Origin of the sequence: Gemmatimonas groenlandica, from assembly GCF_013004105.1 — a bacterium.
GTDB lineage: Bacteria > Gemmatimonadota > Gemmatimonadetes > Gemmatimonadales > Gemmatimonadaceae > Gemmatimonas > Gemmatimonas groenlandica.
The window spans coordinates 5,010,298-5,125,640 of sequence record NZ_CP053085.1 but is presented as its reverse complement, the minus strand read 5'-3'; the positions used below and the strand labels follow the sequence as shown (position 1 = coordinate 5,125,640).

100 protein-coding genes, 1 pseudogene and 1 riboswitch (1 of these 102 running past the window's edge) are annotated in these 115,343 nt (G+C 65.2%); of the genes and pseudogenes, 43 read left to right on the top strand and 58 right to left on the bottom strand.

All coding sequences use genetic code 11. The features are described 5' to 3' along the window. Positions 1-41, bottom strand: partial view of a penicillin-binding protein 1A gene (locus tag HKW67_RS22025; RefSeq protein WP_206044536.1) — the 5' end (the start) only. The gene continues 1,999 nt to the left of window position 1, outside the view; 41 of the gene's 2,040 nt are visible here — the first part of the coding sequence; the start codon lies at positions 39-41; the stop codon falls past the left edge of the window. 152 nt (positions 42-193) lie between these two features. On the opposite strand from HKW67_RS22025, the pseudogene HKW67_RS22880 reads away from it, so the two are divergent. From HKW67_RS22880 to HKW67_RS22005, 5 genes and pseudogenes are all read left to right on the top strand, one after another. Beyond that, positions 194-1,030 (top strand): annotated as a pseudogene (locus HKW67_RS22880) (nitrilase-related carbon-nitrogen hydrolase); the annotation flags it as partial. 258 nt (positions 1,031-1,288) lie between these two features. Beyond that, positions 1,289-2,119 (top strand): NAD+ synthase, encoded by an 831-nt coding sequence (locus HKW67_RS22875; RefSeq protein ID WP_425486264.1) that lies wholly within the window; start codon positions 1,289-1,291, stop codon positions 2,117-2,119. Between the two features lie 41 nt (positions 2,120-2,160). Next, a complete protein-coding gene (locus HKW67_RS22015) occupies positions 2,161-2,754 on the top strand; it encodes a HupE/UreJ family protein (RefSeq protein ID WP_171227449.1) in 594 nt (197 codons plus the stop codon). Between the two features lie 24 nt (positions 2,755-2,778). After that, entirely contained in the window at positions 2,779-4,866 is a 2,088-nt protein-coding gene (locus HKW67_RS22010; protein ID WP_171227448.1) for a M1 family metallopeptidase, read from the top strand. 16 nt (positions 4,867-4,882) lie between these two features. Then, positions 4,883-5,407 (top strand): DUF6702 family protein, encoded by a 525-nt coding sequence (locus tag HKW67_RS22005; RefSeq protein ID WP_171227447.1) that lies wholly within the window; start codon positions 4,883-4,885, stop codon positions 5,405-5,407. A 25-nt stretch (positions 5,408-5,432) separates the two neighbouring features. Here HKW67_RS22005 and HKW67_RS22000 read toward each other — a convergent pair whose 3' ends face one another. The 5 genes from HKW67_RS22000 to HKW67_RS21980 all read right to left on the bottom strand — a co-directional run bounded on the left by HKW67_RS22000 (position 5,433) and on the right by HKW67_RS21980 (position 10,251). Beyond that, the gene (locus HKW67_RS22000) at positions 5,433-6,221 is read right to left on the bottom strand and encodes a creatininase family protein (protein WP_171227446.1); all 789 of its coding nucleotides are present in this window, start codon (positions 6,219-6,221) and stop codon (positions 5,433-5,435) included. A gap of 3 nt (positions 6,222-6,224) precedes the next feature. Further along, complete coding sequence (gene ypfJ, locus HKW67_RS21995) at positions 6,225-7,085, bottom strand: KPN_02809 family neutral zinc metallopeptidase (RefSeq protein ID WP_171227445.1); 861 nt, start codon at positions 7,083-7,085, stop codon at positions 6,225-6,227. A gap of 16 nt (positions 7,086-7,101) precedes the next feature. Continuing rightward, positions 7,102-9,093: a DUF3857 domain-containing transglutaminase family protein gene (locus HKW67_RS21990; RefSeq protein WP_171227444.1), complete on the bottom strand. Its 1,992-nt coding sequence runs from the start codon at positions 9,091-9,093 to the stop codon at positions 7,102-7,104. 52 nt (positions 9,094-9,145) lie between these two features. Continuing rightward, complete coding sequence (locus tag HKW67_RS21985) at positions 9,146-9,538, bottom strand: HNH endonuclease (protein WP_171227443.1); 393 nt, start codon at positions 9,536-9,538, stop codon at positions 9,146-9,148. A 248-nt stretch (positions 9,539-9,786) separates the two neighbouring features. Next, the gene (locus HKW67_RS21980) at positions 9,787-10,251 is read right to left on the bottom strand and encodes an HIT family protein (RefSeq protein WP_171227442.1); all 465 of its coding nucleotides are present in this window, start codon (positions 10,249-10,251) and stop codon (positions 9,787-9,789) included. Between the two features lie 176 nt (positions 10,252-10,427). Between HKW67_RS21980 and HKW67_RS21975 the strand changes: the two genes are divergently transcribed. Continuing rightward, positions 10,428-12,554, top strand: coding sequence for an alpha-ketoacid dehydrogenase subunit alpha/beta (locus HKW67_RS21975; RefSeq protein WP_171227441.1), 2,127 nt, complete (start codon positions 10,428-10,430; stop codon positions 12,552-12,554). A gap of 62 nt (positions 12,555-12,616) precedes the next feature. On the opposite strand, the gene HKW67_RS21970 is transcribed toward HKW67_RS21975, so the two are convergent. The 8 genes from HKW67_RS21970 to HKW67_RS21935 form a co-directional block, all read right to left on the bottom strand. After that, entirely contained in the window at positions 12,617-14,578 is a 1,962-nt protein-coding gene (locus HKW67_RS21970) for a polysaccharide biosynthesis protein (protein WP_171227440.1), read from the bottom strand. A 198-nt stretch (positions 14,579-14,776) separates the two neighbouring features. After that, positions 14,777-17,281 carry an SLBB domain-containing protein gene (locus tag HKW67_RS21965; RefSeq protein WP_171227439.1) on the bottom strand — a complete coding sequence of 835 codons (2,505 nt, stop codon included), beginning with the start codon at positions 17,279-17,281 and terminating at the stop codon, positions 14,777-14,779. Between the two features lie 106 nt (positions 17,282-17,387). Further along, entirely contained in the window at positions 17,388-18,380 is a 993-nt protein-coding gene (locus HKW67_RS21960; protein ID WP_171227438.1) for a DUF4412 domain-containing protein, read from the bottom strand. Positions 18,381-18,486: 106 nt separating this feature from the next. Beyond that, positions 18,487-18,858, bottom strand: coding sequence for a type II toxin-antitoxin system VapC family toxin (locus HKW67_RS21955; RefSeq protein WP_171227437.1), 372 nt, complete (start codon positions 18,856-18,858; stop codon positions 18,487-18,489). 6 nt (positions 18,859-18,864) lie between these two features. Continuing rightward, the gene (locus tag HKW67_RS21950; RefSeq protein WP_171227436.1) at positions 18,865-19,119 is read right to left on the bottom strand and encodes a type II toxin-antitoxin system Phd/YefM family antitoxin; all 255 of its coding nucleotides are present in this window, start codon (positions 19,117-19,119) and stop codon (positions 18,865-18,867) included. Positions 19,120-19,189: 70 nt separating this feature from the next. Beyond that, entirely contained in the window at positions 19,190-20,779 is a 1,590-nt protein-coding gene (locus HKW67_RS21945; RefSeq protein WP_171227435.1) for a hypothetical protein, read from the bottom strand. Further along, entirely contained in the window at positions 20,776-21,690 is a 915-nt protein-coding gene (locus HKW67_RS21940; RefSeq protein WP_171227434.1) for an ABC transporter ATP-binding protein, read from the bottom strand. The genes HKW67_RS21945 and HKW67_RS21940 overlap by 4 nt, the downstream gene beginning before the upstream one ends. Then, entirely contained in the window at positions 21,687-22,118 is a 432-nt protein-coding gene (locus HKW67_RS21935) for a GntR family transcriptional regulator (RefSeq protein WP_171227433.1), read from the bottom strand. The genes HKW67_RS21940 and HKW67_RS21935 overlap by 4 nt, the downstream gene beginning before the upstream one ends. A gap of 80 nt (positions 22,119-22,198) precedes the next feature. Here HKW67_RS21935 and HKW67_RS21925 point away from each other — a divergent pair, with 80 nt between their 5' ends. From HKW67_RS21925 to HKW67_RS21910, 4 genes are all read left to right on the top strand, one after another. Next, a complete protein-coding gene (locus HKW67_RS21925) occupies positions 22,199-25,159 on the top strand; it encodes a S9 family peptidase (protein WP_206044535.1) in 2,961 nt (986 codons plus the stop codon). Positions 25,160-25,339: 180 nt separating this feature from the next. Further along, a complete protein-coding gene (locus HKW67_RS21920) occupies positions 25,340-25,909 on the top strand; it encodes an RNA polymerase sigma factor (RefSeq protein WP_171227431.1) in 570 nt (189 codons plus the stop codon). After that, on the top strand, positions 25,906-27,174 hold the full coding sequence (locus HKW67_RS21915) for a hypothetical protein (RefSeq protein ID WP_171227430.1): 1,269 nt from the start codon (positions 25,906-25,908) through the stop codon (positions 27,172-27,174). The genes HKW67_RS21920 and HKW67_RS21915 overlap by 4 nt, the downstream gene beginning before the upstream one ends. Before the next feature lie 101 nt (positions 27,175-27,275). After that, positions 27,276-27,776 carry a cupredoxin domain-containing protein gene (locus tag HKW67_RS21910; RefSeq protein ID WP_171227429.1) on the top strand — a complete coding sequence of 167 codons (501 nt, stop codon included), beginning with the start codon at positions 27,276-27,278 and terminating at the stop codon, positions 27,774-27,776. Positions 27,777-27,822: 46 nt separating this feature from the next. Here the strand turns inward: HKW67_RS21910 and HKW67_RS21905 are convergent, their stop codons facing one another. Genes HKW67_RS21905 through HKW67_RS21895 form a run of 3 tightly spaced genes read right to left on the bottom strand, consistent with a single transcriptional unit; the run spans position 27,823 to position 33,323 of the window. Next, on the bottom strand, positions 27,823-29,598 hold the full coding sequence (locus HKW67_RS21905; protein WP_230981193.1) for a Mur ligase family protein: 1,776 nt from the start codon (positions 29,596-29,598) through the stop codon (positions 27,823-27,825). A 5-nt stretch (positions 29,599-29,603) separates the two neighbouring features. Continuing rightward, complete coding sequence (gene cphA / locus HKW67_RS21900; RefSeq protein WP_171227427.1) at positions 29,604-32,468, bottom strand: cyanophycin synthetase; 2,865 nt, start codon at positions 32,466-32,468, stop codon at positions 29,604-29,606. Between the two features lie 6 nt (positions 32,469-32,474). Beyond that, positions 32,475-33,323, bottom strand: coding sequence for a cyanophycinase (locus HKW67_RS21895; protein ID WP_171227426.1), 849 nt, complete (start codon positions 33,321-33,323; stop codon positions 32,475-32,477). 105 nt (positions 33,324-33,428) lie between these two features. Here HKW67_RS21895 and iadA point away from each other — a divergent pair, with 105 nt between their 5' ends. Continuing rightward, a complete protein-coding gene (gene iadA, locus HKW67_RS21890; protein WP_171227425.1) occupies positions 33,429-34,592 on the top strand; it encodes a beta-aspartyl-peptidase in 1,164 nt (387 codons plus the stop codon). Positions 34,593-34,732: 140 nt separating this feature from the next. Then, positions 34,733-34,936: riboswitch (cobalamin riboswitch) on the top strand. A gap of 189 nt (positions 34,937-35,125) precedes the next feature. Next, a complete protein-coding gene (locus HKW67_RS21885) occupies positions 35,126-37,546 on the top strand; it encodes an ATP cone domain-containing protein (RefSeq protein ID WP_171227424.1) in 2,421 nt (806 codons plus the stop codon). A 161-nt stretch (positions 37,547-37,707) separates the two neighbouring features. Here HKW67_RS21885 and HKW67_RS21880 read toward each other — a convergent pair whose 3' ends face one another. Beyond that, positions 37,708-38,196, bottom strand: coding sequence for a hypothetical protein (locus HKW67_RS21880; RefSeq protein WP_171227423.1), 489 nt, complete (start codon positions 38,194-38,196; stop codon positions 37,708-37,710). A 202-nt stretch (positions 38,197-38,398) separates the two neighbouring features. Between HKW67_RS21880 and HKW67_RS21875 the strand changes: the two genes are divergently transcribed. Both HKW67_RS21875 and HKW67_RS21870 read left to right on the top strand, forming a co-directional pair. Continuing rightward, complete coding sequence (locus HKW67_RS21875; protein WP_230981088.1) at positions 38,399-41,197, top strand: M14 family metallopeptidase; 2,799 nt, start codon at positions 38,399-38,401, stop codon at positions 41,195-41,197. 82 nt (positions 41,198-41,279) lie between these two features. Next, positions 41,280-41,972 carry a TVP38/TMEM64 family protein gene (locus HKW67_RS21870; protein ID WP_171227421.1) on the top strand — a complete coding sequence of 231 codons (693 nt, stop codon included), beginning with the start codon at positions 41,280-41,282 and terminating at the stop codon, positions 41,970-41,972. Here HKW67_RS21870 and HKW67_RS21865 read toward each other — a convergent pair whose 3' ends face one another. Beyond that, positions 41,973-43,040, bottom strand: coding sequence for a hypothetical protein (locus tag HKW67_RS21865; protein ID WP_171227420.1), 1,068 nt, complete (start codon positions 43,038-43,040; stop codon positions 41,973-41,975). 272 nt (positions 43,041-43,312) lie between these two features. Between HKW67_RS21865 and HKW67_RS21860 the strand changes: the two genes are divergently transcribed. The 3 genes from HKW67_RS21860 to HKW67_RS21850 all read left to right on the top strand — a co-directional run bounded on the left by HKW67_RS21860 (position 43,313) and on the right by HKW67_RS21850 (position 46,604). Further along, positions 43,313-44,020: a TonB family protein gene (locus tag HKW67_RS21860; RefSeq protein WP_171227419.1), complete on the top strand. Its 708-nt coding sequence runs from the start codon at positions 43,313-43,315 to the stop codon at positions 44,018-44,020. A 119-nt stretch (positions 44,021-44,139) separates the two neighbouring features. Then, on the top strand, positions 44,140-45,600 hold the full coding sequence (locus HKW67_RS21855; protein WP_171227418.1) for a cyanophycinase: 1,461 nt from the start codon (positions 44,140-44,142) through the stop codon (positions 45,598-45,600). Continuing rightward, positions 45,597-46,604, top strand: coding sequence for a c-type cytochrome (locus HKW67_RS21850; RefSeq protein WP_171227417.1), 1,008 nt, complete (start codon positions 45,597-45,599; stop codon positions 46,602-46,604). The genes HKW67_RS21855 and HKW67_RS21850 overlap by 4 nt, the downstream gene beginning before the upstream one ends. Here HKW67_RS21850 and HKW67_RS21845 read toward each other — a convergent pair. The 3 genes from HKW67_RS21845 to HKW67_RS22505 form a co-directional block, all read right to left on the bottom strand. Continuing rightward, a complete protein-coding gene (locus HKW67_RS21845; RefSeq protein WP_171227416.1) occupies positions 46,591-47,262 on the bottom strand; it encodes a fatty acid desaturase CarF family protein in 672 nt (223 codons plus the stop codon). The genes HKW67_RS21850 and HKW67_RS21845 overlap by 14 nt on opposite strands. 115 nt (positions 47,263-47,377) lie before the next feature. Beyond that, positions 47,378-49,744, bottom strand: coding sequence for a hypothetical protein (locus HKW67_RS21840; RefSeq protein ID WP_171223434.1), 2,367 nt, complete (start codon positions 49,742-49,744; stop codon positions 47,378-47,380). Between the two features lies 1 nt (position 49,745). Next, positions 49,746-49,925 carry a hypothetical protein gene (locus HKW67_RS22505; protein ID WP_230981087.1) on the bottom strand — a complete coding sequence of 60 codons (180 nt, stop codon included), beginning with the start codon at positions 49,923-49,925 and terminating at the stop codon, positions 49,746-49,748. A gap of 21 nt (positions 49,926-49,946) precedes the next feature. Between HKW67_RS22505 and HKW67_RS21835 the strand changes: the two genes are divergently transcribed. Both HKW67_RS21835 and HKW67_RS21830 read left to right on the top strand, forming a co-directional pair. After that, positions 49,947-50,516, top strand: a complete 570-nt coding sequence (locus tag HKW67_RS21835; protein WP_230981086.1) for an HNH endonuclease — start codon at positions 49,947-49,949, stop codon at positions 50,514-50,516. Positions 50,517-50,660: 144 nt separating this feature from the next. Beyond that, positions 50,661-51,500 (top strand): zinc metalloprotease HtpX, encoded by an 840-nt coding sequence (locus tag HKW67_RS21830; RefSeq protein ID WP_171227414.1) that lies wholly within the window; start codon positions 50,661-50,663, stop codon positions 51,498-51,500. Between the two features lie 45 nt (positions 51,501-51,545). Here HKW67_RS21830 and HKW67_RS21825 read toward each other — a convergent pair whose 3' ends face one another. Both HKW67_RS21825 and HKW67_RS21820 read right to left on the bottom strand, forming a co-directional pair. Further along, complete coding sequence (locus HKW67_RS21825; RefSeq protein WP_230981085.1) at positions 51,546-51,839, bottom strand: (2Fe-2S) ferredoxin domain-containing protein; 294 nt, start codon at positions 51,837-51,839, stop codon at positions 51,546-51,548. Positions 51,840-51,908: 69 nt separating this feature from the next. Then, positions 51,909-53,012, bottom strand: a complete 1,104-nt coding sequence (locus HKW67_RS21820) for a hypothetical protein (protein ID WP_171227412.1) — start codon at positions 53,010-53,012, stop codon at positions 51,909-51,911. Positions 53,013-53,086: 74 nt separating this feature from the next. On the opposite strand from HKW67_RS21820, the gene HKW67_RS21815 reads away from it, so the two are divergent. Both HKW67_RS21815 and HKW67_RS21810 read left to right on the top strand, forming a co-directional pair. After that, positions 53,087-53,992 (top strand): sulfurtransferase, encoded by a 906-nt coding sequence (locus HKW67_RS21815; RefSeq protein WP_171227411.1) that lies wholly within the window; start codon positions 53,087-53,089, stop codon positions 53,990-53,992. Continuing rightward, positions 53,992-54,462, top strand: a complete 471-nt coding sequence (locus HKW67_RS21810) for an OsmC family protein (RefSeq protein ID WP_171227410.1) — start codon at positions 53,992-53,994, stop codon at positions 54,460-54,462. The genes HKW67_RS21815 and HKW67_RS21810 overlap by 1 nt, the downstream gene beginning before the upstream one ends. Before the next feature lie 153 nt (positions 54,463-54,615). Here HKW67_RS21810 and HKW67_RS21805 read toward each other — a convergent pair whose 3' ends face one another. From HKW67_RS21805 to HKW67_RS21780, 6 genes are all read right to left on the bottom strand, one after another. Beyond that, positions 54,616-55,932, bottom strand: a complete 1,317-nt coding sequence (locus tag HKW67_RS21805) for a M24 family metallopeptidase (RefSeq protein ID WP_171227409.1) — start codon at positions 55,930-55,932, stop codon at positions 54,616-54,618. A 171-nt stretch (positions 55,933-56,103) separates the two neighbouring features. Further along, entirely contained in the window at positions 56,104-56,910 is an 807-nt protein-coding gene (locus tag HKW67_RS21800; RefSeq protein WP_171227408.1) for a HEAT repeat domain-containing protein, read from the bottom strand. Beyond that, positions 56,907-58,697, bottom strand: a complete 1,791-nt coding sequence (locus HKW67_RS21795) for a HEAT repeat domain-containing protein (protein ID WP_171227407.1) — start codon at positions 58,695-58,697, stop codon at positions 56,907-56,909. The genes HKW67_RS21800 and HKW67_RS21795 overlap by 4 nt, the downstream gene beginning before the upstream one ends. Continuing rightward, positions 58,697-59,479: a hypothetical protein gene (locus tag HKW67_RS21790; protein ID WP_171227406.1), complete on the bottom strand. Its 783-nt coding sequence runs from the start codon at positions 59,477-59,479 to the stop codon at positions 58,697-58,699. Before HKW67_RS21790 ends, HKW67_RS21795 begins: the two co-directional genes overlap by 1 nt. Then, positions 59,476-60,030, bottom strand: a complete 555-nt coding sequence (locus HKW67_RS21785; RefSeq protein ID WP_171227405.1) for an RNA polymerase sigma factor — start codon at positions 60,028-60,030, stop codon at positions 59,476-59,478. The genes HKW67_RS21790 and HKW67_RS21785 overlap by 4 nt, the downstream gene beginning before the upstream one ends. A 223-nt stretch (positions 60,031-60,253) precedes the next feature. After that, positions 60,254-60,991, bottom strand: coding sequence for a flagellar export protein FliJ (locus tag HKW67_RS21780; protein WP_171227404.1), 738 nt, complete (start codon positions 60,989-60,991; stop codon positions 60,254-60,256). A gap of 98 nt (positions 60,992-61,089) precedes the next feature. On the opposite strand from HKW67_RS21780, the gene HKW67_RS21775 reads away from it, so the two are divergent. Both HKW67_RS21775 and HKW67_RS21770 read left to right on the top strand, forming a co-directional pair. Beyond that, complete coding sequence (locus HKW67_RS21775; RefSeq protein ID WP_171227403.1) at positions 61,090-62,298, top strand: LIC_10091 family protein; 1,209 nt, start codon at positions 61,090-61,092, stop codon at positions 62,296-62,298. A gap of 202 nt (positions 62,299-62,500) precedes the next feature. Then, complete coding sequence (locus HKW67_RS21770) at positions 62,501-62,743, top strand: type B 50S ribosomal protein L31 (RefSeq protein WP_171227402.1); 243 nt, start codon at positions 62,501-62,503, stop codon at positions 62,741-62,743. Between the two features lie 81 nt (positions 62,744-62,824). Here the strand turns inward: HKW67_RS21770 and HKW67_RS21765 are convergent, their stop codons facing one another. The 5 genes from HKW67_RS21765 to HKW67_RS21745 form a co-directional block, all read right to left on the bottom strand. Then, positions 62,825-63,658, bottom strand: coding sequence for a CopD family protein (locus HKW67_RS21765; RefSeq protein WP_171227401.1), 834 nt, complete (start codon positions 63,656-63,658; stop codon positions 62,825-62,827). Positions 63,659-63,669: 11 nt separating this feature from the next. Beyond that, positions 63,670-64,062 (bottom strand): copper resistance CopC family protein, encoded by a 393-nt coding sequence (locus tag HKW67_RS21760; RefSeq protein WP_230981192.1) that lies wholly within the window; start codon positions 64,060-64,062, stop codon positions 63,670-63,672. A 96-nt stretch (positions 64,063-64,158) separates the two neighbouring features. Further along, positions 64,159-65,088 carry a GTP-binding protein gene (locus tag HKW67_RS21755; protein WP_171227399.1) on the bottom strand — a complete coding sequence of 310 codons (930 nt, stop codon included), beginning with the start codon at positions 65,086-65,088 and terminating at the stop codon, positions 64,159-64,161. Further along, positions 65,085-66,929 carry a permease gene (locus HKW67_RS21750; protein WP_171227398.1) on the bottom strand — a complete coding sequence of 615 codons (1,845 nt, stop codon included), beginning with the start codon at positions 66,927-66,929 and terminating at the stop codon, positions 65,085-65,087. The genes HKW67_RS21755 and HKW67_RS21750 overlap by 4 nt, the downstream gene beginning before the upstream one ends. A gap of 99 nt (positions 66,930-67,028) precedes the next feature. Further along, positions 67,029-67,655 (bottom strand): phosphatase PAP2 family protein, encoded by a 627-nt coding sequence (locus tag HKW67_RS21745; protein ID WP_171227397.1) that lies wholly within the window; start codon positions 67,653-67,655, stop codon positions 67,029-67,031. A 62-nt stretch (positions 67,656-67,717) separates the two neighbouring features. On the opposite strand from HKW67_RS21745, the gene HKW67_RS21740 reads away from it, so the two are divergent. From HKW67_RS21740 to HKW67_RS21685, 12 genes are all read left to right on the top strand, one after another. Next, positions 67,718-68,092, top strand: coding sequence for a Fur family transcriptional regulator (locus HKW67_RS21740; RefSeq protein ID WP_171227396.1), 375 nt, complete (start codon positions 67,718-67,720; stop codon positions 68,090-68,092). Next, complete coding sequence (locus HKW67_RS21735; protein WP_171227395.1) at positions 68,077-68,673, top strand: SCO family protein; 597 nt, start codon at positions 68,077-68,079, stop codon at positions 68,671-68,673. Before HKW67_RS21740 ends, HKW67_RS21735 begins: the two co-directional genes overlap by 16 nt. Beyond that, positions 68,670-69,134 (top strand): copper chaperone PCu(A)C, encoded by a 465-nt coding sequence (locus tag HKW67_RS21730; RefSeq protein ID WP_171227394.1) that lies wholly within the window; start codon positions 68,670-68,672, stop codon positions 69,132-69,134. The genes HKW67_RS21735 and HKW67_RS21730 overlap by 4 nt, the downstream gene beginning before the upstream one ends. Beyond that, entirely contained in the window at positions 69,131-69,493 is a 363-nt protein-coding gene (locus HKW67_RS21725; RefSeq protein ID WP_171227393.1) for a hypothetical protein, read from the top strand. Before HKW67_RS21730 ends, HKW67_RS21725 begins: the two co-directional genes overlap by 4 nt. Next, entirely contained in the window at positions 69,490-70,719 is a 1,230-nt protein-coding gene (gene bioF / locus HKW67_RS21720; RefSeq protein WP_171227392.1) for an 8-amino-7-oxononanoate synthase, read from the top strand. The genes HKW67_RS21725 and bioF overlap by 4 nt, the downstream gene beginning before the upstream one ends. Continuing rightward, positions 70,716-72,134: an adenosylmethionine--8-amino-7-oxononanoate transaminase gene (locus HKW67_RS21715; RefSeq protein WP_171227391.1), complete on the top strand. Its 1,419-nt coding sequence runs from the start codon at positions 70,716-70,718 to the stop codon at positions 72,132-72,134. The genes bioF and HKW67_RS21715 overlap by 4 nt, the downstream gene beginning before the upstream one ends. Beyond that, positions 72,127-72,861, top strand: a complete 735-nt coding sequence (gene bioD / locus HKW67_RS21710; protein ID WP_171227390.1) for a dethiobiotin synthase — start codon at positions 72,127-72,129, stop codon at positions 72,859-72,861. The genes HKW67_RS21715 and bioD overlap by 8 nt, the downstream gene beginning before the upstream one ends. Continuing rightward, on the top strand, positions 72,858-73,934 hold the full coding sequence (gene bioB, locus HKW67_RS21705; protein ID WP_230981084.1) for a biotin synthase BioB: 1,077 nt from the start codon (positions 72,858-72,860) through the stop codon (positions 73,932-73,934). Before bioD ends, bioB begins: the two co-directional genes overlap by 4 nt. Before the next feature lie 4 nt (positions 73,935-73,938). Next, on the top strand, positions 73,939-74,574 hold the full coding sequence (gene pdxH, locus HKW67_RS21700) for a pyridoxamine 5'-phosphate oxidase (RefSeq protein ID WP_171227389.1): 636 nt from the start codon (positions 73,939-73,941) through the stop codon (positions 74,572-74,574). A 15-nt stretch (positions 74,575-74,589) separates the two neighbouring features. Further along, complete coding sequence (locus HKW67_RS21695) at positions 74,590-75,477, top strand: phosphodiester glycosidase family protein (RefSeq protein WP_171227388.1); 888 nt, start codon at positions 74,590-74,592, stop codon at positions 75,475-75,477. Positions 75,478-75,611: 134 nt separating this feature from the next. Beyond that, positions 75,612-76,556 carry a hypothetical protein gene (locus HKW67_RS21690; protein WP_171227387.1) on the top strand — a complete coding sequence of 315 codons (945 nt, stop codon included), beginning with the start codon at positions 75,612-75,614 and terminating at the stop codon, positions 76,554-76,556. Positions 76,557-76,615: 59 nt separating this feature from the next. Next, a complete protein-coding gene (locus HKW67_RS21685; protein WP_171227386.1) occupies positions 76,616-77,353 on the top strand; it encodes an SDR family NAD(P)-dependent oxidoreductase in 738 nt (245 codons plus the stop codon). 23 nt (positions 77,354-77,376) lie between these two features. Here HKW67_RS21685 and HKW67_RS21680 read toward each other — a convergent pair whose 3' ends face one another. From HKW67_RS21680 to fadI, 7 genes are all read right to left on the bottom strand, one after another. Then, positions 77,377-78,405: an anti-sigma factor domain-containing protein gene (locus HKW67_RS21680; RefSeq protein WP_206044534.1), complete on the bottom strand. Its 1,029-nt coding sequence runs from the start codon at positions 78,403-78,405 to the stop codon at positions 77,377-77,379. Between the two features lie 5 nt (positions 78,406-78,410). Beyond that, positions 78,411-79,007, bottom strand: a complete 597-nt coding sequence (locus HKW67_RS21675) for a sigma-70 family RNA polymerase sigma factor (RefSeq protein WP_171227384.1) — start codon at positions 79,005-79,007, stop codon at positions 78,411-78,413. 222 nt (positions 79,008-79,229) lie between these two features. Then, entirely contained in the window at positions 79,230-80,177 is a 948-nt protein-coding gene (rsgA, locus tag HKW67_RS21670) for a ribosome small subunit-dependent GTPase A (RefSeq protein ID WP_171227383.1), read from the bottom strand. Further along, positions 80,174-80,455, bottom strand: coding sequence for a hypothetical protein (locus HKW67_RS21665; protein ID WP_171227382.1), 282 nt, complete (start codon positions 80,453-80,455; stop codon positions 80,174-80,176). Before HKW67_RS21665 ends, rsgA begins: the two co-directional genes overlap by 4 nt. 68 nt (positions 80,456-80,523) lie before the next feature. Next, positions 80,524-81,453, bottom strand: coding sequence for a proline dehydrogenase family protein (locus tag HKW67_RS21660; RefSeq protein WP_171227381.1), 930 nt, complete (start codon positions 81,451-81,453; stop codon positions 80,524-80,526). 262 nt (positions 81,454-81,715) lie between these two features. Continuing rightward, the gene (gene fadJ / locus HKW67_RS21655; RefSeq protein ID WP_230981083.1) at positions 81,716-83,899 is read right to left on the bottom strand and encodes a fatty acid oxidation complex subunit alpha FadJ; all 2,184 of its coding nucleotides are present in this window, start codon (positions 83,897-83,899) and stop codon (positions 81,716-81,718) included. Continuing rightward, positions 83,896-85,191, bottom strand: coding sequence for an acetyl-CoA C-acyltransferase FadI (gene fadI, locus HKW67_RS21650; RefSeq protein ID WP_171227379.1), 1,296 nt, complete (start codon positions 85,189-85,191; stop codon positions 83,896-83,898). Before fadI ends, fadJ begins: the two co-directional genes overlap by 4 nt. Before the next feature lie 103 nt (positions 85,192-85,294). On the opposite strand from fadI, the gene HKW67_RS21645 reads away from it, so the two are divergent. Both HKW67_RS21645 and HKW67_RS21640 read left to right on the top strand, forming a co-directional pair. Beyond that, positions 85,295-86,962: a glycerol-3-phosphate dehydrogenase/oxidase gene (locus HKW67_RS21645; protein WP_171227378.1), complete on the top strand. Its 1,668-nt coding sequence runs from the start codon at positions 85,295-85,297 to the stop codon at positions 86,960-86,962. 30 nt (positions 86,963-86,992) lie between these two features. Beyond that, positions 86,993-87,733, top strand: coding sequence for an SDR family NAD(P)-dependent oxidoreductase (locus HKW67_RS21640; RefSeq protein WP_171227377.1), 741 nt, complete (start codon positions 86,993-86,995; stop codon positions 87,731-87,733). 482 nt (positions 87,734-88,215) lie between these two features. Here the strand turns inward: HKW67_RS21640 and HKW67_RS21635 are convergent, their stop codons facing one another. From HKW67_RS21635 to HKW67_RS21620, 4 genes are all read right to left on the bottom strand, one after another. Beyond that, a complete protein-coding gene (locus tag HKW67_RS21635) occupies positions 88,216-89,196 on the bottom strand; it encodes a zinc-dependent alcohol dehydrogenase family protein (protein WP_171227376.1) in 981 nt (326 codons plus the stop codon). A 40-nt stretch (positions 89,197-89,236) separates the two neighbouring features. Beyond that, entirely contained in the window at positions 89,237-89,722 is a 486-nt protein-coding gene (locus tag HKW67_RS21630) for a GreA/GreB family elongation factor (RefSeq protein ID WP_171227375.1), read from the bottom strand. Positions 89,723-89,872: 150 nt separating this feature from the next. After that, a complete protein-coding gene (locus HKW67_RS21625; RefSeq protein ID WP_171227374.1) occupies positions 89,873-91,984 on the bottom strand; it encodes a TonB-dependent receptor in 2,112 nt (703 codons plus the stop codon). Between the two features lie 76 nt (positions 91,985-92,060). Further along, a complete protein-coding gene (locus HKW67_RS21620; protein ID WP_230981082.1) occupies positions 92,061-92,999 on the bottom strand; it encodes an LOG family protein in 939 nt (312 codons plus the stop codon). A gap of 28 nt (positions 93,000-93,027) precedes the next feature. Here HKW67_RS21620 and HKW67_RS21615 point away from each other — a divergent pair, with 28 nt between their 5' ends. Beyond that, a complete protein-coding gene (locus HKW67_RS21615; RefSeq protein ID WP_171227373.1) occupies positions 93,028-94,467 on the top strand; it encodes an alkaline phosphatase family protein in 1,440 nt (479 codons plus the stop codon). Positions 94,468-94,487: 20 nt separating this feature from the next. On the opposite strand, the gene HKW67_RS21610 is transcribed toward HKW67_RS21615, so the two are convergent. The 5 genes from HKW67_RS21610 to HKW67_RS21590 form a co-directional block, all read right to left on the bottom strand. Beyond that, a complete protein-coding gene (locus tag HKW67_RS21610) occupies positions 94,488-94,814 on the bottom strand; it encodes a nucleoside triphosphate pyrophosphohydrolase family protein (protein ID WP_171227372.1) in 327 nt (108 codons plus the stop codon). A gap of 61 nt (positions 94,815-94,875) precedes the next feature. Beyond that, complete coding sequence (locus HKW67_RS21605; protein WP_206044533.1) at positions 94,876-96,270, bottom strand: S8 family peptidase; 1,395 nt, start codon at positions 96,268-96,270, stop codon at positions 94,876-94,878. Positions 96,271-96,353: 83 nt separating this feature from the next. Continuing rightward, positions 96,354-97,223: an HDOD domain-containing protein gene (locus HKW67_RS21600; protein WP_171227371.1), complete on the bottom strand. Its 870-nt coding sequence runs from the start codon at positions 97,221-97,223 to the stop codon at positions 96,354-96,356. Beyond that, positions 97,220-99,007 carry a putative bifunctional diguanylate cyclase/phosphodiesterase gene (locus HKW67_RS21595; protein ID WP_171227370.1) on the bottom strand — a complete coding sequence of 596 codons (1,788 nt, stop codon included), beginning with the start codon at positions 99,005-99,007 and terminating at the stop codon, positions 97,220-97,222. Before HKW67_RS21595 ends, HKW67_RS21600 begins: the two co-directional genes overlap by 4 nt. After that, positions 99,004-102,309 carry an ATP-binding protein gene (locus tag HKW67_RS21590; protein ID WP_171227369.1) on the bottom strand — a complete coding sequence of 1,102 codons (3,306 nt, stop codon included), beginning with the start codon at positions 102,307-102,309 and terminating at the stop codon, positions 99,004-99,006. The genes HKW67_RS21595 and HKW67_RS21590 overlap by 4 nt, the downstream gene beginning before the upstream one ends. A 170-nt stretch (positions 102,310-102,479) precedes the next feature. On the opposite strand from HKW67_RS21590, the gene HKW67_RS21585 reads away from it, so the two are divergent. The 3 genes from HKW67_RS21585 (at position 102,480) to HKW67_RS21575 (ending at position 104,356) form a co-directional block, all read left to right on the top strand. After that, complete coding sequence (locus tag HKW67_RS21585) at positions 102,480-102,728, top strand: hypothetical protein (RefSeq protein WP_171227368.1); 249 nt, start codon at positions 102,480-102,482, stop codon at positions 102,726-102,728. Then, a complete protein-coding gene (gene queG, locus HKW67_RS21580) occupies positions 102,728-103,795 on the top strand; it encodes a tRNA epoxyqueuosine(34) reductase QueG (protein ID WP_171227367.1) in 1,068 nt (355 codons plus the stop codon). Before HKW67_RS21585 ends, queG begins: the two co-directional genes overlap by 1 nt. Before the next feature lie 378 nt (positions 103,796-104,173). Beyond that, the gene (locus tag HKW67_RS21575) at positions 104,174-104,356 is read left to right on the top strand and encodes a hypothetical protein (RefSeq protein WP_171227366.1); all 183 of its coding nucleotides are present in this window, start codon (positions 104,174-104,176) and stop codon (positions 104,354-104,356) included. 409 nt (positions 104,357-104,765) lie between these two features. Here the strand turns inward: HKW67_RS21575 and HKW67_RS21570 are convergent, their stop codons facing one another. Next, positions 104,766-105,245, bottom strand: coding sequence for a SnoaL-like domain-containing protein (locus HKW67_RS21570; protein ID WP_206044532.1), 480 nt, complete (start codon positions 105,243-105,245; stop codon positions 104,766-104,768). A gap of 154 nt (positions 105,246-105,399) precedes the next feature. On the opposite strand from HKW67_RS21570, the gene HKW67_RS21565 reads away from it, so the two are divergent. After that, the gene (locus HKW67_RS21565; RefSeq protein WP_171227365.1) at positions 105,400-105,957 is read left to right on the top strand and encodes a MarR family winged helix-turn-helix transcriptional regulator; all 558 of its coding nucleotides are present in this window, start codon (positions 105,400-105,402) and stop codon (positions 105,955-105,957) included. A 194-nt stretch (positions 105,958-106,151) separates the two neighbouring features. Further along, positions 106,152-106,655: a YdeI/OmpD-associated family protein gene (locus tag HKW67_RS21560; protein ID WP_171227364.1), complete on the top strand. Its 504-nt coding sequence runs from the start codon at positions 106,152-106,154 to the stop codon at positions 106,653-106,655. 107 nt (positions 106,656-106,762) lie between these two features. On the opposite strand, the gene HKW67_RS21555 is transcribed toward HKW67_RS21560, so the two are convergent. The 6 genes from HKW67_RS21555 to HKW67_RS21530 form a co-directional block, all read right to left on the bottom strand. Next, positions 106,763-107,341 (bottom strand): YdeI/OmpD-associated family protein, encoded by a 579-nt coding sequence (locus HKW67_RS21555; protein ID WP_171227363.1) that lies wholly within the window; start codon positions 107,339-107,341, stop codon positions 106,763-106,765. A gap of 2 nt (positions 107,342-107,343) precedes the next feature. After that, positions 107,344-108,153: a TIGR02453 family protein gene (locus HKW67_RS21550; RefSeq protein ID WP_171227362.1), complete on the bottom strand. Its 810-nt coding sequence runs from the start codon at positions 108,151-108,153 to the stop codon at positions 107,344-107,346. 153 nt (positions 108,154-108,306) lie between these two features. Next, complete coding sequence (locus tag HKW67_RS21545) at positions 108,307-108,975, bottom strand: TetR/AcrR family transcriptional regulator (RefSeq protein ID WP_171227361.1); 669 nt, start codon at positions 108,973-108,975, stop codon at positions 108,307-108,309. Positions 108,976-109,027: 52 nt separating this feature from the next. After that, positions 109,028-112,210 carry an efflux RND transporter permease subunit gene (locus tag HKW67_RS21540; protein ID WP_206044531.1) on the bottom strand — a complete coding sequence of 1,061 codons (3,183 nt, stop codon included), beginning with the start codon at positions 112,208-112,210 and terminating at the stop codon, positions 109,028-109,030. After that, a complete protein-coding gene (locus HKW67_RS21535; protein WP_171227360.1) occupies positions 112,189-113,190 on the bottom strand; it encodes an efflux RND transporter periplasmic adaptor subunit in 1,002 nt (333 codons plus the stop codon). Before HKW67_RS21535 ends, HKW67_RS21540 begins: the two co-directional genes overlap by 22 nt. A gap of 170 nt (positions 113,191-113,360) precedes the next feature. Next, positions 113,361-114,752 (bottom strand): TolC family protein, encoded by a 1,392-nt coding sequence (locus HKW67_RS21530; RefSeq protein ID WP_171227359.1) that lies wholly within the window; start codon positions 114,750-114,752, stop codon positions 113,361-113,363. Positions 114,753-115,343 lie beyond the last annotated feature (591 nt).

Below are 115,343 nucleotides of genomic sequence, written 5' to 3'. Positions count from 1 at the left end.
GCCAGCGCGAGGGACAGGCAGATAACGGACAGCGCGGCCATGCGAGAACGACCGTGTCGGAATTTCAGAGAGCGCATGGGGGAATTGTACACGCTCGGCGTCGAGCCGGTTCACGGCCTGCGTCGCGCCACGCTCCACCCGGAACCGTACCGTGACCGTAGGCGATCCGTGCTCCTCCTCCTACTTTGCATACATGCCTGGTGATCCGATTCGTCCGCTAACGCTGGCCCTGTGCCAGTTTGCGCCCCGCAAGGGCGACGTAGCCGCCAACCTCGCCCGTATCGGGCGGCTGTGCGCGCAAGCCTCCACCCTCGACCCGCGCCCGCAGGTCGTGCATTTCCCCGAGACGGCCCTGTCGGGCTACTTCGTGGAAGGGGGCGTCCGTGAGGTCGCCTGCACCGCCGGTGCGCTGGCGTACGACCTCGATGACGCCTACCGCACCGCCTGCGCGGCGGCCGGCATCGACTGCGTAGCCATGGACCTCGTGATCGGCTTCTACGAGAGGTGGCGCGATACGCTGCACAACAGCGCGGCCTACCTCACCATCGGGCTCGACGACGGACCGCCGGTGATCCGGCACGTGCACCGCAAGAACTACCTGCCCACCTACGGGCTGTTCGACGAAGAGCGCTTCGTGGAACGCGGCACCGATATCCGCGCCTTCGAAACGCCGTGGGGCCGTGCGGCCATTCTGGTGTGCGAAGACGCCTGGCACTCCATCAGTGGCACCATTGCCGCCCTCGACGGCGCCCAGGTGGTGTTCGTGTCGTCGGCCGCCCCCGCCCGCGGTATCTGGCCGCGTGAGGACGGCATTGCCGGTCCGTACAGCGCCGCCCGCTGGGAGCGGCTCATTCGCGACATCGCCGAGGAACAGGGCGTCTACACCAGCTTCGTGAACCTCGTGGGCTCCGAAGGCGGCAAGCGCTTCTTCGGCACGTCGCACTTGGTTGGTCCCGGTGGCGACGTGCGTGGCCGCGCCCCGGTGTGGGATGAGTCGTTCGTCTCGCTGACGGTCGATCTCGATGATCTCGTGCGCGCCCGCGCCGACGGGCCGCTGCTGAGTGACCTGCGTGTGGCGCTACCGCACGTGCTCGACAACATCCGTCGGATTCAAGACGGCGCGCCGCTGTCGTTGTCGTACGACGGACCCGAGCCCGCCGCCGCCGATCTGCTACGCGGGGCCCGTGGCTTCACCACCGGGGAATTCGCCGTCCCCACCGAAGCACTGCAGCGCGCCAATTCGATCGTGCGCGCGATCCCCGAGTCGTTGCCCGTGATCCGGCACGAAATGCGCGACCACGGTGGCCCGCCACCGCTCGCCATCGACGCCGGCATGACGGAAGAATGGCTCACCGGATTCCTGCGCGAAGAGCTCACGCGCCGTGGCTTCGGAAAGGCCGTGATCGGCATCTCCGGTGGTGTCGACTCCGCTGTCACGGCCTTCCTTGCCGCGCGCGCGCTCGGTCGCGAGAACGTGATCGGCATTCGCTTGCCGTACCGCACGTCGAGCGCGGAATCGCTCGAGCACGCACAGTTGGTGATCGACGCGCTCGGGATCGAGTCGCGCACCGTCGACATCAGCCCGGCGGTCGACGGCTACTTGACCGCCGAACCCGACGCCGACGCCTCACGACGCGGCAACATCATGGCGCGCACCCGCATGATTGCGCTGTTCGACCTGTCGGCCCGCTATCGTGCACTTCCGCTGGGCACTGGCAACAAGACAGAGCGGCTGTTCGGATACTTCACCTGGCACGCCGACGACTCCCCGCCGATCAATCCGATCGGTGACCTCTACAAGACGCAGGTGTGGGCTCTCGCCCGTCACTTGGGCGTGCCCGACATCATCATCACCAAGCCAGCCACCGCCGATCTCATTGCTGGTCAGACCGACGAGGGCGATCTCGGGATCAGCTACGCGCGCGCCGACGAGATCCTGAACGGCATGCTGCACGGCTTCTCACACGAGGCGCTGCGCTCGCGCGGCTTCCAGCGTGATGAACTCACGCTGGTGTCGAAGCGACTGAACGGCACGCATTGGAAGCGGCGGCCGCCGGCCACCGCCTTGGTGAGCCAGTCCGGCATCGGTGAATCGTATCTGCGTCCGGTGGACTATTGATCGGACTGTTGCTCGCTCTATTGCTCGTGCAGGCGTAAGGCATGTTCGACGAGTTTCGCGTCTATCTCGAACTCGGCTTTCGGCATATCGCGGATCTCGCCGGGTACGATCACATCTTGTTCGTGGTCGCACTGGCGATCCCGTTCAGCATTCGTGACTGGCGCCGACTCGCGGTGCTGGTCACCGCGTTCACCGTGGGCCACAGTATCACCTTGGCCCTCGCCACGTTGCGCCTGGTGTCGGTGTCGTCGAATGTGGTGGAGACACTGATTCCGGCCACGATCCTTTTTACGGCGCTCGACGCCTACACGGCGGCCACCCCGCAGCGCCCGGAGAATCCGGTCACGGTGAAGCGGTATCTCATCGCGCTGCTGTTCGGCCTCATTCACGGTCTCGGCTTCTCGAGCTACCTGCGCGCGTTGTTGGGTGACGAAGAGCGCATTGGCCTGCCGTTGCTGGCCTTCAACGTGGGACTCGAACTCGGGCAGCTCCTGATTCTGGCTCTCGTGCTTGCTGTGGGTGCCCTTTTGGTACCGGCGATCCTTCAGCGACGCCGGTGGGTACAACTGTTGGTGGGCGTGACCGGTGGTCTCGCGCTCATGCTGCTGGTCCAGCGCCTTCGCGCCTGGTCATGACCATCCATTTCCTCCTCGTGCCGTATGCGATTGTCTCTCCGCTCGCTCTCCGTTGTGCTACTCCTGCTTCCGGCTTCGTTGCCAACGGCCCTGCCGGCGCAGCAGTGGCTCAACGCCGAACCGAATAGCAAGGTCAACAAGTCGTCGTTCCGCGCGCTCGACGAATGGCCGTCGCCGAATGACTTCCGTGATGCGTCCGGCTCACCGGGCACGCGCTACTGGCAGCAGCGCGTGGACTACGTGATCCGCACCACGCTCGACACCAACACACACTCGGTGAAGGGCTCGGAGCGCATCACGTACCACAACAACTCGCCACAGCCGCTCGGCTACCTCTGGTTCCAGCTCGATCAGAACATCGAAGCGAAGACGAGCCGCGCCAACATGACGAAGTCGGCATTGCCGGCCACGCTATCGCCGCAGGCCCGTCGCTTCCTGCTGCCCGAGGAAGAGCCGGTGGGCGGCTACGACATCACGCGTGTCGCGCTGGTCTCGGTGAACGGGCAGACGGCCAAGCCGGCCCGTTACATCGTGAACGGCACGCAGATGCGCGTAAACCTCGACGCGCCGATCCCCACCGGCGGCAAGGCCGTGGTGGACATCGACTGGTCGTTCGTGGTACCCGAGGGCGGCAACAACAGCCGCGGCGTGCGTGAGCAGGTGAAGGACGGATGGATTTACGAAGTGGCGCAGTGGTTTCCGCGCGCCGCTGTCTACGACGACGTGACCGGTTGGCAGAACGACCCGTTCCTGGGCCAGGGCGAGTTCTATCTCAACTTCGGCAACTACGACGTGAGCATCACGGTGCCGCATGACCACATCGTGCGCTCCACCGGCACGCTGCGAAACCCGCTGCAGGTGCTCACGCCCACGCAGCGCACGCGCCTGGCCACGGCGATCGCGGGCGACACGTCGGTGTTCATCGTGCGTCCGAACGAAGTGGCCACACCCGGCGCGCGTCCGGCCGGCACGGCCCCGATCACGTGGCGCTTCACGGCCGAGAATGTGCGAGACTTCGCGTGGGCTAGTAGCAAGACGTTCGTGTGGGATGCCGCGGGTTTCCGCTATTCGCCGGCCGGCCGCACCATCGAACTGCACTCGGTGTATCCGCGTGACGCCATGCCGTTGTGGAGCGACATCTCTACCAAGGCCATCGCACAGACCATGCGCAGCTACGGCCGCATGGCGTTCGAGTATCCGTATCCGCAGGCGTCGAATGTGAACGGCCAAGTGGGCGGCATGGAGTATCCCATGATCGCCTTTTGTGGCGGACGCCCCGGTGCCAACGGCACGTATACCAAGAATCAGGAGTACGCGCTCGCCGCGGTCACCATTCACGAAGTCGGGCACAACTGGTTCCCGATGATCGTGGCCACCGACGAGCGCAAGTGGACGTGGATGGACGAAGGGATCAACTCGTTCCTCGAGTACTACAGCTCACTCGACTACGACAAGAACTGGCCGGCGGCGCGCCTGCGTGGTCCGGCGCCGAACATCGTGAACTACATGAAGGACGCCGATCAGGTACCCCTCATGACCGAGTCGGACTTCATCCATCGTCAGTTCGGCAACAACGGCTACAGCAAGCCGGCCGCCGGCTTGGTGATGCTGCGTGAAAAGGTGCTGGGCCCGGAGCGCTTCGATCTGGCGTTTCAGGAGTATTCGAAGAAGTGGATGTTCAAACATCCGCAGCCGGCCGACTTCTTCCGCACGCTGGCCAGCGGCGCCGGTGAGCGCCTCGACTACTTCTGGCGAGGGTGGTTCTACAGCACCTACAACAATGATCAGGCGATTACCAAGGTCGAGTCGCAGGACGCGCAGGCATTTGCCGGCACGACCAAGCGCGGGAAGTTTTATCACCGCATCACCGCCGAGAACAAGGGCGGGCTGGTGTTGCCGCTGGAGCTCGAGATCGAGTTCACCGACGGCACCAAGGAGCGCGTGAAGATGCCGGCCGAGGTATGGCGCGGCAGCGAGAAGTCACACGAGTACGGATTCTTCTCCGACAAGGAGATTGCCAAGGTTACGGCCGATCCCGATTCGGGCTACGCCGACGTGGACCGCACGAACAACACGTTCACGAAGGGCGTGAGCACGCGCCCGATCGGATGAACAGAAGGAGTCGCACGTGAAGCTCACCACACTGGCCTTGGCCGCCTTGTTGTTCGGTGGCCGCGACGCGGGTGTCCGTGTGATGCACGATGTGCACAGCACGCACACGCGCGCTGTCATCGAGAACGGTACGGTGATGTGGAAGGTGCGGCTGTTCAGCGACGATCTGGAGAAGGGGCTGCGCGCGTATGCGCGTCGCCCCGCCTTCGCACTCGATCGCGACCCCAAGGCCGACTCACTCTTCACGGCGTACTTCAATGCCAAGGTGAGCGTGTCGGCCGATGGTCGCGCGCTCAAAGCGCAGCTGGTGCAGCAGGGCGTGGACAAGGACCCGGTGGGCGGTACCGTGCACTGGTACCTGCTACAGTTCGACGCGGCGCGCGCACCGGGCACGCTCGTCATTCGCAACGCGCTACTGGCCGAGCTCTTTCCGAGTCAGGCCAACATCGTGGTGCTGTTATCGATGCCGGGCGAGAAGCGACATTCACTGTACTTCGGCGACGGCGACAACGCGGCGCAGACGGTAGAACTGCGCCGCTAGGCCCGGCTCTCCGGCGGAGACGCGTTTAGGGATCCGCCCACATCGCGTTCGGATCCGCTCCTGCCAGCTGCACGCAGAACGCCGCAATCCGCTCCACCGCCTGCGCCACGAACGCGGCACCCTTCTCCGCCGTGGCTTCTCGCGGATTGCCCACGCCGGTATCGGCCGTCACCTGCGTCCAGCGGCGCGGCATCCACGCCCATCCGCTGCGCACGCCGTCGAACACGCTGGCCTTCGCATGGCCATCGCCCCACGTGTTGCGGTCGGGCACGACCAAGTGCGGCGCCACATGCATGATCGCCGCCGTTTCGAGTTCACCGGCATGGTCGCCCGCGCTCTCGAACACCCCGTGGTCACCGGCCTGCCACCAGTTCACGATCGACAGCACGATCGGGGTGCTCGGCTGCAGCTCCCGCACCAGCGCGCGGAGCTCGTTACCACCGTGAGCATTCAACAGCACCAGCGCGCGCACGCCGTGCGGCTCGAGACTCTTCACCACATCGCGTAACAGGGCCAGCTGCGTGCTCGGCATAATGTTGATCGTGAAGCGCAGGTCGAGCTGCGTGGTGTTCACGCCGAACGGCACCGCGGGCAACGCCACAACGCGCACGCCCTGCGCGGCGCACGCGGCCGCTACTCGTGCGGCGACTTCACGCCCCATGATGGTGTCAGTGCCGTACGGCAAATGCGTGTTGTGCGGTTCCGTGGCGCCGAAGGGCACCAGCGCCACCGGCCAATCACCGTCGCGCATGGCCGGCCACGTCTGCTCTTCCAGCACACCATCTCGCGGCGCGTATCCCTCGGGACTACTCACGAATCAGCGTCCCTGTCCGAATGTGTCACACGAACGTGGATCGCCCGAGTCGAAGCCTTTGCGGAACCAGGCCTTCCGGTCGGTACTCGAGCCGTGCGTGAACGACTCCGGGTTCACCCGCCCCGTCGACATCTTCTGCAGTCGGTCATCACCCACTGCGGCCGCCGCGCCGAGGCCTTCGTCGAGATCACCAGCTTCGATGATGCCGCTTCGGGCCGCCGAGTGCGCCCACACGCCGGCGTAGCAGTCGGCCTGGAGCTCCATCGCCACCGACAGCTGATTGCCCGCCGCCGGATTGCGCTGCACGGCGTTGCGCATCGCCTTCTCGGTACCCGTGAGATTCTGCACGTGGTGCCCTATCTCATGCGCCAGTACATACGCCTGCGCGAAATCACCGGGCGCGCCGAACTGACGATCGAGCTGATCGAAGAACGAGAGATCGACGTACACGCGCTGATCGCCCGGGCAGTAGAACGGCCCCGAGGCCGCGCTAGCGTCGCCGCACGCCGATCGTACGCCTTCTCGGAACAGCACGAGCCGCGCGTCGGTGTAACCCGGCACCAGCGTGCGCCACGTCACCTGCGCCGTATCGAGGACGAACGACACAAAATCCACCATCTTCTCTTCGCCGGCGTCGGTTACCGGGGCCGATTGCGACGCAGGCGCGGTCTGCACGCCGGGCGCTCCACCACTGAACTCGGTGAGCAGATCGCGTTTGAAGATCAGGCTGAGCACGAGCAGCACGACGGTGCCGCCGAGCCCCAGCTTCATCCCGCCGCCACCGCCGCCACGAAATCCTCCACCACCACTCGCGCCACGACGATCTTCGAGATTGTCGCTCCGTCCACCTGGGCTCCAACGCATCTGTTAGTCTCCGCTATTACGGCGCCGTTGCCGGCTTCACCGTGAGAAAGTCCTGATCATCCGCCCCGACCGTGCGCAGCCAGACCAACACTTCGGCAATGCGCTCGGGGCCGAAAATACCCCGCTGTCCCTGCAACCGGCGCACCTGCCGCAACTCACGCCCGGTCTGCGTCCACGTCGAACTGTAACTGCCGAAGAAGCTCGTGGCCGACACGTTCGCCGGCAGCTCCACGGTCCAGCCCGGCGGCAACGTCACGATCCACTCGGTGACATTGGCGATCGGTGCAAGAATCCGGCTCGCGTCGATCGGCAGCTGCCGCGGGCCGCGACTTTCGAGTTCCCGGAGCGCCGTGCGGAAGCTCCGCGCCGGTCCGCGCACCACCGACGGCACGGCCAGCACTTTCGACGTGCCGATCGTGCGGACGAGCTCGTCGGCCGACACGGAATACGAGATCTGCGCCGGCGCCGAGAGATCGCGGCCATTGAAGACCACCAGCGAGTCCACCCGCGGATTCCCGGTCACTTCCGCACCAAAGATGCGCTGGGTCAGTGATCGGGAGAACACCGCGCGCCGGGTGGAATCGAGCGGTGTGCTCAGGCCCAGGCGGAGCCCGTACGTCGGCGATCCGTCAGCCCGCTCCACCGCGCGTCCCACGGCGCGTCCGTCGGGCCCGAGCTGCATCGTGAGCTGCAGGGACGACACGTTTCGCTCGGTGGGTCGCACTGGCAGCGTCACACGCTGCGCCGCGCCGTCGTCACCGATGATGATCGCAAAACTTCCCTGATAGGCATCGGGCAACTCGCCGTAGGGAATCGATTCGGCGGTGAGGTCGGTATACACCCAATGCGCCCCATCACGCACGGCGGCGATGGCGTGATTGAACTGGAACACCGTTGGCACGTTCGGATCGGGGCGTTGCGAGAGTGATAACAACACCGGACTCGCGGCGAGGCGATACCGACGCAACGCCGCCACGAACAGCGTCGCCTTGTCCTTGCAATCGCCGAGCGCCGTGGAGAGCACCTCGTCGGGCGTGCGCGGTTGATAGCTGCCCATGCCGAGCGCGACGGACAGATACCGGATGTCCTGCGCCACGAAGCGATGCACCGCGCGAATGGTGTCGAGCTTCGTGCGGGCCCCGCTGGCGCGTACGAGGGAATCGATGCGAGCCGCCGCGCTCACGCTGAGCGCGTAGCGATCCTTCGACAAGGCGTGGTACCAACTCGCGATCTCGGTCCACGTGCCGCGTGGTCCCACGGTGATGGTCTGCACCACACCATTCGAGTCGGCGGCGAACGGTTCGCCCCGAATACCGGGCTGATCGCTTGCTGTCCACAAGTATCGCCGGCGACCGTTGGCGATGTCATCGCGGCGCTGCACCGTGAGGTTGCGCTCCACGATATTCGGCGCGTACCCCTCGGGCACGTCGAGCTCGATGATCGAGCGCCGGATGGAGGTCGGTCCGTTCAATCCCGCGCGAAACAGAAAATCGCCCGGCCGCTGCGGCGCGGATTCCCTCACCGACCAGGCGATGTCGACCACGGTGCCCGCCGTCACACCTGAAAGCGACAGACGGCGCACGCGCTGATCCTGATAGATTGGATTCGCCATCGCCGCCGGCACATCGGCATCCTGCATCTGAGCCGGCTTGTCGGCCACGACCACGCCCGTGGTGCGCAGCACGCGCACCCACTCGATGGTCAACGTCTGATGCGACGACGCGAAGGCGAACGCCTGCTCGGCCAGGCCGCGCGCGGCGTTCTCATCGACCACCTGCACCGCCCGCCGATTGCGCTGTTGCCAGCGCCCGTCGGCCTCCACGCGAAAACTGGATTCCTGCAGCAGCACCACGAAGGGCTGCCCTACCGCGCGCGCCGGGTCGACGGCCAGCCGCAGTACCGAATCCGACGGCACCAACGGCAGCGGCGACGCGGGCGTGGCGCCCTGCGCCCACGAGGCACGCGCACCGGCACACAGCAGGGCGCTCAGCGCCAGAGAACGAAGCATACGGAATGGTCGCATGCCTGCGCCGCTGGCGCGAGTGACCTACGCGAGCGTCCTATGCCGCCATCAGATCCGCGCGCGCGAACGCCAGGCTTACGGCACGTCGTGCGCCACGCTTGAGCGCGCGATGCACCGAGCGGGCGTAGCGCACGAAATTCGATCCTGCCCACGGGTGACGTGCGAAGAAATCGAACGGGAGCATGTCGCACTTGAGCCGATTACACGGACCGCAGGCCGTGACCAGGTTGCCCGGGTCGTGCGCCCCGCCGCGCGCCAACGGCACGACGTGATCGAGCGTAGCCGTGCGATGATCGAGCCGCGCCGCACAATACACGCAGCGTTGCCCACAGTCGCGCAGGGCGGCGCGGCGCATGGCCTGTTTCGCCGCGACCTGCGCCGCCACCTGTGGCCGAAGTGACGACGCCCCGGCGGAGGCGGTGAGCCTCACGACGGGGCGTGGAGTACGGTTGGTGCGAACGAGCCGGCGCGATGAGGGCCGGGAGCGTGCCGACGGGTGGGCCGAGGGGCACGGGCAGGAACTACCGCGAGTGGAACGCATCATCCTCCTGGAAAACCGGGTGGACACGCACACCAAAGCTGAAGCGATCGCTGCTACGATCCGTTTGACACCGCGACTATACGATCACGTTCCTGCTCCCGTCAAGACAAGAGCAGGACCGTTACAGCATTTCCCGCCTAGCGCTTCATGCCGCTGTTCGTGAGTGGGTCACGAAGCATGCTCCCGATTCGGGCGGCCATGCCGTCGAGTTGCTGCCGGTTCGGCATCTGCGAGCCAGGGAACGGCAGCGGCACATCGAACCCATCGCCTTCGCGACGCGGGATCAGGTGGATGTGGTAGTGCATCACGTTCTGACCGGCGGCGGCACCCGAGTTCACGACGATGTTCATGTCCGTCGCCCCCGACGCCGTCTGCACACGCGGGATCAGCTTGGCCGCGACCTGATACAGATGGGCGCCGACATCCTTCGGGATATCCTGCAGCACTTCGTAGTGCTCACGAGGGACGACCAGCACGTGCCCGGGGTTGACCGGTTGAATATCAAGGAAGGCGATCGCCACCGAATCTTCGTAACAGATCGACACTTCGGCCGCGCCCCGAATCAGGTCGCAGAAAATGCAGTGGCCGCTGGACGGCGTCATAGGAGCAGTGGGTGCGTGCATAAGATTTCACCAGAGAGGAAGGACCGTCCTGCCAAGCTGTCCCCGAATTGTACGCACGGCAAGCACTGCATGATCCCGGCCGCAGAAAGCCCCTTCCGCTCGCGACCGGCGCTAAGTTTAGGGGTTGTCTGTCCCCAGCCCTTCAGATCACTTCGATGGCCACTTCGACCCGCCCGAGCCGCCCCCGCAAGGGAGCCGCCGCCGAGCCCGCGCTCACGCGTGAGCAGATGGTGAACGCCTACCGCGTGATGTACACGTCGCGCCGGTTGGACGACAAAGAGATTCAGCTGAAGCGCCAGAACAAGATCTTCTTCCAGATCTCCGGCGCTGGTCATGAGGCCGTGCTCACCGCGGCGGGCATGGTGCTGCGTCCGTCGTACGACTGGTTCTATCTGTACTACCGTGATCGGGCGCTCTGTCTGCAGCTCGGCATGACGCCCGCCGAAATGTTGTATAGCGCCGTCGGCGCCGCGATCGATCCGAACTCGGGTGGGCGGCAGATGCCGAGCCATTGGGGGCAGAAGGATCTCAACATCGTGTCCGTGTCGTCGCCAACCGGTACGCAGTTCCTGCAGGCGGTCGGCAACGCCGAGTCCACGCTGCGCGCCTCGCAGGGCCAGCTCACCGACGGGTTCCCCGGCGATGACGTGACGCTCGTGACCACCGGTGACGGCACCACCAGCGAAGGCGAGTTCTGGGAGTCGCTCAACACCGCGTGCAATCTCAAGCTGCCCGTGGTGTATCTGGTGGAAGACAACGGCTACGCCATCTCGGTGCCGGTGGAAGTGAACACCGCCGGCGGCTCGATCTCGAAGCTCGTGGCGTCGTTCCCGAACATGTACATCGAAGAAGTCGACGGCTGCGATTTCCTCGCGTCGTACGCCGCGCTCGAGCGCGCCGTGACGTATGCGCGCGAACGCAAGGGACCGGCGTTTGTGCACGCCAAGGTGATCCGCCCGTACTCGCACTCGCTCTCCGACGACGAGGTGTTCTATCGTCCGCAGGACGAGCGTGATGCCGACGCCGCGCGTGATCCGCTCACCACGTTCCCGCTGTTCCTGCTGGCCGAAGGACTCGCCACCGAAGAAGAACTGAAGGCGATGCGCGATACCGTCGACGCCGAGATTCTCGCGGCCACCGACGACGCGCTCGAGCAGCCGCAGCCCGGCGCCGACACGGTCACCTTCGGCGTGTACTCGCCGGATGTCGACCCCACGGCCGAACAGTTCGATACCGAAGACGATCCGCAGTTCACGGGCGAGCCGACCACCATGGTGGACTTGCTCAACGCCTGCATGCGCGACGAAATGGCGCGCGACGAACGCATCTTGGTGTTCGGCGAAGATGTGGCCGACGTGTCGCGAGAGCAGCACCTGGGCAAGGTCAAGGGCAAGGGCGGCGTGTTCAAGGTGACGCACGGCCTGCAGACCAAGTTCGGTGGTGGTCGCGTGTACAACTCGCCGCTGGCCGAAGCGAATATCATCGGTCGCGCCATCGGTCTGGCGCATCGCGGCTACAAGCCGGTCGTCGAAATCCAGTTCTTCGACTACATCTGGCCGGCGTTCATGCAGATCCGCGACGAACTCGCCACCATGCGCTGGCGCTCGAATAACGCGTTCAGCGCGCCGGTGGTCATTCGTACCACGTACGGCGGCTACATCCGCGGCGGCATCTATCACTCGCAAACGGGGGCGTCGCTGTTCACGCACAACCCCGGCTTGCGCGTGGTGTGCCCCAGCAATGCGCTCGATGCGAACGGCCTGCTCCGCACCGCCATCCGCAGCGAAGACCCCGTGCTGTTTCTCGAGCACAAGCACCTGTACCGCCAGACGTACAACAAGGGCCGCTACCCGGGCCCGAATTTCATGATTCCGTTCGGCAAGGCGAACGTGCTGCGCGAAGGCACCGACGTCACGCTGGTCACGTACGGCGCCACGGTGCAGCGTGCCCTGGTGGCCGCCAACCAGATTGCCGAGGAAGGCGGACCGAGCGTAGAGGTCATCGACCTGCGCACGCTCTCGCCGTGGGATCAGGAAACGGTGTTCAACAGCGTCAAGAAGACCAGTCGCGTGATCGTGGCCACCGAGGATTCACTCTCATGGGGCTACGGCGCGGAAATCGCCGCCAAGATCGCCGACGAGTGCTTTGCGTGGCTCGATGCGCCGGTGAAGCGGATTGCCAGCGCCGACGCCTTCGTGGGATACGCGCCTTCGCTCGAAGATGCGACGCTCCCGCAGGTCGAGACGTTCCGGAAGGCGTACCTCGACATCGTCGCGTTCTAATCGTCGCGCACCATGTTGCATCAATGCCCCACGACGCATCTGCGTCGTGGGGCATTGTGCATTCAGGCGACCAACGTGAGCTCGCGAGCCACCGGGTGCGTGGTACCGAGCGCGATGTACTCCGGCACCAGCTCCGCAATGCGCTGCCGCAGCACGGTGTCATCGTCACGGCGCATCGCCGACTGGACCAGCGCGTCGACATGGGCATGCACGCCGGCCGGCGGAATGCCGAGGCGCGAGCACAGAATGGTATGATGCGATGTCGGCTGCAGACTTTCGTCGTCGCGCGAGAGCTCCTCGAACAACTTCTCGCCCGGCCGCAGTCCCGTGAAGTGAATCTCGACGTCATCCCCCACTCGCAGTCCCGAGAGACGAATCAGGTCGGACGCCAGATCGACAATCTTGATCGGCTCACCCATGTCGAGCACGAACACTTCGCCGCCCTTACCCAGCACCGCCGCCTGCAGCACCAACTGCACCGCTTCGGGGATGGTCATGAAATAGCGCTGCATATCCGGGTGCGTGATCGTGATCGGCCCACCGGCGCGGATTTGCCGCAAGAACGTCGGCACCACACTACCGCGGCTCCCCAGCACATTTCCGAAACGAACGCTCACATAGTTCCGGCCGGTCGATACCGCGGCGCGTTGCACGAGCAATTCGGCAATCCGCTTGGTCGCTCCCATGATGCTGGAGGGATTGACCGCCTTGTCGCTCGAGATAAGCACGAACTGCGGCGTATCATGACGCACGGCCGCGTCGATCAAGGTGCGGGTACCCTTCACGTTGTTGGTAATCGCCTCGGCCAGATTGTCTTCCATGAGGGGCACATGCTTGTGCGCCGCCGCGTGGAAGACGGTATTCGGACGGAACTGGCTGAAGATCGCGTCGAGCCGCGTCTCATCACGGATATCGGTGATGAGGCAAGTGAGTGGCACCGACGGGTAGCTCGAGCGCAGCTCCTGCTGAATATCGAAGATCGAGTTCTCGCCGTGGCCTAGCAGCAACAGGTGTGCTGGCGCATTCCGCGCGATCTGCCGGCACAACTCGCTGCCGATCGATCCGCCGGCACCCGTCACGAGCACCGTCTGTCCTTCCACGATACGTCGCACGGAGCCGAGATCCGTTTGCACGGGCGCGCGCCGAAGCAGGTCTTGGATCTCCACCGGTCGCAGCTGATTCACGCCGATGCGTCCGGAGATGATCTCGCCGATCTGCGGCATCGTGCGAATCTCGACGCCAGCGGCGGTGCATACGCGCACGATCTCGCGGATCTTCGCCCCAGGCGCGCTCGACATCGTGATGATGACATGACGCACACCGTAGGCGCGAATCCGCTCCTCGAGTTCGCTCACCGGGCCAAGTACGGCGAGACCACCCACCTGCATGTTGTGCTTGGTCGCGTCGTCGTCGAGATAGCCGATCGGACGAAGTCCCATCGCCGGATGCTCGAGCATCTCTCGCGCCGTGAGCCGTCCAGATGGACCCGCGCCGAGAATGAGGACAGGCGCCTGAATGGTCCGGTCACGACGCTGACGGCGGTGCGAAATCCAGACACGCGCCAGAAAGCGCGGCAGCGTAAGGGCGACGATGCTCCACATCGTATGCGACGAAATCACCGAGAGCGGCAATCGCGTGGGCGAGAGGCCGAGAACGGGCAGCAGAAATACACCGAGCGTGACGTTGGCAATCGCCGCCACGAACACGGCCGCCATCATCGCCTTGAGCTCCTCGACCGACGCCATCCCCCACGCGCGTCGATACAACCGAAACGCGGCCATGATCCCAAGCCACATGGGCACGGCGAGCATCAGGTGATAGCTCGCCGCCTCGCGCCAGCTCGAGCTGAGCCACTCCAGTCCTTCGAAGCGGAGCGACCAGGCAATACCCCAGACGGCCGTCAGCATCACGACATCGAGCACGAATAACTGATTATGCGTCAGCCACGGAGCCTTGCGGCCCTCGGCGGGTGACCCGGCCAGCGGCAATTGAGCCGTTGTCGGAGAAGCGGAGCTGGACGTCATAACGTGTACGGTCTGCGGCGAAAACTTCGTCGCTGCGTCGCGACTTCTCCAGGAGCTAAAACGGCCCCCGCCCAGGCATCCCCCCGCCCAAGCCGTCCTGCGTCATACGCCCTAAGGCCTACCTCATCGAGTATCGGAAGAGACGCCCAAGCCTTTAACCGACGGTTCGTAACGGTTCGACGACGGCGTGTCCCACCCCTAGTTCGTTCGGCTCAGCACGACGGCCAGTGTCACCAAACTGCCGATGACCTGCGTCATGGTGCCGAGGAACTGCATCACATCGCGCTTGTCGGACGGATCACGGGACGGCACGATGATCCGGCTGCCCGGCCGGGGCTTCGGATGCGTGGCAATAACGACGAAGTATCGATGATTGGTTTCTACCTTACCGTTGGCCTGAACCACGTACGCGCGCTTGACGTCCGCGTTCCGCGTCGTGCCACCCGCCGCGCGGATGTACGACGACAACGGCGCGCCGGGCTCGTACGGCAGCGCCACCGCCGAATTCACCGCGCCCGATATCAATACCAGTGCGTTGTATCGCGGCACATGCACGGAGTCGCCGTCGATCAGCAGCAGATTGTCGCGATCCTTCGGATTCTGCAGCACACTGGGGAGGTCCACACCGACCCGTCCCACCGCATTCTCTCCACGAAAGAACGCCACACCGGCCGAGTAGGCCGAAGCGGTCAGCCCACCGGCGCGGGCAATGACATCGGACAGGCGCTCGGTTTTGGACGTCAGGGCGTATCTACCAGGGAATTGGACTTCGCCCGTGAGCGTCACCGTGGACTGCATCTGCCAGTCCGGCTGACGAAGCACCAGCACGTTGTCGTATGGCGCAAGGCGGGTTTCGCCATTGGGCGTGGCGGCGGCCGGCGAATCGAGGACGTACGACGAGTCGAGTGGCACGCGGAAGGTGATCGCCAGTTGCCCCTGCAAGCGCGTTTCTGGCAGTCGCGCGATCTCGGCGTCCTTGAGCGAGGCACTCGGCAACAAGCCACCGGCCTGCAGGAGCAGATCGCGCATCGTCATCCCGTCGCGATACGGATACTGACCCGGATTGCGCACGGCGCCACTGAGGGCGACGTACCGCGGCGCACGGAACTCGGTCAGCGAGAACACCGAGATTTCGTCGTCTTCTTGCAGCGACATCGGCGTGGTCGTGGTGCCGTCGGTACGCAGCGTAGCGCGGATCTGCTCGCGCGTCGAATCGGCGCGCAGTCGCGAGATGATGACGCGACCGAGATAGGTGTCGGACTTGAGACCACCCGCTTGGCGGATGGCGTCATTCAGCGTGCTGGCCTTGTCGATGCCTTGTGAGCCGGGCTGCCACACGTTGCCAGTAATGGTGATACGACCCCGCACACGGTTCGAGACGCGCGGCACTTCCACCACATCGCCGGCCTCGATCGGAATGCGCACGGCGCTCGCGCCCTTGGCGGCGTCCGGCAGGCTCACATCGAGCACGATGCGATCGCTACCCTCGGCCGTGCGTTGCGTGGGAGGCACGATACGTTGGATGCGAATGCGACGGCGCGAGGCGTCGTCGGTGAAGCCGCCGGCGGTCGCCACCAGGTCGTCGAGCGATTCGTTCGCGCGCAGTTCGTAGGTGGCCGGCCGCAGCACGCCACCGCTCACGCGGACGCGCGCGCCGTGCGTGGGTACGAACAGCACATCGCCGTTCTCGAGACGGACGTCACCGCTGGCGTCACCGCGCAGCAGATACTCGTACACATCGAAACGCTGTGACGGTTTGCCGCGGCGACGAATCTCCACCTGCCGCAGTGATCCGCGTTCACTCGGGCCGCCGGCCGCATACAGCGCCGTGAGCGCGGTGCCAGCGCTGGAAATGCGATAGCTACCCGGCTGCTGCACGTCGCCCACCACGAACACCTGGTTGCTGCGTAACCGCGCCACACTGACCGAGAAGCGCGTGCTGCTGCCGATGCCCGAGTACACGCGCTGCAGCCGCGAGCGCAGCAAGACATCGAGATCACCGAGCGTGAGATTGGCCACCGGCACCGTGCCGACGACGGGGATCACGATGAAGCCTTCGCGGGTGACATCCAGCGTATACGCGGCTTCGACATCGCCGCTCAGGATGAGCACCAGTTGATCGCCGGCGCCGAGCTTGTAGGAGGCGTCCACCGGCCCGCCGGCGTTCGCGTCGAACACCGTCGTTGGCTGCGAGAAGAGCGCGTAGCCGAAGAGTGTGGTGCCGTCGGGCGCGTAGCTGGTGCCGAGTCGCGCGGCATCACCATTGGGGCGTTCGCTGCTCGACGGGATCGGGGCAACGGTGCCCGCCGCTACAGCGGCGCCGGTACGGGTGCCGCCGAGGAGAATTCTACGAAGGGCGGCCGCATCGGTCGAGTCGACGATGCCGAGTGCGCGCACCGCGTTGATCAGCGAATCGGATGGAGGCGAGCTGGCGCCGGGTGTCGCTCCACCCATGACCTGTTCCAGCAACGACTCGGGGTACCCCGCAGCGCGCAGGCGCGCTCGGAGTTGGTCGGCGGAAAGACCGGAGGCTTGGATCCGTTGCCGCAGTTGCGCCACCAATTCGGGGCGGTTCTGCACCAGATCCTGTGCTTGGGCCGGGGTCGGGATGTTTGCTGGCAGCGACTGCGCATGCACAGGCTCGACATCGGCGCCGGCCATGATGCTCGCCGCGAGCACCAGAAGCACTCGTGAACGGGACATCTTCAAAGATTCTGATAGAGAGAAAGGTCGTTCGTCAGGGGAATGACGAACGACCTTCCGGGGCTGTAACAGTGTGTTGCCGAACCGTGACGGTCCGTGCCCACGATTACATGGGCGGCTTCTTCTTGAACATGCCGCCCAGGCCGGCCTTGATGGCGTCCTTGGCACTCGGCTTCTCTTCCTTCTTGGCGTCCTTGTCGCCCTTGGCCGATTCGGCCTTGGCGCTGTCCATCGCGGCGCCCGCTTCGGCCATCATCTTCGTCATGTCGGCGACTTCGTAGCCGGCCGGAATTTCGAAGAGCGACTTGTCGAGCGCGCCCGTCTTGAGGTCGGTGACTTCCATCACCAGCGTGTCCGCCGTGACTTTGCCCTTCTTGTCCGTCTGGGTGGACCAGGTGACCGTCTTGAGCGCGATGCCCGAGCGGCCATACTCGCGGGTGTAGCTGGCGAGATCTTTGGCGAGCTCGGGGTTCGTAGACTTTACGCCCGATGCGAACGACTTGGCCCATGCTTCCATGGTGCGCGGATCGAAGTCCACGTTGGCGATCCACTGGTCACTGGAGTCGTTGCTGACCGTCTTCTGGTTCATCATCATCACCTTCATCTCGACGGTGCTGGAGTACCAGGTGCGGACCTTCCTCGTCTTGTAGCCGAGGATCGTTTCACCGGCGCCCAGGTCCTTGTAGCGGAAGCTGGTGTTGCTGACGGTGAGCTTCACGAGCGGATTGTTGAGCATCGCGCCCATGCCGCTCCCCATCGCGTCGGCCGTCATGACGATCGCCTTCTTGTCCTTGGGATCGACGATCACGAATTTGCCGGCGTCGCCCTGCACGATCATGTAGCGGTTCTTCTGGCCCATGGGGTTCGTGCCTTCGAGGTAGTCCATGCGGATGTTGCCATCCTGCATGCGGACGTTGGCGAGCGTGCTCCGCGCTTCCTTCTGCTTTTTGTCCGCACTGCTCGACGAGATGCGGTAGGAGAAGGAGATGCCGGTGGCGCGGGCGATGGGGCGCGCTGCGGTGAGTACGCCGACGGCCATGGTGGCGGAGGCCGCGCCGATGACCAGGCGCTTGGTGGAGCGGGAGAGCACAACGCGCATGAATCCCTCGTGATCGAGAATTGGGGGTCGGCGCGTGGATGAAGGGCGCCTCACGTGGGGAAAGGTATTGTTCGACCAGCGGCGGGCAAGCAAGACGGGGGTAACGCTACGCACGGATGAGCTTGAGGTCGTACGGCGTGAAGAATTGGTCCCGTGAGATGACGACCAGCCCTTCGACCTGCGCCTGCGCGATCAGCATCCGGTCGAAGGGATCCCGATGATGCCACGGCAGACGTGCGGCGGCCTCGGCGTGCCGGAACAGGACGGGCAACTCGGTAAATGCCGACGCCGCAGCGGCGGCGGCCACGGTGCGGGTACCGCTGATTTTGCCGAGCGACGACTTGATCGCGAGTTCCCACGCCGACGCACTGCTGACGAACACGTCGTCGGCACTCCTGATGGCCTTCATCGCGGCCGCCGAGAGACGCGCGCCAGAATCCCACCAGATCAGCACATGCGTATCCAGGAGCACGCGCACGCGAGGTTACTCCGCCTCGAAGGAATCCAACACGTCATCCGGCAACGGCGCGTCAAATCCACGCGCCACCTTCCACATGCCTTTCCCTTGGCCTGGCACTCGACGATGGCGCGTGTCCTCCATGGGAACGAGACGCGCCATGGGATGCCCGGACTTCATGATCACGATCTCTTCGCCGGCGGCGGCGCGGTCGACCAACGCCGAGAGCTGGGTCTTGGCGTCGTAGAGTGCGACGGATTCACGGACGACTTTTTTGGGCATACAACCTCGCTATTGAACTGATCAACTAGGAGCATACTGATCTTGACCAATTTGGTCAAGTGTATCGTCTCTACCGAATCCGCTTCGTGCCAGAGGCGTTGGCGAATCCATCAGGAGTCCACTTGACCATTCGAATCGTGGCCGGTATGCCTGCGGTCGGCGGCGGCCCGTCGAGTGAGAACTTGAACTCAGCGAGCTCAATGCCCGGCAACATGACGCTCTGGGTCGAGCGCCCCTGCGACCGTAGCTGGAACACCGTGGATGTCTTGTTTGACGCGTCCTCGAGCATGAAGCTGAAGAGATCATCCGACGAAAGCGATTGAGCGTTCCAGTACACGTCCTCGCCGGACAGTGTGTCGGACAGTGTGAGCGATGTCCATGTCGCGTCATAGGAATCGCTCGCGGCAGGGAGGCGCCGTTTGATCGAAAGTCGGCGAACGCCATCGTTGAAAACAACACCGTCTCTGAACGGAGCAGACGCGAGCGTGACTGACCGATGACGAATGAGCTCCGCGTCGATCCGAATGCTCTGAATCGGTTCCGACTGCAGGCGATGGATTCGAACGCTAGGATCCTGAGGTCGCCAACGAATCGTCCGTGCGCCGCGCGCATCGACAGTAACGAAGCTTTGCATCACCTGATGCTCCACATTCACGGCAAGGTTGCCTGAGCGAACGTTGCTGATCTCCGTTCCATCCGATGACATCATAACGTGACTCGCCGGCGTCTTTATCGGCCGTGATCCGGCAACGGCAATCTCGCCCTGAAGAGAGACATTCATACTGTCACCATTCACGAAGAATGCGGAAAGCGATACGGAACGCAGAGAGTACCGTGTCAATGCACTCCGCTCGAGCTTGGCGTTGAACGCAGGAATCGAATCCTGCCGCTCAGCCCCCAACAGGTCGACCTTCGTGACTTCGAGGGGCACCTGCCCGACAGGCGCCGGAAGCTGACCCGTAGATCCATGCCTCACGGCACCCCTCATCGCCGCGTACATCGCCATGAAGGCGAGTAGTCCCGCAAGCACGACTACGCGTTTTCCAGAGATGCGTCGGTAGAAGACTGCCAGCACCAGTACGACGCTGAAAACCGTGAAGGCCGACTTCAGATTCGATCGAACCCACACGTTTTCGTCGAATGGCAGATTGAGGTATCCGGCGAACAGCGCGGTCGTAAGCATGCCCCCCACAAACAGGAGTGCCGCGCCCTTCAAATCACGCGTGACCACAGCAATCAGCGCAACAATGGCTATCCAGATCGACCACGCTTCGAATGAGCTCTTCACGAACTGTGCGACAACGCCAACGGCTATCCCGTTCGACAACAACGCGATCATTACGACGGCGAGAGGCATCAGCACAAAGAGTCCGATCACCGATACCAGCTTGGCCATCAAGATCGCCATTGGGCTCACCGCATGCCCTCTCGAGAACGCCTCCATGCGTAACGGACTATCGGCGTTCACGAGCATGATCGTGGCCAGCATAGCGATCACGACGACGAGGTATGGCAGCATGCCGGCTGCACCCGAATTGATCTTGTACTGAAGACCAGTCAGCACTGATGACAGCAGGGCGACCATGTACAGCGCGATCCACCAACGCATGCGGAGCACATCGAAGCGAAGCAGATGTAACGCTTGACGTGCGATGCTCATGCGACCGCCTCCGAGCGTGCAGCATTCGGAGTGGCCAGCGCGAGATACAGCTCTCGCAGCGTCACGTCGTGCTCGTCAAGCGCGCTGGTCGAAACGTGTAGCGCCTGCGTAATGGCCGCGCCGCTGACGCCACTGCCCAGCACCGACACCCGCTGCCCCGACTGCTCCACGCGAAGCCACGATGCCGGTCGCGCCACCGGAAGCGTCGCCCCCGGTGCCAGCGTGAACTCCACCCGCCGATACGTCTCGCGCAGCTTCTCCAACGGCGCCGATACATCAATGCGACCATCGCGCAGGAATCCCACCCAGTCCACCATCATTTCGATCTCCGCAATGTCATGAGTACTCACCACGACGGTCCAGCCGTGCTCACCGGACGTGTCGAGTAATCCGCGCACGAGTTCATCGCGCACACTCACGTCCATGCCGGTAAACGGTTCATCCATCAGCAACAACCGCGGTCGCGATGCCAACGCACACAACAACGCCGCCTTCATGCACTGCCCTCGGGACATCGTGCCGATCTTCTGTTTCGAATCCAGGTCGAATCGCGTGCGCAACTGGGCCGCGAGTTGCGCGTCCCATGTGGGGTAGAGCGGCGCACAGTACGCCTCCATCTGCTCGAGCCGCATCCACGTGGGCAGCTCCTGTCCTTCGGCCACGTACGAGAACCGCTGCCGCTGCGCGAGTGACATGCTGCGCACGCTGTCGCCGAACAGCGAGACCGCGCCGGACTGCACGCGCTCAATGCCAGCCAGCAATCGCAACAGCGTCGTCTTGCCCGCGCCGTTCGCGCCGAGGAGCGCATACGTAGCTCCTTCGGGAATCGTGAGATCGAGATCGCGCAGTGCCTGCTTTCGACCATAGCGATGCGACAGTCCCTGCACCGCCACCGCGTTCGGTGTCGTCATTTCAATGGCTCCGGCAACGCCGCGCTTTGAGCGGCGGGATTCTGGGAAATTCGGCTGAGTTCGCGCCATCGCGAGGCGAGCGCCTGCACGACGTCCTGCTCCTCCAGGCCAAGGCGCATCGCCTCGACCACCAGTTGCTCGACCGGCTTGGCCAGCAGCGCCCGCTTCTCCGCCGCGCTGGATTCGGCACCCACGGCCACCACGGTGCCGACGCCCGGCAGCACCTCCAGCACGCCATTCCGTACCAGCTCGGCCACCACTTTATGCGCCGTATTCGGATTGATCTTCAGCGCCTGACTGAGCTCGCGAACCGACGGAAAGGGCGATCCTGCCGGTAGCACGCCCGACACCACCGCCTTGGTCGCGGCATAGACCACCTGCCGATACGGCGACTCGCCGGGGACGAGAGAAATGGGAAACGGCAGCATGGTGTACTAGTTGTACTAGTACAGCTAAAAGTCAAGAGACGCCGTAGCTTCTCCTCAGTCCTCTCACATTCGGAGTTCCCATGTTCGTTTTCCCGGGGCGACCCCTCGCGATCGGTGCGCTCTTACTCGCCGCTCCCGCCGTGGTGCTCGCTCAGTCCACCGTCGCCAATGCCGGCGCCCGAGGCGGGCCTGCCCGTGCGATCACCCCGGCCGACATTTCGGCCTGGAAGTCCATCCGCGGCGCCACGCTCTCCAACGATGGTGCCTGGTTCGCCTACACGGTCGCGCCCAACGAAGGCGACGCCGAGGTCGTGATTCGGCAGACGGCCTCAGGTGGCAAGGAACACCGCGTCCCGATCGGCGAAGCGCCGGCGGCGGCGGGCGGTCCGCCGGGCGGCGGTGGCGGCAACGCCCCGTTGCAGCTCTCGGGCGACGGTAAGTGGGCCGCCATGCTGGTGTATCCCAAGGCGGCCGATCAGAAGCGCATGCGCCGCGAACGGCGCGCCGTGCAGTCGAAGCTCCGCCTGGTGAATCTGGCCACGGGTGAAGCGCGCGAGTTCGACAAGATCCGTCGCTTCTCATTCAGCGGTGACTCGCCGAAGTGGGTGGCGATGCAGGCGTATGCTCCCGAAGCCGGCGGTGGTGGTGGTGGTGGTGGTGCCGGCGGCGGCGGTGGATTGCCGGGCCCCGGTGCACCGGGCATGGGCGGCAATCCCATCGGCGGTGGCGCCGGTCGTGTGGAAGGCACCGACCTATTGCTGCATGAGCTGGGCACCAACGCCAGCTTCAACGTGGGCAACGTGGGCGACTTCGCGTTCGACGACAAAGGTCGCTGGCTCAGCTACACCATCGACGCGCGCGATCAGCTCGGCAACGGCGTGCAGTTGCGCGATCTCGCCAGCGGCACCGTGAAGTCGATCGACGCCGGCAAGGCCTTGTATCGTCGTCTGGCGTGGACCGACAGCTTCCCCGCCTTCGCGTATCTCAAGGGTACGATCGACAGCGCCGCCACCGACACGACGTGGTCCGCCGCGGCCGTCTCTCGCGTGGGTACGCCCACGCAGCAGATGATCTCCGTGGGCTCAAGCGGCAGCGCTGCCCTGCCCAACGGCATGGAAGTGAGCCCCGAGCGCACGCCGCGCTGGCTCGAGCAGATGGACGGCATCGCGATCGGCCTCCGCGTGGCCACGCCGCCCGTACCGAAGAGCGAGCAGCTCGAAGACGACGATCGTCCGTCGCTGATTTTGTGGCACAGCAAGGACGCGCGCCTGCAGTCGATGCAGATCGTGCAGGAGAACGCCGACAAGAGCTTCTCGTTCCTCGCCACGTACCTTCCCGCGACGCAGAAGGTCGTGCAGCTCACCGATGATGTGGTCCGCACCGGCACCCTCGGCGCGCGCGATCGCTATGTGCTCGGCACTGACAATCAGGCGTACGAGCGGCAGAGCAGCTACGATGGCGTGCAGCGCCGCGACTTGTATCTGATCGACGCCCGCACCGGCACGCGCGTGCTGGTGAAGAAGGAGCTGCGTGGTACCTCCTCGCTGTCGCCCGACGGCAAGGCGGTGCTCTTCTGGGACGACGGCAACTTCCACGCGTACGACGTGGCCACCAAGGCGATCGCCAACGTGACGGCGGGCGCGCCGGTGTCATTCATCGACACCGAAGACGATCACAACGTGGACCGGCCGAGTACGAACATCGTGGGCTGGAGCAAGGACGGACGCTTCGCGCTCATCAGCGACAACTACGATGTGTGGCGCATCGGTATGGCGGGGAAGAGCTGGACGAACCTCACGGTGAACGGACGGGCCACGCGCACGCGTTACGCGCGCGTGATCAACACCGATCCGCGCGAGCGCAACATCGACCTCGCGAAGCCGGTGTACATGGCCGCCATGCAGGCGCTCACCAAGAAGGAAGCCATCGTGCGCATCGATCCGGCCAAGGCCGGCGCGGTGGCGATCACGGGCTGGCGCGATGCGCGTCATGCGCCGATGAAGGCGCGCGACGCCGAATTGTGGGTGTCGTCGATTCAGACATCCACGCGGTTCCCAGATTACTGGCGCGTGAGCTTCGGTAACGGTGCCATCGCCGATTCCACGCGCTTGTCGGAGGCGAATCCGAATCTGAACGGCGTCGCGTGGTCGGCGGGATCGCGCCTCGTGAGCTACGTGACGGAGAAGGGCGACTCGCTGCAGGGTGCGTTGTATCTCCCCGCTGGGTACGAAGCAGGCAAGAAGTATCCGACGCTGGTGTTCATCTACGAACTGCAGTCGGATGCACTGAACAGCTTCTACTCGCCGAACTTCTCGAGTTCACCGAACGCGTTGATTGGCGTGCACAATTCGCGCGGCTACGCAGTGTTCCTGCCGGACATCGTGTACAAGATCAATGATCCTGGCATGAGTGCGGTGTGGAGCGTGGTGCCAGCGGTGAAGGCGGCAATCAAGACGGGCATCGTGGATTCGGCCAACGTGGGCCTCCACGGCCACTCGTGGGGCGGTTACCAGACGGCTTTCCTGATTGGTCAGACCAACATCTTCAAGAGCGCCGTGGCGGGCGCGCCGCTCACCGACATGGTGAGCATGTACAGCTCGGTGTACTGGAACTCCGGCAGCACGAACCAGGGCATCTTCCAGAGTTCACAGGGCCGCTTCAAGGGCAACTTCCTGGACAACAAGGACGCCTACGAGCGCAATTCGCCGAACCGCTTCGCCGACAAAGTGAAGACGCCGCTCATCATCTTGCACGATGACAAAGACGGCGCCGTCGATTTCAATCAAGGCATCACGTTCTACAATACGCTGCGTCAGCTCGACAAGGACGTGATCCTGCTGGAGTACGTCGGCGAGAATCACGGCTTGGCGCAGCTCAAGAACCGCAAGGACTACGACCTGCGACTGATGGAGTACTGGGACAGCTACCTCAAGGGTGAGAAGGCGCCGGAGTGGCTGGCCAAGGGCATTCCGCGCTTGAAGCTCGAGGAGCATTTGCGCGAGCAGAAGAAGAAACTCGAGGGGAAGAAGATCGCGATGTGATGGTCGCGGCCTGCGGATAGGCGATGAAGCACCGAGGGTCTCCCCGTCGCCGTTGCTGCGCTACGCGCAGAGACGGCTTTGGGAGACTCTCGGCGCTTCTACGTACTTCACCAGGTCGCGTTCTATTGGTTGGCGCGCGAATGTAAGCTTCCCCGCCCGCCGGGCATTGATCCAATACTCATGAGCCATTCCGTCTCCTCCTCGCTCCCAGATCCGAACGGACAACGGTCAGCGACGCTGATCTCGCTGCCGGCCATCCGGGCGGGCGATCCCGACGCGCTGGCGGCGTGTTACCGGGCCCACGCACCGACGCTGATGGCGCTGGCGCTGCGGCTCACGGCGTCGCGGCAGGACGCCGAGGACATCGTCCACGACGTGTTCGTGGGGCTCCCTGAGGCGCTGGCGCGCTACGACGAACGCGGGCAGTTCGGAGCGTGGATCGGTCGCGTGACCACGCGCGTGGCGCTCATGCGTCAGCGGCAGGTTCGGCAGCGCGGGGATGTCTCCCTGGCCGGCATCGCAGAACCAGCCACGAGTACACCCGAGGGCGATCCGCTGCTGCAGGAAAAGGTGCTACAGGCGCTCGCCACACTCACGCCGCCGCTGCGGCATGTGTTCGTCTTGCGGGTGATCGAGGGCTATTCGCACGCGGAGATCGCGGGACTACTCGAGATCTCCACCAATACGTCTGAAGTTCGGCTGCATCGCGCGGTGCAACAGCTGCGCCGCTTGCTGGAGGCTGTGGTATGAACCGCCGCGCGCTTTTCACGGACGATCGGGACTTGGCGGCGCTCGTTCGTGAGGCCACCTTCGTCGCGCCGTCCAGCGCACTGCTGGATCGCGTCCATGCGAGTCGGGCCGATGGCCTGCGCGTGATGCTGCCCAGCGGCGAGGCCGCCGCCGTGCCGGTGTCACCCACCGTAACGCCGTCCGCGATCGATACGCTCTCCGTGGAGCAGCTCGCGGGGCGGGTGTGGATGATCGTCATCGCGGTCGCGGCAACGCTGGTCGCGGCGGTGACGTCGCTGTGGTCGCACCGATCGGAGAACGACGCGTTGCCGGCAACGGCGCAGGCGGTCCCCAGGCAGGCGCCGCCGGCTGCCGTCGCCCTTGCCGACTCGACGACCAGCGCGGCGATGTCCAGTCGCGAATCGCGCATGGAAGCACTCTCTCCATGGCCGCGCGTAGCCTTTGCGCAGTCGCCTGGTGCCGCCGACCGCAACGCACCGTATCCCGGGCTCGCCGCCCTTGATGTGTCCCGCCTCAAGCCGGGACGCCGCACCTATCTGCGTAGTGTCGGCAACGCGCTACACGCGTTACTGCCCTTCACGACATACACAGTCGAGCTCGACTCGGCGGTGCTCGAGAAGCAGCGTACGTGGTGTCTGGTGACCGTGACACAAACATCCACAGGTCTCGCTGAGAACAGTGAGCGCAACGCGCAGTATGACACCGTCTGGCTGCGGCGAAACGACTTGCGACCCGTCCGGCGGTCACGCTACGCCGGCTTCATGCGCATGCGGCAGACGTTCACCGACAGCACGCTCGTAGAGACCGACTCGCTGATCGCACCGCGCGGAAAGCGACTGCGGAATGGCATGACGCTCATGCCGTTTCGAAACGGCGCGTTCAGAAAGCTCGACACGCACATCCCGTTCGTACCGACTGAGGAAACCATGCGACTCCTGCTGCGCGCCGCCCCGCTGCACGAGCGCTGGCGCGCCAGCGTTGGCGCGCTATCCGGTGACGATCGCAGCTTCGCCATGGGTGAATCAGAGTATCTGAATCTCCGCGTCGACGGCTCCCGTGACATCCAGACGCTGAGTGGTCGCTACGCCACGTGGCGGGTGATCCTCGAGACGGGCCGCAAACCGGACGTGTGGTACGTGAGCAAAGAGACCGGCGAAACGTTGCTCACCGAAGGGGCGTGGGGCGTGAGCTATCCGGTCTCCGAAACGCGACTCATGTACGGTTTCGAAGAGACGAATCGTCAGCCATCCGCCGGCAGCCGCTAGGAATACGGGCCGGACGTCATTGACGTCCGGCCCGTTGCGCTGCAGCATCAGGGATGCTCGCAATGTGATGCTCGAAGTATCCCAAGGCCCCGGAGGTCCTGATGCGTTTCGCTCAGTCGCTCTGCCCGCTCGCCGCCGTCCTGCTGTCGTTGTCGCCTGCACACGCCGCCCGCTCCCAAGCGGCCGCGCCCGCCAAACCCGCGGTAGCGGCAGCAGCCGCCAAGCCCGCACTCAACGCGAATCGCGTGACCTACGTGGCGGTGAGCGGCGTCGACTACAACTTCACGGCGCCCGATCAGGTGCCAGCCGGAGTCGTTGCCTTCAACCTCACGAACGCCGGCGCCGATCTGCACGCCCTTGCTCTGCTCGAGCTCCCGGCGAACCATACGCTGCGGGAGTTCCTCGATATGTACCACAGCAAAGGCATCATCCCGCCCTGGATGCCGACGCTGGGTCAGACCGGGCCGATCGCGCCCAATCAGGAAGCATTTCTGACCGTCCGCATGAAGCCGGGGCGGTACATCCTCGCCTGCATGATCCCGGCCCGCGATGGTCGCGCGCATACGGAGAAGGGCATGGTCAAGATGATCACCGTGAAATAGCACGGCCCGATACGCGGCCGCGATACGCTGCCCTATTCGCTGCCGGCTACGTCTCCGGCAGCGACTCGCCGGCTCGCCACCCGCTGGCTCGCAGCTGTTCGAGATACCCCGTGACCCGCCCGCGCTCGGCGTGGGTGGGCAGCACCAACACATCGCCGCCGCGTGCCCACGCGAGCAACTCGCACACCGCGTCGAATTCGCTGGGCGATATCGTCACACGATCGTTGGGCGCGCCGCAGCGTCGGAGCTCGTCGACCAGCAGCGCCGGCAACTCCCCCTCTGGACGCCCGCGCAGCAGCGACACCATCTCCTTCACGATCACGCGATCGAACGTCGCCACGCTCCACGCCGCGCGAGCGAGCGCACGCAGCTGCTCGTCGTCGCGATCACCGGCGTTGCCGAGCACCAGCCCGCGTCTCGTGGCCGCAACCGAGGCCGCGGTCGCGCAGAGTGCGCGGATGCCTTCGGGATTGTGTGCGTAGTCCACGAACACCGTGATGCCGCCGAAGGCGTAGCGCTCCAGACGTCCCGCGTTGTGATGCACGGCCGAGCCGAATCGGCGAAGGGTCACGTGCACCGCCGACAGTGGCACGCCGGCGCAACTGGCCGTGAGCGCAGCGGCGAGTGCGTTCTCCACGTTGTGGCGCGCCGCTCCATCGGCCGTGACGGGCATGTCGTTCACGCGCCCGGAATCGCCCCACACGCCCTCACGACAGAGCATGAGATGTCCGTCGTGCAGCACTGCGCCATCGCCATGCACATCGATGCCGTCAGCCACGAGCTCCGTGTCGGCATTCATGCTGAACCACACGATCGGCACGGCATGTACTGCCGAGAGTCGCTCGCCGAGGGCGACGAGCGAGGGATCATCGGCATTCAGCACCAGCCGCGCATGAGCCCCGAGCGCTCGCGTGACGATGGCCTTGACCTCGGCCAGATCCTCCAGCGTATGCACGCCGTACTCACCGAAGTGGTCGGCCGAGATGTTCGTGATCACCGCCACCTGGGCGGTCGTGGTGCCAAGCCCGCGGCGCAGCATGCCGCCACGTGCCGTCTCCAGCACGCCCGCCTGGACGGCGGCGTCGCGCATCACCAGTCGCGCACCACCGGGCCCCGTGTAATCACCCACGCCGAGCGTACGCTTCTCGACATCTGACTCCACGAACACACCATCGCTGCAGCTCCAACCGGTCGTCGCGCCAGCCGCGCGCCACATTGCGGCGACGAGTCGCGTGGTGGTGGTCTTGCCGTTGCTGCCCGTGACCATGATGAGCGGAACATCGCTCACGTCGTTCCACGCTACCGACGCTGACGGCGGCGCGTCGCCATGTGGCCATGTGCGCACGCCGCGTCCGCTGCCGACACTCACGGCTTCATCGTCGATACTGAAGGCAAGGCCTCGCGAGAGCGCTCCCGCGGCCAGCTCACGCACGTGCGGATGTCGCGCGCATTCTTCGGCGTACTGCACGCGCAGCGATGGCGCGGCGTCGGGCACTTCTCGCTGGTCGACATAGGCTTCCGACTCCACCCACGCCATTTCGGCCACGGCGGTAGCGGTCATCAGTCCGTCCATCGGCGCCGAGAGGTAGCAGGTCGCGTCGCCGATGCTGTGACGCGCCACGAACTCGGTGCGCTCCCAGCCGAGCGCTTGGGTGAGGCGACGCGCCGCGTACGGCCAATGATCGACCGCACGACGGGCTGCGTCATCGGCTACGACGACCGTGATCACGGCACCGGGCGTCGGACCGTAGCGATTCGGTCCCTGCAGCCGCCGACAGTCACTGATGCTCGGCGACGGATACTCCGGTTCGTCGCCCGACACGTCGGTCAATCGCTGGCCTCGGGCACGAGAATCACACCACGCTCGTCACGCATGAGCACGACGTCGTCGGTTACGCTGTTCCACTTGGCTGGCGGTTCAACGGTGGTCGCTGGCGCCGCGGTCGAACGTGCGGGCGCGGTATCGTCGGCCGGCGCCTCTTCCGACACGGCGGCGCGCGGGACCGCACGCGCGGCCCGGGGCGGTGGAATCACGAGCTGTTCGTCATCCGGCCGGAAGTTGGTGATCTGCTTCCAGCCGCGCGCGAGCACGTCGGCGAACACGAGCACGAGGTCGCCGGCCCGCGCCATGCGGAGCGCGCCTTCGATCGCTTCCTGCTCATCGATGATCATCGTGACCGCGTCCGCCGCGACGCCATGCGAGATCAGCGCGTCGCGCAACATGCGCGGCACCTCGTCGACACCGCGCCCGCGCGGCGAATCGTCGCGGCGCACGATGTAGTGATCGAAGTGTCCGGCCGCCGACACGGCGCCGATCGCCACAATGTCTTCGTCTCGCCGGTCACCGGGCGCCGACAACACGCAGATGCGCCGGCCCACCGGCTTCATGCGATTCACCAGGTCGCACAGCGCCGCGATGGCGTGCGCATTGTGGCCGTAGTCGAAGAGCACCTTGAACGGGTGTTCGTCGTACACGTTCAGTCGGCCCGGCGCCTGGAAGAACGTCGTGTCGAAGGTGCGCAGTCCGTGCCGGATATCCTCGAGACGTACGCCCATGGCAAACGCCATCGCCGCGGCGAACATGGCGTTCTGCACGTTGAAGGTGGCGCGCCCTTCGAGCGTGGCCGGAATGAGATGCGTCCAGAGCAACGGGATGTGCGCGCCACGATCGTAGATCGTGATCATCTGTCCGTTCACGCCCGCTTCGAGCGCGATCGCCCGGCCACCGGCGCGGATGTGCTCACGCACCAGATCATGGGCCGGGTCCATCGTCACGTAGCATACGTGCTTGGCCTTCGTGTACGCTGCCATCCGCAGCGTATTCGGATCGTCAGCATTCAGCACGGCGGTATCCGTCGCGATCTCCACCACCGTGCGCTTCACCTCGGCCAACTGCTCCAGCGTCTCGATACCCTTCTGTCCCAGGTGATCGGGCTGAATGTTAAGCACCGCACCGACGTCTACATGCCGCATGGCCATACCGGCGCGGAGTAGACCACCGCGGGCCGTTTCCAACACCGCCACCTGCACCGCCGGATCGCTGAGCACGATGCGCGCCGACGTCGGGCCGGTCATGTCGCCTTCGACAGTGCGCTGTCCATCGATGTAGACACCATCGGTGGTGGTGAGTCCGACGCGCTTGCCCGCCAGCTTGTGAATGTGCGCCAGCAGGCGCGACGTGGTCGTCTTGCCGTTGGTGCCCGTGATCGCCGCTATGGGAATCGTGCTCGGCGCGCGATCGGGAAACAGCATGTCGATGACCTTGCCCGCCACATCGCGCGGGCGGCCCTCACTCGGCGCCATGTGCATGCGGAAGCCGGGCGCGGCATTCACTTCGCACACGGCCCCACCGATGTCCTTGTACGACTCGGTAATGTCGGGCGTGAGGAAGTCCACGCCGCCGACGTCGAGTCCGATGGCCTGAATCGCGCGCACCGCCATTTCCGCGTTGTCGGGATGCACCACGTCGGTCATGTCGGTGGCGGTGCCGCCGGTCGACAAGTTCGCGGTGAGGCGCAGGTAGACGTCTTCACCCGCGGGCGGCACCGTACCGGCGCTGTACCCCAGCTTGGCGAGCAACCCCATTGCCTGCTCGTCGAGGTCGAGCTGCGTGAGCACCTTCTCGTGACCGATCCCGCGACGCGGATCACTGTTCACGATGGCAATCAGCTGTTCGATGCTGTGCACGCCGTCGCCGGTCACCTTTCCGGGCTCCCGTTTGCTGACGGCCACGAGCTCACCGTTGACCACGAGCATGCGGTGATCGTGTCCGGTGATGTAACTCTCCACGATGACGCTGCGCGAAATCTCCTGCGCGCGCTGGAAGCCGGCCACCACCTGTTCGGGCGTGGCCAAGGCAATCGATACCCCGCGTCCGTGATTGCCGTTGTACGGCTTCGTGACCACCGGATACCCGATGGTCTTGGCCGCACTGATCGCCTTTTCGGCCGTCTGCACGAGGCGCTGTTTCGGAACCGGCAGTCCGAGGTTGGCCAGAATGCGGTTCGTCTCTTCCTTGTCGCTGGCCAGTTCAACGGCGATGTGCGAGGTCTTGCCAGTGATCGTCGCCTGAATCCGCTGCTGATAGCAGCCGTAGCCCAGCTGAATGAGACTCTGCTCGTTCAGTCGGATCCACGGGATGTCTCGCGCCTCAGCGGCGTGCACGATACTCGCGGTGCTCGGTCCCAAGGCCCGTCGCTGCGCGTATCGAATGAAGGCGTCACGACGCGCCGCGAGGTCGAAGCTCGGATCGGTGCCGCGTGGACGCAGTGCTTCGGGCAGCAGATGATGCAACAGATCGAGCGCCACTTCGGCGGCTTCGTGTCCGACATCGGCCTGCTCGTACTCGAACACCACGTCGTACACACCAGGCTGCGCGGTCTCACGCGTCTTGCCGAAGGTGACTTTGACGCCGGCAATGTTCTGCAGCTCGATCGCCACGTGCTCGAGCACATGCCCCAGCCACGTGCCGTCGTCTTCTGTCATGCGACGTACGAATCCACCCGCCTCGCCGTACGAGCAGCCGTGCTCGTGCAAGCCCGGCAGCGCCGCTAGCAGCGCCTGAACGAACTCGTCACCGAGCCGCTTGGTGGGCCACTCTTCGAGCGCTCCAAGGTCGAGGACGAGCCGGATGACGGGAAAATGCGCGTAGTGGCTCGGCCCCACGTACGTGGAGCGTTCGAGAATCTTCATGATCTGCTATTCGGCCGTGACGAGAGAGTCGCCCAGCGCGGCATTGAGCGCGTCGTGCGGAGAGGTGGTCGACGCGGTGGCCACAGCCAGCCGGGTGCGGAGATTGAAGCTCGCACCGGCCGCCAGCAGATGCAGCGTGGCGCCAAGCAGTGTAATGGCTTCGCCGGGTTCGGCTTCGGCAATCGACGAGAACGACACGTTCGTCGGATCGATGATCGTGATCGAGCCAGTGCCCATCACGTCGATCGTATCATCCGGCCCGATGAACGCGGCCGTGTCTTCATCGACGCCAAGCCCGAAGGCGAACGGATTGTAGGCCAGTGCGGTGAGCAGACGCCCCAGTCGATCACGCTGACGGAAGTGCTGATCGATGATGACGCGATTGGTGAGCCCGAGCCCCGCGCACATCGTGACCATGCCGGCGCGGGGCGAACTGCCCTCAGCGCCGTACGCGATCATATGTTCGCTGAGATACGCGGCACCGGCGCTGGTGCCGGCAATGTGCATCCCCGCCGCATGCCGCTCGCGTAGCACATGCCCGACCGGGGTTCCCCCGAGCGTCGTGGAGAGCTTGAGCTGATTGCCGCCCGTGATGAAGACACCGGTCGCGCCGCCCAGCCACTCGAGCCAGTCACGGTCGTCGCAGTCACTGCGCCGCTCGAAGTTGAGCGCTTTGGCCTGGGTCACGCCGTGCCGTTGGAACACGCGCTCATAGAACGCGCCCATGTCCGGCTCGGACGATGCGGTCGGAATGATCGCAATGCGTGCCGCCGCGCCACCGCTCAACGCGACAAAGCGGTCGAGAATGGACGGGGCGAGCAGCTTGCCGCCAATCGGGATGATCCAACCGCGCATAGGTCCTGGATTTGCGTGGGCCGTACGGTGCGTCGCGTACATCGCCGTACGTGTCGAGCATGTTCAAAGCTAACGCTGGCCGTGGCCGCTGGGTAACGTTCCCGCATGCTGCTGCTACGCAATGCGACTGTTTTCGCTCCTGAATCGCGGGGGCAGATGGACCTGCTCATCGGCGGAGAGCAGATCCTGTGGATGGGCGCGTCGCTCGGTGCGCTCCCCCCGGTGCTTGGCGTGCCTGAGATCGACTTGGAGGGGCGCGTGGTCATTCCCGGGTTGGTGGACGGCCATGCACATCTCACCGGCGGCGGCGGTGAAGCCGGCCCGAACACGCGCGTGCCTGCCCCGCCGCTCTCGCAATACACGCACGCCGGTGTCACCACGGCCATCGGCGTACTCGGCACCGACGACGTCACGCGGAGCACCGCCGAGCTGGTGGTCACGGCTCGCGGGCTGGTGGCCGAGGGGCTGTCGGCGTGGTGTCACACGGGCGGGTATCACCTGCCGCCGGTGACGCTCACTGGAAGCGTGCGCGGTGACATCGTGCATCTCGATCGGGTGATCGGCGTGGGCGAGCTCGCGCTGAGTGATCATCGCTCGAGCCAACCCACACTCGACGATCTGTTGAAGGTGGCGGCCGAGGCGCACGTGGGCGGCATCATGACCGGCAAGGCGGGCGTGGTGCATCTTCACATGGGAGACGGCGTGCGCGGACTCGATCTGGTGCGACAGGCGCTCGACACCAGCGAGATCCCGGCGCGGGTGTTCAACCCGACCCATGTGAATCGGAAGCGGGCGCTCTTCGAGGAGGCGATCGCGCTGGCCCGCCGCGGCTGCGTGGTGGATATCACGTCGTTCGACGTGTCGCCGGAGGAAGATGCCTGGAACGCCGCCGACGCCCTCGAGCGCTTCTGGGACAGCGGCGCGCCGGGCAGCAACGTGACCGTCAGCAGCGACGGGGGCGGGTGTCTGCCCGTGTTCGATACCGATGGCCGGGTCGTGCAGATGGGCGTCGGTCACGCCGGCAGTCTGCTGGAAACGGTTCGGGAGCTCGTGGCCCGCGGACACGGTCTCGATCGGATTCTGCCGGCCTTCACCAGCAACGTGGCGGCGCTGCTCCGCCTGTCGGCGAAGGGCTCCCTCCGGGTCGGGGCCGACGCCGACCTGGTCGTGCTCGACGCCGGACATCGCGTGCGCGACGTGATGGCGCGCGGGGTGTGGCACATTCAGGGCGGAATGACCGAGCGACGCGGCACCTTCGAGACAGCGTAACGCCGCTGTCCTGCCGCGCCTCGAATCATGCGGAGAAAATGCGGCGGTTGGCGCCATGTGTCTGCAAACAAGTATTGACTTAATCGGTCTTTGGCTGGAACTTGGGCCTCCCGCTGTTGTTCGTGACAGCAGGCAACTGTTTCAAGACATAGGCATTTGGTCACCGATCCCGACGCTGGGGTCGGCGCTAAGAGGGAACCCGGTGCGATTCCGGGGCGGCCCCGCCGCTGTAAGGGAGGACGAAGGAGCAGCACGCCACTGCGCACTCAGGTTTGGGTGCGCGGGAAGGCCGCTCCGGAGGACGAGTCCCGAGCCAGAAGACCTACCAGATGCCGGAGTCCGCGCGCACCCTCGAGGGAGGGCACGCCGGGGATCGCTGCGTGCCCTTCACTTGAAGGGCGCCGGCTCCGCTGGGCTCCTTGCTGCGCATCGCAAGGAGCCTTTTTCGTCGCCCGGCGTGTCAGCCGGGGGGTGGGAAGCGCAGGTCCTCGGGGGTGTGCATTCAACCGCTGGTTCACCCGAAGGAGGCACACTTGGCCGTTTCCGTCGCCCCCCGCAGTTCCGAGTTCCGAGCCAGCTACGACGCCGTCGGTATCAAGGCGGTCACGCAGGTCGTCAAGCGCGACGGCCGTTCGGCCTCGTGGGACCCCGAGCGCATCACCCGTGCGATCGCGCTGGCGTTCTACGCGTCGCGTCACGACGATGCGCCGAACCCGCTCCACGACGACGCCGCGCATCGCTTCGGCCTCGGCTTTACCGACTTCGCTGACGTGTGCGCAATCACGCAGCTCGTGGTGAATACCGTCGAGCGTCGCGCGCAGGATCATGTCCCCACGGTCGAAGAGATCCAGGACATCGTCGAAATGATGATCGCCGCGCGCGGTCATTGGGATATCGCCAAGCGCTACGTGCTGTACCGTGCCGCCCGCGCCCAGCATCGTCTCAACGTGCACGGCGAGAACGGCTTGCAGGATTACATCTTTCTGTCGCGCTACTCGCGCTACCGGGAAGATCTGGGTCGCCGCGAGACGCCGGCCGAAGCGTTCACGCGCGTGATGGACATGCATCGCGACCACTTCGCCGATCGCGTCGATTCGCCGGTGGCGGGATTCGGTGGGCGCACGCTGCACTCGCTCATGGCGGAAACGGAGTCCGCGTTGCAGCGTCGCGCGATCCTGCCCTCCATGCGCTCGCTGCAGTTCGGCGGCCGCGCCATCGAAGCGAACAACGCGCGCATGTTCAATTGCGCGTTCACGCACATGGACCGGCTCGACGCGTTCAAGGAGTCCTTCTTCCTGCTCATGTCGGGCACGGGCGTCGGCTTCAGTGTCCAGAAGCAGCATGTGTCGCAGCTCCCCACGTTCCCGCTCCGCGCGGCGGAGAATGAACTGCCGGTGGTGCACTATATGGTGCCGGATACGCTTGAGGGCTGGGCGGACGCGCTCGACGCACTGGTCCGCTCGTACCTCGACGGCACGAAGGTCGAGTTCAATTACAGCGCCATCCGTTCTCGTGGGCAGTCGCTGCGGACCTCGGGTGGTCGCGCGCCAGGACACTTGCCGCTCAAGAAGGCGCTGCTGGCGGCCGAACGTATGCTCGATCAGGTGCCGGGCCGCGCGCTCCGTCCGATCGAAGTGTACGACATCATGATGCACGTGGCCGTCGCCGTGCTGTCCGGCGGTATCCGTCGCTCGGCCACCATCTGCCTCTTCTCGTCGGACGACGACGAAATGGCGTCGGCCAAGACGGGCAACTGGTTCGAGACCAACCCGCAGCGCGGCAAGTCGAACAACTCCGCGGTGCTCGTGCGCGAGTCGGTGCAGACGTCGGACTTCGCGAAGCTGTTCGAGTTCCAGAAGGAGTTCGGTGAGCCCGGCTTCTACTTTGTGGATGACGCCGAGTACGGCGCGAATCCGTGTGTGGAAATCGGCCTCGCCCCGTACATGATCGTGGACGAAGCGGCGCAGGCGAAGCTTGCCAAGTACGGCCGTCCGGATGTCGAGATCGGCTCGCGCGTGTCGGGCTGGCAGATGTGCAACCTCACCACGATCAACGCCGGCGCCTGCGACAGTGAAGAGTCGTTCCTGGCATGCTGCCGCGCGGCCTCGCTGCTGGGCACGTTGCAGGCGGCGTACACCGATATTCCTTACCTCGGTGCCGCCACGCGCGTGATCAACGAGCGCGAGTCGCTGTTGGGCGTGTCGATCTGCGGTATCCTCGACCGTCCGTCGCTGCTTCTCGATCCGTCGGTGCTGGAACGCGGCGCCAAGGAATGCCTCGACACCAACGCGGCGATCGCCGAACACCTCGGCATCGAACCGGCCGCGCGCATCACCTGCGTTAAGCCGGAAGGCACCGCCAGCCTCGTGCTGGGCGCGGGCTCGGGCATTCACCCGCACCACGCGCGTCATTACTTCCGTCGCGTGCAGGCCGCGCGCACGGAGCCGTTGTACCAGTGGTTCAAGCTGCACAATCCGCACATGACGGAAACGTCGGTGTGGGATCCCGAGACGACTGATGTGATCACGTTCCCGGTCAGTGCGGCCCCCGACGCGATCCTGCGCGAAGACGTCGGCGCCGTGCAGTTCCTGGAGTATGTGCGACTGGTGCAGGAACACTGGGTGCGCGCCGGCCGCCGTCACGAGCAGTACAACCCGGGGCTGCATCACAACGTGTCCAACACGGTCACCGTGAAGGACGACGAATGGGAAGCCGTGCAGCAGTTCATCTGGGACAACAAGGAATACTTCGCCGGCATTTCGCTGCTGCGCGAGACGGGCGACAAGATTTACGCACAGGCACCGCGCGAAGAAGTCACGACCGAGTCGGACATGATTCGCTGGAATTCGTTGTCGTATCGCGAGGTCGACTACACCATGCTGCTCGAAGGCGTGGACATGACGACGCTGGGTGATACGGTGGCGTGTGCGGGTGGGGCGTGCGAGATCATTTAAGGACAGTGTTGCTCGCCTGAGCAGACAAAACACCCTAGGAAGCAGGAAGGAGGGTGTCAGGAGGGAGGAAGCAGGTGAACCGCGCGTGGTTCCTGCCTCCTCTTCCCTGACACCCTCCTTCCTGGTTCCTAGGGTGTTTGCTTTTCGTTCAGCGAGCCAGCCTAGTGCTTCATCCCCGCCGCACATCCCTCGAGCACGTCGAAGCTGTCGTGCAGCCCCTTGAGGCCTGCCTTGAGTTCGGCGTCAGCGGCCTTGGCCGCGACCATGGCCGCCACCTTCTCCGTAGCCGTCGGAAGGTCCGCCTGTGCCTTCAGCAGCTCCGGCTTCTGGCACGCCATCGGCGACTTCGACGCGGCCACGAGCTTGGCCGACGCGACCATCTCGCTGGCCTTGGCGCGGATCGGCGCAAGATCATTCTTGTCCTTGGCCGGATGCCAGGTGGCCATCATCAGCATGTGGTAGGCGTCGAGCTCCTTCCAGCCTTCGGCCTTGGCTGCGCCGTGGTCCATCTTGCTATGGTCCATCTTGGAATGGTCCATCGCCGCGGCGGGCGGCTTGGCGGGCGGCTTTTCCTGGGCGGACAGCGGAGCGGCGAACAGGGCGGCGCTCGTCACCAGCAGCGCGGCCAAACGGGCCGGATTCATGGTCATGTCGGGGCGGGATAAGGGTCGAAACGAAGGACGATGGGACATCGGACTCCCTTGATACCACAAAGTTCGTCATTCGGACCATTTCCGACAATCATTTGCCCAACGCCCTCTGCCACCCCATCGTATGCCTGATGGCTCCCCTCACGGGAGAATCCGGCAGCCGGGTCCGGCTGTCCCAGTATCCTCGCCACCCGTCCCTCGCATGATCAGCCTGCGTCGTGCCACCCGGCTTTCCACCGCGATTCTGTTCGCGGCGGCCCTGCCGGCCACGCTCCCGGCTCAGCAGCGCCTCACGTCACCCAAGGAATTCTTCGGGCATGACATTGGCGCCGACTACGAGCTCCCCAACTACACCAAGCTGCACGCCTTCTTCGCCACCATCGCGAAGCAGAGCGATCGCGTGATTCTCGACACGATCGGTCTCACCGAGGAAGGGCGGCCGCAGATCATGGCGATCGTCTCCTCGCCGGCCAATCTGAAGAACCTGGCGCGCTACAAGGAGATCTCGAACCGACTGGCCATGGCCGACGGCCTCGATTCGGCGGCAGCATCCCAGCTGGCGAAGGAAGGCAAAGTGGTCTTCTGGATCGACGGCGGCCTGCACGCGACCGAAGTGCTCGGCGCCCAGCAGCTCATCGAATCGTTCTACCAGCTCGCCAGCCGTACCGACGACGAGACGATGCGGATCCTGAACGACTGCATCATTCTCATGACGCACGCGAATCCGGACGGCATGGAGCTGGTGGCCAACTGGTACATGCAGGAACCCGACAAGCTGCGCCGCAATTCGAACATTCCGCGCCTGTACGAGAAGTACGCCGGCCACGACAACAACCGTGACGCGTACATGAATGCGCTGGCCGAGACGCGCAACATGTCGCAGCAGATGTTCGTGGAGTGGAATCCGCAGATCATGTACAACCACCACCAGACCGGCCCGACGGGTACGATCATGGCGGCGCCGCCGTACCGTGATCCCGCCAACTACTGGTTTCACCCCGCCATGATCACGGGTCTCGATCTCGTGGGCGCGGCGTTGAACCATCGCTTCGTGCTCGAGCACAAGCCGGGACTCACCTTCCGCGCCGGCTCGAACTACAGCACCTGGTGGAACGGCGGCCTGCGTACCGTGGGCTACTTCCACAACCAGATCGGTATCCTCACCGAAACGATCGGCAACCCGACGCCGATTCGCGTGTCGCTGGTGCCCGACCGTCAGTTGCGGTCGGCCGGATTGCCGATGCCGGTCGCGCCGCAGGAATGGCACTTCCGCCAGTCGATCGACTACTCGGTCTCGGCGAACTACGCGTTCCTCGATCTTGCCTCGCGCTATCGCGAAACGTTCCTGTTCAATCGCTGGGTCATGGGCAACGACCAGATCAAGAACGGATCGAAGGACAACTGGACGATCTCGCCCAAGCGTGTCGACGCGATGATCGCGCAGATCACGAAGGACCGCGCCACGGCGAGCCCGGAAGCGAATCGCGCTGGCGGCCCGCGTGGCACTGGCACGGCGCCGAACATCGGCAGCGCGGTCACGAACGATCGCTACATGGCGGAACTCAAGAAGCCGGAAAATCGCGATCCTCGCGCGTACGTGTTGAGCAGCGCGCAGAACGATTTCCCGACGGCGACCAAGTTCATCAAGGCGCTGCAGTACTCGGGCATTCAGGTGCATCGCGCGACTGGTTCGTTCAGCGCCAACGGCAAGTCGTTCCCGGCCGGCTCGTGGGTCGTGATGACCAACCAGGCGTTCCGCTCGCACGTGCTCGACATGTTCGAGCCGCAGGATCACCCGAACGACTTCCGCTACCCGGGTGGCCCCCCGATCCCGCCGTACGACAACGCCGGCTGGACGCTCGCATTCCAGATGGGCATTCAGTTCGAGCGCGTGCTCGACGGTCTCACGGGCCCGTTCGAAAAGGTGAACGGCGTCACGACGATGCCGATGGGCGTAGTCGCGAAGGGCAAGGCTGGATACTTCATCCGTCCGGAAGTGAACGACGCGTCCACGGTCGCCAATCGTCTCGCGGCGGTGAAGGTGAAGGCGTCGCGCATTCCCACGGCATTCACCGACGGTGGCACGACGTGGCCCGCCGGTACGTGGTTCGTTCCCGCTGGCGGTGCGTCCGACAAGGTCGTGATGCAGGCCGCGAAGGATCTCGGCGTGAACTTCGCCGCAGCCAACAGCAAGCCGGGCTCGTCGCAGCCGGTGCAGCCGCTGCGTATTGCGCTCATCGATCGCTACGGCGGCAGCATGCCTAGTGGTTGGACGCGTTTGATCCTGGAGAAGTTCGAGTTCCCGTTCACCACGATTTATCCGCAGGATGTCGACGCGGGTAACCTCAAGGCCAAGTACGACGTAATCGTCGTAACCGACGGCATGTTCTCGGAGGCGGGCGCAGGCCGCGGCTTCGGCGGCTCGCCCGACACCACGCTGATTCCGGCAGAGTTCCGTCGGACGATCGGCCGCATCAGCCCCGAGAAGTCGGTGCCGGCGCTGAAGACGTTCGTCGAAGCGGGTGGTCGCATCGTCGCGATCGGTTCGTCGATCGGACTCGGCAAGGCGATGGGATTGCCCATCGACAACTACATGGCCGAAGCCAACGGCCGTCCGTACGCGGGCGAGAAGTACTACATCCCCGGCTCGCTGCTCGAGGTCGCCATCGACACGTCGGCTACCATCGCCACGGGCATGAATCCGCGCCCCAGCGTGATGTTCGACAACAGCCCCGTCATGAAGCTCGGCCCCGATGCGGCGGCGAAGGGTGTGCGCGTGCTGGCGACGTTCGACACCGACAAGCCGCTCACCAGCGGCTGGGCGTGGGGACAGGAACTGCTGAAGGGCGGCGTGGCGATGGCAGAAGCCAAGATGGGTCAGGGCACGATTTGGCTCTTCGGACCGGAAATCCTGTTCCGTTCGCAGCCGCACGGCACCTACAAGCTGTTCCTCAACGCGCTCGACGGCGGATTCCAGCGTCCCACGAAGCCGTTGCAGTAAGCTCGTCTTTGGTAGCGTGATGTAGCACAACGGCCCCGGCGTCTCGCCGGGGCCGTTGTGCTCTTACGGGGTATATTTCCGGATGCCCCTCGACCTCAAGAGCGCCGCGACCGGTCTGATGCGTGCCGCCGGAATCGCCGTGCCGCTGGTCGCCGGCATCGCGCTTGGACAACTCGCCACGCCCTACCTGCCCGGCTTTTCGGAGTGGGTGCAAACCCTCGGCGTCTGGGCGCCGCTGGCGTTCGTCGCGGCCTACATCGGCGTGGTGCTCTTCATGCTGCCGGCGTTTCTGCTCACGATGGCAGGTGGCGCCGTGTTCGGCGTCGTGAAGGGGAGCGCGCTGGTGCTGGCCGGTGCCACGATCGGCGGCACGCTGGCGTTCCTGCTGGGGCGCACGGTGCTTCGCGCCAGCGTGGCGCGGCGCGTGGCGACGCATCCCACGCTCTCGGCGATCGATCGCGTGATCGGCGATGACGGACTGCGCCTCATGTTCCTGCTGCGCTTGTCGCCGGCGATTCCGTTCGTGCTGTCAAACTATGCGCTTGGCGTGACGCGCGTGCGCACACGAGATTTCGTGCTGGCGATGCTGGGTATGTTGCCCATCATCGCCTCGTACGCGGCATTCGGTGCGGCGGGCGCGAAAGCAGCCAATGGCAAAGGCGCGCTGCCGATGCCCGTGCTGGTGCTCGGCGTCGTGGCCACCGTGGTGTTGGGTCTGCTCTTCGCGCGGATGACACAGAAAGCGATTCGCGACGCCGAGTCGAAGGCGCGGTAGCTACTTCCCGTTGCCGTTGGTGGTGCTGACCGTGCCACCGACGACCGCGCTCATGCGTCCAAGATCGCGCACGATCCCTTCGAGTGGGCTAAAGACGAAGGTGTTTGAGCCGACGCCCCCCCAGACAATGCCGAGCAGCACGTTGCCCTCGATCGCTTTGCGATACGCGGGCGCTCCAGAGTCGCCGAACCCTACGACGCCGGCTGCACCGGTCACGAACGTCTGGCAGATGAGCGTGAGATTCGTGCCCTCGACATTCGCGTTCGCACAGGAGTTGGAAACGCTGCCAGTCGTGGTGCCGGTGGTCATGCCGGTCTTGTAGATCAGATTGCCGGACAGGAACAGGTTGTTCAAGTCATCTTGTCGCGTGAACAATTCGGTGACGGTCGCCGAGGTTGCCACCTCGCCCTGCCGCGAGGGCACGTCCGGCAGATAGGCGATGCGGGCGGCATCGCTGTACCGGCATCGACGGTCTTTCGGACACGCCTTGTTCGCCGTGTACGTGGGGTCATCGTCCTCGACGCCGATCAACCTCCCCGCGCCGACCTGCGGCTGCCAGAACTGCGTCTTGTCCGGGACGCCTTGGCGATCGGTGCAATGCGAGTTGGTAATGAACGATCGCCCGGCCGCGTGCGCCACGTTGAAACCAAGCGTGCAGTGATACTTTGCCGTGCCGATCGCCACACCGGCCACCACCGGCGCCGAGGTGCTCGACGTCGAGTGGACCGGCGCGCCCGCGGCCACGTGTCCGCCGAGGAGCTTGATCGGCGCCGAGAGCACGATCACGAAATCCGACGCGGCCACGCCCGCGCGTGCCGCCGCCGCTTGCACCGCGGCGGCGGCCGACAGCCGCTCCACACCGAAAACCAGCTTCCCCAGGCGCTCGTCGTGATCGGCAAACACGCTGCCGTCGACCGCCAGCACCTCGGCTGACGCGCCGTCGTACAGCGAGGCCAAGCGGGCCTGCGCCTGTTCGGAGCGGGCAAACTGCAACGCATCGGGCTCGGACGGCGCCGTGACACGAGCGGTGGTGGCGTCGCCGCAGGCAGCGAGCATCAGAACGGCCATCGTCGCCGTCCAGCGGGCATTCGAAACGAAAGAAGATCGCATATCGGAATTGGATTGGTCAGGAAGTCCGGACGTCGCGGCGGCCGCACTCACGTGCACACCTTGCCGTGACAATCGGGGCCCACGGCGTAACCGTCAAGTCATGCGAGGGACATCGACACGTCATGATCGCATTAGCAATCCATCATGTCGCCGTCATGATGGCCTCATGCGGGCATCCCACTGTGGAATCGGGCAGAGCGGCTGTCCCAGTCCACCTCAAGGAGGCAGGCATGTTTCAGACATTGATTGAATCGCGGGCCACGCGTACCCGGTCGGTCGGTGGTTCGATGGTCTCGGTCGTGGTGCACGCGGGTATCGTGGGGGCGCTAGTGGTCGCCACAGCGCAGGCCACGGTCGCGCACGTGGCGGACGAACGCGAGACAAAGATCAAGTTCACCAACACCACACCACCGCCCCCGCCCCCGCCCGCCGCCACGCGCGAGGTCTTTACCGCGACTCCGGTAGCGAAGGGGTTCACCGTGCTGCAGACGCCGATCGATATCCCCACGTCGTTGCCGCCGATCGACTTGAGCGCACCTCCCACGAACCTCGACAACTTCACGGGCATCGGAAAGCCCGGCGGCCGCGCCGATGGCGTGGAAGGCGCCACAGGCGTCGCACGGGCACTCAACGACGTCTTCCTTGAAAGTGAGGTCGAAAGGCCCGTAGCGGTGCTTCCAGGGACCGCAGGGCCGGTCTATCCCGAGACGTTGCGCGCGGCGGGCATCGAGGGGCAGGTCCTCGCCCAGTTCGTGGTCGATTCGGCCGGGCGCGTGGAGCTGGCCAGTTTCAAGGTGCTCGACAGCCAACATCCGCTCTTTGTCGCAGCGGTGCGCAGCGCGCTGTCACGGATCCGCTATCTCCCAGCCGAGGCGCGCGGCGCCCGCGTCGCGCAGCTGGTGCAGCAGTCGTTTCACTTTACCGTCCGTCGCGACTGAGCCCATCGCGACTGAGCCGGTCGCGATCGCGCCCGTGCGGGCCAGCGGGTTTGGTGTTCGGAGCGTAAGCTGAGGTTGCTCCGCACGCTTTCCCGTTTGCCCTTTTCAGGACGCCACCTATGTCCACTCCATCGTTCGCCGTGCGTGGTCGTGAAGTAATGGCGACGCTGCTGGTCTCGTCGATCGCCTTCGGCTGCGCTGGCACGAGCGGCGCGACCGGCGGCAGCGCCCCCACCGCGAGCTCGCGAGGCACGCCCTCGGTCGGTCCACGAACCGGTTCCGTGATGGTGGTGGGCGGCGGACAACAGGGGCCCGAGGTCTTCGCCAAGTTCATTGAACTCGCCGGCGGACCCGATGCCCTCATCGTCGACGTGCCGACCGCCGGTGGCGATTCCATCGACACCTCCGATGGCGGACGTGGTCTGAAGAACGCCGGCGCGCGCAACGTCGTGGTGTATCACACGACGAGTCGCACGGTGGCCGACGCCGACAGCTTCGTCGCGAAGATCGCGAATGCGCGCGGCGTGTGGTTCGGCGGCGGTCGTCACTATCGCCTCGTGAATTCCTACGCCGGCACGAAGTCGGAGCGTGCCTTTCAGGCGGTGCTCGATCGCGGCGGGGTGATGGGCGGATCGTCGGCCGGCGCGTCGATTCTCGGCGACTATCTCGTACGCGGCGCGCCGTCGAACGACAATCGCCTGTTCAACCATCCGCAGTATCTGAAAGGCTTCGCGTATCTGCGCGGCGTGGCGATCGACCAGCATGTGGTTGCGCGCGAACGACTGCCCGACATGCACGACTCGCTCACCTCGCGGCGACCTGACCTGCTCGGGATTTCCGAAGACGAAGGCACGGTGTGGGTGGTGCGCGGCGACAGCGCCGAGATCATCGGGCGCAACAAGGCGTTCGTGTACAACGGTCGCGATGCCAACGACGCCGGCAGGCCGTTTCTCACGCTGCGTCCCGGTGACCGCTACAACCTCGCCACGCGACGGGTCGTCTCACGGGCGATCGATGCCACGCCGCTCACGCAGAAGTTCGTGGACAACGTGTTCGCCTCGTTTGGGGACGCGGCCAGCGGTGGTGCCACGGTACTCGTGGCACAGGGCGGCAAGGTGTTGGTGAGCCGCGCCTATGGCATCGCCGTGCAGCGTCGTTTCACGCCGGAAACGGGCGCGCCAAACTTTGCGCTCCAGGGACTGTCTGCCGTGTTGAACGCGGTTCTCGCACCCGATAGCACGGGTCGCATATCCGCCGCGTCGGTACGTCGCGTCACGGGTATGGGCGGCACGCAACGACTGGCCTACGACAGCACCACGAAGCTGTGGAGCGGCACAGTCGACGATCTGTATCGCTTCGATCAGGCGCGGTTGGCACAAAGCACGGAGCCGAAGGGCTTCGGGCTCGATACGCAGCGTGGCGACGTCACGCAGGTCGTGTACGGCAGCGGCGAAGGACGGCGCTTGGCGTGGGTGCGATATCCCGGACGCAAGACGACGATCATCATTCTCACCAACGATGATCGTTTCGACGCGAAGGCGGCAGCTGATCGGATTGCAGAACGGTTGCTGGCTCGATGACGAGTCGTGCGACGATCGTCGCGAGCGTGACGGCGCTTTTCGCCAGCGTGTCCGTCGGGGCGCAAAGCGCTCGCGCATCGTTCGACGTGCCCGCGTGGGCCTTTCCGACGTCACCGGCGCCGAATCCGGCGCCAAAGCCCGACAGCGTGGTCCCGCATCGCGTACCGAACTCGTCGCGGAGCTACACCATGCGGCAGGTCGGGAACGGATTCGACATCCCGGACTGGTTTCCGGCATCGCATCCGCCGATGCCGTCATCGGTGCAGTACGGTGTCGCCCCGAACGCCCGTGCCTGTGGATACTGCCATCTGCCCGATGGACAGGGTCGCCCGGAGAATGGCACGCTGGCCGGATTGCCGGCCGACTACATCATCCGACAGGTGGCGGCGTTCAAGAACGGCACACGACTCTCGGCCAACCCGGTGCTGAGCACGAACAGCATGCACACGCTGGCGAAGTGGGTCGCCGACTCCGACGTCGTTTCGGCGGCGCGCTACTTCGAGAAGCTCACCCTGACCCGTCGCAACCGCGTCGTCGAAGTCGCCCGCGTACCGAAGACGCGCATCGAGATCATGCTGTACGCGTACGGCGACACGGGCACCGAACCGATCGACGGTCGCCTGATCGAAGTGCCCGAAACGTTCGCACGTCATGAGCTGCGCGATCCAGGCGTCCAGTACATCACGTATGTGCCCGTCGGCAGCATCACCCGCGGACGGCGGATCGCCACTCGCGGCCCCGCCGGTCCGGCGACGTCGTGCGTGACGTGCCACGGGGTGGACCTGCTGGGGAAAGACGCGGTGCCGCCGATTGCCGGGCGCGCACCGTCGAATATTCTGCGACAGCTCATCAACTTCCGCACCGGGGCCCGACATGACTCCGCAAGCATTACCATGACACCCGTGGTGGAGAAGCTGACGGTGGGCGACATGGTCGCACTGGCGGCGTATGTCGGTTCGCGCGCGCCGAACCCACGCACCCGTGCAAGGGTCACGCTCCGTTAGGTGCCGCTTCCCGCGCCAATTCCATGGCGACCCGGCGCTGCACGAAGGGGAGATGTTCGCCGAAGAACTCCGGCTCTCGCGCCAACACAAGGGCGGCCCGCTGCGCATCGCCCCGGCGATGCACGCCGAAGACGCGGGCGATGATCCACTCCGCCGCGGCCCAGCAATGTATGCGTTCGAGCAGTGGATTCACGAAGTTGGTGAGGATACAGTAGTTCGTGTTGCGCTCGTGAATGTGATGCGCGCGGTGATGTGCTGGTGATTGCAGTACGCCCAGCTGCTGCAGTCGACGCACGAGCGGTGGGTTATCTCGCGGCCGCTGGTGACTCCACTTGTGTATCTGGTTCATGTTCACCGCGAGACACAACCCGAGCACCAGCATCCAGGTGAGCATTCCTGCCAGCCAGGCCGCCAGCGCGATGACGACACCGATTGCGAGCAGCGTCCGCGAGCTCATGATCCACGATTTCGCCAGAATCGCGCGCGGCGCATAGTGATGCAGAATGTTGGGGCGCGTCACATGCGTGCCCACGATGGGCCAGAACGGATGGCCGTACGTGTCCTCCCACCAGTGGAAGAGGCCAGACACGAAATCGGTCACGAGCACGACGGCCACGACTTTCAGCACGATGACAAGCACAAGCACGACATGAACCATGGGCGCACCTCGGTGAGGGTCATCCCGAGGGTACCGATTACCGGTATGAGCCAGCCATACGTCGTGCGACGCAGGGGAACGCACCGCTACTTCTTCCGGACCGTGTGCTCTTCGCTCAGGTCACCCACGCCGTCGCGTCGACCACGACCCAACCGGCGGGCCCTTCAACGAGAGTGAGCGTGAACCCGCTCGCGTAGCCGCCTGACCGTGTCGTCCCGCGAGAGAAGAGGGTGGAGTGCGTCACCGCGACCTGCACGAATGGTCCACGTTGTAGCACGGGACCGAACTCGATCAGGTAGGCGCTGTCGCCCGGCCGCAACGTCCAACCGCGCTCCACGGGCGCAAAACCGAGCTCGGTCGCGCGGGCGCGCACCGCGTCTGGGTACTCGTGCATGAGCACATAGCGCGGCAGGCTGTCCTCCCTGGCCGGCACCCGGTACCACCTGTCCCCGCCCGCCGGAGAATCACTGCGCGCCAGCACACTGTCGGCGAACACCATGTTGACGATGTGACGCCCGATGATGGCCGCGATTGAATCGCTGGCGGGAGGCATGCGACCCAATCCAGCGGCGCCCATGCCGCCGAGGCCCGGTCCACTCAGCTGCGCTTTCGCCGCCAGTCGATCCGCTCCTTGTGGATTTGCCAGAATTCGCGCCATCTCCGCGTCCGTGAACACACGGTCGCCGATCGCGATCAGCAGCGTGTTGAATAGCGCCCGCGCCGAATCCGAGGTCGTGCTGTCGCGATATCGTCGGAACGCGGCGGCGTAGTCATGACCGGTGCGCACTGCCGCGAAGCGAATCGCCGAAACCGCCTCCGGCGATACGTGCAGCGAACCGCGCCGGTTGATACTACGGCTGATGCGCAGCATCGCCGTGTCGGCGCGCAGCGAACGCTCGTAGCTACTGTCACGACCTACCAGCCAGTGCCGCCACGCGTCGTACGGCGCATTGGGCTCGGGCATCGGTGCCTTCGCACCCGCCACGGCACTCGAGGCAACGCCTTGCGCAAACCACAGTGCCCGCGTGGCCAGGAAGGGGTTCGTGGCCGCGTACGCGATCACGGAATCCGTCCAGACACGTGGATCGGACACCATGGCCGCGACGAGGCCAACGGCCTGCAGTCCGGGCTGGCCGGTTTGCACATCGGCACGCATGGCTGCGCACGCGTCTGGCCGGCACACTGGTGGCTCCCCATCGGGCGCCAGCACGGGAGGCTTTCGCATCAACGCATCCAGCAGGTTGAGAGCGAGCAGCTCGCGATCCACACCGTTTCGGAATGCGGTCGCCGCATCGGCGAGCGACGGACGAAGCATGTGATAGTCCGCCACAGAGATCGACAGATCGCGATACTGTATGCCTTCGGTTAGGCGAGCGAGGATCGACGCCGTATCGCCAATGGCCAGCGCGCGCGCGCGAACACGGCTCCAGGTGGTGGTGTCAGGCGTGGCATCGTCTGATGTGCGGGCGAGCAGCGCTCCCCGGATCGAGTCCCGAGCGCCGAGCGTGCGTGCGCTCTCGAGCCGTGAAAATAGCGAATCGCGGCCGGCACGCGTGAGCGGTTGCGGCCGCACGGCATCATAACGCACGATATCGAACGGCTCGCGCGGGGTGGCCGACTGCCAGAACGCATCGTGTAGGGTGGACGTGCGCGCCGACGAAATGAACAGTGGGCTGCGGAAGGCACCGCCCAAGCCATCGTCCAACACGATCGTCCCCTTCATCGTTAGCGTGTCCCGCATCAGGAACGCCCGATGGGTTTCCGCATCCACCAGCCTGATGCCGACAATGGTGCCGCGTACCGACTCGCGCACACGTTCGACCGTTTTGTGAAAACGAGAGGGGCGCAGGAGCGCGTGCACAATCGTGATGGCCGTACTGTCGCGCACGACACGCGCCCGTCGCCCCGAGACGCTCGTGTCACGCATGACTCGGCTGGAGCGCACCGCGTCGATCGTGAGCGCGACATCACCGGTGCCGTCGGCGAAGTGCGTGCGCCGCACCCCGGCTCCCATTGAGGGCCCTGCCTCGAACAGCGCACCGCTCTCGATCAGCGTGCGCAGATACGCGTGCACGGCGACTTGCTCAGCCTGCGCGCGCGGCAGTTCGGCGCCGTATCTCCCCCCGTTGGACATGGCCCGCGTGGGTCGCGGGCGAGTACTGACGCTGGGTAAACCGAGTACTCCCCGCTCCACGGGAATACGAACCGCAGCCACCGCGTTGGCGCCCAACGGTTCGTAGAGCGCTGCCGATGAGTGAAGTACGCCCCCCGCCGCCGAATCAACACGCAGGCTCCAGGTGAACTGCTCGCGATATCCTGTGGGGATATGCGCGGCCCGCTTCGCGTCGGGAGCGCGGACCACGGCCCCCTGCACGCGTACGATGGCGAACGGCCGGGGGACGGGCGGAACTACCGTTCGCGTGGGGGCGCCCTGCGCGAACGTCACCAGCGGGAGCAGCGCCCCCGCCAGTGCGAGCAACACGCTATTTCTTCTCGATCGCATCCCGTACGTCGAGCAGAATCTCGAAGTACAACTGTTCACGACGATAGGCGAAATCGAGCGACGCCATCGCGGCGGGATCGGCCGTTTCCTTGGCACGATCGAACGCTTCGCGGTACATCTCTTCGAGATTGTTCAGGATCCGTTCACGGGAACGCGACATACGCAGGCCCTCGAGGGCTTTGTGGGTAAGGCGGGGCGGGACGTCATCGGGGGTCGCCGTGGCTTCCTCGGTGTCGAGGAACCTGGTCAGCTGATCAAAGATCATGCGACGACCGCGATCCGGGAGATTCACAGGAGTGGTGATGACAGGCAGAACCGGGTGAACCGCTTCGAGATTTTCGCGCGAGACGAGTTCCGCTGTGTGTACTGCGGGCTCGTGCACGAACCGGACGCTCTCAGCGTAGACCACGTCCAGCCGCGGATGCGCGGCGGCGACGGGTCATACGGCAACGTAGTGACCGCCTGTAGGGGCTGCAACACGCGCAAGGGAAGCCATTCCCTCCCCCGTTTCCTTGCGGAGTCGCCGGAGGCCCGACGGAACTTCTTCAAGTTCGCGCGGTATGTACATGCGAGACACTTGAAAGCGGTGGCCGAGGAGCTTGAGCGCCGGGGCGTGGTGGTTGCCTCAACGGAGCTCGTGGAGGGGATCCGGGGGCTGCGCAGCTCCGAGGCCATCGCTGAACTTTTACAGCAGCAGGACCCTCCGTGCCAGCCAAGAACGGACGGAGCGCAGGACACCGAAGGGGAGTAGCCACGCCGGATGCAGTCGTCAGGCGAGACCGTCGTACACGGAACACATCACTTCGCCCTCATCGGCGCATCTGGTGCGCGTCGTGCGCGAGGACTCGCCTTTTTGTTGTACCACAATTTCAGAACCGACCCAAGAGAACGATAGATGAATAACGTCAAGGTGTTCGTGCTTATGGCTGGACTGACCGCGCTGGTGGTCGCTATCGGGCAATCGCTCGGCGGCGGCACGGGTGCGATCATCGCCTTGCTGATGTCGGCCGCGATGAACCTCTTCATGTACTGGGGCTCGTCGACGATGGTCCTGCGCTCCTATGGCGCGCAGGTCGTCACGGCCACCGAGGCGCCGGAGCTGTACGAGATGGTGGATCGGCTGCGTCAGCGCGCCGGGCTGCCCATGCCGACCGTCGCCATTGCGCCCCAGGAACAGGCCAACGCGTTCGCGACCGGCCGCAATCCGGAGAATGCCGTCGTGTGCGTGACCCAAGGCATCGTGCGCACGCTGTCGAAGGACGAACTCGAAGGGGTGCTCGCGCACGAGCTCGCACACATCAAGAATCGCGACATGCTGCTGCAGACGATCGCGGCCACCATGGCCGGCGCCATTAGCAACCTCGCGCAGTTCGCCTTCTTCTTCGGTGGACGCAGCGACGACGAGGACAGCAATCCGATCGCTGGCATCGCGATGTTGATCGTGGCGCCGATCGCGGCGATGCTGATCCAGTTCGCGATCAGTCGTCAGCGCGAGTTCAAGGCCGACGCGGTGGGCGCCGAGATCAGCGGCCGTCCGCTGTCGCTGGCCAGTGCGTTGGTAAAGCTGGAGAACGGTGCGCGTCGTATTCCGATGCAGGTGTCGCCGAGCGCGGCGCCGCTGGCGATCGTGAACCCGTTGGCGGCGTTCAGCATGCGAGGCGCGAGCAAGCTGTTCAGCACGCACCCGCCGACGGAAGAGCGCGTCGCGGCGTTACAAATGCTAAGTACGAAGTAGGGAGTACGGGGTCAGGAGTACTCCCTACCCCGTACTTCATACGCCTTACTCGGCCGTCATTCGATGAAATACGGCTTCCTCGATAACGCGTCCGTCTTTCAAATGCTCGAGTACGATGCGCTCGAGCAGCTCGAACGTGACACCGGCATACCAGACGCCCTCCGGGTACACCGCGACAATGGGACCGCCGGTGCAGACGCCAAGGCAGGGCGCTTCACTGCGCTTCACGCGCGTGGCGCCGAACAGCAGTCCTTCGCGTTGCAGCAGCGATGCCAGTCGCGCGTAGATCGCGCGGCCGGCGCGATTCTCGCCGCAAAAGTTCCCAGTACAGACCAGCACGTGCCGGGTGTACCGCTCCATCTCGGGTAATCGGCTGCTTTGCATCGAACTAAACTATCGCGCTGCGCTTCAGCCTCGCAGGACCGCCATGACCAGCTCGCCGACGATCAGCACCACGATGGCGATTTCCAGCGTTTCGCTCCGGTGCGCCTGCGCCTCGCTGTTCAACATCGCGTAAGTCTCCCGCAGAATGGCCAGTTTGCGATCGATCCCAGCCCGCCACGCGCGGCCACGGAACAGTTCGAGTGCGGCGGAATACACGCGGGCCAGATACACATCGTCGGTGACCTTGAGGGCGTTCTCTACCCGTTCCACCAGCTCGGTGGAATCCGCCACCTGCGCCTGCAGGCGTGACAGCAGGGCGGCGAACCGCCGGCCGGGAAAGACCGATCGGCGCGCGCGTGCCGCTTCGATGGCGTCATAGAGTCTGGGGAGCTCGGCATCGAGCTGCGCGTCGTAGTAGCGCAGTTCGAGCAGCTGCGCATTCGCGAACTCGAGGATGTACTGGAGGTCGGTATCCTCCTCGCGCGGCTCAACGACGAGGGCGTTCTCCCAGGTCAGCAAGGCGAGGTCGTCACCGTAGTACGTGAACCGGTGCGGCAGCAACTCGCGTCGGGCCTCGGCGCTGAGCGGGCGCGTTTCATTGAGCAGCAGCGGCACGACGTCCAGTGAGGCCAGCGCCGCCGCCGACAGCGGCGTGCCCTGGTCGTCGGTGATGTGCGTAATGCGGAAGACCGTGTAATCCTCGTGCACGGCGGCCACCGCCGGCCGCTCGATGGCCGGCCGCATGCGCTCACAGATCAGCTGCAGCTGAGTCTGCACCAGGGTGTTGATCCCGGGGTGGTGCTCGAGCCGCTGTCCGAACGCCGTGAACTGCTCCCAGGAACAGGCCGCCGGCGGGCGGATCCGCACGCGCAGCGAGACGACACCGAAGTCGAAGACTCGCGCCGAGAGCTCTACGTCATGGGCCGTCTCGTCGACCACGAGCACGTCGCTGCCGAGCGATACCGTGACGGGCGGATTGCTGATCTGGAGCGCCTGCCCCTCGCCACGAACGGGACGGACACGATCGGGCGCGCTGGCCGCCAGCAGGGCGAGCGCGCCCTCAAGATCAATGGCGTATCCCACATCGAACAATCGATACGCGATGGCGGATCCGAGTACGGTGAGCATTCTGCAATCTAGCGCGTCGCGACTGGCGGGCACCGCCCCTCGCCACCCAACGCGCAAGTCGCTAGCGTCCATACATGTCCCCAATTTCCGCACTGCCCGATACGCCGGATCCGCGCATCGCCGCCAAAGGCTACGCGCACCCGGAGCGCCTTGTCAGCACCGACTGGCTGGCGGCGCACCTCGACCACCCGTCGCTGCGCCTGCTCGAGTGCAACGAAGACGTACTGCTGTACAGCGTGGAGCACATCCCCGGCGCGCAGAAGCTGGACTGGCACATCGACCTGAACGATCAGGTCGAGCGCGATTATCTCGCTCGAGACGCCTTCCAATCGTTGCTGCGCGCCAAGGGCATCGACGAGACGACGACCGTTGTCTTCTATGGCGACAAGAACAACTGGTGGGCCACGTACGCGTTCTGGGTCTTCCAGCTGTTCGGGTTCGACAACGCGGTGGTGCTGGATGGCGGTCGCGCCAAATGGCTGGCGGAAGACCGTCCGACCACCACCGATGTACCGTCATTTCCGGCCACCGCGTACGCGGCGCGCGAACGCAACGATGGTTCCATCCGCGCGTTCATCGACGAGACGCGGGTGCACATGCAGTCCGGCAAGCCGATGGTGGACGTGCGTTCTCCGCAGGAGTACACGGGCGAGAAGCTGCACATGCCCGATTATCCGCAGGAAGGCACATTGCGCGGCGGCCACATTCCCGGCGCCCGCAGCATGCCGTGGGCGCGCGCCGCGGCGGCCGACGGATCCTTCAAAACGGCCGCCGAACTGCGGGCCATCTACGAGGGCGAACTCGGACTCGCTCCGGGCGATGACGTGGTCACGTACTGTCGGATCGGCGAGCGTTCCTCGCACACCTGGTTCGTGCTGACGTACCTGCTGGGCTTCGAGAAGGTTCGCAACTATGACGGGTCGTGGACGGAGTGGGGCAACGCCGTGCGCGCACCTATTCGCCAAGGGGAGAAGCCATAATGAGCGAAGAGCAGCTGAAGGACACCACCGCGATGCCGGTCGCCGGCAAGCCACCGGCCACAGTACAGGTCACCTGGTCGGGCGATCACGTGTTCGAAGGCGTCCGCTCATCGGGTGGTCCCGCCATCACGATGGATTCGAGTGGCAAACAGGGCCCGTCACCGGTCGATACGCTGCTCTGTGCGCTGGCCGGCTGCACCGGCGTCGACGTGGTCGACATTCTGACCAAGCGCCGCACGCCCATGAGCGCGCTGTCGGTCGAGGTCGTCGGTGAGCGCTTCGCCGGCACGCCGAGCCGCATCACGAAGATCCATCTGGTCTACCGTATCATCGGCGCGGGCGTGGAGCGCGTGCACGCCGAACGGGCCATCGAGCTGGCGGTCACCAAGTACTGCTCGGTGCGTGACTCGCTCGACCCGAACATGCCGATTACGTGGGCGCTGGAGTTGAACGGGTCGTACAGCGAGTAGTGCGAAAACGCTGGACCGAAACGGCCATCGGCTTAGGGGGCAGTGAGGAGGGAATCAAGAAGGAGGACGCAGGACGGCGCACGCGCGTCGTTTCCTGCGTTCTCCCCCCTGACACCCTCCCTCCTGCCCCCTAAGCCGTTGGCCGTTAACGATCTACTTAATGAGCCACACTCTCTGATTCACCGGATATAGCCACTCCACACCGCGCTCGGTCACGATGGCATCGTCTTCGAGCGGGATGCGCACCTTCGCGCCTCCCCAGTCGGGGTTCGGCGTCCACGCGAACAGCTCGATGGAGAACGGGTTGTACGGTTTGATCGCGAACGTCATCTGCCGCGGATTGAACCACGCGATCGACGGGCCGGCGCCGTGGCCGCGATCGCCCACGGAGTGGCAACCGAACATGACCTCGACCTGGTTGTCGTTGGTCACTTCGTTGAACGCGCCCTGCATGCGAAAGCCGGACTTCACGATCTCCGTTTTCAGCTGCTCGACCATGTCACCAGCCGTCGGTCCCGGGCGGATCGTGCGTCGAATGACATCGCGCACCTTGAGCGCGTTATCGAACGCCGTCTGAATACCCTTGGGCACCGCCGTCTCGCCGGGTTTCAGCACGTAGGCCATACGCTTCACGTCGGTCCACACGTTCAGATAGCCCACACCCCAGTCGATGATGAGCAGATCGCCGCGCTGAATGATGCGATCGGTGCTCGTCGCCTCGATGCCTTTCGGGCCGGTGATGTACACGGACGGCATATCGAACGATGAACCCAGTGCGCGCTGCTGCAGCTGATCCATCATCCACCACGCCACATCTTCCAGCGTCGTTACACCCGGCGTGATCACCTCGTTGCTCAACGCCCGTTCGGCGATGCGACGCGAGATCTCCCCCGCTTCGCCAAGCGCCACCATCTGCGATGCGGTAAAGCCAGAGCGATAGTCACTCACCACCTTCTCGGCCGACACCACCCGCGACGCGAACTCGGGACCGATCTCCTTCACGAGTCGATCGTACGATGTCTTGGAGAGCCCGTCGGCCGCCCCGACTTCTTCCGACATGTTGAGCGCAATTTTCTTCGGATTCCGCTCGGCGATGAACGCCTTGAGCGGAGCGAAGCCGCGCACGATGTCGTACACCTTGCACTGCTCCAGCAGATAGCCGCTCACACCGATCGCCGCGCGCTCGATGCGATCGCCGCCGCGATCGGTGAAGATGTAGTAGCCCACACTGCCCACGTATCCGCGACCGAGATCCTCGTACATGGGATCGAACTGATTCTCCTTCTGCATCACGATCCACATGTCGACGCCATTCTCGCGCATCGCCCGCGGCAGGATCTTGTCGAACTTGTCTTTGCGGATCTGACACTGGCGTTCCCAGCGCACACGCGCCGGCTCGGCCGGGGCTTGGGCGGAAGCGGCGGAGGCGCTGAGGAACAGCGCCGCGGCGATGAGGCGGCAACGGGACATGGGGGCGGGTTGGGGTGCGGTAGTATGCCGCCGGATTTGGAAACTGCCAACTGCTTAGGAAGCAGGAGGGAGGGTGTCAGGAAGGAGGGTGCAGGATCACCGCGCGTGGGTCCTGCTTTCTCCACCCTGATACCCTCCCTCCTGCTTCCTCGGCAGTTGGCAGTTTACCGCCTACCGGCTCCCCACCTTCCCCGCGATCCACGCCATCGCCCGTGGATCCTTGTTCCTGGCCAGCGCCTGCACCGCCGTGCGGCGCAGTTCCTTGTCGGGCAGCGACTCGGCCATCTTGATCAACGCCGGTACCGCTTCGTCGGCGGGGCGCCGGCTGATCGTGTTGATCGCGGTGCGACGCAGTTCGCGATCACCGGGTTCGTACGCAATCGAATCGAGCGTGCTCGACACGCGCTCGCCGACCACTTCGCCGAGCCAGTTCACGGCGCTCGACTTCACATCCTGACTGCGTGAGTCATCCTTGGCGATACGCAGCAGGGTGGCGGCTGCATCCACCGAATCGGCGAGCGTGGCAGCGGTGAGTGCGCCACGCGACGGCCGGTCAGCACCGCGCTCGGCTTGCCTCAGAAGCCAGGTGCCGGCGGCGACCGCCGATACGGCCCCGAGGTCGGTGATCCCGGTGTCGGCGCGCCAGCGGCCACCGACGTACGTGCGGATCTCCTTCGTGTCGCCCGCCTCGCGCACGACGACCACGCGCACCGGCCCCTGCTCACAGTTGTTCTCGACGTCGTTGCCGCCGTTCCACATGCCGTTGAACTGCCCCGACCGTCCGCCGTCGCGTGAGCGATACCAGCTGTTGCCGTTGCCGCACACCCCGCTCCGTGCCGCGAAGGTCAGGCGCACCCGGCCATCGCGCACCGCGTCGATGCGCGAGCCGAGTGACTGAGACCGTGCGGGTGAACCGGCGAGCGACGACGAGAGCACGAGCGTGATCGCGAGCGCGATGCCCTTCGTCGTGGCGTTCATCGGTCGATGATCTCCTGCAGCAACGCCAGCGCGCGCGGATCCTTGGTGCGCGTGAGCATGCTGACGGCGGCCTTGCGCAGCTCGAGATTCTTTTCGTTACGCGCCACGTCGATCAGCTTGTCGATGCCGGCGTTGTCGCGCATGGAGCCGAGTGAGCTCAATACCTGGCGACGAATCTCGAGATCGGGGCTCTTGTCGTAGATCGTGGTGAGCTGCGCCACGATGTTGGCGGCCGAGGCACCGGTGTTGCTGCTGACGACGTTGGGCGTGCCCTGCGCGCTCGTGGTGTACCGCACCGAGCTGAAGCCCACGCTGCTGAGCATCGACACCGCGGTCCGACGCGCGTCCAACGACTCGCGCTGATTCGTCGCCAGCGCCACCAGGAAATCCCGCGACTCTTCGGTGCGGCGCGACGCGATCTGCGACAACACGCGCATCTTGAGTTGCTGCTCGTCGGATTTGCCGTACATGTCCTTCAGGAACGACATGTTCTCATCGGCGCTACGACCGGCGCCGGACATGTACCACTGCATCGCATCGCCACGCAGTTCCATGGGCGAGCTGCCATCGAGCGCGATCTCACGCAACGTCGTCGCGGCCCGCGGCTGCTTCGACCTCGACAGCGCATACACCGCACGCTTGCGCAGGTCGAGATCGTCGCCGCGGCGCGCGAGGTCGATCAGCATGCCGGTAGCTTCGTCAGTGGGCACGTTGGCCATCCAGAACACCGCCTGTTCGCGCACTTCCTTGTCCGGATCCGACTTCGCCACGTTCATCAGGATCTCGGCGGCTTCCGGCTGCTTGCGCGAGGCAACCAGCCACACCGCCGTGCGACGCAGCTGCTGCGTGCACGCTTCACGACGCGCCAGCACCTTCTTGAGGATCGGCATCGCCTTGTCGGCGTCCATCTGTGTCACCGCATTCAGCGCATCGATGCGTTCGTCGTCGTTGGCGCGCGGGCAGCCATCCCGCGTGGCACTGTCAGCGCGGCCCATCAGCGTGGAGGCCATCGCCTGATCACCACGACGCGCCAGCACGCCTTGCATGCGCGCGCGGAGAGCGGCGGCATCGCCGCGAGTAGCGGCCTTCGGGAACTTCTGCGCCTGCGTGTCAAGTGTAGAAAGTGCCTCCGCGATGTTCTGGTCGCCGCCGAGGCGCTGCAGCGCGAACGCCTGCCAGTAGTAGGCGTCCGGCGTGTAGGCGCTATTCGGATACCGGCGCCAGATCTGATTGAACATGTCGGCCGCTTTGCGATACGCATCGCTCGAGAGCGCCTTGCGCGCTTCACGATAGAGCGAGTCGGCGGGATCGGCCTGCGCCCATGCTTCTGGGGCCTCGGTGCGATAGCTGCGCGACCGTGATGCGGACAGACCAGCGAGCCCAGTCAGATTTACCACGCCGTCCACCGCGGCGAGCGCACTCATCTCGACCATCGGTGCGATCGCCGCCATGCTGGAGCGGACGTCAGCGCGAATCGCGTCGCGATCGATATTCATTGACATGCGCGCCGCGTCCATGCCGGCGCGTGCCGCTTCCGCGCCAGCCCGGGCCGCACGCGAGGCTTCGCGTTCGATGTCAGCACGCCACATGGGATCCATGAAGGCGCCATCCATCGACCACACCGACGGTGTCGGCGCCGTGGCGGGTGTCGGTGCCGTTCGCGGCGTCGGCGCGGGTGCCGGTGCAACGGGCGTGCGGGCCGGGCGCGGCGCGCGGGGCGGTTCCTGCGCCGTCAGCGTGCCGGCACAGATCGAGAGCGCGGCGGTAAAGCGGACAATGCGAGACATCAGTCTCCTCCGTAGGTCAGGCTGTTGATCGTTTCCTCGATCGGACGCGACGCTGTGACAATGGCGCGCACCCGCGGGAGGAGATTCGTTTCGCGAATGGTTTCCTTCGGTGCGCGCTGCGTCTCCGGCGCGGATCCACGCGCCTGGATGATCTGCACGAGCACCAACTCAAGGTCCTGCAGCAAGCGGCGCGTCCGTTCGTCGCGCAGTTGTGGTTCGTCGATCAGCAGTCGCGTGGTGCTGAGCAGATCACGTGCCCACGCGGTGACATCGGCACCCGGTCCCATTGACGGGTCCTGATCGCGCACCGTGGTGAGCAACGCGACCGTCCGGGCGAGATGCTCGCCCATGGCCACGCGCACTGGGTCGCTCGACTGCGGCAGCTCGGCGAGTGCGTCCGGCCCGAGACCCGCGCCGCTGCGGGCCCGATCGTTCGGCACTCGGGCGCTGTCGGACACGGCCACGATTGTTGGCGCTGCCGGTACGACATACCGACCGATCGCCACGCCGCCGACCAGCACCGCCGCGACGGCGGCCACCCGCGTCCACAGGCGTGGCGAGGGAAGCGCGCGCCTCACCGGCGGTGTCGTCGCCCCACCTGCCGCAGCGCGACGTTCACGATTGATTCGCGCCCACATCATCTCGCGCGGTACGACCACGTCGGCGTCGAGTTCGTCGGCCGCCTCGCGTGCCAGTTCGAGCATCCAGGGCTCGAGCGGCACATCGTGCTCGTCGTCGCTTGGGATGTGGTGTGGTTCGTGCTTCGAAGGTCGATCGGTCATGCCAACTCCTTGCCGAGCTGCCGGGGAGCGAAGGCGGCCAACGCCACCCGCAGCTTTTCTCTGGCACGGAAGAGCTGTGATTTGCTGGTGCCGATCGCGACACCAAGCGCTTCACCGATCTCCTCGTGCGTGAACCCTTCCACGTCGTGCATCACGAACACGGCGCGTGTGCCGGCGGGAAGGGCCTCGATCGCGGCCTTCAGGCGAACCTTGAGATCCGGTTCGCTCTCCACCGACGCATGCGCCACGGTCGTCGCTTCCTCGAGGGGCGCCGCGAAGGCATCGCGGCGCTTCTGGGTACGCAGACCGTTCAACGTGATCGAAACGGCGATCGTGTGCAGCCAGCTCGACAAGGCGGAGTCGCCACGGAACTGTTCGATCCGGCTGAAGGCCCGGATGAAGGTGTCCTGCGTCCACTCCTGGGCCAGTTCAGGACGTCCGCTCATTCGGAGAATGAGTCGGTACACGCGGTCCACGTGGCGGTCGTAGAAATCCCGTTCCGCCGCGTGGTCCCCCGTCCTGAGCCGATCAAGCAGTTCCGTGTCAGTCATGGACACTGCCGTCGCTCACTGTCGTCGTTTCGATGCGCATGCATGTGCGCGTGAAAGACAGAGGGATTGCCGAAAGGGTTGCATTGGAATGGAACGGCCAACGGCTTAGGGGGCAGGAAGGAGGGTTTCAGGGTGGAGGAGGCAGGTGAACCGCGCGTGTTTCCTGCTTTCTCCACCCTGATATCCTCCTCCCTGCCCCCTAAGCCGTTGGCAGTTCTTGCAGTTACCGCTCGTAGCGCGGGACGGCGACCTGCTCTCCATGCACCTGCGGCACCGGGATCGGCTCGGCGGCCCCGACACCTAGGCTCTTGCCCTTGTCGGACATCACGCGAGTGAGGAAGCGCTGCCCCTCACCGATACGCTCGACTTCGATGGCGATCGACTCCACCGCTTGGCCCATCGCGTCGAGGCGATCGGTCACGTCCTTCGGAATCGGGGCGACCACCGTGGCCCCCTTCTTCCAGATGCGGCGGGAATATGCGATCGCGAGCGGCATCAGCACGGCCAGCGTAAAGACGATGGGTATTGCGATGATCTCGTCGGGTGGCCCACTCCGCGCAGGCCGAGGCGGCTCCGTCGTGGCCCCGGGAATCGCGGCCGCCTGCGCCACCGCCGCGTCGGCCTTCGCCAACTGCTGGTCAACTGCCGAGATGCGCCCGTCCAGTTCCTTGATGCGCGATTCGACGCCGGCTCGATCCACCGCGTTGTCCACGTTCCCATCGCTGCGGAGTTCGTTGCGGAGGTCCTGACGCTGCGACTCTAGTCGCTCCAGCTGATTTCGCAGCTCACGACGCTGGGCCTGCGCCGCCTGGTACACCTCAGTCGGCGCCCCCGTGATCTGACCCGTTCCCGTCTGCACCACGAACGGCACGGGCGGCGGCGTGGGAACCGTGGGCGGCGCGGGTACGGCGGGAATTTCCTGCATGAGATCGGCGATTGAGGTGCGTGCGGAACGTTCCACATGGGATCTGACTCCCCGTCGGTCGTACGACGCGATTGCGCTCCGGTTTCAGCAACCTGCAACCTTGCCTCTCCCCGCACCGTGCGTAAGGTCAAGGGATGAGTCGCCACGCGCCCCTTCTGAAGCTCGCTGCCGTTGCCGGAGCTACCCTCGTCGGCCTCGTCGCCTGCCGCCACGGCACATCCCCGATGGCGCCGACCGGCGGCGCGAATGTCGAGCCGTTTCGTGCGCTCCCAGCCTCGCAATCGGCGATGCTTCCCGAGCGCCTCGCCGACAGCACGTGGTGGCGCATGGTGCGCGACATGTCCGAGCCCGGAGGCTACTTCCGCTCCGAGAACTTCGTGTCGAATGAGATGGGGCTGCAGCATGTCATCGCCCGCTTGCGCGTGACCAGTCCGCCAGGCGGCGTGTACGTGGGCGTCGGACCCGAGCAGAACTTCACGTACATCGCGGCCCTGCAACCGCGCGTGGCGTTTATCGTGGACATCCGCCGTCAGAATCTGCTGCAGCATTTGTGGTACAAGGCGGTGTTCGAACTCTCACCGACCCGGTCGACGTTTCTGGCGCGCCTGTTCGCGCGGCCGATCGCGGGTACGACGTTGTCCGATGTCGCGGAAAGCGCCGACACGCTCATTGCCCGACTCGATCGGCGTGCGGCCGACTCGGCGTTCTTTCGTCGCACGTTCGCCGAGGTGCGCGATCACCTCGTCCGCACGCACGGCTTTACGCTCGACTCGTCCGATCTTGCGACACTGCGCTACGTGGACAGCGTGTTCTACAGTACGGGCCCGTCGCTGAACTACTCGAGCGGAAGTACCGGCGGCTTCGGCGGGGGGCGCGGCTTCCGCGGCATGCCCACCTTCGCCATGATTGCGACGGCCACCGATCCCGGTGGCGCGAACCTTGGATTTCTGGGCACAGACGCGTCGTATCAGATCGTCCGCGACATGCAGCGACGGAACCTGATCGTGCCGCTGGTGGGCAACTTCGCCGGCCCCCGTGCGCTGGCCAACGTGGGCGGCTGGCTTCGCGAGCGCGACGCGCGAGTGAACACCTTCTACACGAGCAACGTCGAGCAATACCTGTTTCAGCAGGGCGACGAGTGGAGCCGCTTCTACGCCAACGTGTCCGGCCTGCCGCTCGATACGGCGGCCTCGTTCATCCGATCGGTCACCAACAACCGATTCGGTGGGCAGCCCTCGGGCTTCATGATGGGGCAGCTGACCAGTCCGATCGTGTCGCTGGTCCGGGACGCGGCCAACGGCATCCTGTTCGGCTACGGTGACGTGATCGGACGGTCGAAGTAGGCCTTTGTTATCGATATCGGGGTATCATTAGACCGAAAACCCGTCCTAAACGGGCCGGACCGCTTGACCTTGCCGCCCGAAACGGCGATTCATTCAGGCTCGCCGAAACAGGCGACCGCATCGCATGGGCTTTGCCCTGTCGATCGGACCCCCATTTAGAAACGCGCTCCCGCCGGAAATGGTGGCGCATGCTGGAGTTACCATGAAGGAAGGCATTCATCCGCCGTACCATTCGGTGGTGTTCAAGGATTCGTCCACGGGCGCGACGATCATCACGCGCTCGACGATGACCAGCGAGCAGAAGATCAAGATGGAAGACGGGAACGAGTATCCCCTCATCCTGCTCGAAATCACCGCCGATTCGCACCCGTTCTACACCGGCACGCAGCGCCTCATCGACACGCAGGGTCGCGTCGACAAGTTCAAGAAGCGCTACAACCGCTAAGTCCTGCGATGTGGTACGGAGAAGCCCGCGAGCACTGCTTGCGGGCTTTTTTCGTATGTCACCGACGGCATGGCCGCTGGCTCACTCGCCAGGCGGCTCCATGCCGGTCATCCAGGCCGTCGCGCAGAAGACCACCGCGGCGACGAGCAGCTCCGACCGCACCGCCTTTCTCGCCGGCACCTGTCCCGCCGCGATCCGTCGCCGCTGTGCGTACCCCAACGCCAGCACGACCAGGACGAGCGCGACCTTGAGGAACAACACGCGCCCGTAGGCACTCGCCAGTACGGCGGTGATCGTGCTCGCACCAACGCGCCGCCACCCGCTGCCGACGCCCGACAACAGGACCACCGGCGCCATCACGGTGGCCGTCCGGCTGAAGGTGCGCCACTCACTCGCGGTTGGCGCCGCGCCTCCCACACTCCCCGCCCCTGCCAGCATCAGCAGCGCGAGGCCGCCAATCCACGCGCCCACACCCGCCACGTGCATGGCATCGAACAGGCGCGAGGTCAACGGCCACTGTTCATCGGCGGCGGCATGCCCAAGCCCGCCCATGGCGGCCGCCACGCCGAGCACAGCGAGCAGCAGGAACAACGACGTCGTACGTGTGCTCCGCAGGGGCAGGAGAATCGCCGAGAGCACACAGGGAATCGCCAGCTGCATCCACCCCCGCCCCCAAGTGGTATCGCGCAACAGGCCTGGCAGCTCGGTGAACGTCAATTCGAGGGCCTGTTGCTGCAGCAGCAACAACGCGAGTGGCGCGATGACGAGGGCAATCGCGCTCACCCACAGCGACAAACGCACCGCGCGCCGCTCCTGCCCGGTGTCGCTTTCGACAAACGTGAGCGAGGCGCGCCCGATCGCCACGGTGGCGCCACCGTACAGCAGCAAGCGGACGAGCGGTGCGGCGAACTCCACGCGTGTACCGCTTACTTCGCGGCGCCTACACGAAAGCCGAACGTCCCCTTCACCACATGCCCGTCCTTCGACATCGTGCGCCACGACACGCTGTAGCTGCCGCCGGCGAGCGTGGTCGGGACATCGGCGCGCATCACTTTCGGCGCGCTCGGCTCACGACGCAGCGAGCCAAGTGCGACGGGTGCCCCGCCCTCTTTCGACAGCGTGAGCTTGGCGCCGGTGAGTTCGACGGCCTCACTCAGCTCGATCGTGATCTTCTCGGGCGACGCCACCAGCACCGTATCGGCGGCCGGGAACGAGCGGACGAGTTTGAGATGTCGCATCACCGCACCCGATGCGAGAACGGGAGCGCTGAACGCAATGACGGCGACGAGGACGGTCGATCGAACGAGTGAGCGAGACATCACGACGGGAGCTCCGGAAGCAGGAAGGACGGGACCGATAAATCTGCTACACCACAGCTCGCGAAGAAATGCCATCACCTCTGGCTTTTGCCCCGACTAGGTCAGCGCCGCGATCCGCAATTCGAGGTCGTCGAGTGACATCCCTACCCCGATGAACAGCGCCGTCGCCTCGGCGTCGGCGTGCGGCGACGACTCGTCGAGCTGTACCTTCTTCCGCCCCGGCACCCGATTCCAGACGAACATGTCGGCCGGCTGATCGACGAAGCGTACGAGCCCCTTGGCGCGCACGACGGCCGCCGGCAGGGCCTGCACGAAGGCCAGGAAACGCGCCCGCTCGACGACGCGAGGGAGCGGCAGGGCGACGCTGCCAAAGGGATGCGTGTGCCCGTGGCGATGCCGGTGCGCCGTGGCAACGCCCTGCGGATCGCGTCGCGGCGTCTCACGTACCGAATCTGCCAGTGACTGCAGTGTGGCGGCGAATTCCCCCGGCGTGGTGAACGCCGCGCGGGCGTTCACGGCGGCGACACCCTGCTGGACCGCATCGCGTCGCGTGGGCGTAAGCTTGTCGGTCCAATTGAGATGCACGTGCGTTGCGGTGGTGGTCTGTGCCGCTTCAAGGCCGTTATTCCACCAGCGCTTCTGCCAGCGCGCCGCGTCGATCACGGTGAGTTGCAACGGCAGCGTGAAATGCGTGAGCGTGGTGTCGGTGGTGAGATAGCCCAGCAGCTCGTCCGTTTCCGTAGCCCCGTTGGCTTCGATCAGCATCACACTGCCCGGATCATTCGGCACCGCCTGCAGCGTATCGAGCAGCTCACGCAGTGAACCGCAGCACACGCACTCGCCATTCAGCGGCGTGACCAGCGCATCAAGCTCGCCGAGTCGCGCGGCGTCGATCTTCGCGTTCTCGAAATCATTCAGCACGATGCGTACACGCACGCCCCGCTCGAGCAGCTGCGGAATGAGCGTGGTGAGAAAGCGCGTCTTGCCGGCGCCGAGGAAGCCGGCCATCAGCACGAGCGGAATCATGCGTGCGACATCCGGAGCTCGCCCAGGAACCCACGGGCGCCGCGTCGCAGCACCGAAGCGGCGTACAGTGCCGCCAAGGCGAGCACCGAGAACAGCTCGAGTGACGTGGTGGTGTCCAGCGAGGCCTGAGACAGCGTTGGCAGCGAAGCGGCGGGCAGCACCACGTTCACCAGCAGACCGATCGCGACGGCGGCGACAATCATGGCGGCGGCAAACGCGTAGGCAAACCGCTGGCCATGCAAACGCGAGAGAATCCCGATCGTCGCCATGTTGGTGGCCGGTCCGGTGATCAACAGCGCGAGTCCGGCACCGGGCGACACGCCAGCCGCGACGAGCACCGCCACCAGCGGCGTCGAGGCCGATGCGCACACATACAACGGCAGGCCGATCGCCGCGAAGAGCAACACATCGACACCGCCGGGCAGTCGCGTCATCCACGAGCCCTGCATCAACGGCCCGAGCAACGCGGCGATGATGAGACCCACGAGAATCCACGGCGCCGTGTGATCGACCATGTCGGCGAAACCCGTGCGCATCGCGGTCTGCAGGCGGGTGCGCAGAGAGAGCGACACCACCGCCTCCGCCATCGGCAGCGAGCGTGTCGCCGTACGAGGAGCCGCGAGTCGAGCCATGACGAGCGCGACGACCAACGCGACGGTCGCCGCAGCCGCCACACGGACGATTGTGAACGGCGCCCCCAACAACGGCACCGACATCAGCACCGCATCAATGCCGAGTTCCGGCGTGGCAATGAGAAACGCCACGGCGGCGGCCGTGGAAACCCCTTGCTTCACCAGCCCCTCATACAGCGGTACGACGCCGCAGGAGCAGATCGGCAGCGGGAGCCCAAGGGCCATGCCGGACAGCCCCTGGCGTAGCGTCGAGCCGCGATTCAACCACGCGAGTTTTCCCGGCGCCACGAAGGCGTGTACCAATCCCGCCATCAGGTACGCCACCAGCAGGGCCGGCGCGCTTTCCATGGCCAACCCCTCAAACGTCGTCCACATCGCGCGCAGCGAGGCATCGCCGTGACCGCTCTGGCTGATGTGCAGTACGACCAGCAGGGAGATGCCGAGCAGCGCGCCGATGCCGTTCGGGACACGCGTGTGGGCGTCGAGACGAATTTCGTCGTGCTCCGCATCCACCGGGTCCGGGGCGCCGTGCGCATGGTCGTGATCGTGAGCGTGAGCGTGCCCGTGCTCGTGGTCGTGAGCGTGGCCGTGGCCGTGCTCGTCATCGTGCGCGTGCGAATGCGCGGGGTGCGCGATCACATGCAGCAACGAACCACCGACCACCGCTTCAAACCAGACGCCGGCGCGATCGGGCAGCACCGCGAAGATCGTCGGCTCGGCGAAATAGCCCACCACCGTCGTCAGCGCCATCAACGAGAGCACGAACCAGGTGACCGAACGCGGGCGATCGCTGAGCACCCACCACACCATGAGACTCACGGGGAGCTGGTGCAGCACGACGCCATAGCCGATCAGGCTGGACGGATTGGCGTCCGACTGGGCCAGCGCGCTGCCGTCGAGTGCCGAGTGAATGGCGACGCCGACCAGCGCGAGCAGCAGCACGGCGGTGTGCGTTTGCTGCACACCGAAGCGGAACAACCGCTCGGCCAGATTCGGCAGCGTGAAGCCGACCAGCATGAACAGCCCGGCCCACAGATCGCGGTGCTCGAGCGCATGCGGGATCACATCGAGCAGCACCAAGCCACCGATGGTGACCAGCACGAAGCCGTCGATGAAGGCCAGCATCTGGGGGCGGGCCTTGGCTGCCCGGGCGACGAGAGGCCCGGTGCCCAGTCCCGCCATGCTGGCGAACAGCAAGGCGTGGTTCATGACGAGAGCGCGTAGCCCGAGTGCGCGTAGCGGCCGTGTGACCCGACCATCGACCGTAAAAGCGACATCCCGAATGATAGTCTTATTGCGAAGTCACTATCAAGTGGAAGGGATGGATGCCTGAGGGAGCGCGCGATTCGCCCTGTCCCACACCCAGCCGCCAACCCCGATCCCCAGGATCGCGGCGACCACGGTGTCGCTCAGAAAATGCCCCATCGCCAGCACTCGGGTCACGGCACATCCCGTAGCCAGCGTGTACCACAGCCAACGGGCCCGCGGAAAGAGATGAGCGAGTACGGCCGCCCCGGTGAACGCGACCAGCACGTGACTGCTCGGCATACCCATGCCGCGATTGGACAGCGGCCCGTCGGCGAACGGGCGAAACAGGTACTCGAACACGTCAGGATTCGGACGGAGCCGACGGATCGAAAGCTTCAGGACTTCGGCCATGCCACCACCGAGGGCTGGGCCGAGAACCAGTGCCCACGCGTAGGCAGCACGACGCGGGTGGTCACGTTGCTGCAACCAGAATCCCAGCGCGATGACGCCCCATGTCGGCAGGTATCCCATCGACCGCAGCAAGCGTCCCCAGTCCTTGTCATTGACCGTGAGCAATCGAGCGGAACGCCACGCCGTGGCATCGAGCGCGTGGGCCACGACGATGGCGACAACAGTGAGGATCAGGAGCCGAATCCATCGGGATCGCTCGGACGTGGCGGAGGTCATGAGCGCGAAATCAACGCCGCGCCAGCCCTGCACGCCACTCGGTCCCCAGGCATATTTGACGGATGGAACGCAACACGAAACAGCGCGATGCGATCCGGCAGGTTTTCGAGGTGACACCCCGACCGCTGGGGCCCACCGAGGTGCTCGAAGCCGGTCGGGAGCAGATGGCGACCCTCGGTATCGCTACCGTGTACCGCACGATCAATGCGCTGGTGGAAACTGGCTGGCTGGTACCGGTGGAACTCCCTGGCGAGGCGCCCCGCTACGAGCGCGCCGGCATCGAGCATCATCACCACTTCCGCTGCCGCAGTTGCGCGCGCGTCTTCGAGATTCATGGCTGCCCTGGCGATCTGCGCGAGCTTACGCCGGCGGGATTCCGGCTGGAATCGCACGACGTCACGTTGTACGGACAGTGTGCGCGATGCGCCGTTTCGTAGCGCGCCGTTCTTTCGTGCGCCCCATCGCATTGCTGCTTGGTTGCGTGTTGCTGGCGTCGTGCGAGCTGGGCGGCAGCTTCAAGGGCATGGCCGTCGATCCGCCCCGCGAGATGCCGACGTTCGTCTTCACGCGCGCCGACGGCTCCCGCTTCAGCACGTCGCCGGAACCCGGCCGGCCGATGGTGCTGTTCTTCGGGTATACGCATTGTCCCGATGTCTGCCCCACGACGCTCGCCGACTGGAAACGCGTGCGCGCCTCGCTGGGCGACAAGGCAAAGGCAGTGCGCTTCGTGTTTGTCACGGTCGATCCTGAGCGCGACACGCCGGCGCTCGCTGAACGGTATGCGCGGATGTATGACGCGGCGTTCGAAGGTGTCTCCGGCGATGCGATCACCACCTCTCGCATGATGGACGCGTTCGGTGTCGCCGCTGCCCGCGAGGCCGGCACCGACGCGACCGGTTATCTGGTCAGTCATTCGTCACAGGTCTTTCTCGTGGATTCGCACGGCAAGCTGGTGGCGCTGTACCCTTTCGGAACGGGGTGGGACGCTTTGGCGGCCGACCTCGAGCGGTTGCAATGATGTCGTCAGCAGTTCCCGCGCGGCGCTCCATTCTCGTTGCCGTCACCATCGTTGCGGCCTCCCTGCTGGGCGCCTGCACGACCCGCTCCGTGCCGCCCGTGCCGCGGGTGGCGATCCGGCACAGCTGGGCGCGAATTGCCGATTCCGGCGCGACGAGCGGCGCGTACATGGAGATCGACAACAACGACACCGTGCCGATCACGCTCGTCGGCGCGTCATCGCCGGACGCCGGGGCTGCCGAGGTGCATGAAACGATGCAGCAGGACGGTATGGCGCACATGATGCCGCGCACCGAACTGCGTATTCCGGCCGGCGATGTCGTAACGCTGGCCCCCGGCGGACTGCACGTGATGCTGGTCGACGTACGCCGTACGCTCGCGGTGGGCGACAGCCTGCGGATCACCCTGCGCTTCAGCGACAGCACCAGCGTGGTGGTGCCCGTGCCGGTGAGGGCGCCATGACCGGCGCCGTCACCCCGCCGCGTCTCGCGGTGCTGCTGGCCGTCGTTGCGCTGAGCGTGGCGCTGGCCTGGTTCAGCTGGCCGCGGCCGGATACGCTGATCCGGGTGACGCGCGGCGGCGTGGCGATGGTCACCGATGCCTATGGCCGGACGGCACCGCTGGGCGACACGGTCTACGTGCGCGGTGGTGGCGCGCGCCGTACGATTCGGGTAGTCAACGAGGACACGGTCAAGCATCAGCTGGCGATGTTCAACATCCCGGCCGGCGAGCAGACCGAATACACCGTGCCACCCGGTACGTTTGGTGGCGCCTGCACGGCGCATCCCACCAATAAGCACCTCACGTTCGTTATCCGGTGAGCAGCCTCATGGTCGACCCCACGGCGTTTCCCGACGCCGCCGAAACGCGCGGGATGGATGCCGCGCTCGACGAGGAACTCCAGGCACTGCAGCGCGCCGGCTTGCGTCGCACGCTGCGTCAGGTGCACCAGCGACGTGCCGGCACGGTGCTGCTCAATGGCGAGCGCGTCGCCGACTTTGCATCGAATGACTATCTCGGACTGGCGGCCGATCCGCGCCTCGCGCGCGCGGCGACCGCCGTGTTGCAAGCCGAGGGCATGGGCGCAGGCGCCGCGCGGCTGATCTCGGGCAATCATCCGATTCACGAGGTGCTCGAGCGTTCGCTCGCCCGCTTCAAGGGCTCCGAGCACGCGCTGCTGTTTCCATCAGGGTACATGGCGAATATCGGCGCCATCCCGGCGCTCGTCGGCGCGGGCGATGTGATTTATTCCGACGCGCTGAGTCACGCCTCGCTGATCGACGGCTGCCGACTGTCGAAGGCGACCATCCGCGTGTTTCCGCACGCCGACATCGACACACTGGCCGCCATGCTGGCAGCCGATCGTCACACGTTCCGTCGCGCGCTGATCGTGGTGGAAGGGATCTTCTCGATGGACGGCGATCTCTTCCCGCTCGACCAGCTCGTGCCGTTGGCCCGTCGATACGATGCGTGGACCTACGTGGACGATGCCCATGGCACCGGCGTGCTTGGCGCGACGGGTGCGGGGTCCGTCGAACACTTTGGCATGACCGGACAGATCGACGTCGTGGTGGGCACGCTGGGTAAGGCGCTGGGCACGTCGGGCGCCTACGTGGCCGGGTCGCAAGTCCTGGTGGATTACCTCACGAGCCGCGCCCGTTCGTTCATCTTCACCACGGGCGCTCCCGCGGCGATCGCCGCCGCGACGCTCGAGTCGCTGCGCATCGTACAGGTGGAGTCGTGGCGTCGGGACGCCGTGCGCGCGCGGGCCACACGCCTGCGCGATCGCCTGCGCGCTGCCGGCCGGGAAGCGCCGGGCATGCCGGACGGCCACATCGTGCCAATTATGATCGGCGACCCGATGCTCACGATGCGTTTCGTGGCCGACCTGAGGCGTCGGGGATTCCTGGTGGGTGGCGTACGTCCGCCGACGGTGCCGGCCGGTACCTCACGGCTGCGAATCTCCGTATCGGCCGTGCACCCGATGGAACTCGTGGACAACCTCGCCGCCAACCTGATCGACGCCATGCGCGGGATGCCCGTATGAGTTCGCAGTATGACGAAGACGATTTCGATCTCGACGAGAATTCCGTCGACGATCTCGAAGGCTTCAGCGACGGTATCGATCGTGATGACGACGATGCGTCCGTGCATCCGGTCGCCGACCTCGTGTTGTTGCACGACGCCGCGCACGTGTGGCACCCGTACACGCAGCATCATCAGGCGCCGCTGCCGGTGCCGATCGTGCGCGCGAAGGGGGCCTGGTTGTACGACGCCAACGAGCGGCCGATTCTGGACGCGATTTCGTCGTGGTGGGTGACCACGCACGGGCATTGTCACGACCACATCATCAGCGCGGTCACCGAGCAGGCGAAGCGACTCGATCAGGTCATCTTCGCGGGATTCACGCACGAACCGGCCGCGGCCCTCGCGGCGGAACTCGTGCAGCGGTTGCCGCGCGGATTATCGAAGATCTTCTTCTCAGACGACGGCTCCACGGCAGTGGAAGTCGCCATCAAGATGTCGTTGCAATCGTTCGCCAATCGCGGCGCGCCCCGCCGACTGATCGCCGCGCTGGACAACGCGTATCACGGCGACACGTTCGGAGCGATGGCGGCGAGTGGGCGCGGGGTATTCACGCAGATGTACGAGCCGCTGCTGTTCGAAGTGGCGCGACTTCCCGACCCGTCGGTGGGCGATACGATCGCCGCGCTCGATGCACTGATCGCCGAACGCGGCACGGAGTTGGCGGCAGTGATCGTGGAGCCGCTCGTGCTTGGCGCGAGTGGCATGCGGGTGTGGGATGAGCAGGTGCTGCAGGACATTCGCGAGCGCACGGCGGCCGCCGGTGTGCATCTGATCGCCGACGAAGTGCTTACCGGCTTCGGGCGCACCGGCCCGCTGTTCGCCTGCGAGCGCGCCGACGTGCGTCCCGATCTGCTGTGCATGTCGAAGGGGCTCACCGGTGGTGTGCTGCCGCTGGGTGCGACCGCTGCGACGGAGGACATCTTCGACGCGTTTCGCAGTGCCGACCGGGCCAAGACGTTCTTCCACGGCCACTCGTACACGGCGAACCCGATTGCCTGCACAGCCGCCCTGGCGTCGCTCGAACTGTTCGACGAGGAGAGCGAAGATGACCGGGTGCGTGTCGAAGTCGCACACGCGCGTCATCTCGAGGCGCTGCGCGGCGTGAAGGGCGTGCGCGCGGTGCGTCAGATCGGCACCATTGCCGCCGTGGAGCTGGAGGCGCCCAGCGGCTATCTCAGCGACATCGGCCGGGAGCTCGCGGCCTATGCGCTGCAGGAAGGCGTCCTGCTGCGTCCACTCGGTAACGTGGCCTATTGCCTGCCGCCGTATTGCATCACGGACGCCGAGCTCGACCTCGTGTACGGGGTGATGCACCGCTTTCTTGGCGGCGCGCGCGCCGATGCGCTCAGTTCAGGCGGACCGGTCGATGACTAGGCTCGCGTCGAGTCCAATGCGCTTCGGCGTGACCGGTACCGACACCGGCATCGGCAAGACCGTCGTGTCGTGCGCTCTCGCCGCGCGCGCGCGCGTGCTCGGTTTGCGCGTGGCGGCAATGAAGCCGATCGAAAGCGGCGTCGTGGAACGCCCGGTGTCCGACGGCGGGCTCGCGTCGGACGCCGAGCGTCTGCGTGCCGCGTGCGGGTCGATGCTGCCGCTATCGGTGGTGCGGCCGTACGTCCTCGAAGAACCGCTCGCGCCCATGATTGCCGCGGCGCGCGCCAACGTCGAGATCGACTTCGGTGTGCTCGACCGGGCGCTGGCGCAGGTCGAGCGGGAGGTCGAGCTGGTCCTGGTGGAGGGCGCCGGGGGGTTGCTGGTGCCGATCGACCTCCGCGTGTCGTATCTCGATCTGTTCGCACGCTGGCAGACGCCGCTGCTGATCGTGGCGGGGAATAGATTAGGCGTGTTGAACCATGTTCTCCTCACGGTGCGCGCGGCAGAAGCGGCGGGCGTTCCGATTCGCGCCATTGTGCTGACGGCGTTGTCCGACCGTGATGCCTCCGTGGCGGAAGCCACGAATTTCGATGCACTCGTGGCGCTGCTCCCGCATTACACGATTCTGCGTTTTCCGTGGGTTGATCGACCCGATGATCTCGATGCACTCGCGGCGGCTGCCGAAGGCGGTGGTCTCGACGTGCTGCTTGCCCCTCTTTCTCCATGATCACCATGTCGTCCGGATTCTCTGACTGGCAACTCCTCGCCGACCGTGCGTTGGCCGGTGAGGTCATCACGCGTGAGCAGGCCCATGCCGTGCTGTCGGCTCCTGATGATCAGCTGCTCGACCAGCTGGCCGCGGCATATCGCGTGCGACGCGCCACGTGGGGCAATCGCGTACGGTTGCACTTCCTGCTGAACGCGCAGAGCGGCCTCTGCCCGGAAGACTGCGGCTATTGCTCGCAGTCGAAGATCTCGACCGCCGAAATCGAGAAGTATCCGATGATGGCGCAGGAGAAGATTATGGAAGCGGCCGATCGTGCCGCGCAGCTCAAGGCCGGCACGCTGTGCATGGTGATCTCCGGCCGCGCGCCCGGCGAGACCGTCTTCAACAAGGTGCTCGACGCCGTGCGCGCCGTGCGCGCGAAGCACGATCTCAAGGTGTGCGCCTGCCTCGGTCTGCTCAACGAGGAACAGGTGCTCCGCCTGAAGGAAGCCGGGGTCGAGACGGTGAATCACAATCTCAACACGTCGGCGAACTTCACGCCGGAAGTGGTCGGCACGCACACCTTCGAAGACCGCGTCAACACCGTGGAAGCGGTGAAGGCCGCCGGTATGAAGACGTGCAGTGGCGGCATTCTCGGCATGGGCGAGAGCGACGACGATGTCATCGATCTCGCGCTGTCGTTGCGCGAACTCGACGTGAAGAGTGTCCCCGTGAACTTCCTGATCCCGGTGCCCGGCACGTCGTTCGCCGGCATTCGCGAACTCGATCCGCGTCGCTGCCTGCGTATCCTGTCGTTGTACCGCTTCCTGCTGCCCACGCAGGAGATTCGCGTGTCGGGCGGACGCGAAGTACACCTCCGCAGCATGCAGGTGATGGGCCTCTATCCCGCCAACTCGATCTTCGTGGGTGACTATCTCACCACGCAGGGCCAGACGGCGCGCGACGACCTGCGCATGATCGAAGACGCCGGCTTCGTGCTGGAGACACCCGATGGTGAGCCGCTGGTGGGCGATCCGTTTGCCGGTGTGCCGGACTCGTATCCGCGGGCGGCGCTGCCGATGGTGGAAGTCTGATCTCATGAGCATCGCCGACATCCGCACCGACTACCGTCGCCAGTCGCTCTCCGAGCAGGACGTGGCCGCCGATCCCATCGCGCAGTTCACGCGGTGGTTCGAGGAGGCCGTCAACGCGGCCGTGCTCGAGCCGAACGCGATGTGTCTCGCGACGGCGACGCCGGATGCGTATCCGTCGGCGCGCATGGTTCTGCTGAAGGGGTTCGACGCGCGGGGCTTCGTGTTCTACACCGACTATCGCAGTCGGAAAGGACAGGAGCTGGCCGACAACCCGCATGCGTCTCTCTGTTTTTTCTGGGCCGAGCTCGAACGGCAAGTGCGCATCAACGGCGCGGTGCAGCGGGTGAGCCGCGCCGAGTCGGACGCGTACTTCCAATCGCGTCCGTTGCCCAGCCGCGTGGGCGCGTGGACGTCTCACCAGAGCATGGTGCTCACCGATCGGTCGGTGCTCGAGCAGCAACTCGCGGCCAACGAAACGCGATTCGCGAGCGGTCAGGTGCCCTTACCCGAGCACTGGGGCGGACTCCGGATCATTCCCGAAGAGCTCGAGTTCTGGCAGGGTCGCGAGAGTCGTCTGCACGACCGTATTCAGTTTCGTCGTGAGGCGGGGGCGTGGGTGAAACGGCGACTGTCGCCGTAGCGACGCGAGCCACACATGCATCTCCCGCTGTGCGCGGTGCTGTTCGCGGCCGTGACACTCCCAAGCGCCACAGGGGCGCGTGCGGCGATGGCTCAGGGTACGCCGGCGACGGCAGTGTCGGCCATGACGTGCGCTGCGGGTGCCGTGGCCGACGTTCCCGCGCTACGGTGGCAGGGTGATGCATCGCTCAAGTCGGCCACGTGGAAGGTCGCGCTTGGCCCACGACGCGTGTCAGCGCGAATCGTGGTGGTCGACGTCGACCCGGCGCGCGTCGCGCTCAGCCTCGATCTCGCACGCAACGGCGGTGTGCTCATGCCGTGGACGCTGAACGCCGCGCCGGACACGGTGCTGCTGGCGATGAACGCCGGCCAGTTTACCGATGAGGGGCCGTGGGGATGGGTGGTACACCGAGGACGGGAGTGGCAACAACCGGGCGTCGGTCCGCTGTCCGGTGCATTCGTGGTGGACAGCGCGGGCGGCGTGCGGATCGTGGCTGCGCGCGCCATCGACAGTGTGCAGGCGGCGGGCCGCGTTCGTGAGGCATTACAGTCGTTCCCGCTGCTGCTCGAACAGGGACGCCCTTCACGCGTCTTGTGCGACCCCACCGCGACCCTTGATCGCGAACATCGCGATATCCGCCTGGCGCTCGGAGTTCGGGCCGATGGCCATCTGTTGATCGCGCTTTCGCGTTATGATGGCGCGGGCCGCTTCGCCGAGCGCCTACCGATCGGCCCAACGACGATGGAAATGTCGGCGATCATGCGTCGCCTTGGCGCCGTCGACGCGCTCATGCTGGACGGCGGACTCTCTGCCCAGCTCCTCCTTCGTCACGGTACGATCACGCAGCGGTGGGATGGGTTGCGGAGCGTTCCGCTCGCGCTGGTGGGACACCGCATTCCATAACGCGGGTTCACGCGCGCCGGACTGCACCAGACACGACGTGGCAGACCCAGCCACGAGAAGAACTTGCGCCAACCGCGCGCACCGATTGATTAACTGGGTAAGGCCAATTTCTCATTGAACATCAGGAGCCTGTCATGCATGCCTCTCCGGTCGGACATCGTGCCGTGTCGTGGCGTTTCACGTGGTCGCGCTTCGCGCTCGTGCCTGCGATTGCCGTGTTGCTCGCGACACCGACGTCGACTGCGCAGGCGCAGTTCGGCAAGTTGAAGAAGATCGGCGCCGACGCGATCAAGGACAAAGCGAAGGAGAAGATCGGCGGCAAGGAGGCAGCGACGAGCAAAGACGGTGTCTCCGCGGAGGCAGGCAAGTCCACGTCGGCGGATTCGAAGCCGGTGAACATGACCATCAACGCGTCGCAGCTTGATCTGATGCTGGCGGCACTGGCGCCGATGGCCGCCGACGCGGAGAAGGCCACGCAGGCGAATCGGATGAAGTCGGAGCACATCGCAAAACGCAAAGTCGCCGAGAAGTGCATGCAGGACGGCCAGGTGGCCATGAGCGCTGGCCGCATGCCGACCCCGACCGCTGCCGGCAAGGCACGGGCGAAGCAGCTGAGCAAGGATGCCGAACGGCTGCAACAAGTGGCCAGCGCGGCGCTGACCGATGGAAATAGGCGCGCGTGGGCCTTTGCTCAGGACAGTGCCAGCTCGATGCAGATGCAGAGCACCATGCTCGAACTGGGTTTCAAGTGCGACTTCGCGATCACGCCGCCCGCGGTGATGGAACGGGAATACGGAACGTACGGCATGTCAGGCGACCTGCCTGTCGGACAGTCGTCGGTTCCCGCCGACGCGCGCGCCACCTTCACCAAGTATCAATTCGCGTTGCTGCGCGAACGCATCGCACTGTTCGCGATGCTCAGCGCCGACCCGTCCATCAAGGCCGGCAAGCAAGGCGTATTCACCGACGAGGAGCGCGCCGCGCTGACCGCACGCATGCCCGAGATCGTCAAACTGCTACCCTACTTCAGGAATGGCACGATGGGGTGGAAGGGTACGGACGATCTCTCCTCGTGGTGACATCCCGCCGCCGGCGATGGCCGCGGGAACTGTTAGGCTGAATTACGGGTTCCGCGTGCATGTCACAGACATCGCACGCGGTTCTCATTTTCGGGGCAACCGGCGGCATTGGCGCCGCCCTCGCCCGTCGTCTTGCCCATTCCGGCACACCCCTGTTTCTCACGTCGCGTCGTGAGGAGCCCCTCGCCGCGCTCGCGGCAGAACTGGGTGCGGCCTACGCCACCAGCGACGCGACCGACTGGAGCGACATCGATCGGGTGACCGACCTCGCGCGTGAACGCTTCGGCACCATCGGCGGCATGGCGAACTGCGTGGGTTCGCTGATCCTCAAGCCGGCGCATCTCACCAAGTTCGAAGAGTTTCAGCAGACGATCGCGCAGAATCTCACGAGTGCGTTCGGCGTCGTGCGCGCCGCGGCCCGCGTGATGCCCGAGGGGGGTGCCGTCGTGCTCTGCAGCACCGCGGCGTCCCGCATCGGGCTCTCGAATCACGAGGCCATTGCGGCGGCGAAAGGCGGCGTGAACGGATTGGTACTCTCCGCCGCCGCCACCTACGCGTCGCGCGGCCTCAGGGTCAACGCCGTCGCCCCCGGGCTGGTGGAAACACCCCTTACCGCGCGCATTACCGCCTCGGCACCGGCCGTCCAGGCTTCACAAGCGATGCACGCGCTCGGTCGTATTGGCCAGCCCGACGATGTGGCCAGCCTGATGGCGTGGCTCCTCGGCCCCGACGCGACCTGGGTGACGGGTCAGCTGTACGGCGTTGACGGTGGACTCGGTACGGTGCGCTCGAAGTAACAGGGCGCAGGGGCGCCACGCGCTTACTGCGTGGCGCCCTTGGTGGGCACGGATCCCACAAGGAATGGCGTCATGGTGGGCGCCTCCGCACCCGCCGACGATTCCTCGGTGACCGCGAGCAGCGTGATACCGCTGGTCGTGGTCGGCAGCTCGACCGACGCGACGATGGCCCGTCCGTCGTCCCCAGGCGTAAAGAGCTTGAGCGGCACCGGCTTACCGTCGCGAATCATCCACAGCATGTAGGCGCGATTGCTTGCCACGGGCGCAAGACCATAGGCGTTCACCACGGCCTTTCCTTCACGCACGTTCCAGAACACCTGCATGCCGGGACCGGCCGGCTGCGCGGGATTGAGATTCACCAGCACTACGTTGCCGCGACCTTCCAGCAACGTTTGCAGTGTCTTTTCGCGTTCGGCCAGCTTCGCTTCAGTACGGGCGATCCGTGCATCGTCCTGTGTCGCGCGATCCTCGAGCGCCGCCGCCTGATTCCGGAAATCGACGGCGATCACGATCGACGCGGCGAGTGCCGTGCCCAGTGCTCCCGCCGTCCACCACGCGGTGCGTGCTGTACGTCGCGCAGAGAGTTCGATGATCGCCGTTGGCGTGGGTGGCGTCACGGCACGCGTGGCCCGGCTCTCGGGCGTCTGCCGAACGGCGTCGGCCCGCTTGGGCGCCACGTCAGCCGCCTCGGCACGTCGCGCCATCGCCAACTCACGGACGTTGTCCGTAACCGGCTCACGCGGCGTCTCGATAGGGGCAACCACCGGAGCGATCACGAGTTCGACCTCGACGGGTGCGACCACCGTCGCCCGCTTCTCGGCGGCGATGCGCTCCATCAGGCGACCCTTGAGTCCCGGCGGTGGCGCGACCGGCTGCGCGGTTGCCATCAATTCAGCAGCCGCGCGATGCGTGACGAGCTCGCGCTCGAGTGCATCCCGGAACTCCGGGGTCTGCAGCCCACGATCAAACACCGCACGTTCATCGGCATCCAGCATGCCGAGCGCGTACAACGGCGCGAGGTCGCGCAACTGCTCGAGGGTGAGTGGCGTCATGGGGTTCATGATACGCTCTCCGGCGCCAGGCCGACCAACGTATCGCGCAGCTTCTGCATCCCGAGTCGAATTCGCGTTTTTACCGTGCCCAGTGGTTCGCGGAGTCGGTCCGCCACCTCGTGGTGCGTCAGTCCTTCGAAAAAGGCCAGTTCGATCGCCTGTCGTTGCGGCAGGGGCAGTTGGTCGAGTGCCGACTTCACGGCCACCGCGCGCTCGGTTTCCTGCACCTGAACGTCGGGCGCCGCGAAGCCGCTGCCCATCGCCGCCGGCTCGTCGAGCGTGGCCGTGGCCGTGTCGGTCATTTTGGACCGACGTCCGCGCGCCCGAATCAGATCGAGCGCCCGCGTCCGCGTGATCGTGGTGAGCCATCCGGCCACGGAACCGCGCGACGTGTCGTAGCGGGCGGCATCGCGCCACGCCTGGGCAAACGCGTCGAGCACCACTTCTTCCGCATCGGCCGGTTCGCCAACGACGCGTAACGCCAGACCGTACATGACGGCCCCGTGGCGATCGTACAGCATCGACGCCGCGCGTTCATCCCCCGCCGCCATTTCGGCGATCAGTTGGACGTCCAGCGGCTCGGCAGCGTCAGCGAGAGGCACGTAAGAAAGAGAGGAACTGGTGTAAAACGAGCGCCCGTGTTGTTCCGCACGGTGGTGACCGCGGGCAACAAACCCACGAGCAACGTATTCGGTATCCAGGTTGCTGGATAGACCGGGTGTGTAGGTCGGAAAGGCGAGCGTTCTCGGGACGGCGTATGTCATGTCACGAGTACTACGCGCCTCACCTGCCGCCGGATTGCTGCGCCTGATCGAATCTGGCGGCTAACTCTGTTCGGCCAGCTCTTCCCGCAGTTTGACGTAACTCTCGTAGCGTCCCTTGCCCACCGTTCCGCTGCGAATGGCGGCCTTGATGGCGCACTCCGGCTCGACGGTGTGGGTGCAGTCGGCGAACCGGCAGTCATGGATCAGGGGACGGAACTCCGGGAAGCACTGGGCGATCTCTCGGGCGTCGATGCCCCAGAGGCCCACCTCGCGCAGTCCCGGCGTATCCGCCACGAATCCGCCGCCTGGCAGCGGATGTAACACCGCCCCGACGGTGGTGTGTCGCCCCTTGTTCACGCTATCACTGATCTCCGCCGTTCGCAGATCGAGCCCCGGGAACAGCCGGTTCATCAAGGACGACTTGCCGACGCCCGACGGACCGGTCAGCGCCGAGTCCTTTCCTGCGACCTCGTCGTGCAGTTCCTCGAGCCCTTCGCCCGTGACGACGCTGACGAGGTGCAGCGGATATCCCGCCTTGACGAACTCGTCGAACCGCTCGCGGATCGTACTCGCATCGACCAGGTCGACCTTGTTGATGATGATCCGCGCGGCCAGCCCGTTCGCTTCGGCGATCACCAGAAAGCGATCGAGCATGCGCGGGTGCGGCTCGGGGCGCGCGGCGGCGAACACCACGAGCACCTGATCGAGATTCGCCACGATGATGCGTTCGCCGCGTGCGCCGGCGGGGGCGCGCCGCGCGAGCTTGCTGCGCCGCGGATGGATGCGGTCGATGGCCCACGAATCACTGTCGGCGACGCGGCCGATCGTGACGCGATCCCCGACGGCGAGCTTGAGGGAACCGTGTGCTTCGTGCTTGAGCCGTCCGCGCAGGGACACGTCGAACAAGGCCGCGTCGTCGGTGCGCACTTGCCAGATGCCGCCGGTGCCCTGCATGACCACGCCGTCGAACGTGCCGTCGAAGGTGCCGTCGAAGGTTGCGTCGGTCACGGTGTCTGCCCTCGGATCAGTCCATCGAGCGTCGCCTTCACCGTGCCGAGCGCCATGCCGCCCAGCTGATGGCGGACGACCGCCTCGCTCGCGCCGGTGAGCAGAAAGCCGGTCTCGAGATGTCCCTGCACTTCCGGTTCACCGAACCCCCATTTGACGAACATCAGGTACGCACCCCAAGGCGCCGAGCGGTCGCCGGTGGTATCGGTAAGGATGTCCGCGGAGTACGCGTGCCCATCCACGCCTTCGAAGGCAGCAGGACGCTTGTGGACGGCCATGTAGCCGCCCAGCGTGCGCTCATCTCCCGCGTCATGATCGGCGGGAAGGTGGTGTCCGTGATGTTCGGTCAGCGGGAGAATGACTCTTTCACGATGTTGCCCGCCATGAACGCGATGTTGGCCGGACGCTCGGCCAGACGCCGCATGAGATACGGGTACCACTGGCTGCCGAACGGCACGTACACGCGCATGCGGTAGCCTTCCTTCACGATCTGCTCCTGCAAGTCGCGTCGTACACCGTAGAGCATCTGGAACTCGAAGCGATCGGAGGCGATGCCGCGTTCCTTGGCGAAGCGCTTGGCTTCGTTGATGATCAGTTCGTCGTGCGTTGCGATCCCGGGATAGTTGCCGTGCTCCATCAGCCGATGCATCGCTTCGACATAATTGCGATCGACGTCGGCCTTGTCGGGAAACGCGACGGTGGCCGGCTCGAGGTAGGCGCCCTTGCAGATACGCACGCGGCACTTGAGTCGGTTAGCGCGTTCCACGTCGTCGAGCGTGCGACGCAACGAACTTTGCAGCACCACGCCGACATTCGCGGGATAGTCAGGGTAGAGCTTGTGCTCGAAGGTGTCGAGCGTGCGATCGGTGTAGGCACTCGACTCCATATCGAGCCGTGCGAAGCTGTTGTACTGCTTCGCGCGATCGAGGACCTGGCGAACGACTTCCAGGCCCAGTTCGTCGGAGATGTCCTGGCCCAGCGCGGTGAGCTTCACCGACACGTTCGCCTGCAGCTTCTTCTGCTCGATGCGATCGAGGATCTCGAGATACTGTCGACCGGTGTCGCGAGCTTCCGCTTCACTGGAGACGGATTCACCAAGCAGATCGAGCGAGGCCGTGATGCCTTTGGCATTGAGCTGTTCGACGGCCGCGAGGGCCGTCGCGATCGTTTCGCCCGCGACGAACCGCGACGCCATCTTGCGCGCGAAGCCGACGTTCTTGACGAAATCAAAAATGCGCTGTTGGCGCGAGAGGTACAGCAGGGACGAACGAAGCATTGCGGCGCGGAGACGCGGAGTTCAGCGGAGGGGGGGAATCGCGCGTCACCGGTACAACTAACGGGACGGCGCGGAATGGCGAGTGGAATATACCCGGCGACCCACCGCTCCAAGTGGTTGAACCCAGAACCCATTACCCAAAACCCACGGCTTCAAGCCAATAGCCCACAGCAGCCCGTAGCGACCCACAGCTCTGGGCTGTTGGCTTGGGGTTTGGGGTGGTGGGTGGTGGGTGGTGAGTAAGACGCGCGGTCCAGACCGGTCAGGGATGGAATCGCGCTCCGGAGGCCGCCATGGCTCGCAGCAGCGCGGCGGGCTCGTACCGTCCCGGGTAGCGGGCGTTGAGCGCGTCGAGCTGAGCCACGACCGTCGCCGCACCGAGCGCGTCGAGGAATCGGAACGGACCGCCACGGAAGGGCGGGAAGCCAATGCCGAACACCGCGCCGATATCGCCATCGCGCGGTGAACGGATAATGCCGTCCTCCAGGCACCGCACCGCCTCATTCAGCATCGGCAGTACCGTGCGGCGCTGCATCTCTTCGACCGCCACCGTAATGCGTGATCCGGACGCCGGCGTCAGGGCATAGACACCCTGGTCCACGCCCTGTCGTTTGCCCTGCTCGTCGTAGCGATAGAAGCCGCGCTTCGCCTTCCGCCCGAGTCGGCCGCTCTCGATCACGCGCTGCAGCGTGGCCGACGGGCGCATGCGCTCGCCGAACGCCGCCGCCATGATGGGTCCGGACTTGCCGGCGATATCAAGGCCGACTTCATCGAGCAGAGTGATCGGGCCCACCGGAAAGCCGAAGGCGACCAAGGCCTCGTCGACGGCATCGATGGACGCGCCTTCGTCGAGCAGCTTGCCGCTTTCGTTGATGTACGGCGCAAGAATGCGGTTCACGTAGAACCCCGGTCCATCGCGCACCACGATCACCGTCTTGCCGATCTGCTTGCCGTAGGCGACCACCGTGGCGGTGGTCTGCGCGCTCGTCTCGGGCGTCACGATGACTTCGAGCAGCGGCATCTTGTGGACCGGCGAGAAGAAGTGCATGCCCACCACCTGATCCGGACGCCCCGCCGCCGTCGCGATGTCGCGAATCGGGATCGTACTCGTGTTCGACGCAAAGATGGCTCTCGGCGCGACGGCCTCTACCTCGCGGAGGACCTCGTGCTTCACCGCGAGATCCTCGAACACGGCTTCGATCACCAGATCGACATTCGCAAAGCCGCTGTAGTCGATGGTGCTGCCCACCAGCGCCAGCGTGTCATCCATCTGCAGCCGTGTGAGCTGACGACGCTTCACGCGTTCCCGCAGCACATCGCGCACCGCGCACGATCCGGCCGCCACGCGCTCGAGCGAGGCATCCTTCATACGAACGATCGTGCCTGCCTGCACGGCCACCGTGGCGATGCCGGCGCCCATGAAGCCCGCACCAAGCACCCCGATCTTTCGCACGCGCACGGGATCCGCGTGCTCGCCCTCAGGCAGCCCGTTGTCCTTCTTGAGCGCGGTCGTGGCAAAGAAGATCGACACCAACTCCCGGCTCACCTCGCTCACCGCCAGGTCGCCGAAGCTGCGCGCTTCCTCGAGCAATCCCGCCTCCTGCCCGTGGAGATAGCCAGCCTGGATCGCCTCGATCGCCGCTAGCGGCGCGGGATACTGTCCGCGCGTCTTCTTGAGCACCGTTTCCCGTGCCTGCCGGAACACGATTTTCCGACCGATCGCGTTGTCTTCCAGCAGCACTGCGCTCGCGCCATGCGCCCGCGCACGCACCGGCGTGGATTCACCGCGCGCCAACGCATGCACGCGCTTCGCGACGACCTCGAGCAGAATGGACGGATGCACCAATTCGTGCACGATTCCCATCTGCCACGCCTTCTTCGCACGGATGTTCTTGCCGGTCAGAATCATGTCGAGTGCCGCTTGCAGCCCGACCGTGCGCGGCAAGCGCTGCGTTCCACCGGCCCCGGGAAGCAATCCGAGCTGCACTTCGGGCAGCGCCAGTATCGTTTTCGGATGATCGGTCGCGATGCGATAACGACAGGCCAACGCGATCTCGAGACCACCGCCCAACGCCGCGCCGTGAATCGCCGCAATGAACGGCTTGCTCATCGCCGCGAGTCGATTCAACAACTGCTGTCCACCGCGCGACAGCGCCTCGCCTTCCATCGGTGTGGTCACACGCCGCAGTTCGTCGATGTCAGCGCCGGCAATCCAGGTATCGGCTTTGCCACTCACCAACATCGCGCCGACAATCGACGCATCCTGCTCGATACGCGCGAAGATCTGCTCGAATACCGGCCCGACGCGCGTGTTCAGCGTGTTGACCGGCGAATTCGGCTGATCGTAGCGCACCGTCGCCACGCCGTCGTGTACCGAGAGCGAGATGCCGGTGGTGGCGTCTTCCATCAGCACCGTGCCCGTGAGCGTGCTCGTAACCGTGCTCATGCGCGCTCCACGATCATGGCGTGACCCATCCCGCCCGCGGCGCATACGGTGAGCATCCCGAACTGCTGGCCACGACGCGCCAGTTCGTTGCACAGCGTAGTGAGTACGCGCGCTCCCGTAGCCCCGAACGGATGGCCGATCGAGAGCGAGCCGCCCATCACGTTCAGCTTGTCGAAGTCGACCTCACCGACCGGTGTACTGAGTCCGGCGCGTGCCGCCCATGTCGTCGACGCCAGTCCCTGAATGTTGCTCAGCACCTGCGCGGCGAACGCCTCGTGCATCTCGATCAGGTCGATGTCGCCCAGCGTAAGTCCGGCGCGCGCCAACGCGATCGGCGCCGCCAGCACGGGTGCCTGCAACAACTGCCCGGCAGGGTCCACCGCCGCGTACGCGTACGACCTGATGTAGGCCAGTGGCGTGTACCCCAATTCCTTCGCCCGCTCCTCCGACATGAGCAATACCGCGGCGCCACCGTCGGTGAGCGGTGACGCATTGCCTGCCGTCACCGTACCGTACAGGCGATCGAACACCGGCTTGAGCGCCGCCAATTGTTCATAGGTGGAATCGCGTCGCACCCCGTTGTCGGTGGCGATCATACTGTCGAACTTCGGCGGCGCCGGAACCGGCACGATCTCGGCCGTCAAGCGACCGTCATCGGTGCCGAGCGCCGCGCTCATGTGTGAACGCAACGCGAAACGGTCCTGCGATTCACGCGTGATGCCGTTCAGCTTCGCCATCTTGTCGGCCGACTGTCCCATCGACTCGCCCGTACTCGGCTCGGCGATGGCCGGCGTGATCGGGATGAAATCTTTAGGACGCAATTGCGCCAGGATACCGAGGCGTTGCGGCAATGATTTCGCTTTTGATGCAGCAACCAGCACATCGCTCATCCCACGCGAGTGCAGGATCGGCACCTGCGTGAGCGACTCGGCACCGCCGGCGATGGCGACGTGGGCGTGTCCCAACGTGATCTGATCGGCGGCATCGGTGATCGCCTGATTCGCCGACGCGCAGGCGCGCGACACGGTGTAGGCCTGCAGCGTTTTCGGAAAGTGCGGCAGCAGCGAGACTTCGCGGGCGATATTCGGCGCGGTGACCGCCTGCACCACCGTGCCGAACACGAGCAGGTCGACCAGCGCGCCGTCGAGAGCGGTGCGTTGCACGAGTTCGGCGACGGCCAGCTTGCCGAGGTCGATTGCCGTGTAGTCCTTGAGGAGTGTTCCCGAGCGCGCGAACGGCGTGCGAACGCCGGCGACAATGGCCACACGACGGCCAGTTCCAGAGGTGGGCATACGCCGAAGGTAACGGTCGATCCCCTAGCGCGGCGAGGGTTCTCGCGGCATCTCTCGAGGAATGCATGAACCGACGGGAACTCCCCATTCCGTAAGCCCGGCCATGAGCTCAGCCGCACTGGCAACGCGACAGGCGGCGCTGGCGGCTCTGGCCGCTGAACCTTTCGACATGCTGATCGTAGGCGGGGGCATCACAGGAGCGGGGGTGGCGCGCGAGGCAGCGCTGGCGGGCTTTCGCACGGCGCTCCTGGAGCGCGACGACTTCGCGAGTGGCACATCCAGCCGGTCGTCCCGCCTTGTGCACGGCGGTGTTCGCTATCTCGAGCATGGGCACATCGGGCTCGTGTTCGAGTCGAGCCGCGAGCGTCGGCTGCTGCTGGGACTCGCCCCGCATCTCGTGCGCCCGCTCGCCTTCACGTGGCCGGTGTATCGGGGCGCCCGTGTGCCACTGTGGAAGGTGCGCGCCGGGCTCACGCTGTACGACGCGCTGTCGCTGTTTCGCAACGCACGACACCACGCCCTGAACCGCGGTACCGTGCTGGCGGCCGAACCGGCGCTGGCGCCCGATGGCATGGTGGGTGGCGCGCGCTACTGGGATGCCGCGACCGACGATTCCCGACTGACCCTGGCCAGTGCCCTGGCGGCCCGTGAGGTCGGGGCGGCGGTCGCCAACCATGTGGCCGTGGTGTCCGGGCTTCATGCCGACGACAGCGCGCGAAGGCTCACGGGCGTGGTGGTCGAGGATCGACTCACCGGCACGGCGTTTCCCGTTCAGGCGCGGGTGGTCGTGAATGCCACCGGCCCATGGAGCGATGCCACCGCCGCGCTCACTGGCTCGCCGCAGGGTTCGCAGGTCTTCGGGTCGGCCGGCGCGCACATCGCGGTGCCTCGCAACCGGGTGGGCAACAACGACGCGGTCACCATCGTGTCGCCGCTCGACGGCCGCGTGATGTTCGTGCTGCCCGCTGGCGTGCACACCATCATCGGCACGACCGAGCGTCCGGCGCACGCCGGGCCCGACGACATTCGCGCCACGCGCGCCGAGGTCACGTACCTGCTGCAATCGGTGAATCGCTGTTTCCCGTTCGCACAGCTCACGTTGGACGACGTGGTCTCGGCGTGGTGCGGCATCCGCCCGCTGGCCGCTGTGCGCGCCGGTGAACACAGCGCCAATGCCGCGTCGCGCGAACACGCCATCACCCATCGCGCGGACGGCCTCGTGAGCATCACCGGCGGCAAGCTCACCACCTATCGCGCCATGGCCGCCGATGTGTTGGCGCACGCGCGCAACGAACTGCCGAAATCGGGTGCCGCACCGGTGCTCGCGCACGCGCCGCAGCCGAGTGAGTCCACACCGTTGCCCGGTGGCGATATCGTGTCACGAGAGGCGACCATGGCCGACGCGCGCAACACGGTGCACGACGCGGCGGTGGGCGAGCGATTGGCGCTGGCGTACGGCAGTCGCTGGCGGAATGTGTGGAGCTATGTGCAGCGCGATGCCTCGCTCGGGCATCGACTCTCCGACGACCTGCCCTACCTGTTGGCCGAAGTCGCGCACGCGGTCGAGCGCGAAATGGCGAGTACGTTGTCCGACGTGCTGGTGCGGCGCACACATGTCGCCTTCGAAACTCGCGACAACGGCCGGGCGGCGGCCCGGCGCATCGCGCCGCTGATGGCCACGTTGCTGCAGTGGTCGGAACAGGATACGGCGCAGCATCTCGAGGCGTACGATCGCGACGTCGCGCGGTTGTTCACGATCGACGACGTGTGAACGGTGCCTTCACCCTTTCCCGTGCAACCGATGTCTGAATTCACCGATCGCGTCGTATTCATCACCGGCGGAGCCTCTGGTATCGGGGCATCCTCGGCGCGTGCCTTCGCCGCGCAGGGCGCGCATGTCGTGGTGGGCGACGTGCAGCTCGAACGCGCCGAGCAGGTCGCACGCGAGGTCGGTGGACTTGCGGTACCCTGCGACGTACGCGACGACGCGATGATCGCGGCCGCCATCGCGCGTACCGTCGCGAAGTTCGGTGCGCTCGACATTGCCATCAACGCCGCTGGTGTCGGCGGCGCCGAGGTGCGCACGGCCGAGTATCCCACCGACGTCTGGGACGCCGTGATCGATATCAATCTCACCGGCGTCTGGCGGTGCATGCGACATCAGATTCCCGTGATGCTCGCCGCCGGCCGCGGGACGATCGTGAACGTGTCGTCGGTGGCCGGGCTTGGCGGATTTCCTCGGCACTCCGCCTACGCCGCCAGCAAGCACGGTGTCGTGGGGCTCACGCGCACCGCCGCCTTGGAATACGGGCGCAAAGGTATCCGGATCAACGCACTCTGCCCCGGCTTCACGCTCACGCCGATGGTGCAAGGCATGCTCGATGCCGGGCTCCCCGAAAGTGAGCTTACGGCGCGCGTGCCACTCGGCCGGCTCGGCACCGCCGAAGAGATGGCGGACACCGTGCTCTACCTGTGCAGCTCAGCCAGCTCGTTCATGGTCGGACACGCGTTGGCGGTCGACGGCGGATTGTCGGCGGGGTAGCTCAGGTGCGAGAGACAGTACCGCGGTACGGCCGTTGGTCGGCGATTCGAACAAACCGCTTTACCGCGGATCTCCGCGAACAACACACGGATTCTATTCGCCGCGACGCCGCCAGCCGATGTCGTTGCTGTTCATCAGCGACGATTCGTGTCAATTCGCGGTAAGGTAGTTTGTTTTCGATTAAAACAAACCGCTTTACCGCGGATCTCCGTGAACAATACACGGATTCTATTCGCCGCGACGCCGCCAGCCGATGTGATTGCTGTTCATCAGTGACGATTCGTGTCACTTCGCGGTCAGGCAGTTTGTTTTCTATTTAAACAAGCCGCGTCACCGCGAATCTCCGCGAACAACACACGGATTCTATGCCCCGCGACGCCGCCAGCCGATGTAGTTGCCGTTCATCAGCGACGATTCGTGTCAATTCGCGGTAAGGCCGTTGGTTTGCGGTGCCAACGAAACCAGTGCCGATCGCCAGGCGCCTACGGGACCAGCAGAATTTTGCCGCGCCGACCGCCGCTCGCAGCAGCCGCCACAGCGTCCTTGATGCGCGACAGCGGAAACGTTTCCTGAACACTCGCGGCCAAGGCGCCTGTGGCAACCAACGTCGCAATGTCAGTGAACAGCGTGCGTTGCTGCTCGACCGTGGCATTCCGGAACCAGAACGCCAGCCAGAACCCGCGCAGCGTGACGTCGCGAAACACGAAGGAGCCCGGCGCGATCTTGCACGCCTCGCCGCTGAGCGCACCGTAGTTCACCACGGTGCCACCGATGGCCAGACTGCGAGCGATGCGATCGGTGGCGCTGCCGCCCACGCAATCGAAGCCGAGGCGGATCTTCGCATTACCGGTGGCTTCCGCCACACGCGTCGCGAGATCGGGACCGTCTACCAACACCACGTCGCCACCCAAGGCTTGCAACGGGGCGATCGCATCCTGGCGCCGCACCACGTTCACCGTGCGAAAGCCACGACGTTTGGCGAGCTGAATGACATACTCGCCCACGCCGCTGTTCGCCGCGTTCTGAATGACCCAGTCGCCTGGCGCCAGCGCGATGAACTCAGAGAGCAGCAGCGAAGCGGTGGGCGGATTCACCGTCATCATCGCCAGCTGCAGCGGGTCGCCGACCGGCGGCAACGGAATGAGTCCCGCGGCTTGCGCGACGAGATGCGATGCCCACGTGCCGGCACCGACCGGCAACAAGACGCGTTGGCCCACGCTCACAGACGTGACCCCATCGCCGAGCGCCGCTACGCGGCCGATCCCTTCGTTGCCGCCGATGGCGGGCAGCGGCGGCAGCAGCCCGTATTGGCCCGTCAGCGTGAGCACGTCCGACGGATTGATCGGTGCCGCCAGCATCTCGATCAGGACTTCACCCGCCTTGGGCGTCGGCGTTTCACGGTCGACGCACTCGATGACGTCCTGCGGCACGGGGCCGCGAGCGGTGTATTCGGCACGCTGCATCACAGGGCTCCAGCGACGGGGGAAATCGGGTTCAGGCGAATCAGGCGAGTTCGTCAGCGCTGCGTTCGTGAATCGTCTTGAGCTCCACGATCACCAGCCGACGGATTTTCTTGGGCAGCTTGAAGATGGTCTGCTCGCCGACGGCCTTGCCCTGCAGCGCCAGCCCGATCGGCGACGCCATCGTGACATGTCCGTCCTGCAGCTCGCCCGCGTCGCCGAACACCAACTCGTACGACTCGCGTGCCTTCGTCTCTTCGTCTTCGACGATGACCTGGCTTCCGAGGCCCACGCGATCGGCCGAGATCTGCGCAATATCGATGTTCGCAAGCTTGGTCACGCGCTGCGTGAGCTGTCCAAGCCGCGCCTGCACGAACTGCTGACGCTCCAGTGCCGCCTTGTACTCGCTGTTCTCCTTCAGGTCGCCGAGTTCGACGGCCTTCCGGATTTCAAAGGGAAGCGTGACGTTGAGCTCGTAGGAGAGCTTTTCGACTTCACGCGCCATCTTGGCGATGAGTTCCTGAAACATGCGCGGGTCCACTGAAGCGGGACAGAAAAGGCGCGCGCCCGGCCGTTTCCGGCCGGGCGCGTGTGCAATCTGGAAATATGGCACGGTTTGGTGAGGGTTCAAGACGTGCGCAAGGAATCACACCCTTGGCGGCACGGTCGTTCCCTCACCTCACGGCATCACGAACAGTGACAGCCGAACGGTGCGCGGTGCTCCCGGCATGATGTTGTTGTTGCCATGGGACGTCGCCGAGTAGCGCGTGCCGAGCACGTTTTCGACGTTGGCCTGCATGGTGAGTGAGAGCGGGAGCGACACGAAGAGTCCGCCATCGACGCGCGTAAAGGCCGGCAGGCGCACGCTATTGTCGACGGCGGCATACCGGTCACCCTGGTGCACCACGCCAGCGCCCAGCGACGCGCGGGACGACACTCTCACCTTATTCCAGAGTGAGACAGTCGTGCGGGGCACCAGCGGCACCGAGGCACCGGCGCGCGCCGCCGAGGTGCGATTCAGGATCCGCGCGTCCTGCACGGCCAATCCACCCACCACGTTCCATCGCGACGTCACCGCACCCGTGACGCCGACCTCGACGCCGTTGGTGCGCTGCGCACCGGTCTGCACCAGCAATGCCGCATTGCTCGGGTCCGGCGCCGCGCTGTTGGTTCGGTCGACGCGATACAAAGCGGTGTTGAGCTCCAGCGCCTCAGTCGGCGTCCACTTCACGCCCACTTCGCGGTTGCGGAACTGCTCGGGCTTGAGCGTGGACGCGCTCGCCGAGAGTGACGAGAACTGATCGCCCGCACTCGGCAGAGACGAAATTCCAACCGAGCCGTACAGCGATACCGTGCGACTTGGCGTGAAGACAACCCCACCACGTGGTGAGAGCAGATAGTCCGTGCGCTGCGTGACCGCATCGGTGCGATGGTCACGCACGCGCACGGCGAATCGATCGTATCGCGCGCCGAGCACGACCTGCACATGATCGCCCACGTGCAACTGCTCCTGCGCGAACACGGCCGCCACGTTGGCCACGGCGTCGTTGTCGGCGTCGGTCGCGCTGGCTCGGAAGGTCACCGGCGACGCCACCGTCGTCGCGTTCAACGGCACCGTGCGTGAGGTCGACGTGTTGTCGAAGTAGCCGGTGAGTCGCACGTTCTCGGTGGCTTGGCGACTGAACTCGGTGCCGGTCATGAGAGTCTGCCGAATACCGCCATGGCGCGACGTGTAGACGAGATCGCTCTGATTGAACAGGCTGCGACGGTCCGTGGCGGTACTGTAGGCGCCAAGGTTGACCTGCGTACCGGCGGCATTCACCGCGCTCGACGCGAACACGTTCTGATAGAACTTGTCGTACCGCATGGCACGGGTATGCGTGCGCAGGGTGAAACCACGAGTGTTGTCGTATTCGGCGACCACATGCGCGCCGTCTACGGTCATGGACGAGCGACTGCGATCCGGATCGCCGACGAAGGTGCGCCAGTCAAGTGCAGACGGGCGACCGTTGGCCGATGGGATGCCGCGGTCGACGGTGCGCGAATCGACGAAGTGCTCCACGCCCGCGCGTAGCATGGTCTTGCCGGCGAGCAGCGCGACCGTTGGACTGACACCGCTCTTCTCATTCGAGACGAAGTCGCGATAGGAGCCACTTTTCTCGTGCAAGGCATTCACGCGCGCCGCGACTTGCGACGTGAGGCCTTGCCCGACATCGAGCGTGAACCGACGCTCGTCGTACGAACCGGACTGCAGGCGACCACCCCGCGTGGGTGTCCACTCGGCCTGCTTCATGACACGGTTGATCACGCCGCCACCACCGCCACGACCGAAGGCGAGCGCGTTGGCGCCCTTGAGCGCTTCGATCTGCGACACGTTGTAGCTGTCGCGGAAGTACTGCGCGTCATCGCGGACGCCGTCGACGAAGAAATCGGCGGTCGTGCTTTGGCCGCGGATCGTCGGGGCATCACGATGCCCTTCGCCCTGCCCCATCGTTACGCCCGGCACGTATTCCATGGCGCGGGCCATCGTTTGCAGGCCGAGGTCTCGCAGCACCTGGGGACCGAGCACGGTGATGGCCTGCGGCACCTCACGGAGCGGGGTGAGGGTGCGGGTGGAGGAACGCGTTCGGGTGACCCGGTACGCGGTGCGCGAGGCCCGCTCGGCCGACACGCGCACGGCCGACAGGGATTGGGCGGCGGCCGAGTCCGCCGCGGTGCGCGGCGTGCGGGTCGAATCCTGAACGAGGGGTGCGGTGGCGACGACCGCGGCTAGCAGGAGAGCGATGGGCATGATATATTAGTTGAGAACGTTTCTCATGAAGCGTCAACTCAGACTAATACGTCAATCCCGATAAAGTCAATCGGCTTTAATTTTCGGCGTTTTGGGCAGCCGTTTGCGCCTCATGGGCGTCGATGACGGCCTGCGCCGCTTCGGCGGGATCGTCGGTGAGCAGCAACAGGTCGAGGTCACCCGGGGAGATCTTCCCTTCGCCCACCAAGCGCGAGGTGATCCACCGGACCAGTCCGGCCCAGTAGTGCCGGCCGAAGAGGATGACCGGGAACTGATAGATCTTGCCAGTCTGAATCAGCGTCAGCGCTTCGAACAATTCGTCGAGCGTGCCGAAGCCACCGGGGAAAATGATGAACGCATTCGAGTATTTGATGAACATGGTCTTCCGCACGAAGAAGTAGCGGAAGTTGACCAACGTATCGACGTAGGGATTGGCCCCTTGTTCGAAGGGCAACTCGATATTGCACCCGACGGAGTGACCGCCGCCTTCTTTGGCGCCCTTATTGGCGGCCTCCATGATGCCGGGGCCCGCCCCCGTAATAATCGAGAAGCCCTTCAGGGCGAGCAGACGTGCCGTTTCCTGCGCCGCGACGTACTGCGGATCATCCGGGCCAGTGCGTGCCGACCCGAAGATCGTCACCCCTTTGTGGATCTCGGAGAGGGCGTCGAACCCTTCCACGAACTCGGACGTAATCCGCATGACGCGCCACGGATCCGAGCGCGTAAATGCCCCCATGTCGCCCTTGGGACTCTGCAGCAACTTCTCGTCTTCCGTGAGCATTGGTCGGTCACGGATGTCCTGATCGATCAGGCGCGGCTCGGGGCGGCGCACCGCGCGCGCGCCGCTCGACACGAGCGGTGCTTCAGCACTCGGCTCGCGACCCGCCTTTCGATGCCCTTCCTCGGTACGTTCCACCAGTCCGTCGCGCGATTCCTGTTCGGCTTGCGCGCGGGTGACGGCTGAGGCCTTCTTGCCGGTTGCGGTACGAGGTTGTGACGGTTGCTTTTTTGCCATGAGGAGCACGTGGAAGTTGGCAGGACTGATGTCGGATGATACCACGGTGACCACGCGACTGCTGTTGGTCGTCGCCGATGGTGTGCGCCCCGACGTGCTCACCGAGGAATTGGACCGCGGCAATCTCCCGGCGATGGCGCGTCTTCGCGAGCGGGGAGGGCTGCACACCATCAGCACGTCGTTTCCCTCCGTCACGGGACCGGCGTATGCCCCGTTCGTGATGGGCCGGCATCCGGCCTCGGTCGGCATGCCTGGGCTCCGATGGTTCGATCGCGCGCGCTCGTTGCCCTGGTCGTACGCCCAGGCGCGCAGCTATTCTGGCATCGACATCTGGCACGTGGACGGCGATCTCGATCCGCGGAGTCCCACGCTGTACGATCTGGTTCAGCCCTCGCTCGCCGGACTGATGATGATCGCGCGCGGGGCGACGCACGGCCGCGTGGGGCGCGGCATCGGCTGGTCCCTCCGCGCCGGCTGGGCGCACTTTCGCGGTGATGCACGCGCGTGGCGTCACGTGGAGCAGGCCGCGGTGCGCGAATTCTTCCGTCGATTCACGCGTACGCGCCCGATCTTGTCCATGCTCGGCATCCTGAGTCCGGACAAGCTGTCGCACGCGTTCGGCAGTGACTCCGCGGTGGTCCGCACGGCCATCGGTGACGTCGATGCGGCAATCGCACGGGCGCAGGCCGTCGCAACGGCCGACGGATGGGCCGAGGGGCTGCGGATCTGGGTGGTGGGCGATCATGGCCACGCCCCGGTGTCCGAGCATGACGACCTGCACGGATGGCTCTCCGGGCGTGGGCATCAAGTGCTCGCCCACCCCAAGCTCGGCACGCGGGGGGCGGATGTCGCGCTCATGGTCGGCGGCAACGCGATGGGACACGTGTATCTCGAGCCGGCGCGCCGATCACGCGCCTGGTGGCCTTCGCTGACGACGCGTTGGCAATCGACGCTCGAGGCGATGCTGCAGCGGCCGTCCACTGGCTTACTCGCTGTAGCGATGGGTGCGGACACCGTGCGCGTGTTTCACCAGCGCGACGGCGTCGCCGACATCGTTCGCTCGCATGCAGGGCACGACGCGCGTTGGAGCTACGCGCCGATCGACGGTGACCCGTTGCAGCTTGGTGGCTCCCTGCCCGATCTCGATGCGAACGACGCGTGGCTGGCTGGTGCGGCGTCACCGTACGCCGATGCACTGGTGCAACTCTCCACGCTGGTGCCGTCTCCACGCGCCGGCGACATCGTGGTCTCAGCGGCCCATGGCTGGGACCTGCGGTCGCGCTACGAACCGACACCGCACGTGTCCACACATGGCGCGCTGCTGCGCGAGCAGATGCTGGTGCCGCTCATCCTCGATGGGCCCGTGACGCGACTGCCTCAGCGCACCACCGACGTGGTGCCGAGCGCGTTGGACCTGCTCGGCGTAACGTCGGACATTCCCTTCGACGGGCGGTCGTTCCTGCGATGACCGGCCGTGCGGCTTCGCGTCTACTCGGTGCGGTTGCGACTGCGTTCGGTGTCGAAACCTTCGGGGTAGCGCTTTCGCAGCTTGTCGATGTTGCGCTGCGCAATGTCGCCCATGCTGAGGCCGAGCACCGTCGCGAAGGCGCCGATATACCACAGGCAATCGCCGAGCTCTTTGGCCAGCGCATCCTGATCGAGCGGCGTGGCGTGAAACAGATGCTTCTTGATCACTTCAGCGACTTCGCCGGCTTCACCGGTGAGTCCGAGCGCGGCATTGGCCAGCTGCTGTTCGTGCGTGCGGTCGCGCCCGAGCGTGCGGGCGGCGAGTTCCTGATACTCGTCGAGGGTCATCGCGATCGTGGGTTGAGGACCCGCGAAAGCTAATGACCCTCGACGATCCCGCCGGAAGGGGCTAGAAGCCGGCGACGTTCAGGCGACCGTTGCTGACGACCTTACCACTCAGTGAAGCGGTGGGAATAGCCGATCCGATGATGGCGGCTTTAATGTCACTGGCAGATGAACCGGGATGACGAAACGCATAATACGCCGCGGCGCCACTCACGTGCGGCGTGGCCATTGACGTTCCGCTGTAGCTCGCGTAGCCGGCGACGACGTTCTTGCCGCGCGAGGCAACCGGCACCGTGGACCAGATCCCGCTGCCCGGTGCGCCGATATCGATCTTGGTTGCACCGTAATTGGAGAAGGAGCTCAGTGCCCCAGCGCTCGTGATCGACGCCACGGAAATTACGTTGGCGTTTGCGTAGTTGGCCGGAAAGCATGCGGTCGTTTCGCAATTGTACGTACTGTTGCCAGCGGCGGCGATGAACAACACTCCCGCAGCATTGGCACGCTCGATCGCCGCCTCCAAAGCCGTGGACGCGCCACCACCGCCCCATGAATTGCTGGTGGCCACGATGTTCACGCCCTTGTTCTTCAACGCCGTGAAATAATCCACCGCCTTGACCGCGTTCGCCGTGGTCCCGCCCTGGCTGCCGAGGAACTTGCCGCTCATCAACTTCACTTTGCTGCACACCCCGACGACGCCGGTGCCGTTCCCGGCCGCGCCGATCGTCCCCGCGACGTGCGTGCCGTGATCGTCTCCGGCGCCGTCGAACACGGAGTTGTTATTGCCGGCAAAGTCCCAGCCGTAGACGTCATCCACGTAACCGTTGCCGTCATCGTCTACTCCGTTGCCAGCGGTCTCCCCCGGATTCGTGAACGCGTTGCCGGCGAGCTCCGGATGCGTGTACATGTAGCCTTCGTCGATGATGCCGATCACCACGTCGCCGCAATTGGCACCCGCAGCCCACCCTGAGTTGCCGCCGATGCCGTATTGATTGGCGGGATCAGTCAGGGAACCGTACATGCCCCAGAGCGACCCGTTGGAGTAATACGTATCCGAAACGGTCGCATCCGTCGTGTAAATCCAATTCGGTTCCGCGTACTCCACATCGGCGCGCGCTTTCAGCGCCGCGATCGCATCCGGCACGTTCATCGATGTACGCAGCACCGAGATCCCCTCGTTGTCGCCACGGCCACGCATCGCCGCCGTGACGATCTTCTCGCCGACCTGCGCATTCGCCGATCGCATGATCTCGCCACGAGACGCATTCGACGCACCCGCGCGGAATCGCACAATGACTTCACCGGGCACGAACTCCGGCGCGCGAGCTACTGAGGCCTGCGGTGCCGCCGCCAACGACGCGTCAGCCGGCGACGTGAGCGAGGTCTGCTCCGGCGAACAAGCGGCGACTACCATCGCGGCAACGGCCAACGAGAACTTCGGCGTAAATGAACGGAACTTCATACTGGTGCGCTCCTTATCACGAGGGATGAACAAGCCCTGCGACGGTGCGACCCGTCCTCCGAACTGTCAAGCGGAATTTGCGATTATGCCGCGAGTAGTCCCAACGATTGTTCAATATCACTGCTCAGTTGAGCTTCGATCGCGGCGAGATCGCTCGCATGGAGCCCGAGCAGTTCACAGACCCCGTCCGCCGGCGCCTCACGCCCGACCATACGGGTGAACCCGCCGCCCACCCGTCCGGCCAGGACATCGGCCACGTGAATGACGGCCGGCAGACGCCGATCGTGCTCCGCCAGCGCCATCGGATCGTGGTGATGTCCGCAGGCCATCGTGAGCGCATGCGGGAAGCGCCACTGCTCGCACAACGCCTTTCCAAACACCTCGTGAGTCGCGCCCAACCAGTGGGTCTCCGCGTCGGCGAATGAAATGGATGCATCTTTCAGCGTGGCCGCAATCAGCCCGGTGAATTCGATGTACGAGGCCTGAATCGCCACCAGCAGGCCAATGTCGTGGAGCAGCCCGGCGAGCATCGCTTCTTCGGGCGGAATGCCGCGACAGCGTTCGGCGATCCGGCGCGCAGCCGTCCCAACGGCCACGGAATGCGTCCACAACGCGCTGGCGTCGAACCCCGGGACCATACCACCGCGAAACAGCCGGTTGAGGCTGGCCGCCAACGCGACGTTGCGGACGGCGTTGACCCCAAGCAGACGCATCGCGGCCGCCGTCGACCCAACCTGACGCGGGCGTCCGTAGAACGCCGAATTCACCACCTTCAGCACGCGCGCGGCGAGCGGCGGATCGCCCTCGAGCACCTCGAGCAGCTCGTTTTCGGTCGACGTCGGATCTTCGGCGATCTGCATGATACGCATGGCACTCGTCGGGAGCGTCGCGACGGTGGTCACCCGCTTCAGCGCGGTGCGTACGAATTGCTCGTTGATGTTCATCGTGGTCATGCGGCCTCGAATGCTTCGCCTACAAATGTTGACCACCACGCCTCGAGCTTCGACGGCTCCATGGGTCTGGCGAGTAAGAAACCTTGCCCGGCCGGACAGCCAAGGGCCTGCAACAATGCCAGCTGCTCGATGGTCTCGATGCCTTCCGCCACGACATGCAACCCGAGGTTCTCCGCCAGCGATATCACCGCGTGCAGCAGCGCGGAGTAGCCGCGACCGCGGCTCACGTTCTCCGTGAGCGCGCGGTCCACCTTGAGCACGTCGAACGGATACTCCTGCAGACAGGAGAGCGACGAGTAGCCCGAGCCGAAATCATCCATCGCGAGCCGGATGCCCTCCGCCTTGAACGCCGCGAGCAGTTCACCCGCCATCACACGATGCTGCATGAGCTGCGACTCGGTGACCTCGAGTTGCACCTGATGCGGTGCGATACCGGTCTCCCGCAGAATCTCCATGGTGCGGGGTACCAGATCCGGATCAGCCAACTGGATGCGCGATAGATTCACGCTGATATAGGACGGCGCGAAATCCGGCGCTTCGCGTTGCCAGACCATGAATTGCCGGCACGACTCGCGCAGCACTTGATCGGACAGTGGAAGAATCAGCCGGGTCTCTTCGGCCACCGGGATGAACTCGGACGGGGCAATCATCCCGTGCACGGGATGGCGCCATCGCACCAGCGCCTCCACGCTCTCGATCGATCGGTCTTCGAGAGAGATGATAGGCTGATACACCACGAAGAGCTCATGGCGATCGATCGCATCGCGCAGGGAGTTCTCGATATCGATCCGGTGGAGCACGGCATCACGCATCGTCGTGGTGAACAGGGCGTAGCACGCCTTGCCGCGCCGCTTCGCCTCATACATGGCGATGTCCGCGTCGCGGAGCATGTCATCAGCCTGCGTGTAGCCCTCGCTGCTGTGCACGATGCCGACACTGGCGCTGGATCGGACGACATGCGACTTCAAGAGATACGGTTGCTCGAGGACGGCCAGCATACGTGCAGCGACAGCAGCGGCCACCTCCGCCGACGCGACGTCGTCGAGCACGATCACGAACTCGTCACCGCCCAGCCGCGCCACGGTGGACCCGATCGTGTCGCGCGTAATACAGTCATTCACGCGGAGATTCGAGCGGAGGCGCTCGGCAATCTCGGTGAGCAATAGATCACCGACATCGTGCCCGAGGCTGTCGTTAATCAGCTTGAAGCGATCGAAATCGATGAACATCACCGCGAACGAATAGCTGGGCTCCAACGCCGTCCGCTCGAGCGCGGATTGCAGCCGGGCGTTCAGCAATGCGCGGTTTGGCAGACCGGTCAGTTTGTCGAGATGCGCGGCGCGCCCAAGTTGTGCGAGCATACGCTGTCGTTCGATGACGGAGCAGACACGCGCGCGGAGCTCAGCGCCGAAGAAGGGCTTGCGAATGTAGTCGGCAGCCCCCGCCGCGAAGCAGGCCGTGAGCACCTGCCGGCTCTCGCTACCGGTGACGACGATGACCGGGATACCCGCTAACGCGGGTTCGCCCCGGAGCTGGTGCAAGATGTCGAGACCGGTGGCATCAGGCAGCTCGTGGTCGAGCAAGATCACGTCGGGAAGTGCCGTGCGCGCCGCCGCGAGGCCATCGGCACCAGTCGCTGCCCCGACGATGTCGGCCTGTAGCGGCCGCAGCATAGCCACCATCAGCGCATGGATATCCGGGTCGTCATCGATCACGAGGATCCTCGCATCAGCGATGAACTCGCGCTCCGGAGCGAGGGCACGATCCGTTTCCAGGCTGGTCATGATACCTGCTCCATGGTGCGTACCGCCAAGTGACACTGCGCGAGCAGCAGCGACACGGCCTCGGCGAGATCGACCCCCGGGTCGAAGGTCCCCTCCACCGTCACCCGCGCCTTCGAGTGCTCTTCGACGTCGCGGGCCGCGAGGCTGATGGACGGGTAGCCATAGCCACCCGCCGCCCCCTTCAGCTGATGCGCGAACCTGGCGAGATCGAGCAGCGCCCCATCGCGATAGGCCTGCTCGAGGCGCGCGATTTTCGCTGGCAATCCGGCGATGAACGCGTCGACGAGCTCGGTGAAGTCCGGATCGTCACGCATCTCGCTGTACAGCGTGGGTGGCGGGAAGATCTCGATGGTGGCCGCGGTGACGGGATTGCCGACCGTCCTCTGCATCCAGTGCGCGCAGGTCGCGATCAAGGCCCCACGGTCGATCGGCTTGCTCGCGTAGTCGTCGCAGCCGGCATCAAGACACTTCTGGCGATCCTCGGCCATTGCGTGCGCCGTGAGCGCAATAATGGGGATGGTGTTGTGCTGCGCGCGAAGCGTTCGCGCCAACGTATACCCGTCCATCTCCGGCATTTGCATGTCGCTGACGAGCAACCTGAAGGGAGCTCCGGCGGCATCGGCCTCGATGATCAAGTCGAGCGCCCGTTGTCCGTGCTCGGCTACCACGACCTCGGCACCGGCCTTGCGGAGATGGTGCGAGATCAGCAACTGGTTGTCTTCACCGTCTTCGGCGAGCAGAATTCTCCCTTGCAGCGCAACCGCATGCGCCGCTGTGTCTGTCGGCGCGGGGGACGTGCTGATGCATGCGCGCAGATCTTCGACCTGCCGCGTGCCTTCCACGGCCAGCAGCGGCAGCACGACGGCGAACGTAGAACCTTCGCCAGGCGTCGACTGCACCAGCTGCACGTCACCTCCCATCAGGCTCGCGAGGCGACGACTGATGGTCAGCCCCAGGCCCGTTCCGCCATGCCTCCGCGTGACGGAGGTGTCGGCCTGTACGAACGGCTGAAACAGCATCGCCGCCTGCTCCGGTGTCATACCCGGACCGGTATCAACGATGGCGATACGCACGGCCGGCGCCCCGTCAAGCGTCGTTTGGTCGACTTGAATGTCGACGTATCCGTGCGACGTGAACTTGGCCGCATTGCCGATCAGATTCATGAGGATCTGGCGCACACGCGTTGGATCCGACAGCACGCGCTCGGGCATCGGCGTCAGCAGACGCGTCTGCAGTTGCACGCCTTTCTGCGCCGCGCGCGATCGCATCAGACTATCGACATCGTACAGCACCCGCGGCAAATCCATTTCGACCTGCTCGATGGCCATTCGACCAGCCTCGATCTTGGAGAGGTCGAGAATGTCGTTGATGACGGAAAGCAGGTGCTCACCGGCGCGACGAATCGTCCCCATCGATTGGAGCTGCTCGTCGGGCGCTCCCTGACGAATGGCCTCATCACGCAGGAGATCGGTGTAGCCGAGAATGGCAGTGAGCGGCGTTCGGATTTCGTGGCTCATGTTAGCGAGGAATTCGCTCTTGCTCCGGCTGGCGGCCTCGGCGCGTTCCTGCGCCAGCTGTAACGCTTCCTCGCGCTCGACGGCGGCCGTCACATCCATGACGGTGCCGAAGACTCCCGACACGTGCCCATGCTCGTCGCGGCGCGTGCGGCCGTCAGCCCGGACGTAGCGCACATCGTTGGCGCCGCGCGCCGTGCGCAGGACCAGTGAGTACGGGGTACCCTCGGCCGATGTCCGTTGGACCGCCTCATGAAGCCGCAGAGCGTCGGCCGGGAAATAATCGGCCATCACGTGCTCGTATCCCGGCACGCCATCCTGCGGATTCCGCCCGAACAGCCGGAAGATCTCACGTGACCATTCGATCTGACCAGAGGCGAAGTCAAACGACCAGCTTCCCATCCTGGCCACCGACTGGGCGTCTTCCAGCATGCCCGACGTGCGCTGCAGCTCGCCGTACGAGGTTTCGGCGAGGAAGCGTTGTGCCTCCAGCGCCTCACGCGTGCGGACCTGCTCGGTGATTTCGGCTTCGATCGCGATAAACCCGGTGAGCCGATCGCCCTCATGCAGCGGTTCGATCGAGAGATCGAGCCAGTACTCGGTGCCGTCCTTGTGCCGGTTCAGGATTTCGCAGCGCGTGGAGGTGCCCGCGTCAAGCGCTGTATGCAACGCGTGCACGGTCGCGCTGTTGGTGCCCTCACACTGTAACAGTTCGCCTGGACTCCGCCCGAGCGATTCCTCGACCGAATAGCCCGTGAGCCGCACAAACCCTTCGTTTACCCACGTTATGAGGCGGTCGGCATCGGTGATCACCACGGCGTTGCTCGTGCGTTCAGCCACCATGGCCAACCGCTGAAACTCCACGCTACGCGCCGACGCGATCTCGTGCTGCTTTCGCAGCAGGCGAACCACGGGCTCGATCACGAACAGCCCGATGATCGCGATCACGATCTGCAACAGCAGGGCGATGACCCACGACGACTGGATGCTGCGACGCACCCGCTCCTCGGAGTAGCGCTGCAGGGCTGCGACCGTCGACTCGGCGGCGACCAACAGGCCATCGGCGACGCGTTCCACGTCGGCCGCTTTCAGCCTCCGCCCCTCGCTCCCCGGCGCGAACGGCGTCATCTGCTCGGCCGCGGTGACGAGTGAGTCGCGAAGCGTCTGCGAATTCACGACGGCGGTGCGGGCGTCACTCGCCGCGGCGAAGGCTGCCACCTCGAACGCGGTGGTCAGCGTATCGAGTTGGTCGGCTTCGGCCTGCAGCCGGCGCGTCATGACGCGCAAGGAATCGGCTTTCACCGGACTGTCGATGGCCCCATTTGCAAAACGTGCGATCCGCTGCGTGAGCATGCGCTGGCGTCCCGCGAGGTTCATGATCTCGGCACTGTGCGCCATGCGGTCCGTGGCGACGACGTGCCCCCAGATCGACGCTGCCATCAATGCCGAAATCACGCCCAGCGATCCGAGGACCGCGATCCGGACGCGCTTGTGCGGACTGTTCGGTGCGCGACCGGAGGGACTGAATCGAGCCTGCGCGATACGGGCATCGACATTCCGCCGATACATGATCCACGCGAACAGCGGTCCAATCAGCAACGCGAGACAGAGGGCATTGATGATACCGTGGAACCAGTGCGCCACCGCAAGATCCGCCTCTTCGATCACGAAGTGGAGCAGAATTTCAGCGACCACGATGCATCCGAGCAGGAACAAGGTGTCGGCCCACCACGGGCGTTGTCGTGGCGGCTGATCGGCGGTGGACGTGCTCGCGGGGTGGTGCGACATGCCGATGCGGTGCGAAGGGAAGGAATCTCAGTGAGCGTGGCACCAGCGTCGGCGCCCGCAACAAGTGTCGACCGATGGGACGTTCGGCTGCACAACTTGCGCGGCATTCACCTGAGCGGCTGAGGGCCTACCGCCATCCAATGGGGATCGAACCCGTCTATATTCCTCTTATGCCTTGGCTCCGCCTCTCTCTGGCCTTATCGCTGCGCGCGATCGTCAACCCGTTGCTGGCCATTGACTTACTTCGTGTCGCCTGGCGGTTTCGGCACCGGCATTGGTTCCGGCGATTTCCGTTTCTTCCGCTCCCGGCCACCAGCTATGTGAAGTGGCGCATGTACACGGCCTACGGTGAGGAAGAGGCGATTCCGCCGGCCGATGACGTGATCGCCTTCGCCCGCTGGGTCGGCCGCCAGCCGTAATGGACACCGATGGCGCAGCGGACCTTACGCGGCGCCTGAAGGCGCAGGCCTTTGGATTGGGCTTCGACCTGGTGGGGATCACCACCCTTGGCCCGCCGGCTACGCGGGAGCGTTTCGATGCGTGGCTGGACGCCGGGTATCACGGCGAGATGGGGTATCTCGACGGCGACGGGGGCGAGTTACGTCGCGACAGCCGCCGGCCGCACGCCGGGGCCACGCACGCGATTGTGCTGGCCACGCAGTACGGCGGCCGCGAGCCGAGCGGACCCGTGGCACGCTATGCACGCGGCGACGACTACCACGAGCTGCTGCGCGAACGCACGCGGTCCTTGCACGACTGGCTGGAAGCCGAGCTTGGACGATCGGTGAACGCGCGGCCCTACGTGGACAGCGGACCGGTGCTGGAGCGCGACCTGGCGCAGCGCGCGGGACTGGGGTGGTTCGGCAAGAACACCATGCTGATCAATCCGAAGGCGGGGTCGTTCTTCTTTCTGTCGTCGCTGTTCGTCGAGCTGGGGCCCGATGTCCGCCTTGAGGTGGACGATCCGTTCGAGGCGGATCGGTGCGGGAGTTGTACGCGGTGCCTCGATGCGTGTCCAACCCAGGCATTTGCTGGCCCGCGCGTGCTCGATGCCACGAAGTGCATCAGCTACCTCACGATCGAGCTGCGCGGGGCGATTCCGGAAGGCCTGCGCGAGGCGATCGGTGGGTTGTTGTACGGGTGCGACATCTGCCAGGAGGTGTGTCCGTGGAACCATAAGTTTGCGGGCGAGGTTGCCGAACCCTCGTTCGCATCGCGCGAGGGACTCGACTCGCGTGACGCACGCGCGCTCGCTCGCGAGTTTCTCACGATGGGTCAGGCCGAGTTCAGCGCGCGCTTCAAGGGCAGCGCGATGAAGCGTGCGAAGCGGCGTGGGCTCGCGCGGAACGCGGCGGTGGTGCTCGGCAATGTCGGCACGCGCGATGATGTGCCGTTGTTGGAGGCGGCGTTGCAGCACGACGAGCCGCTCGTGCGCGAGCATGCAGCGTGGGTACTCGAGCAGATCCGGGATCGATTGTCCATCTAGCGCCTCTCGCGCGCGCCTGCCGAAAGCGGAAGCATCCTCGCTTTGCGACATCCACGTGGGGGCCGCAACGTCGGCGTGGCTGCTCTGGCGGTCGGCGTCACACATGTCCTCGTCACGGTGTTCCTCACCACCGTCAACCCACGTGACAGCGCGATGTTCGGCAGTGTCGTCGTCGCGTGCTTCGTAACGCTCTTCGGACTTGTCGGCACGATCGGGTACCCTGTCACCTACCCGCGCCGACGGCGTCTGCTTCGCTGCCAACGGCCGTTGGCACGGTGGACGGTATCACCTGACGAGTGGAAAGCTCTCCGCGAGAACTAGCGGCTGCGGGCAACGGCCGGGCGCGACAACGCCGTCCGGGTGCGGAGCGCGAGCGAAATGACCGGCATAGACGTCGTCATCAAAGAAGAATTCCTCATGGTCGATGACGACTTCCGCCATTTCATCGCGGAGGTGGGGGCGATTCAGTGGCTTCCGGAGTCGCCACCTTGCCGCGACATCACGATGGTCACGAGCGGCAAAAAACAGCATGACTTGGCACATTCGCTTTCCGGCTCATAACGGCGCCGAGTCGCGAGCGCGCGTGCCGTGGGACCATTCCCAACAGCGACTCGCGCCGCGCGATGAGCGGAGCCGCACTCCCAACTTTCGCGTCGCGCAGAAACTCAGTGCGATCGTCGCAGGCGTCTCGGCAGTCGCATTGGCTTACGCGTAGTGCCGCGGCGGCAACGAGTCGATGCAGACACCGGTGCTGGCGACGATGATCGGCGGAATGCACGGTTTTCCCTGAGGCCCCCGCACTTTCCGCGCGAAGACGCCGTTGAGAACCGAGCTTCCCACAATTGCGATTTCTCGACGCTGAAGGAGATTGGATGATGCACTGTCGCGGCAGGTTTCTGCGAGAGCAACGCAACCCACCGCGACAGTACGTTCAAGACGCGCAGAGTCAAGACCCATGCGGCGCAACGCGTCAGAACATCCCGAAGAATCGCTCTTCGACGATACGGCCATTCTTGACGGTGTACAGCGCCGTCTCGTGCTGCACCGAGCGCACGCCGCTCGCGTTCATCGTGCAGTCCAGTGAGAAACGAAGCGCAAATTGATCACCGTTGACGAACGGTCCCTCCACCGCAACCGCGTGAATGGTGTTCTCACGTGACCAGTACTCGACCTTTCCGTTGACCGCGTCTCGGCCGGTGAGCAGGGCGTATGGCCCAGGGAACGGCTCGACACTCATAATATCGTCCGCCCAGAACGTCGCCGACGCCTCGGTCAGCTTGCCGGCCTTGCACAATTCCGTGAACGGATAGGCCACAGCGGACGCCGCGTGCAAGTGTCGCAGCTGCGCCGGGTCCGGCATGCCGGATGGTGCCGCGCCGGTGTCGAGGATGTCTGTGACGAAGGTGGTGGCGGCGGGCGCCGCGGCAGACTCACTACTCTTGATGGACACTCAGACTCCCATGTGGTGATGGTAGCATAAATGGGCCGATTCCGACCGGGTGCCGGCAACCCTGCCCTACGGATAGTCCGCACGCATTCAAGCGTACGAGCTGTGATCACGTTACTTTACCACCAAGTATCTTTTACATCAAGAGGTTTCCTGCATGCCTGACAAACCGAGCGCGAAACGGCGTCGCAGCAGCGCAGCACCCGTTCTGACGGCATCAGCGGAGGCGGAGAGCGTGCCAGCCGAGAGCCGCAGCGGCATGATGCCTGACACGATCCCTCAGGTTGTCGCCGCCAGCCGCGACGTCTACGCCGCGATCGACGAAGTGGATACGCTGATCGCCGCTCGCCTTGGGGTGCATCGGGGCGACTTGCGTTGCCTGAACCTGCTCGAGCACGGGCCGCGGCGTCCATCCGAGATCGGATCGGCGCTGCGCATGACCAGCGGGGCTGTCACCGCACTCATCGACCGGCTCGAATCGGCCGGATATGCACGTCGCGTGCACGGCGTCCGCGACCGGCGTGCAGTACATGTCGAACTTCCTCCTGCCGCGTTTGCACAGGTCGGACGCCTCTATGGGGCCATCGCGCGATCGCTCACGGAGGCGTTCAGGCATTTAAACGAAGTCGAGATTGACGCGACGACACGAGGCCTTACGCTGTTCGCGGCCGGATGCCGTGCGGGCGTCGCACACATAGCGCAGGACGCGACATGACGCATCGCTCTACCGGCTGACGACGTGTGCCCGTGTCGCGCCGGGAGTGCGCGGGAGGTCCACCGCGGCATTCAGTGGCGAAGTCGGTGCGCGCGGCGTGACCGGACGTCCGACCGCTACATGCACGCGCCAATGCAGCGCATCGAGGGGCGTCGATTTCGCTCCTTTACTCCTTCCGCTCGATGGAGACACCGATGTCCTATTTCGAACACGTCTTCGAGACGCGCATCGCACGACACGCCGTCGGGACCTACCACTACACGGTGGTCTATCTCGATCCGTCTCTGCATGCCGCACTCCCGCTGGACCGACATGCTCGGCTTCGCATCGAGGCGGATGTCAGCGGAGTCCCCATCAAGGGTGCATGGCAGCCAGCGCGAGGTCAGTGGTACCTGATGTTGCCGAAGGATGGGCTGAAGGCGGCGGGCCTGCGGATCGGCAGCAGTGTCGAGGTGTCCTTCCGTGTGTCGTCGCAGGACGACGTCGAAATTCCTGACGAACTCGCTGCGCTGCTGGCCGCCAAGGTCCGGGTGCGCAACGCATGGGAGCGTCTGAGCCCCGGTAAGCAACGTGGCCTCGCCTACATGGTCGCGTCAGCCAAGCGCGTAGAGACGCGAACCGCACGCGTGGTGAAAGTCGAGGCGGTGTTGTTGGGCAAGGAGCCGCCGCCCTGGGACCGTCAGGCCCGTGCGCGGTGATAGCCACGTCTCTCCGTGGAACGACGCGGTGTCCGCACCTACTGCTGTTCCTGAGCGTGCGCGCATCCACGGTGTCGACGGCACCAGCAGTCTTCACATGCACTCAGTCACAGATTCCTGATCTTCTCCCGCCGCCCCGCCGTCTCCACCACCGTCGCGATCCGCTTGGCCCGAGTCTCCGGTCGCTGCGCCTTCGCGATCCATCTCAGCACATTGCGACGGTACGAGGGCGCCGATGCGTCGAACCACCTTCGCGCCGTTGTGGTCGCGTCAAGCGCGCGCACGAGATCTAGGGGCACCACCAACGCATCGACATCGGGATGCGCATCCCATCCGCCCGACGCCTTCGCGAGCGCCATCGCCCTGAGCCCCGGCCCGGCGAGTCGGCCCTCCGATTCGAGTCGGAGGGCACGCGTGCGGTAGCTCGCCGTCCACGCATGCGTCCGACGTGGTGTCACCAACTGCATCGTGCGGTCTTCATCCACTTTACGGGCTACACCATCGATCCAGCCGTAGCAGAGCAACTCGTCCAGCACCGTATCGCGTGAGACGTACGAGGCACCAGTGTGCTTCTTCCACGTGACCAGCCACACAGCATCGGTGCGATCCTGATTCGCATCGAGCCATGAACGCAGCGCTTCGCGTGAGCGTACTTCAACTTGTTCGTATCGATCCGAGTCGACCATCGTCAACGCTCCGGTCCGCGTGCAGCTCGCGCCAACAGCGCTGCATATGGCCGATCACGTTGGAGGGCATGCCATCCGAATTGCAGGAGCGGCGCCGCCGCGAGAGCGAATGCCGACAATCGCTCCGGGAGCTTCCTAGAGCGCAACTCGGCCGCTCGCAGGGGGCGGATGATGATCAACGACCGCAGTCGGAGCGCATCACGCACCACCTCGGGTGCGTGTTCGTAGCCGCGCGGACCACGCACGAGAGCATCCGACTCATCGAGCACGAGCTCCGCACTCTTGAGCGCGCGCACCATGCGCGACCATCCGAGCGGGTCAGACGCGATACCCTCACGCAACGCGGAGAGTTGCACCTTGTCGGGCAGATAAAATCCGACGGCAGCAAAGGAACTCTTCGGCGCGATCTGCAGATACAGCACACCGGGAGACTGCTTCTCGGCTGTCCGCGTCAGGACGGCCGATGCGTGCGAATGGAAGGGTCGTTTATCGGCGCTGAATCGCACGTCACGATGAATCCGGAAGAGCGACCGCTTTGGGTCACCCTGCAGAGGCAGTCCGGCGGCGGCGCAGTACTCCATCGTCGCCACGACCAGCGCCGCCAATGGGACGCGCACCTGCGTCTCATACTCTGACTTGTGCTCCGCGACCCAGGCCTTGTCCTGTCGTGTGGCGACTTCGTGAATCATCTGCAGGCCAGCCGATGTGAAGCCGGCGAAAGAAAGCTCGGCAACGTCCAGCGGGACGCTGCGCGGCGGGAGCGGTGTGGGTGCATCCGGACGGGGTGCGACTGCCTTGGAACGTGTCGGCATGGTGATTCTTCTTCACCTCGAATGGCGTTCAGTGCAAGGCAGCGAGCGCCGTATTGGCTAGATCGGCACGCAGGAAACTGAACGAATCGTGCGTGGCCGCGATGCCGTCACTCAGCACGGAACATCGTCGTGTCCTCGCTCACGGCACCCTGCTCACGGCGCACCCTTCGGCACGCGCGTTGCCCTCGTCGTTTCCGTGTCGCCCTTCATCAGTCGCAGGAGGAGCGTGGCATGTTCCTCACGGATCTGATCCACCGGACGCACAGCGTCCACGTCGTCGAACGCGGCGAACATTTCGCGCTCGAGTGCGAGCGACACGATTGGGCCGAAGATCATCTGTTCGAGACCCAGTCGCTCACGCGTCACGAAGGAACCTCGTGCGAGGCCGTCATCGATGATACCGCCCATCACGATGTGCTGCTTGTAGATGAAGCCCTCGTAGAAGGCGCGAGCAACCGTCGGAATCGTGCGTGACACCTCAGCGATCAGCGGCGCCATTTGGCCGCAGGCGGAGTCAAGATTGATACGGTAGACCGCATCAACGGCGCGACGCAATCGGTCGTCGTCCCCAAGATCGGGGTCGTTTCGGATCGCTTCGAGATCCGCCAGGGCATCGGCGAAGCCGTTGGTCGCACACGCGACGAACAGCGCCTCCTTACTCGGAAAATGATGGTAGAGTGACGCCTTCTGAATGCCGGACGCCTTCGCAACTTCGCTCATTGCGGTCGCGGAGAAGCCTTTCTCGAGGAAGATGCGCGTCGCCTCCGCGAGGATCAGGCGACGTCGGGATGGACCGTCGCCTTCGATTTCGAACGGGACCATAAGATCACAGGGAGCGAGGAAGCCGGAGACCGACCGGTCGGTCCTCCTCAATCTAGTAGTCTCCCGCCCGACGGACCCGGAACCACGCGGCGTACATGGCCGGCAGCGAGAACAGCGTCAGAAACGTCGCCACACACAGCCCACCCATGATCGCGATGGCCATGGGCCCCCAGAATGCGCTTCGCGTTAGCGGAATCATCGCGAAGATCGCCGCGGCTGCGGTCAGCACGATGGGCCGCGCGCGGCGAACCGTTGCGTCCACGATGGCGGTCCAGGTCGGAGTCCCCACCCGTACATCCTGCTCGATCTGATCTACGAGGATCACCGAATTCCGCATGATCATCCCGGCCAGCGCGATGACACCCAACTGTGCGACAAAGCCAAAGGGCGCCTGAAAAATCAGGAGCGCAAGCACGACACCGATCAGTCCGAGCGGTGCCGTCAATATCACCAACGCCACGCGCGCGAAGCTCTGCAGCTGGATCATCAGTACCGTGACCATCACGAGCAACATCAGCGGTAGCACCTTCACGATGGATTGCTGTCCTTTGAGGCTCTCTTCCACGACGCCACCGGTCTCGACGCGATATCCGCTCGGCAGCGCATCCCGCACCGACGCCAGCGCCGTCTCCACCTGGGCGCTGACCTCCGGCCCCTGCGTCCCATCCTGAATGTCCCCGCGGACGGGAAGGACGACGTCGCGACTCCGACGCATGAGCAGTCCTTCTCCAAGTCCGAACTGCACAGTCGCCACCTGACCGAGGGGGACGGTCCTTCCAAATGCGGTTTGCACAGGAATTGTCTCGAGGGCATTCGCCCCACGTCGCTCACTCACCGGCGCACGCGCGATCACGTCAACCAGTTCGATCCCTTCGCGCAGCTGCGTCACGGGGTATCCGCTCAACGTGCTCTGAACGGCACCAGCGACCTCGGTCTGATCCGCACCGACAGCGCGGAGACGTGCCGCGTTGAGGCGAAGGTGTGCCACGGGCGTTCTCTCCGTCCACTGCAGATGGACATCCCGCACGTGCGGGTTGGCACGCATAACACCGCGAACGGTCTCCGCGATGGCCCGCACAGAGTCAGGATCCGGCCCCAGCACACGAAACTGCACTGGATAGCCGACGGGTGGGCCATTCTCGAGACGAGAGACACGGGTGCGGATGTCGGCGACGTCGAGGTCGAGACGGCGCTGCAAGCGATTGAAGAGAGAATCGGAGGCCGCGAGGGAGCGCGTCTGGATGATGAACTGTGCGTATGCGAGGTTTCGCGGCTCCGGATTCAGTGCAAGGAAGAAGCGCGGCGATCCTCCACCGACGTAGCTGGTGAACTGCGTGACGCTGGAGTCGGCCGCAATCATTCGCGAGACCGTATCGGCATAGGCGCGGGTTGCGGTATAGCTGGCACCGGCGGGAAGTTCGAGCTCGACGAGCACCTCACGCCGTGACGACGACGGGAAGAATTGCTGAGGAACAAGACTGAAGCCCGCGCCGGCGAGCACGAAGGCCGCCACCGTCGCGCCGATGACCGCGCCACGGTGTGCGACGCACCAGTCGACCGCACGGCGAAAGCGCCGGTAGCGCGGCGTGTCGTAGCTGTCGTGCGCCACGTGCTGAGCAGGCACCTTCAGGAAACGGAACGCCAGATAGGGCGTGAAGAGCACCGCAACCACCCATGATGCGAGCAACGCCCCGACGACGACCCAGAAGATCGCCCCTGTGTATTCTCCAGTTGACGAGGCGGCGAGTCCAACGGGCATGAAGCCGGCCGCGGTCACCAGGGTGCCGGACAACATTGGGAACGCCGTCGAGGTCCACGCGTACGACGCCGCGCGCCAGCGGTCCCACCCGGCCTCGAGCTTCACCGTGACCATTTCGACCGCGATCATCGCATCGTCTACCAACAGCCCGAGCGCGATGATGAGTGCGCCGAGTGAAATCCGGTGCAGACCGATGTCGATGAGCGCCATCACCACGAAGGTCGCGGCTAAGCAGATCGGCACGCTCATAGCCACGATGACCCCGGTGCGGAGACCCAAGCTTAGGAAGCTCACGAGCAGGACCACGAGCAGCGCCTCACCAAGCCGCAACAGGAAGTCATCCACCGATTCCTTCACCGCTGCCGGCTGATCCGACACTTGCACGATGCTGATGCCGACCGGAAGCGTCGACTGGATCGTGTCGATCTCGCGGCGCAATGCCTCGCCAAGCGCGAGGATGTCGCCACCCTCGACCATCGACACCCCGAATCCGACCACCCGCTCGCCCTCGTGGTGCATCGTGTACTCGGCCGGATCGACGGGGCGTCGCGCAACAGTCGCGATGTCGCCAAGCCGGATCGTGCGGCCGCCCGGGGCGGCGACGATGACGTTGCGCAGTGCTTCCTCTGACGACGGCGCCGCATCAAGCCGCACCGCGATACGGTCACTGCGAGTCTCCGCCACGCCGCTCGGCAATACGAGGTTCTGCCGTCTGACCGCATCAAAGATGGCGCCTGCCGGTATCCCCAATCGCGCGAGTTTCGTGGTGGAGGCCTCCACGTAGATCTTCTCGTCTTGCACGCCAATCAGTTCGACGCGACTCACACTCGGAAGCCGAAGTAACCGTTGCCTGATTGCAAGCAGCACCGGCTTGAGCTCCGCATCGGTGAACCCATCGGTGTGGACGGCGTAGATAGAGCCGTACGTGTCAGCGAAGTCATCGTTGAAGAACGGGCCAACGACGCCAGCTGGCAGCGTGCCGCGCAGATCCCCTACGCGCTTGCGTACCTGATACCAGATGTCCTTCACCGCGGCAGGCGGCGTCTCATCTCGCAGATTCACGTACAGGACGGCCTCGCCTGCCATGACCTTGCTCGTGACATTGTCGAAGTAGGGGATCTCCTGCAGCGACCGCTCGATCCGGTCTACCACCCCCTGCTCCATCTCGCGTGTTGTTGCGCCGGGCCAGGCAGCCGCGACGATCATCGTCTTGAGCGTGTACTTCGGGTCCTCGCTGCGTCCCAGCCGGAAGAACGAAACCGTACCCGCGACCATGGTCAGGAGCAGCAGGAAGACGACGAGTGACTGATGCCGGAGGCCCCACTCGGAGAGGTTGAAGCTGTCAGCCTTGCGCCGAGTCCCTGTGCTTTCACTGGCGTCAGCGTCCGCCTGATGGGTGACGTCCTCGGTCGTCTTCGCCTCATCGCGCTCCACCGATGGAGTGACACCGCCGGTCATGGCAGCCGTCCAGTCCACGGCGTCACGACGAGTGCCGAGTCAAGCCGGTTCGCTCCCGACACGACGATTTCATCCCCGGCTGCCAAGCCACGACGAACGATCACCTGCCCGTCTCCCATCGATGCGATCTCGATGGTCCGGAGCTGGACATGGTCGCGCTTGTCGCCGAGTACCCAGACCGAGGGAATCGAACGGGTGCGCACGACGGCGGTTGCTGGGATCGAGTAGGTCCCACCGCGGCGTGGTGCCGTAAATCGAACCGACGCGCTGCGACCGAGTGTCGGGAGCGGCGCGCCGCCCTTCATGAGCGACAGTCGAACACGGTACGTGCCGGTCATGGGGTCGGCAGCGGGCGCCACCTCGCGTACACGGGCCTGCCAGCTGATGACCGCCGCGCCATCGCTCTCCTCCACAACGAGTGAAACGCGTGCGATAGCGCCCGCCCGTACCGTTTGGATTTGACGTTCGGGAAGGTCTGCGGCGACCTCCACTTCTCCTTCACGGGCGATTCCGACGGCCGGCTGCCCCGCGGCAACCACCTGCCCGACCTCAGCGAGCGTCGCGGTCACGATTCCGTTCGTCGGCGCCACGAGTATCGCGTACTGCGCGCCGTTTTCGGCCGTTGCAACACGGGCGCGCGCATCGTCTCGGCGCGCGGCAGTAGACGCGGCGGCGGCGACGGCGCGCTCGAGCGCCGCATCGGCGATCACACGTTGCGCGTGCAGCTCGCGTGCCCGTGCAAGGTCCGCCGCCGCGGTCTGCGACTCGGCGTCTGCGGCGCGCAGCGCGGCACGCGCACTCTCGACACCCAACGCAAGGTCACGTGCATCGAGGCGCGCGAGTGGCGTTCCCGCCGCGACGCGAGCTCCGACGTCGACCATGCGCGCGACGACGCGTCCGGGGACCTGAAAGCCGACAAGCGCCTCGACGCGGGGGACAATGATCCCCGAATACGTCGGCCCTGCGCCGAGATCATCGTCGCCGGATGCAATACGCATTGTTCGAACCGGACGCGGTTGAGGGTCTGCAGTTCGCTGGTCGCCGCAGGCAGCGAACACAAGGGTACACATTGGCAGCAGCACAGAGTGACGCAGGCGGCGTCGCAGGTGCGGCAGAGGATTCGCTTTGTGGCGCATGAGAATGGCAGTGATGGTTGTGGTGTGTGAATTCATCGGAGCGCGTCGAGTGTCGCGGAGGCGCGATGCCATTCGACCCGGGCGAGGTGGTAGCGGAGTCGGCCTGCGACGACCTGTTCGCGGGCAGTCGCAACGGCGGCGATAGCCTGCGTGGTCTCCAACGAATTACCAACACCGGCGCGGACGCGGGTACGCGCCTGCTGGAGCTCCTCGAGTGACAGTGCGAGCTGCGCATCAGCGCTCGCGAGCGAGGCCATGGCACGTTTCACATCGACAATCGCCCCATGGACTTCCCGTGCGGCTCGCAGGCGCGTCATCTCGGCTGCATTCGCCGCAATCCGCTCACGCTCTGCGTCGATACCTGCACGCCGGCGGCGAGAGAATCCATCCACGAGCGGAACCGAAGCTTGAATGCCGGCTCGGTAGACAGCAGGCAACGTCGACGTCTGTACGCCGGTGGCGCTAAAGTCGCCAAAGGCCGTGACGCGTGGCAGGAGTTCGAGGCGCCGTGCGCTGATAAGGTTCGATGCGGACTGCGCGCGGGCGCGGCTTGCCTGCACATCGCCGCGTCGCGCAATGACCACCTCGAGCGCAATGGCGCCCTCCATGGCCATCACCGTCGAATCGGAGGCGATCGGTGCGCGCAACGTGTCGCGGATCATCGGCAACATGACGGGCGCGAGCCCCATGGACAGTGCGAGGTCGAGACGAGCCTGCTCGGTTGTGGCACGAGCATCGACCAGCCGTGCCGCCGCAACCGTCACACCGAGGCGCGCACGGGTGACATCGATGTCGGTGGTTTCGCCGACTTGGCGGCGCGCGGCGACGTCAGCGAGTACGGCTGCCGCCAGCGTGCTGTCCGCCTCACGACCAGTGCGGTTCGCATCGGCAGCGAGCAACTGGAAGTAACGCACGGCGGCACCCGTACCAATCGCATCACGCGTCTCGACATCATCGCCGAGCGCTGCTCGTGCGGAGTCGCGCTGCGCGCGCATACGACGCCAGGCCGATGCATCGAGCAATGTCTGCTGTGCGCGGACTCCGACGTTGTACACGCTAAAGGGATCGGAGGCAGCACTCGCTCCGGGGAAACCGAACGTCGCGAGGTTGAGCGTCTGTCGAAGCGCCGTTGCGTCCAGCGACACAAACGGGGAGAGCGGTACCGCGGCGAGGTCGGCGGTGCGTGACGCGATGCGGGACGACGACTGGCTAATCCTCGCCGCCGGGGAGACATCCCTGGCGTGGCGGAGCACGGTGACAACCGACGTGATCGTATCGGAGGCACTGATCTGTTCAGCGCGGGGACTCGTGACCTGCGCGAGCCCCACGTGCGGCGTGCACACGATCACTGCGACGACGGCAGAGGCGAGTCGTCGGAATCGCTGACTGAATGGCCGGCGCGGCGGAAGCACTGCGTTGCTCATGAGCGTGTGGGTGGTTCGGGTCGGTGGGCGGCACGTGCCGACCTACCGGTCGGTCGGCAGGATCGCCACGGCATCCTACCGACCGACCGGTCGGCTGTCAACACCCCTTTTCAACGTCTCCATCCCGTTCCTCCGGATCCGCCCCGAAGCGACCGCGGTACACAGATCGCGACGTACTCGCAGGAGGCACGACACCTTGCCTTGTCGACGTCCGCCCCGGCTGAGATGTACGCGGCGCCGTTTCTACGCGGCGTATCACGGGGCCGACTTCTTGTCTCGCATCTCAAGCGGGCGAAACCTGAACAGCCGGCGTGAGGAGGGGGCTAGCGAGTGACCGTCGGAACGTGGACGGCTAAGGACGCGAGGACCGCATGGATGTGCGGTGATCGACGTGAACCTCGACCCTGCACCCTCGGGTCCACGCTTCAGTCGCCGGACGACATCACGCCATCACGATGCATCCGAGCACGTAAGCTGTTGCTGACCAAGCGTTATCCGCCCAGTCGACAGGTCAATCCGAAAACGGTTCTGCCGACACATCTCCCAGGACGTGTGCCCGTACAACGGTAAATTCTCGAAGCCCGTCACAGA

Bases quoted from the DNA above. Each gene is read 5' to 3' on its own strand.
- HKW67_RS21755 (WP_171227399.1), bottom strand. From the start codon at position 65,088: ATGATTCCGCTCGTGCTGATGGCCGGCTTCCTCGGCGCCGGCAAGACG.
- HKW67_RS21615 (WP_171227373.1), top strand. From the start codon at position 93,028: ATGTCGGATGATACCACGGTGACCACGCGACTGCTGTTGGTCGTCGCC.
- HKW67_RS21990 (WP_171227444.1), bottom strand. From the start codon at position 9,093: ATGCTTCGTTCTCTGGCGCTGAGCGCCCTGCTGTGTGCCGGTGCGCGT.
- HKW67_RS21785 (WP_171227405.1), bottom strand. From the start codon at position 60,030: ATGACTGACACGGAACTGCTTGATCGGCTCAGGACGGGGGACCACGCG.
- iadA (WP_171227425.1), top strand. From the start codon at position 33,429: ATGCTGCTGCTACGCAATGCGACTGTTTTCGCTCCTGAATCGCGGGGG.
- HKW67_RS21910 (WP_171227429.1), top strand. From the start codon at position 27,276: ATGCGTTTCGCTCAGTCGCTCTGCCCGCTCGCCGCCGTCCTGCTGTCG.
- HKW67_RS21665 (WP_171227382.1), bottom strand. From the start codon at position 80,455: ATGGCCGTCCACAAGCGTCCTGCTGCCTTCGAAGGCGTGGATGGGCAC.
- HKW67_RS21805 (WP_171227409.1), bottom strand. From the start codon at position 55,932: ATGTCCCGTTGCCGCCTCATCGCCGCGGCGCTGTTCCTCAGCGCCTCC.
- queG (WP_171227367.1), top strand. From the start codon at position 102,728: ATGGACACCGATGGCGCAGCGGACCTTACGCGGCGCCTGAAGGCGCAG.
- HKW67_RS21560 (WP_171227364.1), top strand. From the start codon at position 106,152: ATGTCCTATTTCGAACACGTCTTCGAGACGCGCATCGCACGACACGCC.
- HKW67_RS21585 (WP_171227368.1), top strand. From the start codon at position 102,480: ATGCCTTGGCTCCGCCTCTCTCTGGCCTTATCGCTGCGCGCGATCGTC.
- fadI (WP_171227379.1), bottom strand. From the start codon at position 85,191: ATGCCCACCTCTGGAACTGGCCGTCGTGTGGCCATTGTCGCCGGCGTT.
- HKW67_RS21960 (WP_171227438.1), bottom strand. From the start codon at position 18,380: ATGCGCGTTGTGCTCTCCCGCTCCACCAAGCGCCTGGTCATCGGCGCG.
- HKW67_RS21775 (WP_171227403.1), top strand. From the start codon at position 61,090: ATGAGTCGCCACGCGCCCCTTCTGAAGCTCGCTGCCGTTGCCGGAGCT.
- HKW67_RS21795 (WP_171227407.1), bottom strand. From the start codon at position 58,697: ATGTCTCGCATTGTCCGCTTTACCGCCGCGCTCTCGATCTGTGCCGGC.
- HKW67_RS21600 (WP_171227371.1), bottom strand. From the start codon at position 97,223: ATGACCACGATGAACATCAACGAGCAATTCGTACGCACCGCGCTGAAG.
- HKW67_RS21645 (WP_171227378.1), top strand. From the start codon at position 85,295: ATGAGCTCAGCCGCACTGGCAACGCGACAGGCGGCGCTGGCGGCTCTG.
- HKW67_RS21620 (WP_230981082.1), bottom strand. From the start codon at position 92,999: ATGGCAAAAAAGCAACCGTCACAACCTCGTACCGCAACCGGCAAGAAG.
- HKW67_RS21880 (WP_171227423.1), bottom strand. From the start codon at position 38,196: ATGACCATGAATCCGGCCCGTTTGGCCGCGCTGCTGGTGACGAGCGCC.
- HKW67_RS21870 (WP_171227421.1), top strand. From the start codon at position 41,280: ATGCCCCTCGACCTCAAGAGCGCCGCGACCGGTCTGATGCGTGCCGCC.
- HKW67_RS21810 (WP_171227410.1), top strand. From the start codon at position 53,992: ATGAGCGAAGAGCAGCTGAAGGACACCACCGCGATGCCGGTCGCCGGC.
- HKW67_RS21850 (WP_171227417.1), top strand. From the start codon at position 45,597: ATGACGAGTCGTGCGACGATCGTCGCGAGCGTGACGGCGCTTTTCGCC.
- HKW67_RS22015 (WP_171227449.1), top strand. From the start codon at position 2,161: ATGTTCGACGAGTTTCGCGTCTATCTCGAACTCGGCTTTCGGCATATC.
- HKW67_RS21980 (WP_171227442.1), bottom strand. From the start codon at position 10,251: ATGACGCCGTCCAGCGGCCACTGCATTTTCTGCGACCTGATTCGGGGC.
- HKW67_RS21940 (WP_171227434.1), bottom strand. From the start codon at position 21,690: ATGACGACACCGAACGCGGTGGCGGTGCAGGGACTGTCGCATCGCTAT.
- HKW67_RS21740 (WP_171227396.1), top strand. From the start codon at position 67,718: ATGGAACGCAACACGAAACAGCGCGATGCGATCCGGCAGGTTTTCGAG.
- HKW67_RS21760 (WP_230981192.1), bottom strand. From the start codon at position 64,062: ATGTCTCGCTCACTCGTTCGATCGACCGTCCTCGTCGCCGTCATTGCG.
- HKW67_RS21565 (WP_171227365.1), top strand. From the start codon at position 105,400: ATGCCTGACAAACCGAGCGCGAAACGGCGTCGCAGCAGCGCAGCACCC.
- HKW67_RS21555 (WP_171227363.1), bottom strand. From the start codon at position 107,341: ATGGTCGACTCGGATCGATACGAACAAGTTGAAGTACGCTCACGCGAA.
- cphA (WP_171227427.1), bottom strand. From the start codon at position 32,468: ATGAAGATTCTCGAACGCTCCACGTACGTGGGGCCGAGCCACTACGCG.
- HKW67_RS21685 (WP_171227386.1), top strand. From the start codon at position 76,616: ATGTCACAGACATCGCACGCGGTTCTCATTTTCGGGGCAACCGGCGGC.
- HKW67_RS21735 (WP_171227395.1), top strand. From the start codon at position 68,077: ATGCGCCGTTTCGTAGCGCGCCGTTCTTTCGTGCGCCCCATCGCATTG.
- ypfJ (WP_171227445.1), bottom strand. From the start codon at position 7,085: ATGCGTTGGAGCCCAGGTGGACGGAGCGACAATCTCGAAGATCGTCGT.
- HKW67_RS21820 (WP_171227412.1), bottom strand. From the start codon at position 53,012: ATGCTCACCGTACTCGGATCCGCCATCGCGTATCGATTGTTCGATGTG.
- HKW67_RS21730 (WP_171227394.1), top strand. From the start codon at position 68,670: ATGATGTCGTCAGCAGTTCCCGCGCGGCGCTCCATTCTCGTTGCCGTC.
- HKW67_RS21895 (WP_171227426.1), bottom strand. From the start codon at position 33,323: ATGCGCGGTTGGATCATCCCGATTGGCGGCAAGCTGCTCGCCCCGTCC.
- HKW67_RS21715 (WP_171227391.1), top strand. From the start codon at position 70,716: ATGAGTTCGCAGTATGACGAAGACGATTTCGATCTCGACGAGAATTCC.
- HKW67_RS21860 (WP_171227419.1), top strand. From the start codon at position 43,313: ATGTTTCAGACATTGATTGAATCGCGGGCCACGCGTACCCGGTCGGTC.
- HKW67_RS21635 (WP_171227376.1), bottom strand. From the start codon at position 89,196: ATGCAGCGTGCCGAATACACCGCTCGCGGCCCCGTGCCGCAGGACGTC.
- HKW67_RS21750 (WP_171227398.1), bottom strand. From the start codon at position 66,929: ATGAACCACGCCTTGCTGTTCGCCAGCATGGCGGGACTGGGCACCGGG.
- HKW67_RS21815 (WP_171227411.1), top strand. From the start codon at position 53,087: ATGTCCCCAATTTCCGCACTGCCCGATACGCCGGATCCGCGCATCGCC.
- HKW67_RS21970 (WP_171227440.1), bottom strand. From the start codon at position 14,578: ATGACGTCCAGCTCCGCTTCTCCGACAACGGCTCAATTGCCGCTGGCC.
- HKW67_RS21610 (WP_171227372.1), bottom strand. From the start codon at position 94,814: ATGACCCTCGACGAGTATCAGGAACTCGCCGCCCGCACGCTCGGGCGC.
- HKW67_RS21965 (WP_171227439.1), bottom strand. From the start codon at position 17,281: ATGTCCCGTTCACGAGTGCTTCTGGTGCTCGCGGCGAGCATCATGGCC.
- HKW67_RS21935 (WP_171227433.1), bottom strand. From the start codon at position 22,118: ATGCTGCCGTTTCCCATTTCTCTCGTCCCCGGCGAGTCGCCGTATCGG.
- HKW67_RS21830 (WP_171227414.1), top strand. From the start codon at position 50,661: ATGAATAACGTCAAGGTGTTCGTGCTTATGGCTGGACTGACCGCGCTG.
- HKW67_RS21590 (WP_171227369.1), bottom strand. From the start codon at position 102,309: ATGTCGCACCACCCCGCGAGCACGTCCACCGCCGATCAGCCGCCACGA.
- HKW67_RS21630 (WP_171227375.1), bottom strand. From the start codon at position 89,722: ATGTTTCAGGAACTCATCGCCAAGATGGCGCGTGAAGTCGAAAAGCTC.
- HKW67_RS21575 (WP_171227366.1), top strand. From the start codon at position 104,174: ATGACCGGCATAGACGTCGTCATCAAAGAAGAATTCCTCATGGTCGAT.
- HKW67_RS21915 (WP_171227430.1), top strand. From the start codon at position 25,906: ATGAACCGCCGCGCGCTTTTCACGGACGATCGGGACTTGGCGGCGCTC.
- HKW67_RS21745 (WP_171227397.1), bottom strand. From the start codon at position 67,655: ATGACCTCCGCCACGTCCGAGCGATCCCGATGGATTCGGCTCCTGATC.
- HKW67_RS21535 (WP_171227360.1), bottom strand. From the start codon at position 113,190: ATGCGTATTGCATCCGGCGACGATGATCTCGGCGCAGGGCCGACGTAT.
- HKW67_RS21865 (WP_171227420.1), bottom strand. From the start codon at position 43,040: ATGGCCGTTCTGATGCTCGCTGCCTGCGGCGACGCCACCACCGCTCGT.
- HKW67_RS21545 (WP_171227361.1), bottom strand. From the start codon at position 108,975: ATGGTCCCGTTCGAAATCGAAGGCGACGGTCCATCCCGACGTCGCCTG.
- HKW67_RS21550 (WP_171227362.1), bottom strand. From the start codon at position 108,153: ATGCCGACACGTTCCAAGGCAGTCGCACCCCGTCCGGATGCACCCACA.
- HKW67_RS21605 (WP_206044533.1), bottom strand. From the start codon at position 96,270: ATGAAGTTCCGTTCATTTACGCCGAAGTTCTCGTTGGCCGTTGCCGCG.
- HKW67_RS21680 (WP_206044534.1), bottom strand. From the start codon at position 78,405: ATGACGCCACTCACCCTCGAGCAGTTGCGCGACCTCGCGCCGTTGTAC.
- HKW67_RS21855 (WP_171227418.1), top strand. From the start codon at position 44,140: ATGTCCACTCCATCGTTCGCCGTGCGTGGTCGTGAAGTAATGGCGACG.
- HKW67_RS21725 (WP_171227393.1), top strand. From the start codon at position 69,131: ATGACCGGCGCCGTCACCCCGCCGCGTCTCGCGGTGCTGCTGGCCGTC.
- HKW67_RS22010 (WP_171227448.1), top strand. From the start codon at position 2,779: ATGCGATTGTCTCTCCGCTCGCTCTCCGTTGTGCTACTCCTGCTTCCG.
- HKW67_RS21770 (WP_171227402.1), top strand. From the start codon at position 62,501: ATGAAGGAAGGCATTCATCCGCCGTACCATTCGGTGGTGTTCAAGGAT.
- HKW67_RS21950 (WP_171227436.1), bottom strand. From the start codon at position 19,119: ATGCCCAAAAAAGTCGTCCGTGAATCCGTCGCACTCTACGACGCCAAG.
- HKW67_RS21800 (WP_171227408.1), bottom strand. From the start codon at position 56,910: ATGAACGCCACGACGAAGGGCATCGCGCTCGCGATCACGCTCGTGCTC.
- HKW67_RS21925 (WP_206044535.1), top strand. From the start codon at position 22,199: ATGTTCGTTTTCCCGGGGCGACCCCTCGCGATCGGTGCGCTCTTACTC.
- HKW67_RS21875 (WP_230981088.1), top strand. From the start codon at position 38,399: ATGATCAGCCTGCGTCGTGCCACCCGGCTTTCCACCGCGATTCTGTTC.
- HKW67_RS21920 (WP_171227431.1), top strand. From the start codon at position 25,340: ATGAGCCATTCCGTCTCCTCCTCGCTCCCAGATCCGAACGGACAACGG.
- HKW67_RS21975 (WP_171227441.1), top strand. From the start codon at position 10,428: ATGGCCACTTCGACCCGCCCGAGCCGCCCCCGCAAGGGAGCCGCCGCC.
- bioB (WP_230981084.1), top strand. From the start codon at position 72,858: ATGATCACCATGTCGTCCGGATTCTCTGACTGGCAACTCCTCGCCGAC.
- HKW67_RS21625 (WP_171227374.1), bottom strand. From the start codon at position 91,984: ATGCCCATCGCTCTCCTGCTAGCCGCGGTCGTCGCCACCGCACCCCTC.
- HKW67_RS21945 (WP_171227435.1), bottom strand. From the start codon at position 20,779: ATGAGCATCGCACGTCAAGCGTTACATCTGCTTCGCTTCGATGTGCTC.
- HKW67_RS21640 (WP_171227377.1), top strand. From the start codon at position 86,993: ATGTCTGAATTCACCGATCGCGTCGTATTCATCACCGGCGGAGCCTCT.
- pdxH (WP_171227389.1), top strand. From the start codon at position 73,939: ATGAGCATCGCCGACATCCGCACCGACTACCGTCGCCAGTCGCTCTCC.
- HKW67_RS21690 (WP_171227387.1), top strand. From the start codon at position 75,612: ATGCATGCCTCTCCGGTCGGACATCGTGCCGTGTCGTGGCGTTTCACG.
- fadJ (WP_230981083.1), bottom strand. From the start codon at position 83,899: ATGAGCACGGTTACGAGCACGCTCACGGGCACGGTGCTGATGGAAGAC.
- HKW67_RS22505 (WP_230981087.1), bottom strand. From the start codon at position 49,925: ATGTCGCGTTCCCGTGAACGGATCCTGAACAATCTCGAAGAGATGTAC.
- HKW67_RS21595 (WP_171227370.1), bottom strand. From the start codon at position 99,007: ATGACCAGCCTGGAAACGGATCGTGCCCTCGCTCCGGAGCGCGAGTTC.
- HKW67_RS21530 (WP_171227359.1), bottom strand. From the start codon at position 114,752: ATGAGCAACGCAGTGCTTCCGCCGCGCCGGCCATTCAGTCAGCGATTC.
- HKW67_RS21660 (WP_171227381.1), bottom strand. From the start codon at position 81,453: ATGCTTCGTTCGTCCCTGCTGTACCTCTCGCGCCAACAGCGCATTTTT.
- HKW67_RS21790 (WP_171227406.1), bottom strand. From the start codon at position 59,479: ATGACCGATCGACCTTCGAAGCACGAACCACACCACATCCCAAGCGAC.
- HKW67_RS22875 (WP_425486264.1), top strand. From the start codon at position 1,289: ATGCGCGACCACGGTGGCCCGCCACCGCTCGCCATCGACGCCGGCATG.
- bioD (WP_171227390.1), top strand. From the start codon at position 72,127: ATGACTAGGCTCGCGTCGAGTCCAATGCGCTTCGGCGTGACCGGTACC.
- HKW67_RS21845 (WP_171227416.1), bottom strand. From the start codon at position 47,262: ATGGTTCATGTCGTGCTTGTGCTTGTCATCGTGCTGAAAGTCGTGGCC.
- HKW67_RS21695 (WP_171227388.1), top strand. From the start codon at position 74,590: ATGCATCTCCCGCTGTGCGCGGTGCTGTTCGCGGCCGTGACACTCCCA.